Source organism: Ensifer sp. ENS07, assembly GCF_014852185.1.
Lineage (GTDB): Bacteria > Pseudomonadota > Alphaproteobacteria > Rhizobiales > Rhizobiaceae > Ensifer > Ensifer adhaerens.
Window position 1 is genome coordinate 111,407 of record NZ_JACVBE010000002.1, and the last position, 113,317, is coordinate 224,723.

103 protein-coding genes, 1 pseudogene and 1 riboswitch (1 of these 105 only partly in view) are annotated in these 113,317 nt (G+C 63.0%); of the genes and pseudogenes, 44 read left to right on the top strand and 60 right to left on the bottom strand.

The genetic code is table 11. The annotated features are described in order from the left end of the window. Positions 1-16 precede the first annotated feature (16 nt). The gene (locus IB277_RS07635; protein ID WP_034794442.1) at positions 17-598 is read left to right on the top strand and encodes an acyloxyacyl hydrolase; all 582 of its coding nucleotides are present in this window, start codon (positions 17-19) and stop codon (positions 596-598) included. A gap of 43 nt (positions 599-641) precedes the next feature. On the opposite strand, the gene IB277_RS07640 is transcribed toward IB277_RS07635, so the two are convergent. Beyond that, a complete protein-coding gene (locus IB277_RS07640) occupies positions 642-809 on the bottom strand; it encodes a hypothetical protein (protein WP_156400741.1) in 168 nt (55 codons plus the stop codon). On the opposite strand from IB277_RS07640, the gene purL reads away from it, so the two are divergent. From purL to IB277_RS07670, 6 genes are all read left to right on the top strand, one after another. Next, entirely contained in the window at positions 796-3,027 is a 2,232-nt protein-coding gene (gene purL, locus IB277_RS07645) for a phosphoribosylformylglycinamidine synthase subunit PurL (RefSeq protein WP_090293854.1), read from the top strand. The genes IB277_RS07640 and purL overlap by 14 nt on opposite strands. A 225-nt stretch (positions 3,028-3,252) precedes the next feature. Beyond that, positions 3,253-3,486, top strand: a complete 234-nt coding sequence (locus IB277_RS07650; RefSeq protein WP_034794447.1) for a BolA family protein — start codon at positions 3,253-3,255, stop codon at positions 3,484-3,486. 6 nt (positions 3,487-3,492) lie between these two features. Beyond that, entirely contained in the window at positions 3,493-3,738 is a 246-nt protein-coding gene (locus IB277_RS07655; RefSeq protein WP_060520740.1) for a hypothetical protein, read from the top strand. A gap of 131 nt (positions 3,739-3,869) precedes the next feature. Next, positions 3,870-4,208 carry a Grx4 family monothiol glutaredoxin gene (gene grxD, locus IB277_RS07660; RefSeq protein ID WP_034794485.1) on the top strand — a complete coding sequence of 113 codons (339 nt, stop codon included), beginning with the start codon at positions 3,870-3,872 and terminating at the stop codon, positions 4,206-4,208. A gap of 475 nt (positions 4,209-4,683) precedes the next feature. Beyond that, the gene (locus IB277_RS07665; RefSeq protein WP_090293856.1) at positions 4,684-5,922 is read left to right on the top strand and encodes a multidrug effflux MFS transporter; all 1,239 of its coding nucleotides are present in this window, start codon (positions 4,684-4,686) and stop codon (positions 5,920-5,922) included. Between the two features lie 81 nt (positions 5,923-6,003). Then, positions 6,004-7,296: a multidrug effflux MFS transporter gene (locus IB277_RS07670; protein WP_034794494.1), complete on the top strand. Its 1,293-nt coding sequence runs from the start codon at positions 6,004-6,006 to the stop codon at positions 7,294-7,296. A gap of 78 nt (positions 7,297-7,374) precedes the next feature. On the opposite strand, the gene IB277_RS07675 is transcribed toward IB277_RS07670, so the two are convergent. The 5 genes from IB277_RS07675 to IB277_RS07695 all read right to left on the bottom strand — a co-directional run bounded on the left by IB277_RS07675 (position 7,375) and on the right by IB277_RS07695 (position 11,680). After that, complete coding sequence (locus tag IB277_RS07675; protein ID WP_034794509.1) at positions 7,375-8,199, bottom strand: inositol monophosphatase family protein; 825 nt, start codon at positions 8,197-8,199, stop codon at positions 7,375-7,377. Continuing rightward, complete coding sequence (ttcA, locus tag IB277_RS07680) at positions 8,196-9,077, bottom strand: tRNA 2-thiocytidine(32) synthetase TtcA (protein ID WP_034794511.1); 882 nt, start codon at positions 9,075-9,077, stop codon at positions 8,196-8,198. Before ttcA ends, IB277_RS07675 begins: the two co-directional genes overlap by 4 nt. Before the next feature lie 129 nt (positions 9,078-9,206). Further along, complete coding sequence (locus IB277_RS07685; RefSeq protein WP_034794526.1) at positions 9,207-10,154, bottom strand: glutaminase; 948 nt, start codon at positions 10,152-10,154, stop codon at positions 9,207-9,209. A gap of 153 nt (positions 10,155-10,307) precedes the next feature. Then, complete coding sequence (gene rpsD, locus IB277_RS07690) at positions 10,308-10,925, bottom strand: 30S ribosomal protein S4 (protein ID WP_034794529.1); 618 nt, start codon at positions 10,923-10,925, stop codon at positions 10,308-10,310. A gap of 227 nt (positions 10,926-11,152) precedes the next feature. Beyond that, positions 11,153-11,680, bottom strand: coding sequence for a MarR family winged helix-turn-helix transcriptional regulator (locus IB277_RS07695; RefSeq protein ID WP_034794535.1), 528 nt, complete (start codon positions 11,678-11,680; stop codon positions 11,153-11,155). Positions 11,681-11,797: 117 nt separating this feature from the next. On the opposite strand from IB277_RS07695, the gene IB277_RS07700 reads away from it, so the two are divergent. Beyond that, complete coding sequence (locus tag IB277_RS07700; RefSeq protein ID WP_034794649.1) at positions 11,798-12,133, top strand: cupin domain-containing protein; 336 nt, start codon at positions 11,798-11,800, stop codon at positions 12,131-12,133. 77 nt (positions 12,134-12,210) lie between these two features. On the opposite strand, the gene IB277_RS07705 is transcribed toward IB277_RS07700, so the two are convergent. Beyond that, on the bottom strand, positions 12,211-13,728 hold the full coding sequence (locus tag IB277_RS07705) for an ATP-binding protein (RefSeq protein ID WP_090293858.1): 1,518 nt from the start codon (positions 13,726-13,728) through the stop codon (positions 12,211-12,213). A gap of 276 nt (positions 13,729-14,004) precedes the next feature. Between IB277_RS07705 and IB277_RS07710 the strand changes: the two genes are divergently transcribed. After that, a complete protein-coding gene (locus IB277_RS07710; RefSeq protein WP_090293861.1) occupies positions 14,005-14,217 on the top strand; it encodes a hypothetical protein in 213 nt (70 codons plus the stop codon). Between the two features lie 36 nt (positions 14,218-14,253). Here IB277_RS07710 and murI read toward each other — a convergent pair whose 3' ends face one another. From murI to IB277_RS07725, 3 genes are all read right to left on the bottom strand, one after another. Continuing rightward, complete coding sequence (murI, locus tag IB277_RS07715; RefSeq protein ID WP_034794546.1) at positions 14,254-15,099, bottom strand: glutamate racemase; 846 nt, start codon at positions 15,097-15,099, stop codon at positions 14,254-14,256. Continuing rightward, positions 15,086-15,916 carry an RNA methyltransferase gene (locus IB277_RS07720; RefSeq protein WP_034794549.1) on the bottom strand — a complete coding sequence of 277 codons (831 nt, stop codon included), beginning with the start codon at positions 15,914-15,916 and terminating at the stop codon, positions 15,086-15,088. The genes murI and IB277_RS07720 overlap by 14 nt, the downstream gene beginning before the upstream one ends. 64 nt (positions 15,917-15,980) lie before the next feature. Beyond that, on the bottom strand, positions 15,981-17,957 hold the full coding sequence (locus IB277_RS07725) for an FUSC family protein (protein WP_060520789.1): 1,977 nt from the start codon (positions 17,955-17,957) through the stop codon (positions 15,981-15,983). Between the two features lie 278 nt (positions 17,958-18,235). Here IB277_RS07725 and IB277_RS07730 point away from each other — a divergent pair, with 278 nt between their 5' ends. Further along, the gene (locus IB277_RS07730; RefSeq protein ID WP_090293862.1) at positions 18,236-19,450 is read left to right on the top strand and encodes an NADP-dependent isocitrate dehydrogenase; all 1,215 of its coding nucleotides are present in this window, start codon (positions 18,236-18,238) and stop codon (positions 19,448-19,450) included. 151 nt (positions 19,451-19,601) lie between these two features. On the opposite strand, the gene IB277_RS07735 is transcribed toward IB277_RS07730, so the two are convergent. From IB277_RS07735 to recA, 4 genes are all read right to left on the bottom strand, one after another. Continuing rightward, positions 19,602-20,597, bottom strand: a complete 996-nt coding sequence (locus IB277_RS07735; protein WP_090293864.1) for a carbon-nitrogen hydrolase family protein — start codon at positions 20,595-20,597, stop codon at positions 19,602-19,604. A 209-nt stretch (positions 20,598-20,806) separates the two neighbouring features. Further along, positions 20,807-21,658 carry a GyrI-like domain-containing protein gene (locus tag IB277_RS07740; protein ID WP_060585072.1) on the bottom strand — a complete coding sequence of 284 codons (852 nt, stop codon included), beginning with the start codon at positions 21,656-21,658 and terminating at the stop codon, positions 20,807-20,809. Between the two features lie 302 nt (positions 21,659-21,960). Beyond that, positions 21,961-24,624 carry an alanine--tRNA ligase gene (gene alaS / locus IB277_RS07745; protein WP_034794561.1) on the bottom strand — a complete coding sequence of 888 codons (2,664 nt, stop codon included), beginning with the start codon at positions 24,622-24,624 and terminating at the stop codon, positions 21,961-21,963. Between the two features lie 231 nt (positions 24,625-24,855). Next, entirely contained in the window at positions 24,856-25,944 is a 1,089-nt protein-coding gene (gene recA / locus IB277_RS07750; RefSeq protein WP_043614579.1) for a recombinase RecA, read from the bottom strand. A 319-nt stretch (positions 25,945-26,263) separates the two neighbouring features. Here recA and IB277_RS07755 point away from each other — a divergent pair, with 319 nt between their 5' ends. The 3 genes from IB277_RS07755 to IB277_RS07765 all read left to right on the top strand — a co-directional run bounded on the left by IB277_RS07755 (position 26,264) and on the right by IB277_RS07765 (position 28,526). Next, the gene (locus IB277_RS07755; protein WP_090293867.1) at positions 26,264-27,211 is read left to right on the top strand and encodes a carbohydrate kinase family protein; all 948 of its coding nucleotides are present in this window, start codon (positions 26,264-26,266) and stop codon (positions 27,209-27,211) included. Positions 27,212-27,242: 31 nt separating this feature from the next. Then, entirely contained in the window at positions 27,243-28,172 is a 930-nt protein-coding gene (locus IB277_RS07760; RefSeq protein ID WP_034794581.1) for a pseudouridine-5'-phosphate glycosidase, read from the top strand. A 75-nt stretch (positions 28,173-28,247) separates the two neighbouring features. Next, on the top strand, positions 28,248-28,526 hold the full coding sequence (locus IB277_RS07765) for a hypothetical protein (RefSeq protein WP_090293868.1): 279 nt from the start codon (positions 28,248-28,250) through the stop codon (positions 28,524-28,526). A gap of 61 nt (positions 28,527-28,587) precedes the next feature. Here IB277_RS07765 and cckA read toward each other — a convergent pair whose 3' ends face one another. After that, on the bottom strand, positions 28,588-31,206 hold the full coding sequence (gene cckA / locus IB277_RS07770; RefSeq protein ID WP_090293870.1) for a cell cycle histidine kinase CckA: 2,619 nt from the start codon (positions 31,204-31,206) through the stop codon (positions 28,588-28,590). A 267-nt stretch (positions 31,207-31,473) separates the two neighbouring features. Here cckA and IB277_RS07775 point away from each other — a divergent pair, with 267 nt between their 5' ends. Then, positions 31,474-32,463 (top strand): flagellar biosynthetic protein FliO, encoded by a 990-nt coding sequence (locus IB277_RS07775; protein WP_090293872.1) that lies wholly within the window; start codon positions 31,474-31,476, stop codon positions 32,461-32,463. Between the two features lie 174 nt (positions 32,464-32,637). Here the strand turns inward: IB277_RS07775 and dksA are convergent, their stop codons facing one another. Next, entirely contained in the window at positions 32,638-33,057 is a 420-nt protein-coding gene (dksA, locus tag IB277_RS07780) for an RNA polymerase-binding protein DksA (protein ID WP_034794589.1), read from the bottom strand. Positions 33,058-33,460: 403 nt separating this feature from the next. Here dksA and IB277_RS07785 point away from each other — a divergent pair, with 403 nt between their 5' ends. The 3 genes from IB277_RS07785 to IB277_RS07795 all read left to right on the top strand — a co-directional run bounded on the left by IB277_RS07785 (position 33,461) and on the right by IB277_RS07795 (position 36,690). Further along, positions 33,461-33,964, top strand: coding sequence for a histidine phosphatase family protein (locus IB277_RS07785; protein ID WP_060520725.1), 504 nt, complete (start codon positions 33,461-33,463; stop codon positions 33,962-33,964). A gap of 147 nt (positions 33,965-34,111) precedes the next feature. After that, positions 34,112-35,608 carry a YcjX family protein gene (locus IB277_RS07790; protein WP_090293873.1) on the top strand — a complete coding sequence of 499 codons (1,497 nt, stop codon included), beginning with the start codon at positions 34,112-34,114 and terminating at the stop codon, positions 35,606-35,608. Next, positions 35,605-36,690, top strand: coding sequence for a YcjF family protein (locus tag IB277_RS07795; protein WP_090293875.1), 1,086 nt, complete (start codon positions 35,605-35,607; stop codon positions 36,688-36,690). Before IB277_RS07790 ends, IB277_RS07795 begins: the two co-directional genes overlap by 4 nt. Before the next feature lie 15 nt (positions 36,691-36,705). On the opposite strand, the gene IB277_RS07800 is transcribed toward IB277_RS07795, so the two are convergent. Next, complete coding sequence (locus IB277_RS07800; protein ID WP_090293877.1) at positions 36,706-37,497, bottom strand: molybdopterin-binding protein; 792 nt, start codon at positions 37,495-37,497, stop codon at positions 36,706-36,708. After that, positions 37,494-38,358, bottom strand: a pseudogene (locus tag IB277_RS07805) (cytochrome b/b6 domain-containing protein). The gene IB277_RS07800 and the pseudogene IB277_RS07805 overlap by 4 nt, the downstream one beginning before the upstream one ends. 237 nt (positions 38,359-38,595) lie before the next feature. Here IB277_RS07805 and IB277_RS07810 point away from each other — a divergent pair. Then, positions 38,596-39,147 (top strand): hypothetical protein, encoded by a 552-nt coding sequence (locus IB277_RS07810; RefSeq protein WP_034794604.1) that lies wholly within the window; start codon positions 38,596-38,598, stop codon positions 39,145-39,147. Between the two features lie 78 nt (positions 39,148-39,225). Here IB277_RS07810 and folK read toward each other — a convergent pair whose 3' ends face one another. The 3 genes from folK to folP form a co-directional block, all read right to left on the bottom strand. Next, positions 39,226-39,750 (bottom strand): 2-amino-4-hydroxy-6-hydroxymethyldihydropteridine diphosphokinase, encoded by a 525-nt coding sequence (gene folK / locus IB277_RS07815; protein WP_090293878.1) that lies wholly within the window; start codon positions 39,748-39,750, stop codon positions 39,226-39,228. Continuing rightward, positions 39,740-40,108, bottom strand: coding sequence for a dihydroneopterin aldolase (folB, locus tag IB277_RS07820; protein ID WP_034794609.1), 369 nt, complete (start codon positions 40,106-40,108; stop codon positions 39,740-39,742). Before folB ends, folK begins: the two co-directional genes overlap by 11 nt. Before the next feature lie 114 nt (positions 40,109-40,222). Then, a complete protein-coding gene (gene folP, locus IB277_RS07825; RefSeq protein WP_090293879.1) occupies positions 40,223-41,074 on the bottom strand; it encodes a dihydropteroate synthase in 852 nt (283 codons plus the stop codon). Positions 41,075-41,181: 107 nt separating this feature from the next. Between folP and IB277_RS07830 the strand changes: the two genes are divergently transcribed. Beyond that, on the top strand, positions 41,182-41,811 hold the full coding sequence (locus IB277_RS07830; protein WP_034794616.1) for a DUF922 domain-containing Zn-dependent protease: 630 nt from the start codon (positions 41,182-41,184) through the stop codon (positions 41,809-41,811). Between the two features lie 435 nt (positions 41,812-42,246). Here the strand turns inward: IB277_RS07830 and IB277_RS07835 are convergent, their stop codons facing one another. Further along, the gene (locus tag IB277_RS07835) at positions 42,247-42,567 is read right to left on the bottom strand and encodes a 2Fe-2S iron-sulfur cluster-binding protein (protein WP_034794619.1); all 321 of its coding nucleotides are present in this window, start codon (positions 42,565-42,567) and stop codon (positions 42,247-42,249) included. A gap of 247 nt (positions 42,568-42,814) precedes the next feature. Continuing rightward, on the bottom strand, positions 42,815-43,183 hold the full coding sequence (locus IB277_RS07840; protein ID WP_034794621.1) for an Hpt domain-containing protein: 369 nt from the start codon (positions 43,181-43,183) through the stop codon (positions 42,815-42,817). A gap of 537 nt (positions 43,184-43,720) precedes the next feature. On the opposite strand from IB277_RS07840, the gene IB277_RS07845 reads away from it, so the two are divergent. Further along, positions 43,721-50,392, top strand: coding sequence for a kinesin (locus IB277_RS07845; protein ID WP_090293880.1), 6,672 nt, complete (start codon positions 43,721-43,723; stop codon positions 50,390-50,392). A 310-nt stretch (positions 50,393-50,702) separates the two neighbouring features. Here IB277_RS07845 and IB277_RS07850 read toward each other — a convergent pair whose 3' ends face one another. Continuing rightward, on the bottom strand, positions 50,703-51,086 hold the full coding sequence (locus tag IB277_RS07850; protein ID WP_090293882.1) for a hypothetical protein: 384 nt from the start codon (positions 51,084-51,086) through the stop codon (positions 50,703-50,705). Between the two features lie 182 nt (positions 51,087-51,268). On the opposite strand from IB277_RS07850, the gene IB277_RS07855 reads away from it, so the two are divergent. Then, the gene (locus IB277_RS07855; RefSeq protein WP_110819183.1) at positions 51,269-51,835 is read left to right on the top strand and encodes a GrpB family protein; all 567 of its coding nucleotides are present in this window, start codon (positions 51,269-51,271) and stop codon (positions 51,833-51,835) included. Between the two features lie 296 nt (positions 51,836-52,131). On the opposite strand, the gene IB277_RS07860 is transcribed toward IB277_RS07855, so the two are convergent. The 6 genes from IB277_RS07860 to IB277_RS07885 all read right to left on the bottom strand — a co-directional run bounded on the left by IB277_RS07860 (position 52,132) and on the right by IB277_RS07885 (position 59,539). Then, complete coding sequence (locus tag IB277_RS07860; RefSeq protein ID WP_090293885.1) at positions 52,132-53,001, bottom strand: cytochrome c1; 870 nt, start codon at positions 52,999-53,001, stop codon at positions 52,132-52,134. A 32-nt stretch (positions 53,002-53,033) separates the two neighbouring features. After that, entirely contained in the window at positions 53,034-54,314 is a 1,281-nt protein-coding gene (locus tag IB277_RS07865; RefSeq protein ID WP_034794990.1) for a cytochrome b N-terminal domain-containing protein, read from the bottom strand. A gap of 14 nt (positions 54,315-54,328) precedes the next feature. After that, positions 54,329-54,907 (bottom strand): ubiquinol-cytochrome c reductase iron-sulfur subunit, encoded by a 579-nt coding sequence (petA, locus tag IB277_RS07870; protein ID WP_034794992.1) that lies wholly within the window; start codon positions 54,905-54,907, stop codon positions 54,329-54,331. A gap of 367 nt (positions 54,908-55,274) precedes the next feature. Then, complete coding sequence (locus tag IB277_RS07875) at positions 55,275-57,140, bottom strand: ABC transporter ATP-binding protein (RefSeq protein WP_090293887.1); 1,866 nt, start codon at positions 57,138-57,140, stop codon at positions 55,275-55,277. A gap of 120 nt (positions 57,141-57,260) precedes the next feature. Further along, positions 57,261-59,114 carry an ABC transporter ATP-binding protein gene (locus IB277_RS07880; RefSeq protein ID WP_089044122.1) on the bottom strand — a complete coding sequence of 618 codons (1,854 nt, stop codon included), beginning with the start codon at positions 59,112-59,114 and terminating at the stop codon, positions 57,261-57,263. A gap of 53 nt (positions 59,115-59,167) precedes the next feature. Beyond that, on the bottom strand, positions 59,168-59,539 hold the full coding sequence (locus IB277_RS07885; RefSeq protein WP_162731862.1) for a hypothetical protein: 372 nt from the start codon (positions 59,537-59,539) through the stop codon (positions 59,168-59,170). On the opposite strand from IB277_RS07885, the gene IB277_RS07890 reads away from it, so the two are divergent. Both IB277_RS07890 and IB277_RS07895 read left to right on the top strand, forming a co-directional pair. Next, positions 59,527-60,099 carry a GNAT family N-acetyltransferase gene (locus IB277_RS07890; RefSeq protein WP_090293889.1) on the top strand — a complete coding sequence of 191 codons (573 nt, stop codon included), beginning with the start codon at positions 59,527-59,529 and terminating at the stop codon, positions 60,097-60,099. The two genes, IB277_RS07885 and IB277_RS07890, sit on opposite strands and share 13 nt — an antisense overlap. A 6-nt stretch (positions 60,100-60,105) precedes the next feature. Next, positions 60,106-60,567: a tRNA (cytidine(34)-2'-O)-methyltransferase gene (locus tag IB277_RS07895; RefSeq protein ID WP_060600804.1), complete on the top strand. Its 462-nt coding sequence runs from the start codon at positions 60,106-60,108 to the stop codon at positions 60,565-60,567. A gap of 75 nt (positions 60,568-60,642) precedes the next feature. Here IB277_RS07895 and IB277_RS07900 read toward each other — a convergent pair whose 3' ends face one another. Beyond that, positions 60,643-61,218: an NADPH-dependent FMN reductase gene (locus IB277_RS07900; RefSeq protein ID WP_034795007.1), complete on the bottom strand. Its 576-nt coding sequence runs from the start codon at positions 61,216-61,218 to the stop codon at positions 60,643-60,645. Between the two features lie 77 nt (positions 61,219-61,295). Between IB277_RS07900 and soxR the strand changes: the two genes are divergently transcribed. Beyond that, on the top strand, positions 61,296-61,766 hold the full coding sequence (gene soxR, locus IB277_RS07905; protein WP_034795010.1) for a redox-sensitive transcriptional activator SoxR: 471 nt from the start codon (positions 61,296-61,298) through the stop codon (positions 61,764-61,766). 52 nt (positions 61,767-61,818) lie between these two features. Further along, positions 61,819-62,058 carry a hypothetical protein gene (locus IB277_RS07910; RefSeq protein ID WP_089044124.1) on the top strand — a complete coding sequence of 80 codons (240 nt, stop codon included), beginning with the start codon at positions 61,819-61,821 and terminating at the stop codon, positions 62,056-62,058. 85 nt (positions 62,059-62,143) lie between these two features. Here the strand turns inward: IB277_RS07910 and IB277_RS07915 are convergent, their stop codons facing one another. After that, the gene (locus tag IB277_RS07915) at positions 62,144-62,404 is read right to left on the bottom strand and encodes a hypothetical protein (protein ID WP_089044125.1); all 261 of its coding nucleotides are present in this window, start codon (positions 62,402-62,404) and stop codon (positions 62,144-62,146) included. A gap of 211 nt (positions 62,405-62,615) precedes the next feature. On the opposite strand from IB277_RS07915, the gene hemF reads away from it, so the two are divergent. Next, positions 62,616-63,527 carry an oxygen-dependent coproporphyrinogen oxidase gene (gene hemF / locus IB277_RS07920; RefSeq protein WP_060585032.1) on the top strand — a complete coding sequence of 304 codons (912 nt, stop codon included), beginning with the start codon at positions 62,616-62,618 and terminating at the stop codon, positions 63,525-63,527. Between the two features lie 143 nt (positions 63,528-63,670). Here hemF and IB277_RS07925 read toward each other — a convergent pair whose 3' ends face one another. Further along, entirely contained in the window at positions 63,671-63,847 is a 177-nt protein-coding gene (locus tag IB277_RS07925; protein ID WP_156400740.1) for a hypothetical protein, read from the bottom strand. 153 nt (positions 63,848-64,000) lie between these two features. Here IB277_RS07925 and IB277_RS07930 point away from each other — a divergent pair, with 153 nt between their 5' ends. Next, positions 64,001-64,273: a BON domain-containing protein gene (locus tag IB277_RS07930; protein ID WP_060585030.1), complete on the top strand. Its 273-nt coding sequence runs from the start codon at positions 64,001-64,003 to the stop codon at positions 64,271-64,273. A 16-nt stretch (positions 64,274-64,289) separates the two neighbouring features. Here IB277_RS07930 and IB277_RS07935 read toward each other — a convergent pair whose 3' ends face one another. The 4 genes from IB277_RS07935 to IB277_RS07950 form a co-directional block, all read right to left on the bottom strand. Continuing rightward, on the bottom strand, positions 64,290-64,904 hold the full coding sequence (locus IB277_RS07935; protein WP_034795038.1) for an ABC-type transport auxiliary lipoprotein family protein: 615 nt from the start codon (positions 64,902-64,904) through the stop codon (positions 64,290-64,292). Between the two features lie 86 nt (positions 64,905-64,990). Further along, a complete protein-coding gene (locus tag IB277_RS07940; protein ID WP_034795040.1) occupies positions 64,991-66,361 on the bottom strand; it encodes an MlaD family protein in 1,371 nt (456 codons plus the stop codon). Between the two features lie 82 nt (positions 66,362-66,443). Next, on the bottom strand, positions 66,444-67,253 hold the full coding sequence (locus IB277_RS07945) for an ABC transporter ATP-binding protein (protein ID WP_060520788.1): 810 nt from the start codon (positions 67,251-67,253) through the stop codon (positions 66,444-66,446). A gap of 22 nt (positions 67,254-67,275) precedes the next feature. Continuing rightward, a complete protein-coding gene (locus tag IB277_RS07950; protein WP_051659332.1) occupies positions 67,276-68,403 on the bottom strand; it encodes an ABC transporter permease in 1,128 nt (375 codons plus the stop codon). Positions 68,404-68,663: 260 nt separating this feature from the next. Here IB277_RS07950 and dgcA point away from each other — a divergent pair, with 260 nt between their 5' ends. Next, a complete protein-coding gene (gene dgcA, locus IB277_RS07955; RefSeq protein ID WP_034795044.1) occupies positions 68,664-69,647 on the top strand; it encodes an N-acetyl-D-Glu racemase DgcA in 984 nt (327 codons plus the stop codon). Here dgcA and IB277_RS07960 read toward each other — a convergent pair. Further along, a complete protein-coding gene (locus tag IB277_RS07960; RefSeq protein WP_090293891.1) occupies positions 69,599-70,819 on the bottom strand; it encodes an MFS transporter in 1,221 nt (406 codons plus the stop codon). The two genes, dgcA and IB277_RS07960, sit on opposite strands and share 49 nt — an antisense overlap. Positions 70,820-70,916: 97 nt before the next feature. Then, on the bottom strand, positions 70,917-71,747 hold the full coding sequence (locus IB277_RS07965; protein WP_192370937.1) for a UDP-2,3-diacylglucosamine diphosphatase: 831 nt from the start codon (positions 71,745-71,747) through the stop codon (positions 70,917-70,919). Between the two features lie 173 nt (positions 71,748-71,920). Here IB277_RS07965 and IB277_RS07970 point away from each other — a divergent pair, with 173 nt between their 5' ends. The 4 genes from IB277_RS07970 (at position 71,921) to IB277_RS07985 (ending at position 77,261) form a co-directional block, all read left to right on the top strand. Continuing rightward, entirely contained in the window at positions 71,921-74,233 is a 2,313-nt protein-coding gene (locus IB277_RS07970; protein ID WP_034795048.1) for an NADP-dependent malic enzyme, read from the top strand. A gap of 270 nt (positions 74,234-74,503) precedes the next feature. Then, the gene (locus IB277_RS07975) at positions 74,504-75,241 is read left to right on the top strand and encodes a LuxR family transcriptional regulator (RefSeq protein WP_034795050.1); all 738 of its coding nucleotides are present in this window, start codon (positions 74,504-74,506) and stop codon (positions 75,239-75,241) included. 140 nt (positions 75,242-75,381) lie between these two features. Next, on the top strand, positions 75,382-76,026 hold the full coding sequence (locus tag IB277_RS07980; RefSeq protein ID WP_034795052.1) for an acyl-homoserine-lactone synthase: 645 nt from the start codon (positions 75,382-75,384) through the stop codon (positions 76,024-76,026). A gap of 164 nt (positions 76,027-76,190) precedes the next feature. After that, positions 76,191-77,261, top strand: coding sequence for a DUF2865 domain-containing protein (locus IB277_RS07985; RefSeq protein ID WP_060520703.1), 1,071 nt, complete (start codon positions 76,191-76,193; stop codon positions 77,259-77,261). Positions 77,262-77,273: 12 nt separating this feature from the next. Here IB277_RS07985 and bluB read toward each other — a convergent pair whose 3' ends face one another. The 3 genes from bluB to IB277_RS08000 all read right to left on the bottom strand — a co-directional run bounded on the left by bluB (position 77,274) and on the right by IB277_RS08000 (position 80,418). After that, entirely contained in the window at positions 77,274-77,969 is a 696-nt protein-coding gene (bluB, locus tag IB277_RS07990) for a 5,6-dimethylbenzimidazole synthase (RefSeq protein ID WP_060600813.1), read from the bottom strand. Between the two features lie 45 nt (positions 77,970-78,014). Beyond that, positions 78,015-78,227, bottom strand: a riboswitch (cobalamin riboswitch). 96 nt (positions 78,228-78,323) lie between these two features. Beyond that, positions 78,324-79,136: an SDR family oxidoreductase gene (locus IB277_RS07995; RefSeq protein WP_090293893.1), complete on the bottom strand. Its 813-nt coding sequence runs from the start codon at positions 79,134-79,136 to the stop codon at positions 78,324-78,326. Positions 79,137-79,224: 88 nt separating this feature from the next. Then, positions 79,225-80,418: a phytanoyl-CoA dioxygenase family protein gene (locus IB277_RS08000; protein WP_090293894.1), complete on the bottom strand. Its 1,194-nt coding sequence runs from the start codon at positions 80,416-80,418 to the stop codon at positions 79,225-79,227. A 103-nt stretch (positions 80,419-80,521) separates the two neighbouring features. Here IB277_RS08000 and IB277_RS08005 point away from each other — a divergent pair, with 103 nt between their 5' ends. Beyond that, complete coding sequence (locus tag IB277_RS08005) at positions 80,522-81,541, top strand: LacI family DNA-binding transcriptional regulator (RefSeq protein WP_034795061.1); 1,020 nt, start codon at positions 80,522-80,524, stop codon at positions 81,539-81,541. 26 nt (positions 81,542-81,567) lie between these two features. On the opposite strand, the gene IB277_RS08010 is transcribed toward IB277_RS08005, so the two are convergent. The 5 genes from IB277_RS08010 to IB277_RS08030 form a co-directional block, all read right to left on the bottom strand. Continuing rightward, positions 81,568-83,055 carry a diguanylate cyclase domain-containing protein gene (locus IB277_RS08010; protein WP_090293897.1) on the bottom strand — a complete coding sequence of 496 codons (1,488 nt, stop codon included), beginning with the start codon at positions 83,053-83,055 and terminating at the stop codon, positions 81,568-81,570. Positions 83,056-83,306: 251 nt separating this feature from the next. Further along, positions 83,307-85,043 carry an ankyrin repeat domain-containing protein gene (locus IB277_RS08015; protein WP_090293898.1) on the bottom strand — a complete coding sequence of 579 codons (1,737 nt, stop codon included), beginning with the start codon at positions 85,041-85,043 and terminating at the stop codon, positions 83,307-83,309. 165 nt (positions 85,044-85,208) lie between these two features. Beyond that, a complete protein-coding gene (locus IB277_RS08020; RefSeq protein WP_034795067.1) occupies positions 85,209-86,036 on the bottom strand; it encodes a TolB family protein in 828 nt (275 codons plus the stop codon). A 24-nt stretch (positions 86,037-86,060) separates the two neighbouring features. Further along, on the bottom strand, positions 86,061-86,396 hold the full coding sequence (locus tag IB277_RS08025; protein WP_090293900.1) for a hypothetical protein: 336 nt from the start codon (positions 86,394-86,396) through the stop codon (positions 86,061-86,063). A 3-nt stretch (positions 86,397-86,399) separates the two neighbouring features. Then, entirely contained in the window at positions 86,400-88,082 is a 1,683-nt protein-coding gene (locus IB277_RS08030) for an NAD+ synthase (protein WP_110819187.1), read from the bottom strand. Between the two features lie 268 nt (positions 88,083-88,350). On the opposite strand from IB277_RS08030, the gene IB277_RS08035 reads away from it, so the two are divergent. The 5 genes from IB277_RS08035 (at position 88,351) to IB277_RS08055 (ending at position 94,483) form a co-directional block, all read left to right on the top strand. Further along, positions 88,351-90,279: an LTA synthase family protein gene (locus IB277_RS08035; RefSeq protein WP_176960251.1), complete on the top strand. Its 1,929-nt coding sequence runs from the start codon at positions 88,351-88,353 to the stop codon at positions 90,277-90,279. A gap of 115 nt (positions 90,280-90,394) precedes the next feature. Next, entirely contained in the window at positions 90,395-90,943 is a 549-nt protein-coding gene (locus IB277_RS08040; protein WP_034795080.1) for a DUF1003 domain-containing protein, read from the top strand. A gap of 281 nt (positions 90,944-91,224) precedes the next feature. Then, the gene (locus tag IB277_RS08045) at positions 91,225-91,647 is read left to right on the top strand and encodes a TadE/TadG family type IV pilus assembly protein (protein ID WP_192370938.1); all 423 of its coding nucleotides are present in this window, start codon (positions 91,225-91,227) and stop codon (positions 91,645-91,647) included. Between the two features lies 1 nt (position 91,648). Next, positions 91,649-93,382: a TadG family pilus assembly protein gene (locus tag IB277_RS08050; RefSeq protein ID WP_246812717.1), complete on the top strand. Its 1,734-nt coding sequence runs from the start codon at positions 91,649-91,651 to the stop codon at positions 93,380-93,382. A 183-nt stretch (positions 93,383-93,565) separates the two neighbouring features. Continuing rightward, positions 93,566-94,483, top strand: coding sequence for a hypothetical protein (locus IB277_RS08055; protein ID WP_060585014.1), 918 nt, complete (start codon positions 93,566-93,568; stop codon positions 94,481-94,483). Between the two features lie 3 nt (positions 94,484-94,486). Here IB277_RS08055 and IB277_RS08060 read toward each other — a convergent pair whose 3' ends face one another. From IB277_RS08060 to IB277_RS08070, 3 genes are all read right to left on the bottom strand, one after another. Further along, positions 94,487-94,885 carry a GFA family protein gene (locus IB277_RS08060; RefSeq protein ID WP_060520690.1) on the bottom strand — a complete coding sequence of 133 codons (399 nt, stop codon included), beginning with the start codon at positions 94,883-94,885 and terminating at the stop codon, positions 94,487-94,489. Positions 94,886-95,070: 185 nt separating this feature from the next. Then, positions 95,071-96,444, bottom strand: coding sequence for a class II 3-deoxy-7-phosphoheptulonate synthase (locus IB277_RS08065; RefSeq protein WP_034795289.1), 1,374 nt, complete (start codon positions 96,442-96,444; stop codon positions 95,071-95,073). A 366-nt stretch (positions 96,445-96,810) separates the two neighbouring features. Further along, complete coding sequence (locus tag IB277_RS08070; RefSeq protein WP_060585013.1) at positions 96,811-97,074, bottom strand: hypothetical protein; 264 nt, start codon at positions 97,072-97,074, stop codon at positions 96,811-96,813. 153 nt (positions 97,075-97,227) lie between these two features. Between IB277_RS08070 and IB277_RS08075 the strand changes: the two genes are divergently transcribed. Continuing rightward, the gene (locus IB277_RS08075; RefSeq protein WP_060600832.1) at positions 97,228-98,091 is read left to right on the top strand and encodes a LysR family transcriptional regulator; all 864 of its coding nucleotides are present in this window, start codon (positions 97,228-97,230) and stop codon (positions 98,089-98,091) included. Between the two features lie 6 nt (positions 98,092-98,097). Here IB277_RS08075 and gor read toward each other — a convergent pair whose 3' ends face one another. The 4 genes from gor to IB277_RS08095 form a co-directional block, all read right to left on the bottom strand. Beyond that, positions 98,098-99,486 carry a glutathione-disulfide reductase gene (gene gor / locus IB277_RS08080; protein ID WP_090293905.1) on the bottom strand — a complete coding sequence of 463 codons (1,389 nt, stop codon included), beginning with the start codon at positions 99,484-99,486 and terminating at the stop codon, positions 98,098-98,100. A gap of 191 nt (positions 99,487-99,677) precedes the next feature. Then, positions 99,678-100,226, bottom strand: coding sequence for a DUF2059 domain-containing protein (locus tag IB277_RS08085; protein ID WP_034795099.1), 549 nt, complete (start codon positions 100,224-100,226; stop codon positions 99,678-99,680). Positions 100,227-100,345: 119 nt separating this feature from the next. Continuing rightward, a complete protein-coding gene (gene rpiA, locus IB277_RS08090) occupies positions 100,346-101,041 on the bottom strand; it encodes a ribose-5-phosphate isomerase RpiA (RefSeq protein WP_034795102.1) in 696 nt (231 codons plus the stop codon). 44 nt (positions 101,042-101,085) lie between these two features. After that, the gene (locus IB277_RS08095; protein WP_162733015.1) at positions 101,086-101,253 is read right to left on the bottom strand and encodes a hypothetical protein; all 168 of its coding nucleotides are present in this window, start codon (positions 101,251-101,253) and stop codon (positions 101,086-101,088) included. 12 nt (positions 101,254-101,265) lie between these two features. Here IB277_RS08095 and IB277_RS08100 point away from each other — a divergent pair, with 12 nt between their 5' ends. Continuing rightward, positions 101,266-101,940: an HAD family hydrolase gene (locus IB277_RS08100; RefSeq protein ID WP_034795292.1), complete on the top strand. Its 675-nt coding sequence runs from the start codon at positions 101,266-101,268 to the stop codon at positions 101,938-101,940. A 40-nt stretch (positions 101,941-101,980) separates the two neighbouring features. On the opposite strand, the gene IB277_RS08105 is transcribed toward IB277_RS08100, so the two are convergent. Beyond that, a complete protein-coding gene (locus IB277_RS08105; RefSeq protein ID WP_110819188.1) occupies positions 101,981-103,870 on the bottom strand; it encodes a murein L,D-transpeptidase in 1,890 nt (629 codons plus the stop codon). 510 nt (positions 103,871-104,380) lie between these two features. On the opposite strand from IB277_RS08105, the gene fumC reads away from it, so the two are divergent. Both fumC and IB277_RS08115 read left to right on the top strand, forming a co-directional pair. Next, positions 104,381-105,772 carry a class II fumarate hydratase gene (fumC, locus tag IB277_RS08110; protein WP_034795294.1) on the top strand — a complete coding sequence of 464 codons (1,392 nt, stop codon included), beginning with the start codon at positions 104,381-104,383 and terminating at the stop codon, positions 105,770-105,772. Between the two features lie 192 nt (positions 105,773-105,964). After that, positions 105,965-107,035: a GGDEF domain-containing protein gene (locus tag IB277_RS08115; RefSeq protein ID WP_034795108.1), complete on the top strand. Its 1,071-nt coding sequence runs from the start codon at positions 105,965-105,967 to the stop codon at positions 107,033-107,035. Between the two features lie 97 nt (positions 107,036-107,132). Here IB277_RS08115 and IB277_RS08120 read toward each other — a convergent pair whose 3' ends face one another. The 3 genes from IB277_RS08120 to IB277_RS08130 all read right to left on the bottom strand — a co-directional run bounded on the left by IB277_RS08120 (position 107,133) and on the right by IB277_RS08130 (position 109,617). After that, positions 107,133-107,918: a M15 family metallopeptidase gene (locus IB277_RS08120; protein WP_110819189.1), complete on the bottom strand. Its 786-nt coding sequence runs from the start codon at positions 107,916-107,918 to the stop codon at positions 107,133-107,135. A gap of 54 nt (positions 107,919-107,972) precedes the next feature. Continuing rightward, complete coding sequence (locus IB277_RS08125) at positions 107,973-108,581, bottom strand: pyridoxamine 5'-phosphate oxidase family protein (RefSeq protein WP_034795114.1); 609 nt, start codon at positions 108,579-108,581, stop codon at positions 107,973-107,975. A gap of 127 nt (positions 108,582-108,708) precedes the next feature. Beyond that, on the bottom strand, positions 108,709-109,617 hold the full coding sequence (locus IB277_RS08130; protein WP_060520681.1) for an alpha/beta fold hydrolase: 909 nt from the start codon (positions 109,615-109,617) through the stop codon (positions 108,709-108,711). 47 nt (positions 109,618-109,664) lie between these two features. On the opposite strand from IB277_RS08130, the gene IB277_RS08135 reads away from it, so the two are divergent. Then, complete coding sequence (locus IB277_RS08135; protein ID WP_034795119.1) at positions 109,665-110,147, top strand: MarR family winged helix-turn-helix transcriptional regulator; 483 nt, start codon at positions 109,665-109,667, stop codon at positions 110,145-110,147. A 57-nt stretch (positions 110,148-110,204) separates the two neighbouring features. On the opposite strand, the gene IB277_RS08140 is transcribed toward IB277_RS08135, so the two are convergent. Further along, positions 110,205-110,579, bottom strand: a complete 375-nt coding sequence (locus tag IB277_RS08140; RefSeq protein WP_090293915.1) for a gamma-butyrobetaine hydroxylase-like domain-containing protein — start codon at positions 110,577-110,579, stop codon at positions 110,205-110,207. Between the two features lie 215 nt (positions 110,580-110,794). Here IB277_RS08140 and moaA point away from each other — a divergent pair, with 215 nt between their 5' ends. After that, entirely contained in the window at positions 110,795-111,844 is a 1,050-nt protein-coding gene (gene moaA / locus IB277_RS08145; RefSeq protein WP_110819190.1) for a GTP 3',8-cyclase MoaA, read from the top strand. 239 nt (positions 111,845-112,083) lie between these two features. On the opposite strand, the gene IB277_RS08150 is transcribed toward moaA, so the two are convergent. After that, positions 112,084-113,317 carry the 3' end of a methyl-accepting chemotaxis protein gene (locus IB277_RS08150; RefSeq protein WP_192370939.1) on the bottom strand. 1,310 nt of this gene lie beyond the right edge of the window, so only the last 1,234 of its 2,544 coding nucleotides appear in the window; its start codon lies off the right edge, out of view; the stop codon is at positions 112,084-112,086.

Here is a 113,317-nt window from a genome sequence, read left to right on the forward strand (position 1 = left end):
CCCTCAAGGATTTCGCATGCCGCTATCGCTTCGCCCGGTTCCGTCCCGCCTGATTGCATCCCTTCTTTTCGTCACGACCACCTCCGTCATCGCCGCGCCGGCGGCGGCTCAAGATGGTGTCTTTGACGAAATGCGCTTCGGCGTGACGACATCGATCGCCAGCGGCGGCAAGCAGGAAGACGGCGTGTTTCCGTCGTTCACGCTCTACTTCGATCCGTTCAATGCGGACGGCGCCGCGGATCTCGGCGAAAAGCTGCTGCGTCCACGCGTCTATACCGGTGCTGCCGTGGCCACGTCGTCGAACGGCGTCAACCAGGCCTATGCCGGCCTGAGCTGGACCTTCGACATGACGCAACGCCTCTTCGTGGAGTTCGGCGCGGGCGGCACGGTTCACGACGGCGATCTCGACGATCCCAACGGTTCCGGTCCGCAACTCGGCTGCCGCGTCCTCTTCCGCGAATACGCCGCCGCGGGCGTGCGCCTCGACGAACACTGGAACGTCTCGGCGACCGTTGAACATGCGTCGCATGCCAATCTCTGCGACGGTCCCAACAACGGCCTGACACGCGCAGGCCTCGCCCTCGGCTACAAGTTCTGACGCAGGCCTGCGCAGTCGCGCTCAACAAAGCTTCATACGGGCATCAACCGCTGTTGATCGCCCGTATTTTTCTGTCGCGCCGCGCCGCAGCATAGGTTAAAGAAGCCGCAAAGCGCCCCCTGTTTCTGTTGCGGTTCGCACGCGCCATATTCCTCATTAGTGGATTGCGCGCCGCCCGAAGGATTTGACGGTCGACGATGACGATTTCCAACACCCGCCCCATCACCCCGGACCTCATCGCATCGCACGGGCTGAAGCCTGACGAATACGAGCGCATCCTCGGCCTGATCGGGCGCGAGCCGACCTTCACCGAGCTCGGCATCTTCTCGGCCATGTGGAACGAGCACTGCTCCTACAAGTCTTCCAAGAAGTGGCTGCGCACGCTGCCGACCAAGGGGCCGCGCGTCATTCAGGGCCCGGGCGAAAACGCCGGCGTGGTCGATATCGATGACGGCGACTGCGTCGTCTTCAAGATGGAAAGCCACAACCACCCGTCCTATATCGAGCCCTACCAGGGCGCGGCAACGGGCGTCGGCGGCATCCTGCGCGACGTCTTCACCATGGGCGCCCGTCCCGTCGCAGCGATGAACGCGCTGCGCTTCGGTTCGCCCGACCACCCGAAGACCCGCCACCTCGTTTCCGGCGTCGTTGCCGGTGTCGGCGGCTACGGCAATTCCTTCGGCGTTCCGACCGTCGGCGGAGAAGTCGAGTTTGATTCCCGCTACAACGGCAACATCCTCGTCAACGCCTTTGCCGCCGGCCTCGCCAAGAGCGATGCCATCTTCTACTCCAAGGCCGAAGGCGTCGGCCTTCCCGTCGTTTATCTCGGTGCCAAGACCGGCCGCGACGGCGTCGGTGGCGCGACCATGGCGTCTGCCGAGTTCGACGAGTCGATCGAAGAAAAGCGCCCGACCGTTCAGGTCGGCGACCCCTTCACCGAAAAATGCCTGCTCGAAGCCTGCCTCGAGCTGATGACGACCGGCGCCGTCATCGCCATCCAGGACATGGGTGCAGCCGGCCTCACCTGCTCGGCCGTCGAAATGGGCGCCAAGGGCGACCTCGGTATCGAGCTCGACCTCGACACCGTTCCGGTGCGCGAAGAGCGCATGACCGCCTATGAAATGATGCTGTCGGAAAGCCAGGAGCGCATGCTCATGGTGCTCGAGCCCGCCAAGGAAGAGGTCGCCAAAGCGATCTTCGTCAAGTGGGGCCTCGATTTCGCAATCGTCGGCAAGACGACCGACGACCTGCGCTTCCGTATCCTGCACCAGGGCGAAGAGGTCGCGAACCTGCCGATCAAGGAACTGGGCGACGAAGCTCCGGAATATGATCGTCCCTGGACCCCGGCCAAGACCGCGGCACCGCTCGCAACCAACGACATTCCGGCAGCCGACGTCGCCGACTCGCTCGTCAAGCTCGTCGGTTCGGCCAACAATTCGTCGCGCCGCTGGGTCTACGAGCAGTACGACACGCTGATCCAGGGCAACTCGCTGCAGCTGCCGGGCGGCGACGCCGGTGTCGTGCGCGTCGAAGGTCATGCCTCCAAGGCGCTTGCCTTCTCCTCCGACGTGACGCCGCGCTACGTCGAAGCCGATCCTTACGAAGGCGGCAAGCAGGCGGTCGCCGAATGCTGGCGCAACCTGACGGCAACCGGATCGCTGCCGCTGGCAGCCACCGACAACCTCAACTTCGGCAACCCGGAACGCCCTGAGATCATGAGCCAGCTGGTTCATGCCATCAAGGGCATCGGAGAAGCCTGCACCGCACTCGACTTCCCGATCGTGTCGGGCAACGTCTCGCTCTACAACGAGACCAACGGCCAGGCGATCCTGCCGACCCCGACCATCGGCGGTGTCGGCCTGATCAAGGACTGGTCAAAGATGGCGCGCATCCGCTTTGCCGCTGAAGGCGAAACGATCCTCGTCGCCGGCGCGCCGGCCGGTCTCGGCTCGCACATCGCCCAGTCGGTCTATATGCGCGACGTTCACGGCCGCACCGATGGCCCGGCGCCCCATGTCGATCTGGCGCATGAGCGCAAGGTTGGCGACTTCGTCCGCGGCCTGATCGTCGATGGTCTTGTAACCGCCGTGCACGATTGCTCGTCGGGCGGCCTGGCACTTGCCGTTGCCGAAATGGCGATGGCTTCGGGCATCGGCGCCTCGGTCGACGCTGTTGCCGGCCATGATCCGATCGCTACCTTCTACGGCGAAGACCAGGGTCGCTACGTCGTGACGGTTGCCGCCGGCGCGCTCGACGCGGTTGCCGCTCGTGCCAAGGCTGCCGGCGTCTCGCTCCCCGTCATCGGCAAGACCGGCGGCGACGCCGTCAAGCTTGGCGACGCCAAGGCCGTCTCGGTTGCGGATCTCCGCGCCGCCCATGAAGGCTGGTTCCCGGATTTCATGCAGGGCGACCTCGCGCCTGAAAACTGAGAGATCGATGACGGGAGCCGCACTTTCTGCGGCTCCCGTCACCCCTATTGCGTGCCTGCTTGCAGGCGCTGCCGACGGCGATCATTTGATCGTGTCGGCGCTGGCAACTACCCTCCCTCACCCAATTCAGCAATTGCGTTCCGCCCCTGAATCGTGGTTCCCTTGTTTCATGGACAACGTCGGCAGGCTGCTGACGTTGCAGAATAAAAAGGGAGTTGGCGTATCATGCCCATGACACCAGGCGACATCGAAGACATGATCAAGGCGGGGATTCCCGGAGCCAAGGTCACGATCCGCGATCTGGCCGGTGACGGCGACCACTATGCCGCCGAAGTCGTGGCCGAGGCGTTTCGTGGCAAGAGCCGCGTGCAGCAGCACCAGATGGTCTACAACGCACTGAAGGGCAATATGGGCGGCGTGCTACATGCCCTGGCACTTCAGACGAGCGCGCCGGAGTAAGCTGGCGTGGCTGACCTGATCAAGGAACTCGTCAGCGGCGTCGTTGACAGCGCGCTCAAGGAAATTCTGAGGAAGACCGGCGTCAAGCGCACGACCACCAAGCGGACGAAGCGCCGGACGCGGCCGGCGGCCTCTGGCGGCGGCATCCTCGCGGATATCCTTGAAGCCGCCATCCGCAAGCCGGCGAAGAAACAGGTCAGCCGGCGGAAAACCTCGGCGGCGCGCAGCAAGACGCGGCGCCGCACGGCTTGAGTGGTATTAAAACCACATCTTGAGGCCCATCAATATTTGTTGCGATTGGGTGGTGAAAATCACCAATATGCATGCTATCTAAGACCCAATCGATATCCGGCCCTTGAAGCCGGCGCAGGAAGGAAGACAGGATGAGCGGAATTCACGAATTCATCGACAACGAAGTCAAGACGAACGATGTGGTGCTCTTCATGAAGGGTACGCCGCAGTTCCCGCAGTGTGGCTTCTCCGGTCAGGTGGTCCAGATTCTCGACTACATCGGCGTCGACTACAAGGGCATCAACGTGCTCGCCGACGCGGACCTGCGCCAGGGCATCAAGGACTATTCCAACTGGCCGACGATCCCGCAGCTCTACGTCAAGGGCGAATTCGTCGGCGGTTGCGACATCGTGCGTGAGATGTTCCAGGCCGGCGAACTTCAGTCCCACCTTTCGGAGCAGGGTATCGCCGTGAAGGGCGCTGTCGCCTAACTCAAGGACGCCTTGTCCCGATCCATCGGAGAAGGCGGGCAACCGCCTTTTTTGATTCGGACGTCTCGTCCGGATCTCGATTTTCGTTGTCTTCCCAAAGGCTTTGCGCGCTTGGTTCGCGCAATGACCGTTTGAATGTTTGTGAAAGCAGGCTTCCTTCCTGAAACGTTTCCGGCGTTCTGCAGCGAGGCCTGGGGCCGCATTTTCGGCCTGTCATGAAGCAGTCGCGATCGTTCGGCATAAGCAGCAGCGGTTCCCGCTCCGGCCTCCCGGCACGGAAATGACCCCGTCGCTGCCGATCGATGCTCCCGCCGCTTCCTGCAGGCCCGGTCCATGTGGTGCGGCTTCCCGGTCGCTCCCGCCTGACATCCCTGTGCCGACCGGCATTTAGCCAGCCGACATCCTTCTTTTTCCGGAGCGGTCCGGACCCAGACCTGTTTCGCTTGGCGCCCACCGCGCCGCTAGGACTTTTGAAATGACAAGCACGACCAACGACGATGCCCTGCCCGGCCTCACGAAATTCCAGTTCATCGCGCTGATGGCCACACTGATGGCGACGAACGCGATTTCGATCGACATCATGCTGCCGGGCCTCCAGGAAATCGGGGCCAGCCTGGGCGTGGCGTCGGAAAACGAGCGGCAATACATCATCACCGCCTACCTGCTCGGCATGGGCGTGGCGCAACTGTTCTTCGGCCCACTGTCGGACCGGTTCGGGCGCAAGCCGCCGCTTCTGGCGGGCCTTGCCCTTTATGCCGTCTGTGCGGTGGCAATTGCCATGGTGCCGACCTTCGGCCTCATGCTCGCCCTTCGCTTCATGCAGGGCGCGGGTGCGGCTGCCACGCGCGTCATCACCATCTCGATCGTCCGCGACGTCTATGGCGGCCGGCAGATGGCCGAGGTGATGTCGCTGGTCATGATGGTGTTCATGATCGTGCCTGTGATCGCCCCGTCGATCGGCCAGCTCATCATCAGCTTTGCCGAATGGCATATGATCTTTATCATCGTCGCGCTTTATGCGGTTATGAACATCGCGATCGTGCTGTCGAAGCTCGGCGAAACGCTTGATCCGGCCCACCGCCGCGCCTTCACGCCGTCGGTAATCCTCAGCGGTTTCCGCATCGTGCTGACCAACCGGTTGTCGCTGCTTTATACGCTCGCGACCTCGGTTATCCTTGGCGCGCTCTTCGGCTTCATCAACTCGGCGCAGCAGGTGCTGGTCGGCGTCTACGATCTGGGCGTGTGGTTTCCGCTTGTCTTTGCGGCTTTCGCGAGTATGATGGCGGTCGCTTCCTTTACCAACTCCCGCCTCGTCCGCCGCTTCGGCATGCGGCCGTTGTCCCATGCGGCCCTCTGCGGCTTTACGCTCGCAAGCTTCATCTGGATGTCGGCCTCGCTCTATGCGCCGCTGCCCTTCCCGGCCTTCGTGGTCCTCTATTGCGCCACGATGTTCCAGTTCGGGCTGATCGCGCCAAACTTCAACGCCATGGCCATGGAGCCGCTCGGCCATGTCGCCGGCACGGCGTCCTCGGTTCTCGGCTTCATGCAGACGATCGGCGGGAGCGTGATCGGAGCCTTCATCGGCCAGTCCTTCGACGGAACGGCCACCCCGCTTGCCACCGGCTACTTCACCGTCGCGGCCATCGGCCTCGTCTTCGTGCTCATCGCCGAACGCGGCAAGCTGTTCAAACCGCACCATCAGCCGGCCGGCTGATCTCTAAAGCGCCAACTGTCGCTGTCGCGTTCTAAACCGCCGGCCAGCCTTTTCCAAAGATTGAATTTACGGGTTTTCCCAATGTCCACCATCACCAATCAATCCGAACATGTCGACGGGGTCTCGGGGGCCGAGCGCCTCAACATGGGCATCGTCGAATTCATCATCACCATCGCCGTCATGACGGCGAGCGTCGCCATCGCCATCGACAGCATGCTGCCGGCTCTGCCGGCAATCGGCCAGTCGCTGAACGTCGCCAACACCAACGACAGCCAGCTGGTGATCGGCGTCTTCTTCCTCGGCTTCGGCATCTCGCAGATCTTCTTCGGCAGCCTGTCTGATGCCTTCGGCCGCCGCAAGGTGCTGCTCGGCGGCCTCGCCTTCTTCACCGTGTCGATGTTTGCCGCCGCCCTCACCCAGAGCTTCGAGACGCTGCTGATCCTGCGCTTCATCCAGGGCATCGGTGCTGCGGCCATCCGCATCACCACCATGGCGATCGTGCGCGACTGCTTCGGCGGCCGCGAAATGGCGCGCGTCATGTCCTATGTGATGATCGTCTTCATGATCGTGCCGATCGTCGCCCCCTCGATCGGCCAGCTCGTCATCCTCTATGCCAACTGGCACTGGATCTTCATCCTGATCGGCGTCATCGGCGCGATCCTCTTCGTCTGGGCCTTCTCCCGCATGAAGGAGTCCCTGCCGCGCGAAGAGCGCATGCCGCTCTCCGTCGGTGCCGTCGCGTCGGGTTTCAAGACCGTTCTCACCAACCGCATCACTTGCGGCTACATGATCGGCATGACGATGTTTACCGCCGTCATCTGCGCCTACATCGTCACGGTCCAGCAGATCTTCGGCGAGGTCTACGGCCTCGGTGACTGGCTGCCGATCGCCTTTGCAGGTACGGCCGGCGGGATTGCTGTCGCCAACTTCGCCAACGGCTTCTTCGTCCGCAGTTTCGGCATGCGCCGTATCTCGCACGTCTCGATGATCCTGTTTACGCTGATCTCGGTCGCGGGCTTCGTGATGTCGCTCTCCGGCACGCCGGCCTTCGTCGTCAGCTATCTGATGTTCTCGGTGCTCCTGATGTTCTTCGCCGTCATCGCGACGAACTTCACCGCGATCAGCCTGGAGCCGATGGGCCACCTTGCCGGCACCGCTACGGCGATCACCGGCTTCGTCTCGACGACCGGTGGCGCGCTCATCGGCGGCGCAGTCGGCCAGCTCTTCAACGGCACGCTGCAGCCGCTGTTCGGTGGCTTCGCCCTCTTCGGGGCCCTGACGATCCTGGCAACGCTCTGGGCCGAGAAGGGCAAGCTCTTCACCCATCCCGGCGACAAGGACGTCAGCATGGATCACGGTGGCGGCCATATGTAACCGGCCGCCGTAAGGCAAACAAAAAGCCCGCCCGGAGCAATCCGGGCGGGCTTTGTATTTTGGGCTGCTTCGAACGGCTCAGACCGTGAAGACCTCGCGGCGCAGCGTCTCCCAGCTCTCCTTGTCGGTGGCAAGCAGCAGGCCGCCATTGAGATGCGACGGCAGATAGGGCGAGCCGTCGAAGCGGGCGGCATAGGCGCCGGCTTCCTGCGAAATCAGCGTGCCGGCCAGGTGATCCCACGGCATCAGCTTCTGGTACATCAGGAAGTGGATGTGACCGCCGGCAAGCATGCGATATTCATGCGCGGCGCAGCGGTAGCTGGTGGCGATGCGAACCTTGGCCATGTTGGCCATGACTTCGCGGCGTGCTTCCTGCTTGTAAAAACCGGTCGAGGCACCGCCGACCATGGCCTCGAGCGGCACGCCTGCGGTGACCGACAGGCGCTCCTGCGATCCATTGGCGCGGCACATCCAGGCGCCGGAGCCCTTCTCGGCGATCACCCAGTCGTTGCCGAGCGGATCGTAGATGATGCCGGCAACCGTCTCGCCCTTGGCGACGACGCTTGCCATAACGCCGAAGAGCGGCACGCCGGCGGCGAAATTGAAGGTGCCGTCGATCGGGTCGACGACGACGGCGAGATCGGCATCGGCGAGCTTGTCGAGCAGCGCCGGGTCGGCCGCAACCGATTCTTCGCCGACGAAAAGTGCGCCCGGCGCGACGTCTTCGATGCGTGCCTTGATCAGCCGTTCGGCCGCCTCGTCGCCCTCGGTCACGAGGTCGATCGCTTCCGATTTCACCCTGACGTCGCCGGCTTCAAGATTGCGGAACCGCGGCAGGATCTCTTTGACCGCCGCTTCCTGCAGCAGATTGGCAAGGCCGGCAATGTCGACGGAATGGCTCATTCTTTGGGCTCCGGTGTGAGGGACTGGAAATCGAACAGCTTGGGATCGAGCAGGTGCGACGGGTTCACGTGGCCAAGCGCCCGCAGCATCGTGTCCTTGCGGCCCGGCATGCGTCGCTCAATATCGGCCAGCATCGCCTTCATCGCATTGCGCTCGAGGCCGTCCTGCGAGCCGCAGAGGTCGCACGGGATGATCGGAAACTCCATTGCCGCCGCGAACTTGGCGAGATCGTCCTCGGCCGCATAGGCGAGTGGCCGAAGCAGCATCAGGTCGCCCTCGTCGTTCAAGAGCTTTGCCGGCATCGAAGCCAGCCGGCCGCCGTGGAAGAAGTTCATGAAGAAGGTTTCGAGAATGTCCTCGCGGTGGTGGCCGAGCACCAGCGCGTCGCAGCCCTCTTCACGGGCGATGCGATAGAGGTTGCCGCGGCGCAGCCGCGAACAGAGCGAACAGTAGGTCGCCCCCGTCGGCACCTTCTCTTTCACGATCGAGTAGGTGTCGCGATACTCGATGCGATGCTTGACGCCGATCGATGCCAGGTATTCCGGCAGGATGTGCTTGGGGAAGTTCGGTTGGCCCTGGTCGAGGTTGCAGGCAATGAGCTCCACCGGCAGCAGCCCGCGCCATTGCAGGTCCATGAGCAGCGCCAGCAGGCTGTAGCTGTCCTTGCCGCCGGAAAGGCCGATCAGCCAGCGCTTGGCGCCCTTCAGCATGCCGAAGTCGTCGAGCGCCTGGCGGGTCTGGCGAAGAAGGCGCTTGCGCAGCTTGTTAAACGAGACGGAGGACGGCATGCGGCTGAACAGCGGATGCGCGCCGGCGTCGATTTCGGTCTCAAAAATGGTTTCGGCCTGGTCTTGCGACGCGTTGAGCGAAAGGTCCATGGCGGGGATCCTGTGCGGCAGGCAGGCGCAACCGGCGCCCGGCTAATCTTGGGCCAGCACTTGCCCGCTCCAGCCGTCAAGATCAAGGGAAATCGGCCGCACAGTGCAGATCGCCCTTGTCGGAGGAGTTCAGGGACCGAAGACCGACCAGCCAGTGCGCGCCGCGAGCATTTCGAGCGCCAGCGATCCGAGCAGCGAATTGCCGTTTTCGTTGAGGCCAGGCGACCAGACGGCAACCGACGCCTTGCCAGGCGCCACCGCCAGAATGCCGCCGCCGACGCCGCTCTTTCCCGGCAGGCCGACGCGATAGGCAAAATCGCCTGAGCCGTCATAGTGGCCGCAGGTCAGCATCAGTGCGTTGATGCGCCGCGCCCGCTGGCGCGAGACGACGTTATGGCCGGTCAGCGGATTGCTGCCGCCGGCGGCCAGAAACAGCCCGGCTTTCGCAAGCTGGCTGCAGGTCATGGAAAGCGCGCAGTGATGGAAATAGACGCCGAGCACGTGGTCGACGGGGTGGTCGAGCTTGCCGAAGGAGCGCATGAAATTGGCAAGCGCGAAGTTCCGGTAACCGGTGGCCGTCTCCGAACGCGCGACCTCATGGTCGATGACGATCTGGTCGTCGTCGGCGAGATAGCGGACGAACTGCACGATCTCGCCGATCAGTTCCCGCGGCGTATGGCCGGCAAGGATCAGGTCGCTGATGGTGATGGCGCCGGCATTGATGAAGGGGTTGCGCGGCTTTCCGCCCTCTTGCTCGAGCTGGACGATCGAGTTGAAGGCGGAGCCTGAGGGCTCGCGGCCGACACGGTGCCAGATGTTCTCGCCGTGTTTGCCGAGCGCCAGCGTCAGCGTGAAGACCTTGGAGACGCTCTGGATCGAGAACGGCACCTCGGCATCGCCGACGCGATAGATCTGGCCGCCTGTGGTCACGATCGCCATGCCGAAATGCTTGGCGTCCACGCGCGCGAGCTGTGGAATGTAGTCGGCGACCTTGCCCTGGCCGAACCGCGGGCTCAGCTCCCGATGAATGTCGTCGATGATCGCCTGCAGATCCTGCGGCTTCTGCTCTTCGGGCATCGGGCTTCCCTCTTGGTCATCGCCTTCGGATCGAGGCGACGATAAGGCGCTTATTCGCTGGGATCCGCGGTAGCGCGGATGCTGCTCGGCACTGACAAAAAAGCCGCCCGTTTCCGGGCGGCTTTCGAAACGTCACAAGGCGAGAGCCTCGGATTAACGCGAATAGAATTCGACGACCAGGTGCGGTTCCATGACGACGGCGTAAGGCACGTCGGAGAGAACCGGTACGCGGACGAAGGTCGCGACCATCTTGTTGTGATCGGCTTCGATGTAGTCCGGAACGTCGCGTTCAGCGAGCGAAACCGATTCGAGAACGGTTACGAGCTGCTTGGACTTTTCCTTGACTTCGATGACGTCGCCCGGCTTGCAACGGTAGGAACCGATGTTGACGCGGACGCCGTTGACCTTGACGTGGCCGTGGTTGACGAACTGACGGGCAGCAAAGACCGTCGGAACGAACTTGGCGCGGTAGACGATCGCGTCGAGGCGCGATTCGAGCAGGCCGATCAGGTTTTCCGGGGTGTCACCCTTGCGGCGGTCAGCTTCGGCGAAGATCGCGCGGAACTGCTTCTCGCGGATGTCGCCGTAGTAGCCCTTGAGTTTCTGCTTGGCGCGCAGCTGTACACCGAAGTCCGAGAGCTTGGACTTGCGGCGCTGGCCGTGCTGGCCCGGGCCGTATTCGCGGCGGTTTACCGGGGACTTCGGACGGCCCCAGATGTTTTCGCCCATACGGCGGTCAATTTTGTACTTGGACGATTCGCGCTTGCTCATCGCATTTCCTTTCAAACAGTTACACCGGCCTGTTTCCAAACCGGATCAAGGAAACACGCCCTCCTCTGAACCCATTTTCGGGGCTCTGACAGGTTTCTCACGATCACGCAGACGGAGAAGCCACGGGACATGTCAAATGAAACACCGGACATTTCTGCCCGGCGTTGGGGCGGCTTTAGTGGGTCCGGCTGCTGTTGTCAAACGAAATCGTGACAAACAGCCGTTGATCAGGCCGGATCACTCGGTGGCGCTTGCTCCAACGAAATCAGCAGTTTCCTGAGGAGCGCCGCCAGCGCCGTGCGGTCTTGCTTGCTCAGCACCTCGAGGTAGCGCGACTCGCTCGCCATGTCGGCGCGAAAGGCGGTTTCCGCAAGGGCTATTCCCTTTTCCGTCAGCCCGACGACGCTGCTGCGGCCGTCGGACGCCGAGCGTTCCCGCTGGATCAATCCTGCCTTCTGCAGCCGATCGAGGCGGTGCGTCAGTCCACCGGACGAAATCATCAGCAGCGTATAGAGATCCGTCGGCGTCAGCCGGTAAGGCGGGCCGGATCGCCGCAGCGTCGAGATCACGTCGAACTCGCCGCGGTCGATGCCGAAAGAGGCGAAGGTCTCCTCGATTGAGGGGCGCACCAGATTGGAAAGCCGGTAGGCGCGCCCGAGGATGGCCATAGGCTCGGTATTCAGGTCGGGCAGTTCGGCCGCCCACTGCGCTTGCAGACGGTCCACATGGTCCCTTCCCTCATTCTCATTCTGCATCGTTCACCTCGGCATCGGTCAATATATCTTGACGAGAAGATAGTTTCGAGTAATATCTTCTCGTGAAGATAAAACATTCCCATTGGGAAGCCAACCCGGACGACGATGGAGGCCAGCATGTTTCATGTCATTCCCCTTACAGAACAGAAGCAGAGCCCAAACCGCACGATCCTGTTTGAAGGTGGGCAATTCGGCACGCCGATCTCGCTGTTCCTGATGGATGCCGAGCCTGGCCAGGGGCCTGCCCTTCACGTTCATCCCTATCCGGAAACATGGATCGTGCACTCGGGCGAAGCGGAGTTCACCGTCGGAGAGCAGAAGATCATGGGTAAGGCCGGCGATATCATCGTCGTCGATCCGGAGACGCCGCACCGCTTCGTCAATACCGGCACCGGCCGCCTGCAGATGACCTGCATCCACGCGTCCGATCACGTCATCCAGGAATGGGTCTGACGCCACGATACCGTAACGCGCCAGCGCCGTCTGAGCGTGGTCGGAATAGCTGATGCCTTTACGCGAAAGGTCGAGGTTCACTCCGCCGCAGCGGCAGCCGCAGCCGTCACATCCGGCCCGTTGGCGTCGCCTGGAGCGGTCTCGCTGCCAAGGTCCGGGAACGCGACGATGCGCTTTCCGGCAAAATCCGCATGGATGACGATCAACCCATGCTCCTCGAAGTAGCCGAGCAGACGGCGGGCCCGCCTTGCGGAGTGCGTGCCATAGGCGCGCGCGATCATCGCGTCGGAAGGGCACGGCAGGCCGCGGACGGCCGCCTGCGCCATCATCAGGAACACGGCTTGCAAGTCCTCGGTAACGCGATCGGCAAGCTGCAAGGCCTGCGCCCAGGTTTCCGTTGCCGCCGTCTCCGCGTCGATGCCGGAGCGCGCGACGGCCATCTTGCGGCGGAAGGCGCTCAGCGACAGGGCTGCACCGGATGGCAGCCGGCGAATACGGCATCGCACCAGAAAATCCTGGAACAGTTCTGCATCGGGGCGGAAGGCTGCTTCCGGATTGCTGAGGATTTCGACAAAGACGCTGTCGAGCAGGCTCTCTTTTTCCTCGGCGGAAAGTTCCGGCTGTGCCTGCCTTGCCTCGACCGGCGCGGCAGGCTCGGGCCGCGGGCGGGAGAGCTCGGCCAGGATGTCGGTCGTCGGGCGCGGCGGCGCAACCGCGCGGCGCACGATCGGCCGCGTCAGCTCCTCCGGATCCGGCGTGAAGATCAGATCCTCGACGTCCTGCGGCGCCTCCGGCAGCGGCATCAGCTTCGGGCTCGTCGAGCGCGCCGATGTCTCGACCGCGCCGATCGTCACCTTGAGCGGCCGGCGCGACAGCGCCGGGCCAAGCGCGACGAAGGAACCGCGCTTGAGGTCGCGGAACATTTCCGCCGTGCGCCGGTCCATACCGAGCAGATCGGCTGCGCGCAGCATGTCGATGTCGAGGAAGGTGCGGCCCATCAGGAAGTTCGAGGCTTCCGCCGCCACGTTCTTGGCGAGCTTCGCCAGGCGCTGCGTGGCGATCACTCCGGCAAGGCCGCGTTTACGGCCGCGGCACATCAGGTTGGTCATGGCGCCGAGCGAAATCTTGCGCACCTCTTCGGTGACGTCGCCGGCAACCGACGGCGCAAACATCTGCGCCTCGTCGACGACGACCAGCACCGGATACCAGAACTCGCGATCCGCATCGAACATGGCGTTCAGGAACACGCCGGCATTGCGCATCTGCTGCTCGATATCGAGACCTTCAAGCGAGAGCACGCAGGAAACACGATGCTGGCGGATGCGGTTGGCAATGCCGATCAGCTCGGCGTCGGTGCGCTCACCCTCGACAACCACATGGCCGAACTTGTCGGCGAGCGTGACGAAATCGCCCTCGGGATCGATGATGCATTGCTGCACCCAGGGTGCGGATTGTTCCAGCAGCCGGCGCAACAGATGCGACTTGCCCGAACCGGAATTGCCCTGCACCAAGAGACGGGTGGCCAGAAGCTCCTCGATATCGAGCGAGGCCGATGTCCCTTCGGACGTCGCTCCCATGTCGATGCCGACCTTCATTTCCACCTCGTCATGTTAAATCTTACGCAGGTCCGGATGCGATACCGTTGCGCACTGTGCCTGAATACTCTTGATTGATTCGCGATCACGCGGAGACCGCCTATCGGGCGACACCTAGCACGGATTTCCCGGAAATCCTGCCGTCGGCGCACATAACCCACAGGGAATACGCTTAGGAAAGTCTCCTCGGAAAAGAACCGGATGTAGAATCTGGCGGTCACAATAAAAAGTTGAATATCGTACTTTTGCGAGAAGGCACGGACGCCCATATGCGATTTGGTCGAAGCGATTTGCCGGGGCAGAATGCAGCACCACGAAACAGCGCAGCAGATGGAACTGAACAATCTCGATCGCCGTATGCGCGATGCTTACAAGGACACGCAACGGGTCGCCTCGAAAGACGACGCCGAACGCGCCAGCCGCATGCGCTTTCGCGCCGCCTGCGTGCTAGCTGTTCTGATCGGCCTGTTGCTGGCGATCTTCTTTTAAAGTGCCGTGCCGGCCATAGGAACGCATGAACGGGCACTACCCGATCGCTTCGGCATGCCCTGCTCGCTTTTCCCCGATGGCATCAAGTGCCACCGTCAGGCCAAAGCCCTGCATCAGCCGCCGCGTGGCGAAATCCGGTTTGCCGGAGGTGAAGATCGCCGGGTCCTGGCCGTTGAGCGGTTCGAAGCCGTTCGGTTGCGGCACGAGCGAACGCGCCCGTCTGGCAATCGCTTCGGCCGGATCCAGCCAGTCGACCGGCCAGGGTGCCAGCCTGCGGAAGACGTTCGCCATGAAGGGATAGTGGGTGCAGGCAAGCACGACGATATCGGTCTTCCTGCCGTCCATCTCGACGAAACACGGTGCGATCTCGGCTAGTACCGTTTCGTCGTCCAGTTTCTCGCCGCGGATATAGGCCTCCGCCATCTTGGCGAGGTTTTCGGAGCCGACGAGCCGCACATGGCATTGGCTGGCGAAGGACTGGATGAGATCGCGCGTATAGGCCCGCTTGACGGTACCCGGGGTCGCCAGCACCGAAACGAGGCCGGAGCGTGTGCGCTCTGCCGCCGGCTTGATCGCGGGCACCGTGCCCACAAAGGTCATTTGAGGAAAGGCCGCGCGCAGATCGGCGCCCACCAGCGTGAAGGCGGTGTTGCAGGCGATCACGCAAATTTCCGGATCATGCTCGGAAAGCAGCCGGCCGAAGAGCGCGATCACGCGCTCTTTCAGCGCCGCCTCTTCCCAGCCGCCATAGGGAAAGCCGGCATCGTCGGCGACATAGATGAAATGCCGCTCGGGCATCAGCACCCTCGCCTCTCGCAGCACGGTCAAGCCACCAATGCCGCTGTCGAAGACGAGGATGGGTTTCAGTTCACTCGCTGTCACCTTTGTCTCGCGCTTTCCTGCTGTGTTCGCCCGGAGCGCCGGAGCCGCGCGGGTTTTCCCGCGTGAACCGGTCGAGCGAAGAAATGACGCCGCGCAGCACCTGGATTTCGGATTCGGTAAAGGACGGCCTGGTCAGAACCGCGCGCAGGTTCTCGACCAATTTCGGCTTTTTGTCGGCGGAACGGAAGTAGTTGCGCGCCTCAAGCGCTTCCTCGACATGCTCGAACAGACCCTGCAGGTGTTCCTTGGTCGCCGGCCGCTGCGAGATCGCCTGGAACGAGGTCTGGTCCTCAGACTCCATGCCGGTCTTCAGCCATTCATAGGACATCAGAAGCACGGCCTGGGCGAGATTGAGCGAGGCGAAAGCGGGATTGACCGGAAAGGTCACGATCTCGTCGGCCAGAGCCACCTCTTCGTTGGTGAGGCCCGTGCGCTCGCGTCCGAACAGGATGCCGGTTTTCTCTCCGGTCTGGAAGCGCTGGCGGAGTGTGCGCGCCGCGACGATCGGCGAACGCACCGGCTTGTAGCCATCGCGGTCGCGGGCGGTCGTCGCATAGACGAAGTTGAGATCGGCGATCGCCTCTTCGACCGAACCATAGAGCTTGGCAGCGTCGATCACGTGGTCGGCACGGCTTGCGGCTGATCGTGCCTTTTCGCTCGGCCAGCCGTCGCGCGGATTGACGAGCCGAAGCTCCGCCAGGCCGAAATTCGCCATCGCGCGGGCGACCATACCGATGTTTTCGCCGAGCTGCGGATAGGCGAGAATGATCGCCGGTCCTTCCGCCAGAAGTTCGCGCTCGCTGTTCGTTCCTGCCATTTCCTTAGCCTTCGCCTTTCGTTCGGCGTTTCCCTTGCACAAATGCGGGCGAAATTAAAGTCCACTACAAATGAAGCCGGTTGAGAGACACCCCGATCATTTCCAGACCAAGCTCCGCATCGTCCTTCGAAATCGGCAGGTGGCGATCGACCGGCGCACCGATCCGGCCGACCTGGTAGAAATAGGCCGAGGCCTTGTCGCGCACCGTCTGGACGAGCGCGAGATTGGCGTCGATGTCCGCCTTGAAATCGGTTCCTTCCAGCGCCGCATCCGTGCCGACACGCCGCGCGAAAACCCGTGCCCAGTAGGTGCAGGCCATGAAGATCGCCAGCGCCTGGCGCACATGACCGGGACGCGTCACCAACTGCCAGGGAAGCCCGAGCGGCTTTGCGGCGGCGGCCAGGTCACGATAGGCGCGGTCGAGCGCCTGCGAGCGGGTAATGAGCACCAGACCCGATGCCCCGTCCCGCGCCGCCTGCAGCAGGCCCTTGAGTTCGTCGCACCAGGTTGCGACGGCGGCATCGAGCGTCGTGCGGGTGCGCGTCGGAAACACGACGAAGGCGACCGCCGCACCGGCGATCGAGCCGATCATGGTTTCCTCCAGGCGCAGTTGCAGCAGATGCGGGCTCAGCACGCCCATCAGGCTATAGACCAGCGACAGAACGACGGAGATGAAGAAGGTCATCGTCGCATAGGAGACGGCGAGGAAATAGAAGGCGAGAAAGACGCAAAGTGCGCTGAGCGGCAGCACCAGGTAGATATTGCCGGCTACCAGCGTGCCGACGATGATGCCGACCACAATGCCAAACAGTGTGCCGGCCGAGCGCTGCAGCGCCTTGACCGCCGTATCGCCACGCGAGCGCGTGTTGGTGAAGACGAGAAACGCAGCAAGCACCGCCCAGAACCAACGCTCCCGCGACAGCATCAACCCGAACACCATGGCGATGCCCGAAGCGAGCGTGATCTGGATCGCCGCCTTCAAGGCGGGATCGTTCAGCGACGGCCTCCAGCGGGCGGCAACGCCGCTCAAGTGCAGTGGCGGCTCTTCCAGATCGGCCGGCGTCAGCTTTGCAAGGCTTCGGGCGAGCCTTTGCCGGACGTTGCGCAGCCACAGCAGCGCCTTCACCGTTTCTTCGCGGCGCGGAGCGGCATCGCCGAGCCGCGCGATCTCCGCGTCGATCCGTCCGCCGTCGCGCGCCACCATCGCCTCCACCAGTGCCGGCGGCGGCATCGATTGGAAGCTGACGACCATCACGCTTTCGGCCGCAAGATGCAGGTCGAAGAGGTTGATGACGAGGTCGGAGGTCGTAAGGCCGGGCTGCGGTTCCGGCCGCCGGTTTTCCGTCGGAATGAAGCTTTCCGCCATCAGCACCGCTTCCTTCAGACGCTCTTCGGCCGCATGCAGCTGACGACGATCGGCCGGTGACAGAACGGGCTTGCGGGCGATCTCCGCCAGTTGCAGCAGCATCTGGTCTACGCGACGCTGCACGCTTGCGGTGGCGCGCAGGAGGTCGCGATAGCGATCATCCGGCAACAGCCGCGTGCGGACGAGATGCGCGACGGTGGCCGAGACGGCCGCTCCGAAGAACAGGGCTGGCAACTGGTCGAGCGTGGGCCTCAGATAGGCGCCGGTGAAATAGGACATGAAGGCGAACATGCCGACGGCAAAACCGCGGGGGCCGAAGGAGCGGCCATAGACCGCGAGAAAGATGATCAGCAGGAAGACGACGTCGGAAACGTAGCGGTGATTCTCGAGAACCGACGCAAGCCCCACCATCGAAACGCCGACGAGGACGGCGATGATGCGGGTGAGCCGCTGGCCGGCAATGGTGCGATCGCGCACCGCCAGTCCCCCTTCGATCGACAGCGACGCCGCAAGCCCGAAGGCGGCCGGCGGCAGCGGTGCGACGAGGTAATGAAACGCCATCAGCAGCAGGATGGAAACGACGATGGTCGCGGTGATGCGCGAGGCCTGCCGCAGGCGGGAGAAGGCCGGATCGTTGGCAAGAAGCCAATCGCGCATACGGGAACGAAGTGCCATCGGAAGCCTTTGCTTGTCCCGCGGCCGCCTGTGGACGCGCGCCGCCTTCGCCGGTTCTTCCTGCATAGCGGCAGATGCGATCTTTGCAAGGCCGGCGCGACGAAAGCAGGCGTCGAAAAGCGGTGGCGAAGAGCCGTCCGAGGTCCGTCTCCACCTCCATCCAAAGTTTCAGCCAAGCATGCTTTGCCTTGTCGGTTCTGAGTGCTATAGGGCACAGGATTTTTCAGAGAGGAAGGGACATCGCTCCCGCTGTCCCGCATAAGCTACGAGGCATATTCATGGCAAAGATCAAGGTCGCCAATCCGGTCGTCGAACTCGACGGCGATGAGATGACCCGCATCATCTGGCAGTTCATCAAGGACAAGCTGATCCATCCCTACCTCGACGTCGATCTGGAATATTACGACCTCAGCGTCGAAAACCGCGATGCTACTGAAGACCAGGTAACGATCGACGCTGCCAACGCGATCAAGAAGCACGGCGTCGGCGTCAAGTGCGCCACGATCACGCCGGATGAAGCCCGCGTCGAGGAGTTCAAGCTGAAGAAGATGTGGAAGTCGCCGAACGGCACGATCCGCAACATCCTCGGCGGCGTCATCTTCCGCGAGCCGATCATCTGCAAGAACGTTCCGCGCCTGGTTCCGGGCTGGACCAAGCCGATCATCGTCGGCCGTCACGCCTTCGGCGACCAGTACCGCGCCACCGACTTCAAGTTCCCGGGCAAGGGCAAGCTGACGATGAAGTTCGTCGGCGAAGACGGCAAGGAAATCGAATACGACGTCTTCGACGCACCGTCGGCCGGCGTTGCCATGGGTATGTACAACCTGGACGATTCGATCACCGAATTCGCGCGCGCTTCGTTCAACTACGGTATCCAGCGCAAGGTTCCGGTGTACCTGTCGACCAAGAACACCATCCTCAAGGTCTATGACGGTCGCTTCAAGGACATCTTCCAGCAGGTCTTCGACGCCGAATTCGCCGAGAAGTTCAAGGAACTGAAGATCTGGTACGAACACCGCCTGATCGACGACATGGTCGCCTCGGCCCTGAAGTGGTCCGGCGGCTACGTCTGGGCATGCAAGAACTACGACGGCGACGTGCAGTCGGACATCGTCGCCCAGGGCTTCGGCTCGCTCGGCCTGATGACCTCGGTCCTGATGACGCCGGATGGCAAGACGGTTGAAGCCGAAGCCGCGCACGGCACGGTTACCCGCCACTACCGCCAGCACCAGAAGGGCGAAGAAACCTCGACCAACTCGATCGCCTCGATCTTTGCCTGGACCCGTGGTCTCGCTCATCGCGCGAAGCTCGACGGCAATTCCGAACTCGCAAAGTTCTCCGAAACGCTTGAGAAGGTCTGCGTCGACACCGTCGAAGCCGGCTTCATGACCAAGGACCTGGCGCTCCTCATCGGTCCCGATCAGCCGTGGCTCTCGACCACCGGCTTCCTCGACAAGATCGACGAGAACCTGCAGAAGGCCATGGCTGCCTGATAGGCTCCAGTCCCAGAGACAACGAAACCCGGCCTCGCGCCGGGTTTCTTTTTTGGACCAATGAAAATTCCGGAACGCGGATCGGCGCCGGACTGCAGCCGGTACTCGCACGACTTAAAGGCGAGCGCGGCCATGCTACCGGCAGCGACTGCTAGAACATGTCGCGGCTGCTGCTGCGCGGATCGTCGCTGACGATATGCGGGTCGTAGATCCCGCCTCTCGCGCTCCGGCGCCATGGCCGGGCCGGATCGACGGGGTCCCTGCCGATATCCGCCACGACGATCGATGGTCCATCCCCGCTGCATCGGACCGCCCATTGCCCGTCGGGCGAAACAATCCCTGAAGGAGCCGTCAGGCCGGGCTGCGCGAGAACCGCAAAACTCGCCCAATAGCGATTGATTGAAGCATGCCCCTGCACCTCGGCGGCAAAGGCAATGTCGTTCGCCAGAGCGCCGCCGGAGGTCGAAAACAGCACGCAATCGACGTTCAGCTGTTCGTATTCGATGAAAAGCTCGGGAAAGTGGCACTCGATGCCGAGCGCGCAGCCGAAGCGGACGCCGTCGATCTCGAACGCCAAAGGGATCGTTCCGGGCGTGTACATGAACGAGACCTTGGTGTTCGACAGCATGCGCTCGTCGTAGCGTGTCGCGACCGCCCCCTTGTCCGAGATCACATAGAGGCTGTTGTGCGGGCGATGCGGTTCGGTGAGCTTGTGAACGGATCCAAGGACCGTCCATAGGCCGAGGTCCCGCGCCAACGTCCGTATGGTATCAAGCTCTTTGCGCAGAACCGTCCACTCGAAACGGCGCCAATCGGACTGGCCTATTTCGCGCGGACCGATCGTCGACATGATGCGCTTGTTCGGAAAGCACGTCGCGCCCTCGGGGAAATGCAGCACCCGCGCCCCGGCCCGATGCGCCTCCCGCATCAGGTGTCGGATCCCTTCGCCGGCATGGTGAAGGGCCGCCGCATCGCGGGGATCGTCGAAATAGCCGGATTGCGCCACGGCCAGGCGCAGCAATCTTGGTTGCGCCACCAAGTCTTCCGCCGACGCCTGGCGAAGATGCATGAGTGCAGTTGTATAGGATTCGCCGGTCTTGGCGGCACGGGCGCGAACGCGCCGTTTGAAATTTCGGTTTTCAGTCATCACAGGGCCTTTCGCGTCTCGGGCAAGTTCCCCAACAACCGGACCCGAAACGGTGGGACCGAGATTGCGACCCGAGACTGAAGTCCCTTTGCCTCCGTGAAAGGATCGTGCTGGGGACGATCTTTGGAGGTTCGGCGCAGGCCACGCCGAACCAAAAGGTGCCGCTCGGACACTGATTCGTCAATTGCGGGTGTGTGCTCGGGTGTCTGTCACTTCAAAGGCAGATAGATCTCGCTCAAGAGTTCGGTCGGCGCAACTTCGCGGGGATTGTTGAGATATTTCTCGAACATCAGGCTGTCGCGGATATCGCGGCCGGACTGCGGCAGCCATGTGCCGTAGAGCCATTGGTAGGCCTTCGGCATATCCGCGTAAGGGCCTTTGTGGCGAAGCACCGCATAGCGGCCGCCGTCGAGATGCTGCGGGGTCAACGGCGCCTCCGCCGGCATCGGTCCGCGCGCGCTGACGCAGGCAAAGGAGCGCAGTTTTTCCGCGGGCACCAGTTCCGGATCGTCGAGGTAGATGCCGATCATCTCCATGTCCGGCCGGAACAATTGCCGTGAAAAGAGGGTGCCATAAAGCGTCTCGAACGCCTTGCCGATCTCCATATAGGAGCCGGTGTGGGCGACGCCGACGAGGTCGAAGGCTTCGACGTCCTTCAGGGTGACTTCATACATGTCTGGAATTCCTTCCGTTGAAGCGGTTTCAAAGGCGACATGGCTCCCCTCCTTGCGGTATCGCGCCGGCGGCAGCCCATAGGCGGCCTTGAAGGTGCGGTTGAAGGATTGCAGATTGGGATAGCCAGAGCGCTGCGCGATCGTTTCGACAGGAAGATCGGTCTGGGCGAGATCGGCCGCTGCCCGCTGCAGCCGCAGCCGCTTCACCGTTCCTGCCAGCGTCTCGCGGTGAACGGCCCGGTAGATCCGGTGCCAATGGTGCGGCGACAGACAGGCAATCTCGGAAAGGCGATCAAGGTCGAGATCGCCGTCGAGATGACCGTAGATGTAGTCGCTGACCCGGTGCAGACGCCGTTCATAGGTCGCCCACGCTACCCGCTCTTCCATGTCCAACCTTTCGCGCTTTGCTCACGGATGGGTAGACCATAGATCAATTTGACAAATCCTGCGGAGTTGCGGGCGTGCTTCGACTGAGATTTGTACGAGCCTTCCGCGATATAGGACCCCGGTTTGACCGTCCGAGGCGCCGAGGCTCTGTTCGTGTGGGCTGGTGATCCGGCGGGGTATGACACGCACGACCGGAGGGGGCTCGCGGGACCGCGAGCGTGAAGCTACACAAGCCCTGCCCGATGCAAACAAAAAGGGCGCCGCAACGGACGCCCCTTTTCCTATTCTGCTGCGGGTACCAATCAGCCGGCGAGTGCGACGGCCACCGCTTCGATCGCTTCGGCCGCCTTGTCGCCATCCGGACCGCCGGCCTGGGCCATGTCGGGACGGCCGCCGCCGCCCTTTCCGCCGAGAGCGGCGGATGCGACGCGAACGAGGTCAACGGCGCTGAGCTTCGAGGTCAAGTCGTCGGTCACGGCAACGACCGCGCTTGCCTTGCCATCGCCGGAAACGCCGACGAAGGCAACGACGCCGGAGCCGAGGCTCTTCTTGCCGTCATCGGCCAGGCTCTTCAGATCCTTGGGCTCGACGCCCGAAACGACCTTGCCGAGGAAGCGAACGCCGGCGATTTCGCGGGCGGCATCGGCCGAACCCGCTTCGCCGCCACCACCGAGTGCCAGCTTCTTCTTGGCCTCAGTCAGCTCGCGTTCCAGCTTGCGGCGCTCGTCGAGCAGCGCCTCGACGCGGCCGAGCACGTCGCCCGGCTGAACCTTCAGCGTGTTGGCGAGCGTCTTCACGCGCTCGTCCTGCTCGTTCAGATAAGCGCGTGCCGCTTCACCGGTCAGCGCCTCGAGGCGACGAACGCCGGCGCCGACGGCGCTTTCCGAGACGACGCGCACCAGGCCGATGTCACCGGTGGCAGACACGTGCGTGCCGCCGCAGAGTTCGACGGAATAAGCGCGGTTGGCCTTGGAGCCGTGGATGCCGCGACCCATCGAGACGACGCGAACCTCATCGCCGTACTTCTCGCCGAAGAGCGCCATCGCACCTTCGGCAATCGCATCATCGACGCTCATCAGACGCGTGGTCACCGGCGTGTTCTGGACGATGATCTCGTTGGCCATCTCTTCAACGACCTTCAACTCCTCCGCCGTCATCGGCTTCGGATGAGAAACGTCGAAGCGCAGGCGTTCCGGCGCTACCAGCGAGCCCTTCTGGGCCACGTGGGTGCCAAGCACTTCGCGAAGCGCCTCATGCAGGAGGTGCGTGGCCGAATGGTTGGCGCGCAGGCGCGAGCGGCGGGCGTGATCGACGTCGAGCTGGGCGGCGTCGCCGGTCTTGACCGTGCCTTCGGCCACGGTCGCGAAGTGGACGAAGAGCCCCTCGCCGCGCTTCTGCGTGTCGGTGACGGTGAGCTTGCCGCTTTCCGTCGTGATCGTGCCGGTATCGCCCATCTGGCCGCCCGATTCGCCGTAGAACGGCGTCTGGTTGAGCACCACCTGGACCGTGTCGCCCTTGGCGGCGGTTGCTACGACAGCGCCATCGCGCACGATCGCCTGGATCACGCCCTCGGCGGTCTCGGTGTCATAGCCGAGGAAATCGGTCGCGCCGTGCTTTTCCTTGAGCTCGAACCAGATGGTCTCGGTCGCAGCTTCACCGGAACCGGCCCAGTTGGCGCGGGCTTCGGCCTTCTGGCGCTCCATGGCAACCGAGAAGGCGTCGGTGTCGACGGTGATGCCCTTGGCGCGCAGCGCGTCCTGGGTCAGGTCGAGCGGGAAGCCGTAGGTGTCGTAGAGCTTGAAGGCGGTTTCACCGTTGAACTGGTCGCCTTCAGACAGATCGGCAGATGCGTCGGACAGCAGATTGAGACCGCGCTCCAGCGTCTTGCGGAAACGGGTTTCCTCAAGCTTCAGCGTCTCGGAGATCAGCGCTTCGGCGCGCACCAGTTCCGGATAGGCGCGGCCCATCTGGCCGACGAGTGCCGGCAAGAGCTTCCACATCAACGGATCCTGGGCGCCCAGCAGCTGCGCGTGACGCATCGCACGACGCATGATGCGGCGAAGCACGTAGCCGCGGCCTTCGTTCGACGGCAGCACGCCGTCGGCGATCAGGAAGGCGGACGAACGCAGGTGGTCGGCAATGACGCGATGGCTGGCGCGACGGTCGCCCTCAGCCTTGACGCCGGTCGCTTCTTCCGAAGCCGCGATCAGCGCGCGGAAGAGGTCGATGTCGTAGTTGTCGTGTTCGCCCTGGAGAACGGCTGCGAGACGCTCGAGGCCCATGCCGGTATCGATCGACGGACGCGGCAGGTTGACCCGCTCTTCCTTGGTGATCTGCTCGTACTGCATGAAGACGAGGTTCCAGATCTCGATGAAGCGGTCACCGTCTTCGTCGGCCGAGCCCGGAGGTCCGCCCCAGATATGGTCGCCGTGGTCGTAGAAGATTTCCGAGCACGGGCCGCAGGGGCCGGTATCGCCCATGGCCCAGAAGTTGTCACTGGTCGGGATGCGGATGATGCGGTCGTCGGAGAAACCGGCGATCTTCTTCCAGAGATCGAAGGCCTCGTCGTCGGTGTGGTAGACCGTGACCAGCAGGCGCTTGGCGTCGAGGCCATACTCCTTGGTGATCAGGTTCCAGGCGAGCTCGATCGCGTTCTCCTTGAAGTAATCGCCGAAGGAGAAGTTGCCGAGCATTTCGAAGAAGGTGTGGTGACGCGCGGTGTAGCCGACATTGTCGAGGTCGTTGTGCTTGCCGCCGGCGCGAACGCACTTCTGTGCCGTAACGGCCGTCGAATAGGGACGCTGCTCCAGGCCGGTGAAGACGTTCTTGAACTGCACCATGCCGGCATTGGTGAACATCAATGTCGGGTCATTGCGCGGCACCAACGGGCTCGACGACACGACCTCGTGACCGTTCCTGCGGAAATAGTCGAGAAAGGTCGACCGGATTTCATTCACGCCGCTCATCTTGCGTCCTATTCTTAAGCACCGATTCCGGCCCGGGTCCGGCCCACGCCGCGCCACTAAGCCATTGTCCCTAAACCCTGCGGCCACCCGTGGTGACCGCACCCTCCAACGCGCTGGGTCGCCGGAACCAAAGGCTTTTATCGCTCACATATCCGACTGTCCAGACGCCAGCAAAAAACCGGCCGCCCACGGGACGACCGGTTTTCTGGTAACCTCAGTGGACCGAGCGGCTTATGCTTCCGGCGGCTCGTCACCGTCGTCCGCTTCCGGACCGCCATTCTCGAGGAACCGATCAGCGATCAGGCCGGCGTTCTGGCGCAGCGCCGTCTCGATTTCGCGCGCGAGATCCGGATTGTCGCGCAGGAACGTCTTGGCGTTCTCGCGGCCCTGGCCGAGACGCTGGCTGTTGTAGGAGAACCAGGCGCCAGACTTTTCGACGATGCCGGCCTTGACGCCGAGGTCGACCAGTTCGCCGGTCTTCGATACGCCCTCGCCATACATGATGTCGAATTCGACCTGCTTGAAGGGAGGGGCCATCTTGTTCTTGACGACCTTGACGCGGGTCTGGTTGCCGACGACCTCTTCGCGCTCCTTGACCGAGCCGATGCGGCGGATGTCGAGGCGAACCGAGGCGTAGAACTTCAGCGCGTTGCCGCCGGTGGTGGTTTCCGGCGAACCGAACATGACGCCGATCTTCATGCGGATCTGGTTGATGAAGATGACCATGCAGTTCGACTTGGAGATCGACGCCGTCAGCTTGCGCAGCGCCTGGCTCATCAGGCGGGCCTGCATGCCCGGCAGGCTGTCGCCCATTTCGCCCTCGATTTCGGCGCGCGGCACGAGCGCTGCAACCGAGTCAACGACGAGAACGTCGATCGCGCCGGAGCGCACCAGCGTGTCGGTGATCTCAAGCGCCTGTTCGCCGGTGTCGGGCTGCGAGATCAAGAGGTTTTCGAGATCGACGCCGAGCTTGCGGGCATAAACCGGGTCAAGCGCGTGTTCAGCATCGACGAAGGCGCAGATGCCGCCCTTCTTCTGTGCTTCGGCGACGGTCTGCAGCGCCAGCGTCGTCTTACCCGAGCTTTCCGGGCCGTAAATTTCAACGATGCGGCCCTTCGGCAGGCCGCCAATGCCGAGCGCGATGTCGAGGCTGAGAGAGCCGGTCGAAACCGTCTCGATCTCAATGATGCTGTCCTTCCCACCGAGCTTCATGATCGATCCCTTACCGAACGAACGTTCGATCTGGGAAAGTGCCGCTTCAAGCGCCTTGCTTTTATCCACCGATTTGTCCTCTACGAGCCGCAAAGAGTTTTGTGCCATTTGGTCCACCTTTAGGTTATTGAAGCTACCGAGGCAATGAAGCCGCCGCAGGAGTTTTTGTACATGTTTTGTTCCGTATTTGCAAGAGCGCGACAACACATTGAAAAACAATAGCTTTCAACGATACGTTCGATTCTTGTTCACGGAACGAAACCAGAGTTTTCGAATGTTGGCGCAAGCCCTTCGAACCTGCCCGGCAAGGCTCGGCCGATTCGCCTGCGCATGAGACTTTGAGCAGGTCGGGCGCGTGGCGCTTCGCGACGCGGCATTGCAGGATGCCAACAGATATTCGGCCGATCGGCCAAGCAGAGGAACATTCATGACGCAAGCTGACATCGCCGTTTTCGGTGGCGCGCATATCGACAGGCGCGGCCGTATATCGGGAACGACAGCGCCCGGGTCGAGCAATCCGGGAAGCTGGTTCGAAGAAGCGGGCGGCGGTGGTTTCAATGCCGCGCGCAACCTGGCGCGGCTTGGCCACAGCGTGCGCATGATCAGCACCCGCGGCGGTGATGCGGCCGGCGAGATGGTGACCGCAGCCGCGGCCGCCGCTGGCGTCATCGACAGTCCCCTCACCTTTCTTGACCGCCAGACGCCGAGCTATACGGCGATCCTCGAAAACGACGGCAATCTGGTGATTGCGCTCGCCGACATGGAACTCTACCGGCTGTTCTCGCCACGGCAGTTGCAGCGGCGGGCGCTCCGCGAGGTCATCGCCGCGAGCAAGCTGGTGCTGACCGACGCCAACCTGCCGGAAGAAACGATCGCCGCACTTGCCCAGTCGGCTGCCGGCAACGGCCGCCTCGTCGCCGGCATCGCTGTTTCGCCGGCCAAGGTCATCCGCTACCGGCCGTGCCTCTCGCATCTCTCGTTCCTGTTCATGAACGAATCCGAGGCGCGGGCGCTGACCGGCAAGGAGGCGGCCGAGGCGGAAGAATGGCCGGCCCTGTTGCGCGGTCTCGGCATCAACGGAGGCGTCGTGACCCGGGGCGGCCGTGCGGTCGTTGCCTTCGAGGGCGATAGCGCCTGTGTCGTCGTGCCGCCGGCCCTGCCCGCCCTTGCCGACGTCACCGGCGCCGGCGACGCGCTCGCCTCCGGCTTCCTTTCCGCCCGCCTTGCCGGCCGCGATATCGCCGATTGCCTGCGGCACGGCATCGCAGCCGCCGGTTTGACGTTGCGTTCTCCCTTGGCCGCATCCGAAGAGATGTCCGCGGCCAATCTCGAACAGGCGCTGGCCCTTGTGCCCACGCCCCAAATGCTGTCATGACATTTGCCAGCAGAACTCCCAAGGAAAGACCATGACCAAACCCGCTTCCCCCTTCCTGCCGATGGAATATTCCGACGAGGTCGCAGCCGCCAAGGCGCGTGGCGCGCCGATCGTGGCGCTGGAATCGACCATCATCACCCATGGCATGCCCTACCCGGGCAACCTGAACATGGCCCGCAGCGTTGAAGCGATCATCCGCGAACAGGGTGCCGTGCCGGCGACCATCGCCGTCATTCATGGCGTACTGCATATCGGCCTTGACGATGCCAAACTCGAAGAACTGGCCAAGACCCAGGGCGCGATGAAGGTCTCGCGCGCCGATCTCGCCTTCGCGATCGCCGAGCGCCGCACCGGCGCGACCACCGTCGCCGCGACGATGATCGCTGCTGCCCGCGCCGGCATCCGCGTCTTTGCGACCGGCGGCATCGGCGGCGTGCACCGTGGCGCCGAGCTCTCCTTTGACATCTCCGCCGACCTCGATGAACTCGCCCGCACCGGTGTCATCGTCGTCTGCGCCGGCGCGAAGGCGATCCTCGACATTCCGAAGACGCTCGAAGTGCTCGAGACCCGCGGCGTTCCGGTCGTCACCTATGACAGCGAAATCTTCCCGGCCTTCTGGTCACGCGACAGCGGCCTCAAGAGCCCGCTGATGCTGAACAGCCCGGCCGCGATCGCCAACTTCCAGACCATGCGCGAGCTGCTCGGCGTCGAAGGCGGCATGCTGGTTGCCAATCCGGTTCCGGAAGCTGCCGAGATCCCGCGCGAAGAGATGGAAATCTATATCGCCCGCGCGCTCGACAATGCCGAGAACGACGAGATCACCGGCAAGGCGGTCACGCCCTATCTGCTCAGCAACCTCTTTGAAATGACCGAGGGCCGCAGCCTCGAGACCAACATCGCGCTGGTCGAGAACAATGCCCGGCTTGCCGGCGAGATCGCCGTCGCGTTGAACGTGAAGTAATCCGGTAAGAAACGGCGAGAAATAGAGAAGCCCGGCCCGCAAGCGCCGGGCTTTTTACATTGGCGAAGGCTGACGATGCGTTGGAAGTTTGATCAAGCACCTGATGTTGCCTGCGTTACCTGCCGCTCGGTGCTCGCGGGGCACCCGGTTCTCGTCGCAACACATCATGAAGACGATCATTCATGGGCGTTTACAGATGGCGCACCGATCGACATGCCGAAAGTGCTCGTGGTCGCGATGGCGGAGGTCGTCGAGCGCCACACCGACCTTGACGAGATCGCCGATCTTCCTCCCGGCTGGTCGGCAACGCGCGGCTCGGCCAATGGGCCTTGGTCAAGGCAGCAGAACGACTAGGGGCGGAAGCCTAACGTACCCAGCGCCGACCCCGGTCGATATCCCCTGGCGTTCAACGGCTCTAGGAATCGAGCATTTCGCGCACGGATACCGCCAGCTGCTTCAGCGAGAACGGTTTCGGCAGGAAGCCGAACTTGGCATCCGCCGGCAGGTTGCGGGCAAAGGCGTCTTCGGCATAGCCCGAGACGAAGATGAACTTCAGGTCCGGGTACTTCTTGCGCAGTTCGGTCAGGAGCGTCGGTCCGTCCATTTCCGGCATCACCACGTCGGATACGACGATATCGACGGCGCCGTTGAGCTCGTCCATGATGTCGAGCGCCTCGACGCCGGAGCCCGCTTCGTAGACGGTGTAGCCGCGCGTTTCCAGCATGCGCTTGCCGCCGCGGCGAACAGCCTCCTCGTCCTCGACGAGCAGCACGACTGCCGAATCTCCGGTGAGATCGGTCGGCTCCTCGGTCTTGACCACGGGAGCCGCTATCGTCTGCACCACCGGCGCAGCAACGGTTCCGGTGCCTGCCTGCGCGGGCTCCTCGGGCGCAACCGGCACCTCGATATGGCGCGGCAAGAGGATGCGGAAGGTCGTGCCCTTGCCCACTTCCGATTCCGGATAGATGTAGCCGCCCGACTGCTTGACGATGCCATAGACCATCGACAGGCCGAGACCGGTGCCCTTGCCCACTTCCTTGGTCGTGAAAAACGGCTCGAAGATTTTGTCGAGGATTTCGGGCGCAATACCTGTTCCCTGGTCGGAAACTTCCACCATCACGAAGTCTTCGTCCGGCAGCTCACGGCGTCCGAAGGCCGAAACCTCCGCCGCCGGCAGATTGCGGGTGCGAAGTGTAATGATGCCGCCTTGGGGCATGGCGTCGCGGGCGTTGACCGCGAGGTTCAAAAGCACCTGTTCGAACTGGCCGAGATCGGTCCGGACCGGCCAGAGATCGCGACCATAGTCGACCTCGACCTTGACGTTCGTTCCGGTCATGCGGTCGACCAGCATGCGCAGGTCGCCGATCACGTCGGTCATGTTGAGCACCGTCGGCCGCATCGTCTGCTTGCGCGAGAAAGCAAGCAGCTGCCGCACGAGAACAGCGGCACGGTTGGCGTTGCGCTTGATCTCCATCAGGTCGGCGAAGCTCGGGTCGGCCGGCCGGGCAGACAGAAGCAGGTGGTCGGACGACAGCAGGATCGCCGTCAGCACGTTGTTGAAGTCGTGCGCGATGCCGCCGGCAAGCGTGCCCACGGCGTTCATCTTCTGCGTCTGCGCCATCTGGTTTTCGAGCGCTTTCTGCTCGGTAATCTCCAGCGCATAGATGATCGCCGCTTCCTCCGGCGCCTGATCGGTCTGGTCGATCACGGCATTGACGTAGAAGCGGAAATGGCGCTCGCCATCGGTCGGGTGCAGCGCGTCGATCGGCGCGATGTCGCCCTGCCGGTCCTTGGCGGCCGCCAGCGCGTCGTGCAGGCGAAGCTTCTCGGTTTCGTGCACCACTGCATCGATCAGCGCGCCGCGCTCGACGTCGTCCTGCGAGACGAGACCGGAAAACAGCTTCAGGAACGGCGCGTTGGTGCGCAGGATCCGGCCATTGCCATCGACCGAGGCGATCGCCATCGGCGTATTGTTGAAGAAGCGGGTAAAACGCATCGCTGCGCTCGACGCCGACTGGTCGCTGTCCTCGCCGCCCTCGCGCGACATGACGATGGTGCGGCTTTCGCCGGGCGCGCCGTCGCGGGTCGAGGAGACACGGTGGATCATGCGCACCGGCAGGCTCTGGCCGTTCAACTTGCGCAGGTCGAGGTCGAGCATCTTGGTCTTCTTCAGACCCGGTTCGGCCTGCACCGCCTGGACGAGCGTCAGCCCCTCGCCTGCCACCAGATCGCCAATACTTATCGAGCCCGGCTGGAACTTGGTGAGATCGATGCCGAGCCAGTCGGCAAGCGTGGCGTTGATATAGAAGATCTCGCCCTTGCGGCCGGCGGAGAAGAAGCCGGCGGGTGCGTGATCAAGATAATCAATCGCGTTCTGCAATTCCTTGAAGAAGCGCTCCTGGTCGTCGCGTTCGGCGGTGATGTCGGCGATCTGCCAGAGATAGAGCGGATTGCGCTCGCTGTCTTCGAGCGGCAGCACGCGTGCCTTCAGCCGGAACCAATGGGCGCCGGAGCCGGTGGCCGCACCGGTCGCAAGCGGCTTCAGCAGGCGGAATTCCTCATGCCCCTGCTTGCCCTCGTGCAGGCCGTTGGTCAGCCGGTAGATTGCTTCCGTCGCCTCGCGATTGCGCGACAGGATCGTTTCGAGCGATTGGATGCCGGCAGCGTTCCTCGCGCCCGTGAGCGCGCCATAGGCGGCGTTGGCGTAGATGATCCGGCCCTTCCGGTCCGTGACGATCGTGCCGTCCTCATGCGCATCGAGAAAGGCGCGCGCCAGCTCGTCCGGGCGCGATTGCGGCATCACCTCGATGAAGCCGATGACCGAGGACACGAGAAAGAAGATGCCGACCATGGCGAGAACGCCGAGGATGCCGAGCACGATCTCGTTTTCCATCTGGTTCCGGAAGATCACGAAGGCGATGGCCGAGACGGTGAGGACGATCGCGAGCAGCACGATCCGCAGCACGGTTCCGGGCCTGACGCCACGGTCAACAACCGGCATCTGGTAGTCGCCTGACTGCCGCAATTTCGTCATCGGGTCCTCTTACGCGGCCGGCGCCGCGCGCGGCGCGGCCCAGCCCTTCCGGCCGGCATCCGCTCAAACCGCCGGGCAAAATCGGCCATAGCCGACACGCCCTCGATCATTCGGACAAGAATCATCTTTAACAATCAGAGATAACAGCAAAAAGCACCTGTGCGGAAGCATTCGAGCCAATTCACAGGGAATGTCGGCGAAGTGCTTGTCCGAGCCCGAAAAAAGCCGTCAAATACTGCCACTCGAAAGGCAGAAGGAGTTCACCCTATGATGGAAACGATCATCGCCGACAACGGCAGCCGGTTCGTCGTCGCCGCTGCAGCGGTCGCGATTGGACTTTTGTGCCTCGTGGCTGTGCTCTGGATCATGCGCAACCGTCCTTCCTCGCCATTCATCCGTGGCGGCAAGAACCGCCAGCCGCGCCTGGCCGTGCTCGATGCTGCCGCTGTGGACACCCGGCGCCGTCTCGTGCTCGTGCGCCGCGACGATGTCGAGCACCTGATCATGATTGGCGGGCCGACGGATATCGTCATCGAAAGCCGGATCGTCGCCGGCGGCGACGAGCGCCCGGCCGTCAGCGAACGCTCAGCTGTCATCGAACGCAAGGTGGCTGAAAGCCGTCCGGCAGCCAGGGAACCCGTTCAGCAGCCCGCGCCGACGATGCAGGCCGAACCCGTCGTCGCGACGCCGGTTCGCCCCATCACCCGGACAGAGGAACAGCCGGTCGCTCGCGTCGAGCCGGTGGCGCCCATGCGCGTTACGGCCGAACAGCGCCCGGTGGCAGCACCTGCCCTTGCTGCAGAGCAGCGCCCTCTCGCTCGCCCTGTCGCCCAGCCCGCACCCGAGAGCCCGTCTATCACCTCCGTCGCAGCACCCGCGGTCAACGTCGATGCAGCCATGAACCGCCCTGTGGAAATGGCGCAGGCTGTACAGCCGCAACCCATTCAGATGCAGCCGGCCCAGCAGCTTCAGCGCCCCGCAGCGATCATCCAGTCGCAGCCTCAGCTACAGCCGCAGCCGGCTCCTGCGACCGCCCTTTCTGATTTCGAGCGCCTTCTCGACGCGGAGATCACCGGCGACCTGCAGCGCCTGGGTCCGGCAACATCGGTCACTCCGGAAAACCGTGCGCCGGCCCATTCCGGCCGTCAGGAGCCGACGCTTGGCGCGCCTGTCGCCGACGGCGGTCATAAAGAGCCGACAATCGAAGAAGAGATGAACCGCATGCTGGCCGACATCTCCGCCGGGCGGAAGCCCTGATTGCCGCATTGGCCTGACGGCGACGTCAGGCATCGCGACGGCAGCGAGATACTTGTCTGAGCCCAGGCATCGAAGCGAAGAGCCGCTTCGTTGCTTCGGAAGAAATTCGGGACAACGGAAAAAGGCGCGGTTTGACCCGCGCCTTTTTTCAGATTGTTACGAAAGCCCGAAAGCTTATTCGTCCCGGTAGACCTTTTCCCGCCGCTCGTGGCGCTCCTGCGCCTCGATCGAGAGGGTCGCGATCGGACGGGCGTCCAGTCGCTTCAGGCCGATCGGCTCGCCTGTTTCTTCGCAGTAGCCGTAGGTACCTTCGTCGAGACGCTGCAACGCCGCATCGATCTTGGAGATCAGCTTGCGCTGGCGGTCCCTGGCTCTGAGCTCGATTGCCCGATCAGTTTCGGAAGAAGCCCTGTCTGCGAGATCCGGATGATTGGCGCTCTCCTCTGCCAAGTGATCCAGTGTCTCGCGTGCCTCGCGAAGGATGTCGTTTTTCCAAGCGTTCAACTTGGCCCGGAAGTACGCCCGGTGGTTGGCATTCATGAATTCATCGTCCTCGGAAAGGACGAAGGTACTAAGATCGATCTTCTCACTCAACGCGATTCTCCTGAAGAACATCTCATTGCGGCGGTGTATAGACCTATGGAAGCTGTGATTCAAGCCTCGCAACAGACACTCAACCGTATTTTAATGTTGCTAGCGTTTCAGGCTAACTGACGAATATTTCATCAAAATTACACATCGGATCTTGATTTCCAACTTGCGCCCACCGAAGCCGCCGCCTCTGCTCGCTGAAAAGTGACAATGACGTGTTTGCGCCATTTTACCGTCCATTCACGACCGCGGCAAAGCGCAGCACCGGCAGTCCCCGAAAAAATCACGGCGGCCAGCTTGATCTTTATGGTGCGTGCGGGGAAAGGTGACGGTCTGCCGGCCGACATGAAAGCCGGCAAAATTCTACCCTGTCGCTGCAACCGGCAGGCAACGCCGGAACCGATCGATGCAAGACAGCGCCCCCAAGGCTCTCCGCCTCTACCTCCTGCGGCACGCCCGTTCCGGCTGGGCCCTGCCGGGCCAGCGCGATTTCGATCGGTCGCTGGACGAGGTCGGCTACATCGATGCGGAGCGGCTTGCCCAGACGGCCGCAGACCAGGGCATCCGCCCCGACCGCATCCTCTGTTCGACGGCGGTGCGCTGCCGCGAAACGGCCGAGCCGTTCTTCCGCACGGTCAGCGAAGAGCTGGATATCCGCTACATCGATGCGCTCTACTCCGGTCCGACGAGCATCTATCTCGACCTCATCGATGCGCACCGGCATGTAAACGCGCTGATGCTCGTCGGCCACAATCCGATGATCGAACAATTGCTCTGCAGCCTGGTGGGCGACGAGGCCGCCCGCGAAGCGCTTCCCGATGGATATCCGCCGGCTGGCCTGGCCATTCTGGATCTGCCGTCTGACGCTGCCTCCGCCCGCCTGATATCGCTGCTGTTGCCGACGCCATGAAGGCGCACCGTAAGAAGAATTGACACGTGCGCGTTGCGGCGCCGCAATTAGTGCCTATATCGCGGAGGCAGCCCGCAGCCGATCGTCGTTCGGCGGGCTTGACGATGCGAACGACCCCGGGAAACACGCCGCAAGAAAGACCAAGACTTGGCGCCTAACCTGACCAGCTTCAAAGACGACGCGCTGATCGCGCTCGACAACCTCACCGACCGCGCCTCCGGCCTCGTCAATCCCTCGATCCGGCTCGGCGTTACCGGCCTGTCCCGTTCGGGAAAGACCGTCTTCATCTCGTCTCTGGTGCACAATCTGCTGAACGGCGGGCGCCTGCCGGTGTTCGAGGCGGTGCGTTCGGGCCGGGTCTCGAAGGTCAGGCTCGAGCCGCAGCCCGACGATGCCGTGCCGCGTTTCCAGTATGAGGATCATATCGCAGCCCTGGTGCGCGATCGCATCTGGCCAGACTCCACGCGCGCCATCTCGCAGCTGCGCATAACCCTTGAATATGAGAGCGCCAGCGGCTGGAACCGGCTGTTCTCGCCGGGCCGGCTGTCGCTCGACATCGTCGACTATCCCGGCGAATGGCTGCTCGACCTGCCCCTGCTCGCGCAGGACTTCCGCGAGTTCAGCAACAATTCGGTGGCGCGCGCCCGTGCACCTGGCCGTGCGAAGTTGTCGGCCGAATGGCTGACGCTTGCGTCGTCGGCTGGCTCGACGGCGACAGCCGACGAAAGCAGCGCCCGCCGGCTCGCCGAGAGCTTCACCGGCTATCTCAGGGCCTGCAAGGCGGACGAACGCTCGCCCTCAACTCTGCCGCCTGGACGTTTCCTGATGCCGGGCGACCTCGAAGGTTCGCCGGCGCTCACCTTCTCGCCGCTTCCGGACCTACCCGAGGGCCGTGCACCAAAGGGTTCGCTCTGGGCGATGATGGAGCGGCGCTACGAAGCCTATAAGAAACATGTAGTCAGCCCGTTCTTTCGCGAGCATTTTGCGCGCCTGGACCGGCAGATCGTGCTCGTCGATGCCCTGCAGGCGATCAACAACGGCCCTGAGGCGCTGCTCGATCTCGAGCAGGCGCTGGCCGACGTGCTTGCCTGCTTCCGTCCGGGGACCAACAGCTGGCTTTCGTCCTTGCTGACGCGACGGATCGACAAGGTGCTGATCGCAGCAACCAAGGCGGATCACCTGCATCACGAAAGCCACGACCGGCTGGAGCGCATCGCCGCGCGCCTCGTCGATCGCGCCGCCGAAAGCATCGGATTGAGCGGCGCCGGCCTCGAGGTCACGGCGCTTGCATCGGTCCGGGCCACCCGCGAAGCGACCGTCAACCACGACGGCCATGCGCTGCCGGTCATCGTCGGCACCCCGATTGCCGGCGAGAAGATCAACGGCGAAATCTTCGACGGAGAAAGGAAAACAGCGATATTTCCCGGTGACTTGCCGGAAGATCCTGAAGTTCTTTTCAAGACGTTGGAGACCCGGTCCGGCGCGACGACCTATATCGAAAGCGCTCATCCGCTGCCGGAACTCAGCTTTGTTCGCTTCCGCCCGCCACATCTTGAGGAAACCGGCGGCGGCTTGAAACTGTCGGTGCCGCATATCCGCCTCGACCGGGCCATGCAATTCCTGTTCGGAGACCGGCTCGCATGAGTGACGACAGCAACGGTCGCAGCCGCCGTCCCGGCGCCTTTTCAGTTGGCGAAGACAAGCCCGCCGAGGCCCGTCCGCAGCTGCGCGCGCGGCGCGCGCCCGCAAGTTTCGACGACAATGTGGTGCTGACACCCGATGCGGAAGACCCTTTCCGTGAGACCACGCTTGCGGTGGAGGCCCTCGCCTTGCCCGAAGCAAGTCCTCGCAAGCGCCGCCTGTCAGTTGGCAAGATCGCGACCGGCGCACTCGGCATCATCCTGTCACTGGCTGCCGGCCTCTGGGTCGACCGCCTGCTTCGCGATCTCTTCGCGCGTGCCGATTGGCTCGGCTACGCCGCGCTTGTTGTCGTCGCGATCGGTCTGCTGGCGCTGCTGATCGTCGTCGGCCGCGAATTTTCGGGGCTAATGCAGCTCACGGCGATCCAGAAGCTGAAAGCGGAAACGGAAGCGGCGGCCGCTTCGGCCAGTGCGAAACCCGCGCGCGCGGCGCAGGCAAAGCTCGTCCACCTGCTGGCCAGCAATCCGCGGACGGCGCGCGGGCGCACACGGCTGAAGGAAAGCGAAGGCGAGATCATCGACGGTCCGCACGTGATCGAACTCACCGAGCGCGAGCTGCTCAGCCCACTCGACCGCGAGGCGCGGCGCCTCATTCTCGCGGCTTCCAAGCGCGTGTCGATCGTCACGGCGGTCAGCCCGCGGGCGCTCGTCGACCTCGGCTACGTCCTCTACGAATCTGCCCGCCTGATCCGCGCCATGGCCGAACTTTACGGCGGTCGCCCCGGCACGCTCGGCCTCTTGCGGCTGATGCGCGACGTGATCGCTCATCTGGCCGTCACCGGCTCGATCGCCGCCGGCGACAGCCTGATCCAGCAGGTGCTCGGCCACGGGCTGGCTTCGAAGCTCTCGGCGCGCCTGGGCGAAGGCGTCATCAATGGCCTGATGACCGCACGCATCGGCATCGCCGCGATGGACCTTTGCCGCCCGATGCCGTTTCGCGCGCTGAAGCGTCCCGGGATCGGTGATTTTCTCGCCGACCTCAGCCCCGGCGCCGGACGCGTGATTGGCGAAAGCGGCGAGAAATAGCGCGGTCACGCGAAACTAGATCCCCGCATACCAGTCGTAGCCGAGATCTTCCCAATAGCCGCCGCGCCCTCGACCGAAGGGCGCGAGATCGGCAACGACTTCGATCGCCTTGATGTACTTCGCCATCTTGTAACCCAGCTGGCGCTCGACCCGGACGCGCAGTGGAGCACCGTTGGCGACCGGCAAAGCCGCGCCGTTCAGGCCATAAGCGAGGATCGTTTGCGGGTGATGCGCATCGAGCATATCGATCGATTCGTAATAGGCGACCGAGCCGCCAAGGCCGAGCGGCATGCTGTCGAAGCAATGAAAGACCACGTAACGCGCCTCGGGCTTCACCCGGGCTTCATCGAGGACGCGAGTAAGGGCAACGCCGCTCCACTTGGCGATGCAGCTCCAGCCCTCGACACAGTCGTGTCGAGTGATCTGGGTGCGCGACGGCATGTTTCGCAGCTCTGCAAGCGTCAGGTGAAGCGGTCGCTCGACCAGGCCGGAAACGCGAAACTGGTATCCGGAAAAGCCGTCCTGCTTCAGCGCGAGATAGGTCGCATCACCCGGGTCGGTGGAGCCGTTCGGTCGTTGCCCCTGCCGGATCTCGCTCTCGGCAAATTCCGGCGCCAGCCGATCAGCCGGCACCAGCAGCCGCTGTGCTCGGTAAGTAAGGCTGTTGGCGGATGCGAGAAAGTCGCGCACGCGACTGCCACTGCCAACGAGGCCGTCGAGTGCGTCGCACCCGGCAAGCGGCAACGACGAGGCCGTCGCCCCTGCCGCCGCCAGGAAGCGCCGGCGACTGAGGAGGAACGCGCTCATGTCCTTCCTCCCCGGTCCACCGAACGCCTGATGCGATAACGCCCAGTAATCATCGACCGCATCTCGTTGATCGGACCGGCGGCAAAAACCATGGCGATGTGCACAGTGAAGAAGCCGACGAGCAGCAGCATCACGACGAAATGGATCGTGCGGGCCGTCTGCCTGCCGCCAAAGAGTTGAACCAGCCAGGGCCAGCCGGCGTCCATGCCCGGCGACATCGTCAGCCCTGTCGCGATCATGAGAGGAAAAAAGACCAGGAGAACAATGCCGTAGGAGAGTTTCTGCAAGCTGTTGTAACGCCCGTCATGTTCGAAGCGCAACCGCAGATGCGCGATGAAGGTCGCGGGCAAGGCGCGGATGTCGGCCAAAGCGGGAAGAATGTCCCGCCGCAGGTGACCGTTGATCGCGCTTGCGACCAGCCAGATGGAATAGACGACGGCAAACATCCAGGCGAAGAAGAAGTGCACGACGCGGCCGGTGGCGAGGTCCTGGTAGGACGGCACGGTCAACCAGGCCGGAAAAGCCCGGTAGGCCCTCTCCTGTTCCGGCCCGCTGACGCCCAGGACACCGGTGGTGTCAACGCTCAGCCCCAAGACTGTCGTCAGGCCGCGAACCTCGCCGCTTCGTTCATGCACAGGCCCAATCGACAGGATGCTGTTGTCGAAGGCAAAACCCGACTGCTGCCCGACATAGAGTGCCGGGTGCGCGTTGAAGATCTGCAGGCCGCTGAGAAACAGAAAAGAACAGCGCGCCGGCCCATCCCCAATGGGTAAGCCGGGTTGTCAGCCGGTGCAGCGATATCACCAGGCTCTGCTGTGCGTCTGACGCGGTCGATTCGGAATCATGTCCTGCTATAGCCATGGGAAATCTCCCGTTTCCCATGGTTATACGTAGCGCGATTGGGGCAAGTTTCATGTCCCCGCACAATGCTCGCCGAAATCCGCCAACCCACTGTATTTCCTAAGCCAAAAATGCTGTGGTCAATCCGCTTTTCGGCCACAAAGAAGCCGCGCCGCGCACCGCGCAGAAACCGTCCGTTAACCATTTGCGCGCAAATGTGGCTTTCAGTTTCGGACGTTGACCCATCAAGGATCGTTTATGTTCTCGCGCCCTTCTTTGATCGCTCGCGGCGCTGCCGCCTTCGCGCTTGCAGCCACCGTCGGCCTTGCGACACCGGCTTTTTCCGGCGCCAAGGACAAGGTCTTTTTCGAGAAGGTCGCGGGCCAGTGGAAGGGCCCGGGCGAGATCGTCGCGGGCAAGTACAAGGGCACCAAGTTCACCTGCGATCTCTCGGGCGAACCGGTTGCGGGCGATGACACCGGCATCAAGCTCGACGGCTTCTGCCGCGTCGGCGTGTTCAAGCAGCCGATGTCGGCGCTGATCACACAGAAGGGCAACACCTATACCGGCAAGTTTCTCGACGGCGCCGAGGGCAAGGGCCTGGATATCATTTCCGGCAACGTCGCCAAGGACAAGGTCGTCGTCGGCATCAATCGCAAGAAGCTGAATGGCGCCATGATCGCCCGTCTGCAGGACGACCAGACGATGAACATCACCATTTCGGTCAAGGTCGAAGAAACGATGGTGCCGGTCATCGGCGTCAGCCTCAACCGCCAGATCGACGCGATCGCTGTCGGTTCGATCAAGTAACGTTCAACACCCGAATAAACGACGAAGCCCCGGCATCGACCGGGGCTTTGTCGTTTGTGGATTATGTTGCGGTCCTGTTCAGGCGCCTGCGCGCCACCAGCTCATGTCACCATCCGCAACCTCGATGCCTGCGACGTCAGCCTGCTGCAGCCAGTCGCCGACCGGACGGCCGCCAACAGCCATGTCGGCGGCGAAATCGGCAAGCGGCATCAGTACGAAACCGCGCTCGGTCATCCTCGGATGCGGCAACTCCAGTCGCCCGCCCGCTTGCGCCATGCCCTCGAAGGTCAGCACATCGATGTCGAGCGTGCGCGGCCCCCAGCGCTCGTCGCGAACCCTCTTCATCGACCGTTCGATATCAAGGCAGGCGTCGAGCAGGGCTTCGGGCTCGAGCGTCGTGTCGACCTTGGCGCAGGCATTGTAGAACCAGGCCTGGTCCGTCTTGCCCCAGGGCGGCGTGCGATAAAGGCGCGAGACGGCCTTGACCACGCAGTCGTCGCGGGCATCGAGCAGGCGAAGCGCTTCGGCCATCGCCTTGCGGGGATCGCCGAGATTGCCGCCAAGCCCGAGTGTCGCTGCCCGCCAGTTCACCTCAGACGACATGCTCGACCGTCACTTCGACATAATCGAGCACACCCGGAACCGGCGCATTCGGCTTACGGATCGACACCTTGGCGCGCTTGATCTGCGGGAAGCGCACGCAGAGCGTCTTGGCCACTTCCAGCGCCAGCGCCTCGATCAGATAGCGACGGCGGCCGGTGACGATGCGCTCGATCTCCTGGAAGGCGATGCCGTAATGCACGGTGTCTTCGATCGAGTCGTCGACCAGCGCCGTTCCCTGTTCGACTTCGAGCTCGGCATCGACGAAGAAGCGCTGACCAAGAAGCTCCTCCTCGTCGAAGACGCCGTGGCGCGCGAAGAAGGCGCAGTTCTTGAGGGTGATGATATAGGTCGCGCTCATGCTTCTCAGTCCCATCGGCTTTCTTGGATCGCCATGATTGCGCGGTCGAGCCGCTCAGCAGTCATGCGCGTGATTGGTAGTCACAGGTTCAGGCGGAATGCGGACGAGAAAATCTCACCTCGCTCTGGCGTGCAGCATAGCATCCGCCATCACCAGTGCATCCTTGCTGTTTGCGACATCGTGTACGCGGAAAATTGAGGCGCCGGCAACGCGCAAAAGCGCCGTTGTCGCGGCCGTCGCCATGTCGCGATCGGCCGCCTCTCGGCCGCTGACCGCGCCGACGAAGCGCTTGCGCGACGTTCCGACCAGGAATGGCAGCTCGAAACGGTGCAACTCTGCGAAGCGCGCCATCAATTCCAGGTTCTCATCCGTGTCCTTGGCGAAGCCGAAGCCCGGATCGAGAATGATGCGATCCCGCTCCACGCCGGCAGCTGCCGCGATCTCGAGCGACCGGTCGAGAAAATGAAACTGATCGGCGATCACGTCTGCGAGTTTTTCACGGCCCCGGCCCGTATGCATGACGCAGATGCCAGCGCCGCTCTTGGCGGCGACAGTGGCAATGTCGGGTTCGCGCTGAAGGCCGTGCACATCGTTGACGATATGCGCGCCGGCGTCGACCGCAAGCTGGGCGGTCGAGGCTCTGTAAGTGTCGACGGAAATCAGCGCATCGGTATCACGGGCAAGCGCTGCGATGACAGGCAGGATCCGCGCCTGTTCTTCCTCGGCGCTGACGGGCGCCGCATCGGGGCGTGTGGATTCACCGCCGATATCGAGGATCAAGGCGCCCTCCTCCAGGCAGCGCATCCCTTGCGCCACCGCGGCAACGGCATCGATAAAACGGCCGCCATCGGAAAAAGAATCCGGGGTAACATTGACGATCGCCATCAAAACGCCACGCGGCCCCAGTTCGAGGCTGCGTCCATGCGCCAGCTTCCAGCTAAATTTCTGAAATGGATTGTAAGTCATTTTCCCTCACCATCCGCATACGGCCGGGAGCCATCGTTTTGCTGTTGCGCCGGCGCTGGCTATGCCCCAAGCTTGATTGAAGTTCAACCGAAGAGAACCACGCATTGATGTCCCGAGTACGCGTCCCGTTCAAAGTCGCCCTTCTTGCTCTCCTGGTTGCCGCCCCGCTTGGCACGGCCTCGGGCGAAACCGTGGTGAACAAGAGCTTCTCCTATTTTTCGATCGGCGGCCGGACTGCGGAAGAACTGGACAAGGCACTCTCGGCCAGCGGCCCGATGATGAAATCGACCGGCGCACGGCATCCGGGCGCGACCCGCATCAAGTTCGGCGGCTCGATCACCTATGTCAGCCGCAACGGACGCTGCGCCGTCGGCTCGGCCCGCGTCACGCTCAACACGCGCATCATTCTGCCCAAATGGAAGTATCGCCGCCAGGCCGGACGTGACCTCGCCCTCGTGTGGGACACGCTGTCAAGCGACATCAAACGCCACGAGGAGCGCCACGCGGAAATCGCCCGCAATCACGCGCGGCGGATGGAGAAGATGTTCCTGGCGTTGAAGCCGCAGGACACGTGCGAAGAGATGCAGGAAAGCGTTGCCCGCGTCAGCGCAACCGCGATAGAGGCGCATGACAAGGATCAGGCTCGCTTCGACCGCACCGAAGCCGCCAACTTCGACAAGCGCATGATCCGTCTTCTGCAATACAGGCTGGAGACGCTGAAGAAAGCGCAACAGTAGATAGCAAAGCCGGAACCCCGAAGAAGAGCCTGACTATAGTCACGGATAGGGCCATTTCAGCGGCAATACCCACAGTATTTTATTGGTGAAATATAACGATGGCTGCCGGCCGGCGACTCATCTATATTCAAACCAATGAGAGAGGGGCCGGGACAAAGACTAGCCCCACAAATAGAGTAGGTTATGCGCGACGCGATTGCGGCGCGAAAAGCTTAGATGTTGCCTTTACTTTGAATTGCGCAACGTTGTTCACTTGAAAAGAAAAAGAAGAATCGAACAGCGGAGCCGGAACGGGTTCTCCTGGCGTGTCTTGGTGCAGCAGATGTTCCCTCCCTCATCTGTATGCGATGCGCCCTCCTCGCCTCGCTTGTCCAACGACCGGCGAGGCGCTTTTTTTGTGCGGAGGTCTGAAAGAAGGGGCGTGGGACGCAGGCGTTAGGCCTGGCGCTCCGGCACGTGCACGACGAGACCGTCGAGCGCATCGCTCATCTTGATCTGACAGGAAAGCCGCGACGTCGGGCGGACGTCGTAGGCAAAGTCCAGCATGTCTTCTTCCATGGCTTCAGGAGCGCCGACGGTTTGAGCCCAGGCATCGTCGACATAGACATGACAGGTCGCACAGGCGCAGGCTCCGCCGCATTCCGCTTCGATGCCGGGAACCGAATTGCGAACGGCGTTTTCCATGACCGTCGAGCCGTTCTCGACATCAAGTTCGTGGCGCGCGCCATCAAAGGCAACGATCGTAAGTTTTGTCATGTCTCTTTCCGGAATGAACTGGTGGATTGGCCGGGCGCAAGGCCTGTTGAGAAAAGAACCCCGCGGGCGCAAATTCAGGGAAAGTTCTTCCAACAAATCGGCCGGCCAGTCAACAACGGCCGTCATTCTGTGCGTCGCCGCAGATCGTGCCGGTAGCAATGGCTGCCGGCACGGCGCCCTCTATGCGAGGCGCGGGCATCGTGCGACAGACAGGGGTCGGTTAGGCCCCCTGTCTGCTCGGTAGCCGCTAGCGGCAGAGCTTCAGAATGAAGAGCTCGGCTTCGAGCACGGCCGATGCGAGCTGGTCGCAGAGCGAAGCTTCGGCCGGATTGTGTTCGATCGCGCCGGCAACGCTTGCAACGTCGACGGCACCAACCGCAAGGGCTGCGCCCTTTAGCCGGTGGGCTGCCTGGGCACGGGGCGTGCCCTCGCCTTCGGCGATTTCCTTCAAGACCTGGCGCGCCTGGCGCGCAAAGAGTTGCAGCACTTCGATTTCGAGCGCCTTGTCACCCATCGTCTGGACGGCGAGGTGAGCAAAGTCGATCGGCTTTTTGCCTGACGCAGAAGAGTTTCCCGGACTATCCGGGGCTTCAAAGGCAATCCTGAGGGCCGCCATGAGCCAATTTCCCTATTGTTTGTTTGATGTTGGCCTGTTTCCGGCATCGCTTCATCGGGAGCGGTGCCGCCGCCCGCACTGTTCAGACTTCCATCTTCGGCGGGCTCCGGCACCTATTGGCTCAAATCCGGGCGCAATATAGGCAGTATTTTGGGAAAATGGTTAACGTCCGTTAAACTCTCTGATTTCCTTATCTTTTCCGGCTTTTAGACCTGCACCGCATTAAGATTTCATTAGGATTTTAATCAACCCCAAGCGCTCTTAATTGTAAGAACCCAGCTAATGTGTCACTACGATACGCTTAGGAACGGACCCGCGTACGAAAATGGCAACCGTTCCGGTGGATAAGCTCGACGCGTGGTCCCATTCGGCCACAAATGCGACTATCCGTCGAGGCAATGCAGTGGGTGATCAGTAGGGTATTGCGTAGATCCGATGCGCGTATCTTGCCGTCACCGCCCATGAGGAAGAGACCCTGCCCGCTAACGGGCCAGAGGCGCTTTCCGTTCTGGGCAAAAGGTAATGAGGCGTATCCCTATGGCGACGAAAAAGAGCAATGAGTCGATCGACGAAAAGGCGTTCCAGGCTCTGGAAGCTGCCCTGAAGATTGATTTCGACGAGCTTGCATCGAGCCCGAATGACAAGACTTCCTTGGATGATCCGGAGGAAAATGTGTCTCAGCCCACCAATCAGGCGGCGACGCCCGATCAGAATAAGAAAGCACGGCCTCAGCCGGAACAGTCCCGCGGGGCACGTGCTGCAGAAGCGGCCAAGACGCTCGCTCCGGAACCTGCGCCCAAGTCCCCGTCCCTTTCCGCCGCCAACGACGATGGTCGCCGTTCGCCGGCTGCGATGCTGCGTGCGCTCGACGTGCGCTCCAATCGCGCCGCGATCCGCGTTGCTGCGCTGGTGTCCGTCATCTGGGCGGTTGCCGGCCTCGGTGTCGCCAACCTTCTTTACGGGCCGCAGATCTGGCAGATCCGTTCGCTGAGCGACCTTGCCGCCACCCCTGGCGCCGTCGGCGTCGCGATCGGCATCGTGCTGCCGATCATGCTCTTCTTCTCCTTTGCCATCATGATCGCCCGCGCGCAGGAACTGCGCAACGCCGCGCGCTCGATGGCGGAAGTCGCCCTGCGCCTTGCCGAGCCGGAAACGGCTGCTGCCGATCGCGTCATGACGGTCGGCCAGGCCGTCCGTCGCGAAGTCTCGGCGATGAACGAAGGCATCGAACGCACGATTGCCCGCGCCACCGAACTCGAAACGCTGGTTCATTCCGAGGTCAACGCGCTCGAACGCAGCTACAGCGAAAACGAACTGCGCGTGCGCACGCTGGTGCAGGAACTCGGGCTTGAGCGCGAAGCCATCATCGGGCATTCGGAGCGTATCCGTTCGGCCATCTCCGGTGCGCATGGCAAGCTGAAGGACGACCTGGAACAAGCGAGCGAAGACATTGCTTCGCGCATTGCAATCTCGGGCGAAGCCTTTGCCTCGCTTATCGACACCCGCGCGGCTGCCCTTAGCGAGAAATCGGACGGCGCCTTGCAGTCGATCGGCAGCATGCTGACGACCCGCACCGATGCGCTGCTTTCGGGCCTGACCGCTGCCGGCCTCGGTCTCAGCACCGAATTTGACACCCGGCTTGACCAGCTCAGCGACACGCTGACGAAGCGCGGCGAAGACCTGCTCAGCCAGTTCGAAACGCGCGCCTCCTCGCTTGACGCCAGCACCGAGAAGCTGAATGCGGCGCTCAACGAACGCGCCCGCCAGCTCAACGAAACACTGATCGCCCGCACCCGCGACCTCAACGAAAGCCTGAGCGTCGGCCAGCACGCCATCACCGGTGGCCTCGACCACGTGCTCGCCTCGCTCAACGCCACGCTCGACGAAAAGGGCGCGAGCTTCCGCCAGAGCCTGCGCTCCAGCGCCGACGACGCGATCATGGACCTCGACCTTCGCGGCGGCTTCTTTGAAGAGAAGCTGCAGACGACCGTCGGCCAGCTCGCAACCGCCTTCGACGAGCGGTTCCACGAGTTTGCCTCCGCCTTCGACAAGCGTGCGAGCCTGCTCGACACCAAGCTCATGGAAAGCCTGCACCGCATCAACGAGACCGTCTCCGGCGGCTCGGAGGCGATCGGCGGCGCGCTCGACAGCAGCATCGAGAAGATCGGCTCGGCCCTTTCCGACCAGTCGCTGACGCTTGCGACCACGCTCGGCGCGACCCAGGACTTCATCGAAGAGACGATTGCGAGCCGTACCACCGAACTCGGCAACATGATCGGCGATGCGCACACCCGCATCGACAGCGTGCTCTCCGAAAAGACCAGCGGCCTCATGGGTGCCCTCACCCAGGCACAGGACCGCATCGAAAACGGCTTCGGCCAGCGTGCGGACGCACTTTCGAGCGCACTGACGACGAGCGAACAGCGCCTGACCGAAGGTCTCGACAGCCGTACCGCTGCCTTCGTCGACGGCCTGCAGGCCGCGCACGCCCGCATCGAGCAGACCCTGCACGGCTCGACCGACGAGATCACCAGCGCCATCGCTGCCAGCCAGCACCGCCTCGACAACACCCTGTCGGAACGCACGCTCGCGCTTTCGACGATCCTCTCCATGGGCGCGGACTCGATCGACACCGCCGTCAGCGGCACGGCCGACCGGCTGGAGCGCGTCCTTTCCGAACGCGGCGAAGCGATCTCCGACGCGCTCACCAACCAGACGACGGCGCTTGACGGCGTACTCGCCGAGCGCGCCGCCGCCATCACCTCGACGATGTCGTCGCGTGCCAACGAGATGGCCAATACGCTGAGCCGTCACGCCGAAGACGTGGCCGACAGCCTGACCTTCCGGGCAACCGCCGTCGCCGAAACCATGACCGATCGCGTCGGTGATATCGAGCAGAAGCTCTCCGAGAGCGTCAACACGATCGCCGAAAACCTGGGCGGCCGCGTCAGCCTGATCTCCGATACGCTCACCCAGACGAGTGCCCGCATCGCCGAAGATCTGAGCGGCCGTGTCAGCAAGATCTCCGATACGCTGACCGAGACCAGCGCGCACATCGCCGATGCGCTGACCGCGCGCACCACCGAAGCGACCGCGTCGCTTGCCGGCAAGGCAGCGGAAATCGAGGAGACGCTGAGCGGCCGCGCCGAGCACTTGCGCGATACGCTCTCGTCCACGCACGAACAGATCCGCGTCACGCTCGACGACCGCATCAACGCCATCAACCTTGCCGTCGGCCAGGGCCGCGAGCAGCTCGAAGGCATGCTTGCCGATCAGTCGACCGCGATCGCCACGACGCTCGCCACCAGCGCCGGCATGCTGGAAATGTCGCTCGAAGAGCGTCAGTCGGCACTCGCCAGCGCCATCGACCGCAGCGGCGAAGTGCTCGACAGCCGTATGCGCTCGACCACGGGCCATATTGCCGAGCGCCTGGCCGAAACCGCCAACCAGATCAGCCTGGCGGCCGACAGCCTCACCAACCGCGTTGACCTGTCGATCAACGGCCTCAACGATCGCCTTGACGATACCGGCATGCGCGTTGAAACCAGCCTCGGCGCACTCGAAGAGCGCATGCGCGAGAGCGCCGGCAACATCAGCTCGATCGTCGACGAAACCGGCATGCATCTCGAGACCCGCGTTGGCGTCCTCGAAGACCGTATTCGTGGCACCGTCGGCAATGTCGGCGCCGTGGTCGACGACACCGGCGCACGGATCGAGAGCAATCTCGGTGCCCTCGAAAACCGCATTCGCGGCAGCGTCACCAATGTCGGCTCCGTCGTTGATGATGCGGCGGCCCGTGTCGAAGGTGGCCTCAGCGCGCTCGAAGACCGTATCCGTGGCAGCGTCAGCGGCGTCAACGCGATCGTCGGCGAGACCGGTGCACTGATCGAAAACAGCCTCGGCGTCCTTCAGGACCGCATCCGCGGCAGCGTCAACGACGTCAACACCCTGGTCGACGATACCGGCCTGCGCCTGGAAGTCAGCCTCAGCTCGCTGGAAGATCGGGTCCGCGACAGCGTCGGCAGCGTCAACCAGATCGTCGACGGCGCCGGACAGCGGATCGCCGACAGCCTTGGTGACCGCGCTGGCGACATCGACCGCATGAGCGAAGTTGCGGCAACCCGGATCACCGGCGCCATCGAGTCCGGTGCGGAACGCATCGCCGAACGCCTCGGCACCATGGATCGTGCCCTCAACATCGGCCTAGATAACGTCAACCGCACGATCGAGGGCAAGGCGGCCGTTCTGGTCACCAGCCTGCGCGGCGCCGTTCACGAGGCAACGCAGGATATCGACGCTGAAGCCAATCGCCTGGAAGGCAAGACGTCCGACATCGTCGCCAATCTGCGCAGCGCAGTCGGCGGCGTGGCTGAGGACTTCGATGCCGAAGCCGTGCGCCTGGAAGACAAGGCAGCCGGTCTCGCAAACACGCTCCGCAGCGCCGTTGGCGATGTCGCGCAGGAACTCGACGCAGAAACGCTGCGCATGGAAGACAAGGCTGCCGGCCTCGTCAACACGCTTCGTAGCGCCGTTGGCGACGTCGCCCAGGAACTCGACGCAGAGGCACTGCGCATGGAAGACAAGGCCGCCGGCCTTGTGAACAGCCTGCGCGGCGCCATTAGCGGTGCAGCTCAGGAAATCGACGCGGAAGCTGTCCGCTCGGCCGGGCTGCTGTCGAAGGCAGGCGACGATTTCGCCTCCGCACTTGCTGCTCGCCAGGCAGACTTCGCCAACACGATCGACCAGACGGCAGCCGCCACCGCCGCGCGCCACGCCGAGCTTGCCAACTCGATCGAGCAGAAGGCGGCAGCGACCGCTGCACGTCATGCCGAGCTTGCCCGCTCGATCGCCGACGCGGCCGACACCGCAAGCGCACGGCTGGCCGCAACGCACAGCCAGATCGCCAACCACGCCGACAACATCCACCAGGGCCTCAGCAATACGGAGAAGGCGCTGGAAGCCCGTGGCGAAGCAATCCGCACCACGCTCGACGAGCGCACCCGCGAACTCAACTCGATGCTCGCCGGCCGCTCGATGGAGCTGTCGCGCCTGATCGACGAGCAGGCACGCCCTGTCATCGACCAGTATGCCGCCACCGGCCGCGAGGCAGCCGAGCGCATCGCTGCCGTGACACAGGAAAGCGCCGACCGCCTGCGTGCGGAAAACGCCGCCCTCGTCAACGCCATCGCCGAGCGCACGGGCGAGACGCTGAACGCGATCTCCTACCGCGCCGAAGAGACGGCAAAGGCGATGAAGATGGTCGAAAACCGTCTGCAGTCGACCGCCCTTGGCCTGATCGACCAGCTCGCCAACAACAATGCGGCCATTGCCACGGTCATCGACCAGGCGAGCAGCAACCTCGGCGAAATGGACCAGCGTCTGGAATCGACGATCGCCCGCGTGTCGGAATCGACCCGTCAGGCCTCCGACATGCTGTCGACCTCCACCCGCCTCATCGAAGGCAAGGTCGACAAGCTCTCCGATATCTCCGCCTCGACCCTGTCGCAGATCGGCGGCATTGTCGGCCGGTTCGAAGACCACTCGCGCGTTCTCGGCCAGGCCTCCGACCTGCTCGGCGCGGCCCAGTCGAACCTCGTCAGCACGCTCGAGGAACGCCAGGATGCGCTTCGCACCCTGTCGGTCGGCCTCGTCCAGCGCTCGGAAGAGATCGAACGCACGATGCGTGCGCTCGAAGGCTTCGTCGACGGCGCCTTCCAGCGGGCCGAAGAACGCTCGGGCCACGTTGCCGGAAACCTGCGCAGCGGCATCCAGCAGTCCTTCGCCGATGTCGGTCGCCTGCTGACGAGCGCCGAACAGCGCGCGGCGGAAGCTGCTGAATCGATGCGCAACACGCTCGCCCAGGCCGGTGACGAAGCCGGCGCCTCGGTCGAGCAGGTCTTCAGCCGTGCCGAAGAGCGTTCGCGCCAGATTGCCAACACGCTTCGCTCGGGCGTCGAGACCTCGTTTGCCGACGTCAACAAGACGCTCTCCTCCGTCGAGGGCCGTGCGCTCGGCGCATCGGAAGCCCTTCGCCAGGCGATCGCCAAGGTCGGTGAAGATGCCGGTGCCTCGATCGAGGGTGCCTTTGCCAATGCCGAGGAGCGCTCCAAGGAAGTCGCCTCGCGTCTGCGCGGCAGCGTTGCGGCCTCGGTGTCCGACATCGAGCGCATGCTTGCCGAAAGCGGCAAGAAGTCCGATGGCGTCGCAGACCAGCTGCGTGACGCCGTTCGCGTCGCAATCGACGAGGCGATCGGCCGCTTCAGCGGCGCGACTGACGAGATCCGTCGCTCGGCTGGCGAGATCCGCAAGGAACTCGACATGACCCGCGAAGAGCTGAAGCGCGGCGCCTTCGACCTGCCGGAAGAAGCCAAGGAAAATGCGGCCGTCATGCGCCGTGCCGTCGGCGAGCAGATCAAGGCGCTGCAGGAACTGTCCGACATCATCGGCAAGTCCTCGACGCAGCTCGAAGTGGCCCAGCCGCTGCGCCAGCAGCCGGCCTCCGCTCCGGTCGCCCGTCCCGTGCAGCAGCAGGCAGCCCCGCAGCCGCAACCGGTCGCACAGCCGCAGCCCCAGCCAGTGGCACAGCAGCCAGTGGCACAGCAGCCGGTAGCGCAGCAGCCCGTCATCGAGCAGCCGCGCCGTCAGGAACCGGCGCCGGCGCTGCGCGGCAGCCTCGGTATCGAGCAGCCCGCCGTTCGCCAGCCGGCGCCGACGCAGGCTGTGAGCAACGAGGTCGCCGAAGGTGGTGGCTGGATGCGTGACCTGCTCCGTGCGGCGTCGCGCGAAGAGGCACCCTCGTCCGCGCCGCAGCGTCCGGCCGAGGCTCAGCCAACGGCACGGGCCGGCGACAGCCGCAACCCGCGCCACGTGGTTGAATCGCTGAACTCGCTTTCGGTCGATATCGCCCGCGCCATCGATCATGATGCGTCGGTCGATCTGTGGCGCCGCTACCAGCGCGGCGAGCGCGACGTCTTTACGCGTCGCCTCTACACGCTGAAGGGCCAGCAGACCTTCGACGAGATCAAGCGCAAGTACGACCGCGAGCCGGAATTCCGCACCGCTGTCGACCGCTACATCGCAGATTTCGAAAAGCTGCTCGCCGATGTCGCCCGCAACGACCCGGACAAGCGCATCACCCAGACCTACCTGACGTCGGATACCGGCAAGGTCTATACGATGCTCGCCCACGCCGCCGGTCGCTTCAGCTAAGCGAGCCCGGATAGAAACAATCAAAACGGCCCCGTCTTGCGAAGGGGCCGTTTTCGTTTGCAGGGATATCAGAGAAGAAAAGCGACGGATCACTTCCGCTAAGATACTAGCGATCCCTTATGATGCAGTGCGCTCCTTAAGGCGCTCCCGGCACGCGTACGACCGGACTCTGCCCCTTCTCGCAAGTTCGGGCCACTACCCGCTAATCACGGCTGCGCGAACGGGATTTGGGTTCGTAGGCGGGTGTCGTGAACAACGGGCTGTCGACATGCTTTAGCCGCGCCTGGCGACGCGTGCTGACTGGACCGGCTCAACGCAGTGGCGAACAGCCGCCGACATTGGCGGGCTTGACCCGGCCCGCCTGCAGATCCTTCAGGTAAGGCTTGTTCGGGTCCGGTCCGCCGAGCGCGTCGTCGTAGGTCGCACGGTCGATCTTGAGCATGCGGCCGGTTGCGGTGAAGCTCACCATCTCCTTCTTGTTGACATAGGCAGAAGCGACGTTCAGCCGGCAAAAGAACGTCTTCTCGCCGTTGCCGACCACCCAGCCCCAGGCGCCGGACTTGCCCCTGGAGAGCTTGCCGGTGGCGTAGCCTTGCTTGGTGAGCGTCGCGTAACTCTCGGCCTGTGCAATGCCGGGAACAAAGGCAAGAGCTACCACGGCGACCGCCGCCAGGCGCTTGAAAGAAATAGACATCGAGATTCACCCCTCTGAAGAAACAATAACGCAGCCTTCTAGGCGGGCGCCAACGGTCGATGCAGCCATAACATGCAGTCGTCCTTAACGGCATCCGGACGGCCAGACACTCAGCCAGCCAGACAGGTGGAACGCAGGAATGAATGTTGACATCATCGCGCTCTGCATCTGAAGTTCGTCCGATGGATAGGGAGCTGCCTTGCACGACACAGCCGATTGAAATCTGCGATTGGTCCTCCGATTGGGCGGAGCGGTTTGCCACCAAGGCGAAGACGATCCGCCAGGTTTTGGGCGATCATGCCTTGCGTATCGACCATATCGGCTCCACCGCAATCCGTGGTCTGGCTGCCAAGCCGATCATCGATGTTCAGATTTCCGTTGCCGATCTGGAGCCCCTCGACGTCCTGGCGGAAAAAATGGCGGCGATCGGCTACCTGTGGCGGCCGCAGAATACCGATCTGACGAAACGCTACTTTCGTGAGCGCCCTGGCGACGAACGCACGCACATCCATGTGCGCCGAGCGGGAAGCTGGCAGGAACAATGGTCGCTGCTGTTTCGCGACTACATGCGTGCCCATGCCGCGGAACACGGCCCATACGTCGAGCTGAAGCGGGCATTGGCAAGCCGACATCGCCACGACCGGGCAGCCTATACCGAGGGCAAGTCGGAACACTTGTGGCAGGTCATTCGACGCGCGGATCGGTGGGCTGCGGCAAGCGGCTGGAGACCAGGTCCTTCCGATGCGTAGGCCGGTCTTCCGCTGCCCCGGCACAGCCTTAATCCGAGATCGGTGCGGTGGCCAATGATCGGCCGAATACGGTAGCTGCTGTCTGCATCGCAAGCCTGTCCTGCGAGCGACTGGTGTTTAGCCGCCTGCCCTTCGCCAAAGGAATGCGTGAAGCATCACGAACTTGCTGCATGTCGGCCAAATTCCTCGCCCAAGGTCAACGGTGTCGGGACGCACGGTGGTAAACGAAAAAGGCCCCGGACGAACCGGGGCCTTTTTCGTTGGGTCTTGGTCGTACCGGCCTGAGCCGGAGCCGATCAATGTTCCTTGTTGGCGTAGACCGACTTCTTGGTGAGGTACACCAGGCCGGTGAAGATCAGCAGGAACACCATGACCATGAAGCCGGTGCGCTTGCGCTCTTCGAGGTGCGGCTCGGCGGCCCACATCAGGAACGCCGAAACGTCCTTTGCGTACTGGTCGACCGTCTGCGGCGTGCCATCGTCATAGGTGACCTGGTCGGCGGAGATCGGCTGAGCCATCGCCAGCGCGGCAGCGTTGGCGAAGTACGGGTTGTAGTGCGTGCCTTCAGCCACTTCGACGCCCTGCGGCGGATCCTGGTAGCCGGTCAGCAGCGCGTGGATGTAGTCCGGGCCGCCTTCCTGGTAGGGCCAGAACATGTCGAAGATGAACTGCGGGAAGCCGCGCTCGATGCCGCGAGCCTTGGCGATCAGCGAGAAGTCCGGCGGAGCTGCACCGTTGTTCGATGCGGCAGCCGCTTCCTTGTTCGCGTAAGGCGACGGGAAGTGGTCGGAGGCGACAGCCTTGCGGGTGAACATCTCGCCGTCGGCGTTCGGGCCGTCCTGAACTTCGTAGTTCGCCGCAAAGGCCTTTACCTGGCCTTCCGAATAGCCCAGGCCTTCCAGCGTGCGGAAGGACACCAGGTTCATCGAGTGGCAGGCAGAACAGACTTCGGCGTAGACCTTCAGGCCGCGCTGAAGCTGACCCTTGTCGTAGTGACCGAAGGGACCGGCAAAGCTCCAGTCCTGCTGTTCCGGCTTGTGGATCGGATAGTGGGGCGTACCGCCGCCATGCTCCTCGCCGCCCTTCGCCTCTTCGGCAACAGCCGCACCGAGACCGAGACCAGCGACGACAGCGAGTGACAGAATGCCTGTAACAAGCTTTTTCATTGTTGTGGGTTCCTTATCAATCGCTGTTCTGATCAGGCGCGCGCGGCAGCCGGCTGCGCCTTGGCATTCTGCTTTTCCAGCACCGCTTCGGTGATGGAGTTCGGAATGCGCTTCGGCGTCTCGATCAGACCGAGGACCGGCAAGATGACGAGGAAGAAGCCGAAGTAGTACAGCGTGCCGATCTGCGACATCACGACGTACAGGCCTTCCGCCGGACGCGAGCCGAGCCAGCCGAGCAGGATGGCGTTGGCCACGAAGACCCAGAAGAACAGCTTGTACCACGGACGGTAGACGGCCGAGCGGACCTTGGACGTGTCGAGCCAGGGCAGGAAGAACAGGATGATGATCGAGCCGAACATCACCAGAACGCCACCGAGCTTGGAGTCGATCGGGCCGACATTGAAGGTGATCGCGCGCAGCATCGCGTAGAACGGCAGGTAGTACCATTCCGGAACGATGTGAGCGGGCGTCTTCAGCGCGTCAGCCGGAATGTAGTTGTCCGGGTGGCCGAGGAAGTTCGGCTGGTAGAAGACGAACCAGGCATAGATGATCAGGAAGACGGAAACGCCGAGTGCATCCTTCAGCGTCGCATAGGGCGTGAAGGGCACGGTGTCGGTCTTGGACTTGACTTCAACGCCGGTCGGGTTGGTCTGACCCGTTACGTGCAGGGCCCAGATGTGCAGGACGACGACGCCGGCGATCATGAAGGGCAGCAGGTAGTGCAGCGAGAAGAAGCGGTTCAGCGTCGGCTGATCAACGGCGAAGCCGCCGAGCAGGAACTGCTGGATCCACTCACCCACCAGCGGGAAGGCGGTGAAGAAGCCGGTGATAACGGTCGCGCCCCAGAAGGACATCTGACCCCAGGGCAGAACGTAGCCCATGAAGCCGGTCGCCATCATCAGCAGGTAGATGACCACGCCGAGGATCCAGAGGATTTCGCGCGGAGCCTTGTACGAGCCGTAGTAGAGACCACGGGCGATGTGCAGGTAGACGGCGATGAAGAAGAAGGATGCGCCGTTGGCGTGCATGTAGCGCAGCAGCCAGCCGTGATTGACGTCGCGCATGATCTTCTCGACCGAGTTGAAGGCGACGGTCGTTTCAGCGGCGTAGTGCATGGCCAGCACGATACCGGTCAGGATCTGGACGATCAGCATGACCGAGAGCATGGCACCGAAGGTGTAGGCGTAGTTCAGGTTCCGGGGAACCGGGTAGCTGATGAAGCTATCGTGAACGAGACGCGGCAACGGCAGACGGGAATCAACCCATTTCTCAATGCCAGTCGTCGGCGTGTAGGTTGAATGTTCAGCACTCATTATCAGTAGTCCCCTCAACCGATCTTGATAACTGTGTCGGATACGAACGAGAAGGTCGGCACGTGAAGGTTCTCCGGCGCCGGACCCTTACGGATGCGGCCGGCCGTATCGTAGTGCGAACCGTGGCAGGGACAGAACCAGCCACCGAAATCACCGGCCTGGCCAAGCGGCACGCAACCGAGATGGGTGCAGGAACCGATCATGACGATCCAGTTTTCCTTGCCTTCGCCGGCGGAACGATCGAGGTCGCTCGCGGAAGCGTCGGCCGGAAGGTTGGCGTTGCGCGCAACCTGGTCCTTAAGCTCGTCCAGCTTGACGGCCTTTGCCTCCTCGACTTCCTTCTCCGTACGGTTGCGGATGAAGATCGGCTTGCCGCGCCATTTCGCCGTCAGCGACATACCGGGCTGAAGGCTCGATACGTCGACCTCGATCGAGGCGAGCGCGAGCGTCGATGCGTCCGGACGCATCTGGTCGATGAACGGCCAGGCGACGGCACCAGCGCCGACGACGCCTGCCATACCGGTAGCCAGATAAAGGAAGTCGCGGCGAGTGGGCTCGCCCAAGGCCTCGCTTGAAGTGTCGTGTTCGCTCACGGCTAAACCATCCTCTCACGCAATATTGCGGAAACCGCATCCGCCCCCGGCGAAATTCCTGCCCCTTGCGGTTTGATCCAGGTCAAGGAACCACGCCCTATTCATAGTGCTGTCGCCCCATCGCCTTGCGGTTGCAAATGCGACATCGGCACAGAATCCGAAAAGAATCGGCGCGCGCACAGCACGCAGAATCCCCGTCAATCCGGCGCGTTCTATGCTTGATCGCAAATTATGTCCAGCCTTGACAAGGGCATGTGGGCAGATTGTCGCGGGGAAAAGCGCGGCCAATTGGCACAAGGACTTGACGGCCATCAGTTGGGCGGAATTTGCGCCCGCCGGATGTGCTTGAAGGCGTCCGTAAAGCGCCCTACTCCGCCGCCTCTTCCCGGGCGAGAAATCCGCCGGACTGTCGTGACCAGAGCCCGGCGTACAGTCCGCCGCGGGCAACAAGTTCGGCGTGCGTTCCCTGTTCGACGATCCGCCCCTTGTCCATCACCACCAGCCGGTCGAGCGCGGCGATCGTCGACAGCCGGTGCGCGATCGCGAGCACCGTCTTGCCCTGCATCAGGCGGTCGAGATTGGACTGGATCGCCGCTTCGACTTCGGAATCGAGCGCCGAGGTCGCCTCGTCGAGCACGAGGATCGGCGCATCCTTCAGCATCACCCGGGCGATCGCGATGCGCTGCCGCTGTCCGCCCGAAAGCTTGACGCCGCGCTCGCCCACATGGGCGTCGAGCCCCTTGTGGCCGCGCTGGTCCTGAAGGTCGGCGATGAAGTCGTAGGCTTCGGCTTTCCGAGCCGCAGCGATCAGTTGCTCCTCGTTCGCGTCGGGACGGCCGAAGAGGATGTTGTCGCGGATCGAGCGATGCAGAAGCGAAGTATCCTGGCTGACCATGCCGACCTGGGCGCGCAGCGACTCTTGCCTGACGGACGCGATATCCTGGCCGTCGATCAGGATGCGCCCGCTCTCAAGATCGTAGAAGCGCAACAGGAGATTGACGAGCGTCGACTTGCCGGCGCCCGAGCGACCGACGATGCCCACCTTCTCGCCCGGGCGCACCACGAGCGAGAAATCGTCGATGACGCGGTCGCCCTTGCCGTAGTGGAAGCGGACGTGCTCGAAGCGGATTTCCGGCTTGCTCACGGCCAGTTCCGTCGCGTCGGGCCGATCGACGAGACCGATCGGCAGAGAGACCAGTTCGGCCGAGTTCTGGATCGTGCCGATGTTGCGCATGATCGAGTTGAACTGCGTCATCATGCGGCCAAGCAGCATGTTTAGCCGGAGCACCAGTGCCAGCGTGAAGGCGACCGCGCCGGAACTGATCGAGCCTGCGAGCCAGAGATGGATGGCGTAGACCGCGATCGCCGTGATCATTAAGCCGGAAAGCAGTGCCAGTGAGGCGCGCACGGCCGTCAAGAGCCGCGTGAACGGGATGACCGCGCGCTGGAACCGGTCGAAGCCGCCGCGGATATAGCGGTCGTTCTCCTCGTCGCGCCCGAAGAGCTTCAATGTCTGGATGTTGGAATAGGCATCGACCATGCGACCGTTCAGCATCGACGCCATTTCGGCGGTATCGCGGGCGTGCTTGCGGATGCGTGGAACGAAAAAGCGCGCCAGCACCAGGAAGACGACGATCCAGAAGCCGACCATCGCGGCCAGACGCCAGTCGAGCTGCGCCACCAGCGCCATGGTGGACGCCGTGTAGATGACGATGAACCAGACGACCTGCAGCAGCGAGACGAGCAGGTCGCTCGTTGCCTGCGCGCCGGCCCAGACCTTGGTGACGATGCGGCCGGAAAAGTCATTCTGAAAGAAGGTCAGCGACTGCCTGGCGACGTGCACGTAGGATTGCCAACGCACCAGGTTCAAAAAGCCTGTCGTGATCGCCTGTTCTTCGACGAGCGCCGCCAACGACACCGCGATGAAACGGAAGACCATGACCGTCAGGAGCATGAACAGAAGCTCCGGGCCATTGGCGGCGATCAACCCGCTCCAGCCAGCTTCCGGCTTCACGGTGTCGAGCAGATCGACGAGCCGCCCGACGAAGTAGAAAAGACCCGCCTCCAGCATGGCGACGAGGCCACCCAAGACGGCCATAGCGATGAACGGTCCCTTGGCCTGTCTGGCGTAGAACCAGGCAAACCCCCAGAGCGATTTCGGCGGCTGCAGGCGCTCGCGCGGTGCGAAGGGCTTGATCCAGTTCTCGAAGAGGCTGACGATGGCGCTGAGCATGGTTCCGATATAGGCGGTTCGGCAGGAACAGCAATCGGTTTCGACACAATTGCAGATTACAAATGCGTAACGTCTAACAAAGAGGCCCGCCGCTCTTTCGAACGGCGGGCCTCAGGTTGCTTACTCTGCGGCCTCTTCCTTCTCGACGTCGTCGGCGATGAAGCCACCCGATTGGCGAGACCAGAGGTCGGCGTAGAGACCGCCATGGGCAACGAGCTCGGCATGCGAGCCGGTCTCGACGATGCGGCCGGCCTCGAGGATCACCAGCCGGTCCATCTCCGTCAGCGTCGACAGGCGGTGGGCGATCGCGATCACCGTCTTGCCGGCCATCAGCGCGAACAGGTTCTCCTGGATCGCCTGTTCGACTTCGGAATCGAGCGCCGAGGTCGCCTCGTCGAGGATCAGGATCGGCGCGTCCTTCAAGAACACGCGCGCGATCGCGATACGCTGGCGCTGGCCGCCGGAGAGCTTGACGCCGCGTTCGCCGACCTGGGCGTCCAGGCCCTTGCGGCCCTGGTTGTCCTCGAGCCCCTGGACGAAGTCCCAGGCGTTCGCCTTCTTGGCCGCCGCAATGATCGCCTCGTCGTCCGCTTCCGGATGGCCATAGGCGATGTTGTCGCGAATGGAGCGGTGCAAGAGCGAGGTGTCTTGCGTCACGACGCCGATCTGCGAGCGCAGGCTGTCCTGTGTGACGGTGGAAATATCCTTGCCGTCGATCCGGATCGCACCGTCCTCCAGGTCGTAGAAGCGCAACAGCAGGTTCATCAGCGTCGTCTTGCCCGCACCCGAGCGACCGACGAGGCCGATCTTCTCACCCGGCTTGATGTCGAGCGACAGGTGATCGATGACGCCCTTGGCCTTGCCGTAGTGGAAGCGGATGTTGTCGAAGGCAATCGCCCCCTTGTCCGCTGTCAGCGCCTTGGCGTCCGGCTCGTCGACGATGTCGTGCGCCTTGGTCATCATGCCGATGCCGTCATAGACCGTGCCGATATTCTCGAACAGCGCCGAGACTTCCCACATGATCCACTGCGACATGCCGTTGATGCGCATCGCAAGGCCGACGGCGATCGCGATCGCGCCGACGGAGATCGCACTCGTCAGCCACAGATGGATGCCAAGCGCTGCGATCGCAAAGAGCGCGATACTGTTGTTGGCATAGACCAGCACGTGGAACAGCGTCACCTTGCGCATCTGGCGATGCACGGTGTCGAGGAAGCCGTCCATGCCGTCGCGCGCATAGCCTTCCTCGCGGCCGGCATGCGAGAACAGCTTGACCGTACCGATATTGGTGTAGCTGTCGACGATCCGGCCGGTCATCATCGAGCGCGCGTCCGCCTGCTCCTTGGAGATCTTCTGCAGCCGCGGCACAAAATAGCTGACGATGCAGATGTAGATCGCCAGCCAGATGCCGAGCGGGATCACCAGCCGCCAGTCGGCGGTGGCGACGACGGCGAGCATCGTGACGAAGTAGCTGACGACATAGACGAAGACGTCGAGGATCTTCATCACGGTTTCGCGCACGGCTAGCGACGTCTGCATGACTTTCGTTGCCACGCGTCCGGCGAACTCGTTGGCAAAGAAGGTCATGCTCTGGCGCAGCAGGTAGCGGTGCATCTGCCAGCGGGCGATCATCGGATAGTTGCCGAGCAGCACCTGATGCATGATCAGCGAATCGATCGCCACGAGGCCCGGCAGGCCGATGAGGACGAGCGCACCCATCCAGAACAGCCGTCCGCCTTCGGCGGCGAGGAAGCTCTCGCGGTCGGCGCTCGACAGCCAGTCCACCATGTTGCCGAGGAACTGGAACAGCGCCACTTCGCCAATGGCGATCAGCGCCGTACAGACGGACATGATGATGAGCCACGGCGCAGCCGGCTTGGAGTAGTGCCAGCAGAAGCCGAACAGAGTCTTCGGCGGAACCGTCGGCTCCTCCGGCGGATAGGGATTGAGGCGGGATTCAAACCAGCCAAACATAACATTGCTCCTTCAGAGTATTTTGAAGGAAAGCGGGATTTCGCCCCGCATTCTTATGATGAAAAAGTCAGTCCGGAAATGCAGCCCGCAAAGGGCTTCGTCTTCCGGAGTCCCGGAAGCGCGTCGATCTCGGTTAAAAGATAGGTCGCGGAACCGGTCAGGCCAAACGGTGGCCCACTACTCCAGGAAGGCGTGTCAACATCAATACATTCATGTTTGCCTCCGTCGGTTCGCGTTGAAGAGGTCCGATCTCTACCCTTATTCGCGCTCGCATGCCAGATTGTCGCAGGCACTTTCTTGCCCAATTTTTCATCGCTCCGACCGCTGTTGCCGTTTCGGCACAGATTAGCGCAGGCAATATGAGCGACCTCAAAAGCAAGCAGCGCCGGACGTTTCGCGGCGGAGAACAAGGATGATCGCTTCATCGGACACGCCTCCTGACCTTCAAAGTGTCGGCTTTCTCCTGCGGCGCCCCCGCGAGGGTGACGCAGACGCGCGCCCGAGGCTCGGCCGCCATCCGGATATCTACCGGATGTTCGGTGCGGGCAGGTCGTTTCCCGGCCTCTTCGGCCACGGTGAAGCGGCCGCCTGGGTAACGCGCATCGCCGAACATCCGGCCGCCTGGATCATCGATCAGGACGGCCTCGTCGGCGAAGTGCGGCTCGACAACATCAACCGCGCCGATCGCCGCGCGAACTTCGCCATCGGCATTTTCGATCCGTGTCGCCTTGGCAAGGGTCTTGGCACGGCGGTCATCAAGCGGGTATTGGCCTATGCCTTCGACGAACTTGCCCTTCATCGGGTCTCGCTGAGGGTCCTCGCCTTCAACGAGCGGGCGATTACGGCCTATCTCAAGTCCGGTTTCTCGATCGAGGGCCGCGAACGCGAATCGGCGTTGATCGACGGTGAGTGGCACGACGACATCATGATGGGCATCCTGGCTGCGGATTTCGATACGCGGCGCAACGCCCCCGGAAACGAGTAACCTGACGTGAGCAATCTGCGCATCGCCCTCTACCAGCCCGATATTCCCGGCAATACCGGCACGATCCTGCGCATGGCCGCCTGTCTCGGGCTTTCGGTCGATGTGATCGAGCCGGCCGGCTTCGACCTCTCCGACCGAAACCTGAAGCGCGCCGGCATGGACTACATCGCGTCGGTGGCGCTCACTCGTCACGTCAACTGGGAGCGCTTCGAAGAGTGGCGCTCGGCGAGCGGACGTCGGCTGGTGCTCGCCTCCACCAAGGCTGCCCTGCCCTATACGCGCTATGATTTCCGCCCAGACGACATCCTGCTTTTCGGGCGGGAAAGCGCCGGCGTGCCCGATCACGTGCACGAGCGCGCCAATGGCCGCATCCTCATTCCGATGGCCGACGGCCAGCGCTCGCTGAACATCGCGATCTCCGCCGCGATGATTGCGGGCGAAGCGATCCGGCAGGTTTCGCCGATTTGATACCGTCTCCATAGCCGTCTCCTTGGCGGCAGGCCGAGCCTTTGAGGGCCCGGCCGAGAGCCCTCGTCTCCAACGTTACGCCGCGACTTCGTTGTAAGGTTTGCTCTTGCGCGCCTGCTTCAGCACCCGCGCCCACCAGGTCAGGCGATCCATCATCAAAAACAGCGGCGCGCGGAGCTCCTCCGGTTTATAGAGGTTGCCGGCAGCATCGAACTTCGACCACGCCTTCGGGAAGGCCACGCCGTCGCGCAGTGTCACCGTGTGCAACTCTCCAAACACCTGGCGCAATTGCTCGACCGCGCGAATGCCGCCCGAGGCGCCGCCGTAAGAGACGAAGGCGACCGGCTTTGCGTGCCAGGGCTCGTAGACAGAGTCGATCAGTTCCTTCAGCGCCGCCGGGTAGCCGTGGTTGTATTCGGGCGTAACGACGATGAAGGCATCCGCCTCGGCGATCTTGCGCTCCAGCCATTCGCCGGGATTGACCGCCGCGCCAAGGCCGCGCGACGTTCTGAGCCGCGCCGGGTCGATGATCGTCAGCGAGAAGGTGTCGGAAGCCGATAGTTCCCGGATCAGCCAATTGGCGACCGTGTCGCAGAAGCGACCCTGCCGCGCGCTGCCATAGATCACGGCGAGGGTCATTTTCTCAGTCATGGGGATCAAGCTCCTGTTGTCTCAGTCATGGAGCCAATGCTATAAAACCTCAAGATTAGTTGAGGTCAATAGCCGTTATGACGATTGTGAAACAAAGCGAATTGCGCCGCGAACTGACCGTGGGCGAAGTGGCGGAGCGCAGCGGCGTCGCCGTCTCCACCCTGCATTTCTACGAGGCCAAGGGCCTGATCCGCAGCAATCGCACCCGCGGCAACCAGCGCCGCTATCCGCGCGGCGTGCTCAGGCGCGTCGCCGTCATCAAGGTGGCGCAGCGCACCGGCATTCCATTGTCGGAGATCCAGGACGCTTTGTCGGTTTTGCCGGACGATCGTCCGCTGACGGTCGAGGATTGGGGCAGATTGTCCGAAAACTGGCGCGAACAGCTGAACGAACGCATCGCCAGCCTGATGGCGTTGCGCGACCATCTGACGAGCTGCATCGGCTGCGGCTGCCTGTCGCTGCGCGAATGTCCTCTGCGCAATCCGCACGACGTGCTGTCGATGGAAGGCGCCGGCCCAAGGCTCATGGATGAAGACAGCCACCCTTGAGCGGCCGCCACGACCAAAGGTGCCTACACATGGTCATTGTGCGGAAAAGAAGATGAAGTCAGAACTAAGAGGTCGAGTTGCGATAGTCCTTCCTCTTCTCGCTCTCATCCTGTTCTCATGGTTCTATTATCTTGACGATCGCGCATGCGCCGCAGGGGATCAGCAATGCGTCGTCAATACATTCCTGGCGCTTGCCCTGGGGACCGTGATACTCGGGCTTGTAGCCATCATTAATCTATTGATTCTTCTCGGAAAAACTCTGATTTATATTCAGGATCGAAATCGAGGTTGAGCGCTGTGCTACCTTGGCTCGCAGGGAATCTGGCGCGTTTGTTGACGTGACCGGTGATCTCTGAAAAAGCGGCAGGGGCGATGGATCAATCCGCGGTCGGCAGGCGGCGCATCGTAAACTCGATCTCGTCGCCCTCGAGCTGGCGCCAGCTTTCCACCTCGGTCCAGTAGGCGGCCTTCGGCCAGGTGTCGAACCATTCCCGCGCTTTTGCACGGGCAGCACTGCGATTGAGCCGAAAGGTTTCCCGCACGAAAAGGCCGTCGCCTCGTGTCGGATTTTCCCGGCGATGCCGGGCGATCTGCCGCCGCAATCCATCGAGCGGCGGGCCTGCAGGTATTCTTGCCATGGGCTATACCTCTGGATTGTAAGATAGTGAGGCAAGCCTGCCTTTGCCAGAGCTTTGTGTAGGCGGGTTTCGCCGGGGCCAAGGACACGCCGCGACCGAGTGGCCGAAGCGCTGGACCGCCGTTGCCATCAGCGCCAAAGTGTGAACTGTGGCGACTTCAATCGAATCGGCGGCATCTCATCGGGAAATCCCGCCAACAGGACGTAATTTCATGGAACGACCGCAGCTACCCCAGGGGCTCCCCGCAGACATCGAAGATAAGAAGGCGGAGGCGCGTGCATGGTTCGAAGGGCTGCGCGACACCATCTGCGCCGCCTTCGAGGCGGTGGAGGATGAGCTGACCGGGCCGCTATCTGACCGCGCCCCCGGCCGCTTCGTTGCCAAGGACTGGAGCCGTGAGGATGGCAAGGGCGGCGGTGGCCGCATGTCGATGATGGAAGGCCGCGTCTTCGAAAAGGTCGGCGTGCACACCTCGACCGTCTACGGCGAGTTCTCGCCCGAATTCCGCAGCCAGATCCCGGGTGCAGCCGAAGATCCCCGTTTCTGGGCTTCGGGCATTTCGCTGATCGCCCATCCGGTCAATCCCAACGTGCCGGCCGTTCACATGAACACCCGCATGGTGGTGACGACCAGCAACTGGTTCGGCGGCGGCGCCGACCTCACTCCGGTGCTCGATCGCCGTCGCGTCATGACGGATCCCGACACGCAGCTCTTCCACCGCGCGATGGAGATCACTTGCGGGCGCCATGCGGTCGCCGACCATGCCAAGTTCAAGAAGTGGTGTGACGACTACTTCTTCCTGCCCCATCGCAATGAGGCGCGCGGAACCGGTGGCATCTTCTACGACTGGCTGCATTCCTCGGAAGAGCAAGGCGGCTGGGACGCCGATTTCGCCTTCACCCGTGATGTCGGCAAGGCGTTCGCCATCGTCTATCCGAAGATCGTGCGCACCAATTTCAATGCGCCCTGGACCGAAAACGACCGCGACGAACAGCTGGTGCGCCGCGGCCGCTATGTCGAGTTCAACCTGCTCTACGATCGCGGCACCATCTTCGGCCTGAAGACCGGCGGCAATGTCGAGTCGATCCTGTCGTCCCTGCCCCCGGTGGTCCGCTGGCCGTAATCTCGCCGGCAGTCCACAAAATGAGAGAAGCGCTCCACCGCGCAGACGCGCTTCTCTCCGGACCATTCACAGCGTGTCCGAACCTATGAGTGGCTCACTGACCACGGTCGTTCCGAACGAAGATCTTTGGACCTTCCCTGACGTCACTTGCAGATCCGCACCTTCTTCCAGAAGACCTTACCGTCGGCGCCATAAGCCCGTTCGGTTTTGACGACGCAGCTCGGTTTGCAGCCGTAGCTATAGTTCGCGGCCTTCGCCGGCATGGCCAAGGCAAGTGCCATCGTCGTCGCCAGAGCCATGGCGAAGCAAGAACTGCGCATTTTGTATATCCCCGTGTAATCCGACCGCGACGGAGCCGCCCGTCGCCTGAAACGAGCCATCGCACGGATCAGTCCCACCCCGCTGTTTCGAATGAAACAGGCGAACAAAGCCCGCTATCAGGCGTTTCACCTTCGTCGAGCGAGGTGAAAACAATGATCTTCAAGAAACGGACATTTTACGGAGATGAACCGGAGCGGCAGGTGGCCGATCACCCGGCCGAACTGGAGCGCCGCGTCGCCCATCTCCTGGCGGTCACGCCCGGCCTCGATGCAGCCGATGTCACTGTTACCGCCAAAGGCAACACCATTGTGCTTGCCGGTTTCGTGGCGACCGAAGGCGAAGTTTTCCGCGCCGAAGAGGCGGCAAAACAGGTGCAAGGCGTCGCGGAAGTGATCAACCGGATCGAGACGGTCACCGCAAGATAGAAGCGTCCTCGGCTCCTCAGATGGAGCCGAGCGTCCAGCTGACGATTTCTGCCGAAACATTGGCGAAGGCCTGATCCATGGCCTTGATGAAGGCCGTGTTGCCCGTGCCCCTGACCGCGGCCGTGGCGCGAAACGCCTTTTGCGCCAGCACCGTGCCGTTGCGATCGTTGAGGATCTTGGCGAAGATTTCGACATTGGCCGTGTCGGCGCCCTCGGTCGAAATCTCGAAGGCGCGGATTTCGGTGATGACCTGGTAGTCGATCGCCAGGCCCTGGCCGGGTTTGCCGACGCCGCCGATCTTGCCCGTGTCCTCGAAGGCCTGCACGAGCTTCGCCTGTACCAGCTTCGGCAGGCGGTCGCTCCACTGAGCCTTGGCGAGATATTGCAGTTCCGCGCCGGAGAGGCGGATGACGACCTGATCGCTGTCGAGTGCCTTCAGAGCCGTCGGCTCCGGCACGAGGATCTGCTTGCCGGTCGATGCGCGACCTTCGACGGCCGGCCTTGCCGAAAGACTGTAGGTGTCGTTGACCGCTTTGGTACCGCAGCCAGCAAGTCCTGCTGCCAGCATGATCATCAGGGCGGAGCGCCACGCTCCCGCTACTCGCACGCCCACCAGCCCTGGAAAACTCATACTGCCGTTACCTTTGTCCCACACAACTTCGGTGCATTCCCGATCGAAACACACCACCCGGCCCCACGCCGGCTGTGCCCACCGACTCAGCGTCGGGTGCGGCCATCATATTGCTTTACCGTCTCGCCGCCAAAGAGAAGGCGTTGCGGATCCTTGTCGAACGTCGAGATCGTGTTCTCGAGGCTCTGCACCGTGCGGCGCGTATCTGTGACGAGCGCCTCGACGTCGCGCAGCCCCGAATTCGAGAAGCGCTTGAGGTTCTCCGCAATCGGGCCGATCTGGGCGTTCAGATTGTCCGCCATCTTGCGGAACGAGGCGAGCGTCGCGCGGGCGTCAGCCGAAAGCGACGGCGCGTCCGCATCGCCGAGGAAACCGTCGACCTTCACGAGAATGCTGTCGACCCGGTTGGCCGAAGCGTTCAACTTGCTTGCCAGCTGCGTGACGTCGGTGATCGTGCGGTCGATGTCCTGCTGGCGCGCCGTGATCTTGTCGGCGAACTGCGAGATGTTGGCCACCGTCTTGCGGGCGTCCGCCGTCGCCGCTGTGATGTCGTTGACGACGAGCTCCACCTTCTGCTTGTCGACCGAGGCGACCAGCGTATCGACCCGCTCCAGCGTCTTCTGGGCGTTCTTGCCGAATTGCTCGTAGGTTTCGACCGTGCGCCGGAAGGCAGCGATGGTTTCGGAAACGCCGCCCGAGGCAGCCTTCAGGTCGGTGCTGATCTGCTCGACGTTCGAGACGATCTGATCGATCTTCTTCGGATCCACCGATTTCACCAGAGTTTCGGCAGATTCCAGAGTCGAATCGAGCTTCTTGGACGCAGCACTCACCGAACCGGAGAGTTCCGTCACGCTCTTCAGGAAGTCATCGATCGCGCCGGAATTGTTCGCGAGCGCATTCGAAAACGTCTCGGCATTGCCGATCGTCTTGGTCAGCGGACCGCGCACGTCAGTGACGAAGCCCTGGATGTCGGTGATGGCGCTGTTGGCGCGGTCCATAATCTGGTCGGCCGTCGCGAGCAGGCTGGTGACGCTCGACTGGTCCGCAAGGATACGCGCCTGCGTACCCTTCTCGATCGCAGTCTTCAGGATGTTTTCGTCGCCCTTGTGGCCACCGCTGAGTTCGATATAGGCCGCACCGGTCAGGCCTTGCACTTCCAGCGTCGCCTTGGTCGACTTGAGCACCGGCGCGTCGACCGAAACCTCGGTCAGCGCGATCGAATAACGCGGATCGTTGGCATCGATCGCGAGGTTGCGAACCGTGCCGACGGGAATGCCGTTGAAGCGCACCGGAGAGCCGACCGAAAGGCCGTTGGCCGACCCCGGAATGTTGACCACCAGCTCGATCATCTCGCCGCTACGGCCATACTGCGACATCCAGTAGACGAAGCCGAATGCGGCTGCGACCACGAACACCGTGAAGAAACCGACAATGGCGTAGTTCGCTTTCGTTTCCATTCGTACCGACTACCTTCGTGGCCGCTTCACCGGCTCTACCTCCGATCTCGACGCCTGGGCATCAAAATCGGCTTCTCAAGATTCATTGATCGTTCCGCACGATCGATCGTGCCCGCTTGCCACGGAAATAGGACTGCACCCACGGATCGTCGCAGGCCAGCATGTCTTCCACCGTGCCTTCGACCAGGACCTTCTTCTTGCCGAGAACCGCGATGCGGTCGCAGACCGAAAAGAGGCTGTCGAGGTCGTGAGTCACCATATACACGGTCAATCCCAGCGTGTCGCGCAGCTTGGCGATCAACTCGTCGAACTCCGCCGCCCCGATCGGATCGAGCCCCGAGGTCGGCTCGTCGAGGAAGACCAGGTCCGGATCGAGCGCCAGCGCGCGCGCAAGTGCGGCGCGCTTGATCATGCCGCCCGAAAGCTCCGACGGGTACTTTTCCGCCGCCTCCGGCGCAAGGCCGACCAGCTCGATCTTCACCCGCGCCAGCTCGTCCATGAGGCTCTGCGGCAGGTCGAGATATTCGCGCATGGGCACCTGGATGTTCTCGCGCACCGTCAGCGCCGAAAACAGCGCTCCGTGCTGGAAGAGAACGCCAAGACGCATGTCGAGCGCGATGCGTTCGCCCTCGGTGATGTTATCGTAGTCCGCGCCGAGGATTTCGATCTTGCCGGACCGCTTCGCAAGCAACCTCAGAACCGTGCGCATCAGCACCGACTTGCCGGTGCCCGACGCTCCGACGAAGCCGAGGATTTCGCCGCGGTAGATCTCGAGGTTCAGCTTGTCGAGCACGATGTTGGAGCCGAAACCGACCGTCAGGTCGCGAACGGAAAGCACGGCCTCGCGCCCGTTCGCCTCGGTCGGTTGGTACCCCTCGTGACTCTTTTCGATTGGGTTCACGCTGTTCTCCGCATCAGAAATCAATGGCCGCGTAGAACATGGCGAAGAGCCCGTCGATCAGGATCACGACGAAGATCGACTTGACCACCGAAGACGTCACGTGGCGGCCGAGCGACTCCGCGCTACCGCCAACCTTCAAGCCCTCGACGGCTGCCACGACCCCGATGATGAGCGCCATGAACGGCGCCTTGATCATGCCGGCGGCGATCGACGAAAAATCGATGGCTTCCTGCAATCGGGCAAGGAAGGTTGGGATCGTGATGCCGGAATAGCCCCAGGCAACGAGCGCCGCACCGACGAGCGCCGCGAAGTTTGCGATGATCGTCAAGAGCGGCAGCGCGACGGTCAGCGCCACGAGGCGCGGAAATACGAGTACGCCGACCGGGCTCAGCCCCATCACCTTCAGCGCATCCACCTCTTCACGCATCTTCATCGAGCCGATTTCGGCGGTGATCGCGCTGCCGGAGCGGCCAGCGATCATGATCGCGGTCAGCAGCACCCCGATTTCACGGAGCTGCAGGATGCCGACGAGATCGACGACGAAGACCTCGGCGCCGAAATAGCGCAGCTGGAACGCGCCCTGCTGAGCGATGATGGCGCCGATCAGGAACGACATCAGCGTGATGATCGGCACAGCCTTCACGCCCATGCGGTCGATCTGGTGAACGATCGCCGCCGGCGAGACGCCGCTGTGCCGTCCAAGCTTAAGCTGGGCGCCGCGCACCGCGGACCCCAGGATGTACATCGCAGCGACGATATCTTCCCACGTCGCCGCCATGACCTCGCCGACCGGGGCGAAGATTCGCTGAAACAGCGGCAGCCGTTCGCCGTTCTTTTCCGGCGAACGCAGTTCAGCCGGCAGGGCGTCGATCAGCTCGACATAGCGCTGTCCGCCTTCGGCGAAATGAACGTTGTCGCGCGACGGGCCGACGACACGGGTCATGAAGCGGCGGATGATCCAGGCGCCTGCGGTATCCATCGCCGTCACGCCGGACAGATCGAACTGCGCGGCTCCGTCGCCCTTGCGCGCAAGGCCGTCGAGCTTTGCTGCCATCGCTTCGGCCGTCTCGTGCCGCCAGGTGCCGGTGAAGACATAGCTTCGCCCGCCGCCACTCTCGGACAGCGCGACATCGGCGGTCATCTTGCGGGCGGCTTGCGACACGTGTCTTCTGTTATCCCGATTTGCCTCTGCAAAACTCGTCCAATCTCGATAGATTTGAGGACAAGATTGTGCAGCAGACCTAAAGTGTTACCACGACTGTTGCGCGTCCGACCGGAGGCAACGACTGTGTAAAGATTCGTAAATCCTTCCACCGTCATAACGGCTCGCACCTTTGCTGTCACCCGAACGTTGCGGCGCTATGACGCCGGGCCAACAGATTACCTGCCGGAGACGCTTTCATGTCACTTTCCCTCGATGCCACCGTGGAACATTTCCCGATTGCGGGCACGTTTACGATCTCGCGCGGCTCCAAGACGACGGCAAGCGTCGTCACTTGCCGCATCGGAGACGGTGTCCATACGGGCTCCGGCGAATGCGTTCCCTACGGCCGCTACGGCGAGACGATCGACACGGTGCTCGCCGAAATCGCCGCCATCCGCCACCACATCGAGGCCGGGCTCAGCCGCGCCGATCTGCAGCGCGCGATGAAGCCGGGTGCTGCCCGCAACGCCGTCGATTGCGCGCTGTGGGATCTGGAAGCAAAGCAGAAAAACAAGTCGGCCCATGTTCTTGCCGGCATTTCTTCACCGGAAGCATTGACCACGGCCTATACGCTTTCGCTTGCCGAGCCCGACGCGATGCGCGAGCAGGCCGCCAAATATGCCCACCGCGCGCTCCTCAAGGTCAAGGTGGGCACGTCGGATGATGCTGCCCGCATCCGTGCGGTGCGCGCCGGCGCACCGGAAAGCCGCATCATCCTCGACGCCAACGAGGGCTGGACGCCCGAAACGCTTGCCTATCACTTTGCGATCTGCGCCGAGGAACGGATCGACCTGATCGAGCAGCCGCTTCCCGCCGGCCGCGACGAGGCGTTGGCAACGATCGCCCGTCCCGTTCCGATCTGCGCTGATGAAAGCGTGCACGCGACCGGCGACCTCGCTGCTCTCGTCGGGCGTTACGACGCCGTCAACATCAAGCTCGACAAGACCGGCGGCCTGACCGAGGCACTGCGCATGCGCGATGAGGCGGTCTCGCTCGGGCTCAAGGTCATGGTCGGCTGCATGGTCGGCAGTTCGCTCGCGATGGCGCCGGCGATCCTGGTGGCTCAAGGCGCGGATTTCGTCGATCTCGACGGGCCGCTGCTGCTGGCGCAGGATCGCGAGCCCGGCCTGCGCTACGAGGCCTCGCTTGTCTTCCCGCCGGAGCCGCGCCTCTGGGGTTGAAGATACCAGGCAGCGACGGCAAAGCAGCAGCCGGCAAAGGCGACGACCGACATCGAATAGAAGCCGTTCACCCCGTACCAGGCATAGAAATAGCCGGACAGGAACGTGAAGATCGCGGTGAAGATACCGGTATAGAAGAAGTAGAGCCCCTGCGCCGACGCTTCCTGTGATTCCACCACCCGCTCGACCAGCTTGTGCTGCATGCCGGTGTGCATGATCGCATAGGTGAAGGCGTGGAAGCACTGCAGGATGAAATAGCCGCTGAAGCCGAGATCCATCGGGAAGATGATCCAGCGCACCACGGCGAGAAAGCAGCCGGACAGGATCATCACCCAGACGCTGAAACGGCGGCTGATCGCCTTGGCGAAGATGAACATCGTCACTTCCGCCGCGACGCCCGCGCTCCAGAGCAGGCCGATCTCGGTACCGCTGTAGCCGATGTGCTGCCAATAGATCGCCGAGAAGGCAAAGAGCATCGCGTGGCTGGCGTTGACCAGCGTCACCCCGATCAGCAGCAGCTGCAGGTCGAGCTGCCGCAGCGACTTCGGCGGCGGCTCCGTCAATGCCGTGATCGGTGACGGCCGCCGCGGCTTGCCGACCCGTGGCGCGGCATAGGCCATGATGATCGTCAGGCCGAAGCCGATCGCCATCGCCGGCAGTACCATGTCGCTGCCGAAGATGCCCACCATCCAGCCGCCGAGCATCGTCGCGCCGATGAAGGCGACCGAGCCCCAGAGCCGCATATGGGCGTAGTCGAAGCCCCAGCGCCGCACGCCTGAAAGCGCGATCGCCTCGACGATCGGCACATAGGGAGAATAGACGGCCGACTGCAGCGTATAGATCAGCAGCACCGGCCAGAATTCGCGGAAATAGAACAGAACCACGGCCGTTGCGAGCGACAGGAAACCGGACCAGATCAGGACGATCGCCCGCTCGCCGAGCCTATCGGCAATGACGCCGGCGATCGGCGCCGTGATGACGCGCACGAACATCGGCAACGCCAGAACGACGCCGATCTCGAAGTCGCTCATCGACAGCGTGCTCAGCCACATCGGGAAATATGGCATCGCGAAGCCGTTGACGATCAGCGGCGCACAGAAGAGCAAAGCAATGCGAAGCGCAAAATGGCGCGGCGGAGGGCCCACATAGGCGGGCGCTTGGAAGGGAATCATCGTCTGACCTGATGGCTGTGCCCGATCTCTAGCACGAGCCGGGCGCCCCTCGCCATAACCTAGTTTTCGCGACAGGAATATCGCTGCGCCGCGAAGGTCAGGCCGCGCGCTGGGTCAGCAGTTGGGCGAGCAGTTTGTCCGCTTCGCCAGAGGCTTCGCCTTCGCTGGCGCCACCGCGCATCTGGTGCCAGGTGATCAGTTCCATCGTGCCGTCGTGGTGCTCGGCAATCGCCGTGCAGCTTTCCACCCAGTCGCCGGTGTTGATGTAGCGGATGTCGCCGATCTCCTCGATGACAGCATGGTGGATATGACCACAGATCACGCCCTGCGCATCGTGACGGCGCGCCTCCTCGGCGACCACCTTCTGGAACTCGCCGATGAAGTTGACGGCGTGCTTGACCTGGAGCTTCGCCCAGGACGAGAACGACCAATAGGGCATGCCGAGACGTCGGCGGACCGCAGCAAGCCCGATATTGATGGCGATCGCCGTGTCGTAGGCCCAATCGCCGAGATAGGCGAGCACGCGGGCGTTGCGCACGACGACGTCGAATTCGTCGCCGTGCAGCACGAGATATTTACGGCCGTCGGCCCCCTCGTGCATGTAGCGTTGCGCCACCTCGATGCCGCCGAAATGCACGCCCGGAAAGTCGCGCAGGAATTCATCGTGATTGCCGGGGATGTAAACGATGCGGGCGCCCTTGCGCGCCTTGCGCAGGAGCTTTTGCACCACGTCGTTGCAGTTCTGCGGCCAGTACCAGCTGCGCTTCAGCCGCCAGCCGTCGACGATGTCGCCGACCAGAACGATCGTCTCCGCTTCATGATGCCGCAGGAAGTCGAGCAGGTAGTCGGTCTTGGCGGCCTTCGAGCCGAGATGGATGTCCGAGATGAACAAATTTCGTACGGAGTTGTCTTGCTGCGCCGCCATCATGCGAGCCTCGTCTTCAGGTTATGCTTTCTGCCTTCGTGAAACCAGACTCGTGTTTCAGGAAGATGACATCAACATTGCGTCACCGGTCCCCCCGCTGAAATCAGCACTGCAAAACTGTACCTCGCTTCGAATTCATGCCAAAAGGCACGACCACGAATGAGGAATGTGAGAGCATGAATACGGGCGACAAGACGAAATCCCATACCGGTCCGGCCAGCGGCGACATCGACCAGCAGGCCCTTTTCTTCCACCGTTACCCACGCCCGGGAAAGCTCGAAATCCAGCCCACCAAGCCGCTCGGCAACCAGCGCGACCTGGCGCTTGCCTATTCGCCAGGGGTTGCAGCCCCCTGCATCGCCATTCGTGACAATCCGGAAACAGCCGCCGATTACACAGCGCGCGCCAACCTGGTCGCGGTCATCTCCAACGGCACGGCCGTCCTCGGTCTCGGCAATATCGGTCCGCTGGCTTCCAAGCCCGTCATGGAGGGCAAGGCCGTCCTCTTCAAGAAATTTGCCGGCATCGACGTCTTCGACATCGAAATCGACGCGTCGAGCATCGAGCGCATGGTCGACGTAATCTCGGCGCTCGAGCCGACCTTCGGCGGCATCAACCTTGAAGACATCAAGGCGCCCGAATGTTTCGAGGTGGAGCGGCGCCTGCGTGAAAAGATGCAGATCCCGGTCTTCCACGACGACCAGCACGGAACTGCGATCATCGTCGCCGCCGCCATCCTCAACGGCCTCGAACTCGCCGGCAAGGACATCGCGACCGCCAAGATCGTCACCTCGGGCGCAGGTGCCGCCGCACTCGCCTGTCTCAACCTTCTCGTGACGCTCGGCGCCAAGCGCGAAAACATCTGGGTCCATGACCTCGAAGGCCTCGTCTACAAGGGCCGCGAGGTACTGATGGACGAATGGAAGTCCGTCTACGAGCAGGATAGCAGCAACCGCGTGCTTGCCGACAGCATCGGCGGCGCTGACGTCTTCCTCGGCCTTTCCGCCGCCGGCGTCCTGAAGCCGGAACTGCTGGCGCAGATGGCCGAAAAGCCGCTGATCATGGCGCTCGCCAATCCGACGCCGGAAATCATGCCGGAAGCCGCCCGCCAAGCCCGTCCGGACGCGATGATCTGCACCGGCCGCTCGGACTTCCCGAACCAGGTCAACAACGTTCTCTGCTTCCCGCATATCTTCCGCGGCGCGCTCGACTGCGGCGCAAGCACGATCAACGAAGAAATGAAGATGGCGGCCGTACGCGCCATCGCCGGTCTTGCCCGCGAAGAGCCTTCCGATGTTGCCGCCCGCGCCTATTCCGGCGAGACCCCGGTCTTCGGCCCGGACTACCTGATCCCCTCGCCGTTCGATCAGCGCCTTATCCTGCGTATCGCGCCGGCGGTTGCGAAGGCAGCCGAGGAAAGCGGCGTCGCCACCCGTCCGATCCAGGACTATGACGCCTATCTCGACAAGCTGAACCGCTTCGTCTTCCGCTCGGGCTTCATCATGAAGCCCGTCTTTGCCGCCGCCAAGAACGCCCAGAAGAACCGGGTTATCTTTGCCGAAGGCGAAGACGAACGCGTGCTGCGCGCCGCCCAGGTGTTGCTCGAAGAAGGCACGGCCCGACCGATCCTGATCGGCCGTCCGCAGATCATCGAGACGCGCCTGCGTCGCTATGGCCTGCGCATCCGTCCGGATGTCGATTTCGAGGTCGTCAACCCCGAAGGCGATCCGCGCTACCGCGACTATGTCGAGGACTATTTTGCCCTCGTCGGCCGTCTCGGCGTCATCCCGGAAGCCGCCCGCACGATCGTGCGCACCAACACGACCGTCATCGGCGCGCTCTCGGTCAAGCGCGGCGAAGCCGATGCGTTGATCTGCGGCGTCGAAGGGCGCTACAGCAAGCACCTGCGCGACGTATCGCAGATCATCGGCAAGCGCGACGGCGTGCTCGATTTCTCGGCCTTGAGCCTGCTGATCTCGCAGCGCGGCGCAACTTTCTTCACCGACACCTATGTGAGCTACTGCCCGAGCGCCGAAGAGATCGCCCAGACGACGGTCATGGCGGCACAGGAAATCCGCCGCTTCGGCATCACTCCACGCGCCGCCCTCGTCTCGCATTCGAACTTCGGTTCGCGCGATTCGGAGAGCGCCACCAAGATGCGCACGGCGCTGCAGCTCGTGCGGGAACTCGCGCCCGATCTCGAGGTCGACGGCGAAATGCACGGCGATGCGGCGATCTCGGAAGCGTTGCGCCAGCGCGTCATGCCGGACAGCAGCCTGTCGAGCGAAGCCAATCTGCTGGTTTTCCCCAATCTCGATGCCGCCAACATCACGCTCGGTGTCGTCAAGACCATGACCGACAGCCTGCATGTCGGCCCGATCCTGCTCGGCTCGGCGCTTCCGGCCCATATCCTGTCGCCGTCCGTCACCTCACGCGGCGTCGTCAACATGGCGGCTCTGGCGGTGGTCGAAGCCAGCCATCCGGGTTGAGATGGCAACGCGGAGATCGCCACCGGTCTTCGCTGCATTCGGGCGCCATGCCGGCGCCGGCAAAACCGTATCCGGATGTCGCGCCTGCTTCAGGCGCGGCATCGCTGGTTTTGCAGATCACCCGCGAATCAGCCCCTGTCACGCGGCCGATCGACGACCACAATCAAGGCGTGCGCAATTGGTCTTATACACCAATCGGGAAAGTTTGCGCTGGACAAAAGGTGAACCTCTAACCATGCTGGGGCCTCGGACGAGATTCGGTGTTGTGGCATGACTGAGCAGCAGGCTGTCCTCGACATGCTGGAAATCCTGGAATGTGGCGGCTGCGTCGAGCCCGCTCATTTCTTCACATTGATGCGTCGAACCTTCCGCATTGCCCATCTTCTCTATCTCGAAGCGGAGCCCTATGCGGACGAGCTCAAGGTTTGCCGGCTGCATCACACCTTCGGCGCCTACGCTGCCGAGATCTACCATGCCCGCAGCCTTCACCGGATCGATCCGATCCTGAAGCTGGCGCTTGGCGGCGTGCGGCCGGTGGAATGGACGATGGCGCGGCATCGCTTCCCGGAATGCGAACCGTTGTTCCAGGCAGCCCAGGAAATCGGCATATCCACTGAGGGCGTCGCCTTGCCATTGCCCTCGCCCGCCGGGCGCATGGCGTTGCTCGCAATCAACGTCAACATGACAGCCGGCGAATGGACGACCTATCGCCGCCATCACCTGCGCGATTTCCAGCTGGCCGCCAATCTCTTCCATGCCGCCATGCTGGAGCACGGCGCCATGGCCGGCAGCATTTCGACCCGAGAGATGCGGTTGACCGGCCGCGAGACCGAGGTCCTGACCTGGGCCGCCGCCGGCAAGAGCTATTGGGAAATCGCCACGATCCTCGGCATTTCCGAGCGCACCGTGCGCTTCTTCATGACCAATGCGCGACGCAAGCTGAATGTCGTTTCCAACACTCAGGCTGTGGCACAGGCCGTACGACACGCTCTGATACCCTCCGTTTGACACCCGACAATACGCCTCCACCGAAACCCCTCGAAATCTAGTGGCAAATATCGCGCATTTGAACTGTCGCTAGCGACAGTTACGCAACCGCCGCGAGCCTGACAGCATCGCCCCATCCCCAAACTCGGATGGAGAAAACGATGATCAGGATCCTGAACGGAAAGACCCGCGCACAACACCCGGCGGCCGTCGACGACATGTTCCGGTTGCGCAAGCGCGTCTTCCACGACTTCCTGAAATGGGACGTGCAGACCGAAGGCGACTGGGAAATCGACAACTACGACCAGGCAAACCCGCTCTACGTCCTGTCCTATGCGCCCGATACCGGCCGGCTGCGCGGCGCGCTTCGCCTCCTGCCGACACTCGGCCCAAACATGCTGGACGATACCTTCCCGATCCTGCTCGGCGATAATCCGGAAATCCGCAGCGCTTCGGTCTGGGAATCCAGCCGCTTCTGCATCGAGCCCGAGATCTCGCAGGACCGCGCCTCGAACCAGGTGACGGTCGCGGCCGCCGAACTGATGTGCGGCGTCGGCGAGCTGGGCCTTGCTTCCGGCATCAGCCACATCGTCACGGTGACGGATGTGTTCCTGGAGCGCATGTTCCGGCGCATGGGATGCCCGGGCGAGCGTATCGCCGAACCGCATCGCATCGGCTCCGTTTTCGCGGTTGCCGTCGCCTGGGAAGTAACGCCGGATCTGCTCACGCGGATGAAGGCGGTCGCTGCCATCGAAGGTACCGTGCTCGAACGTCCGATGTCGCTGGAAACCGCCCGCGCCGCCTAAGCGCATCAGTCGATCTGCGCTGTTAACGCAAACCGTCGCTTGTCGTTGCACGATCACCGACAAGCTCTATGATGGAGGCGAAACAGGAATGCCGCTGGCAGCCACCCGCAGAAGGTCGGCGCCGACCTGGCAACAGGAAGAGACTTTCGCCCGTGTTCACGCGCATGAAACACGTCGCTGCGGCCCTTGTGCCTCTGGTTCTGATCGGTGCCGGTCCGTCACTGGCATCGACGGCCTGCGACCGACTGAACGCGCGGCTCGCGCAACTGCCTGACTACGTCGCCAGCAATGCCGATGCGCGCGACTACGCAAGCGCGATCTCGCGGCAGAATATCGAGCTGCGGCGAGCAAAGAACGACCGCCGCCGCGCGGGTTGCAGTGGCGGCAACGCCATTGGCTTCGACGGCGGCGACCCCGACACTTGCTACGGCCTCAACAGCCTGATCGCCGAGATGGAAGACAATCTGCGCATGCTGAAGTCCGAGCGCGAGCAGATCGTCGCCGGCGGCAGCGACGACAGCCGGCGACGCATCCTCGCCGCGCTGGAGATCAACGGTTGCTATGGCGACCGCGAGGAGTTCGCAAGCGTGGAACCGGACGTGCCGGAAAGCCACCGCAACATCGTTGCCGACCTGCCGCCGGAAGACGCCTACGGCCCGATGCTCGGCCGAGGCGAAGACGGCTACGCGCCGCAGGAGCGCTACTATAGCGGCACGCTCAGAACCATGTGCGTGCGCACCTGCGACGGCGCCTTTTTCCCGGTTTCTTCGGATGCGACGCCGGCCGATTTCCCGCGCGACGAGCAGGCCTGTCGGGCGCGCTGCCCGGGGGCTGAGACCGAGCTCTATTTTCACGACCTCAACACGGAAGAGAGCGACAAGATGGTCTCGGCCGTGACCGGCCGTCCCTATACCGAAATGCCCAACGCCTTTGCCTATCGCACCCGCGCCGTCGGAAAACCCGGCCAGTGCGGCTGCCAGATACCCCAGACCGCCTCGACCACACCGAAGGCAAACGGAACGAAGATCGGTGACGACCAGTCGTCGATCATCGTCATCGAGACCAAGAAGCCGGAAGCGGCGAGCAATACCGCCAAGGCGCCGGCCGAAGAGCGGCCTTACGATCCGTCGAAGAACAAGGTTCGCGTCGTCGGCCCGACCTACCTGCCGCAGGAAGAAACCGCCATCGACCTCAAGCATCCGAAGGGACCGGCCTATCAGCCGGTCCAGAATTGATCGGACGAGGCCTTACGCCTTCTCCTTGCTGCGTCCCCATCCGTCTTCGAAAACCAGCTCGTCGAGCGGCAGGCGCTGGCGCCAGCCCTTCACGGCGAGTTCCGGCTGCTGATAGAGGCGATCGACATAGCCGAGGCAGAGCCAGGCAACGATCTCGATATGATCTGGGATGCCGAGAATCGCCTTGATCTCGGCCTCGTGGAAAATGCTCACCCAGCCGACGCCCACCCCTTCGGCCCGCGCCGCAAGCCAGAGGTTTTGCACGGCGCAGACGGTGGAATAGACGTCCATCTGCGGATTGTGGGTGCGCCCGAGTACGACGGCACCGCCGCGCGTGCGGTCGCAGGTGACACAGATGCTGAGCGGCGCCTTGCGGATGCCTTCCAGCTTCAGCGCACGGTACTTGGCCTGTTGTTCCGCCTCGAACATCAGCGCGGCCTCGTCATTGGCGCGGCGAAACGCCTGCCAGACGCGCTCACGCGTTTCTTCCGCCCGCACCAGCACGAAGTTCCACGGCTGCATGAAGCCCACGGACGGGGCGCTGTGCGCAGCGGCCAGCAGGCGCCCGATCAGATCATCCGGCAATGGCGCGGGCAGGAATTCATCGCGCACGTCGCGACGTGTCTCGATGGCACGGTAGACGGCCTCCCGCTCTGGCAGCGAAAAGGCGCCGGCAGCCGCAAGGCCGCCCTTCGGTTCAGTCAGCATCGTTCGATCCCCAACAATGCGAAAACCTCCCGCCGTCCACGCGGGGTTCGGTCTATCTCGCCAGGCCGGTCTTCTGACTTCGGTTCAACCGATCACCTCGCCTTCCCAGATCGATTGAAGATCCAGTGGCAAAACCTTGAATCAACTCAAGGCTCTCTTAGAGGCGATCGTCCCCGTCACAGCGTTGGGCACGTTCCGGAATGACACCGGATTCCCGATTCTCCCGCTTTCGCGGACACCTGACGACGGCACTAAGTGCACAGCCGTTTGAGAAAGACAAGCGCGCCAACCCGGTCGAGACATGGCGCGCCACTTTCCGCCGGCTACTGTCGAGCTTAGTCGTTTGCCTCCGCCTCAAAGCGGAGCGACCGGATGCGGCGAGTCGTCATAGGCGCCCCAGACCGACTGATCGAAGCAAATCACCGATCCGGTTATCAGCCCGGACTCGGCCGACGACAGATAGGCGCAGGCCCGCGCCACTTCAGCCGGATCGACGAGCCGACCGAAAGGCTGGTCGGCCGCCACCTTTTCGAGCCAATCGGCAGCCGCGCCATGAAACTCGCGCTGGATGCGGTCTTCGCCTTCGGACGCCATCCAGCCGATATTCAGCCCGTTGACGCGAATGCGGTTGCGAAGAAGCGCATAGGCCGTGTTTTTGGTCAGCGTTTCGAGCGCGCCTTTCGACGAACAATAGGCGGCAATGAACGGCTGGCCGGCCATCGCCGACATCGAGCCGATGTTGACGATCGTGCCCTCGGTCTTCTCCCGCCGCATGATCTTCACCGCCTCCTGCATCAGGAAGAACGGCGCGCGCACATTGGTCGCGAACATGCGGTCGAAGAGTTCGGGCGTGGTGTCGAGGATCGTGCCACGGTCGGTGATAGCTGCGGCGTTGACCAGCGCATCGACCCGTCCGAATTCCGCGTCGCAAGCGGCGACCACCTTGCGGGCGTCCTCTACTTTTTCCAGATCGGCCTCGACATAGACGACTTTCGCGCCGCTTGCCTTGCCGATCTGCTCGGCCTTCGCCCGCCCCTTGGCGGCGTTGCGGCCGCAGATGACGATGCCTTCAGCGCCGCGCTCGGCGAAAAGGCCAGCAATCGTCGCGCCCAGTCCCTGCGTACCACCGGTGACGATGGCGATCTTGCCTTGCAATTGTCCACTCATCGAATTCCTCCCTCGGAAATGATCGTTTGAAACGGCTGCGGCTCCCGGCTGAAACACACCGGGAGCCTGTCAAATTGTAACTCGCTCGTCAGCTCAGCTTGCGCTTCGCCTGCGCCTCCAGCACCGAGAGAAACTCTTGTTCGCCCGTCCCCGCAGTGAGAGCCTCGCGCATCAACTGCGCCTGCGTCTTCGGCGCCAACCCGCCGAGTGGCGGATCCCGGTCGAGATTGGTGGGGAACGAATAGCCCTCGGCACAGGAGGAGATCGCGTTGGCCGCTTCCGCCTGCGTCAGCGTCCCGCCCGCCAGCAAGGCCCGCAAGGCCGGATAGAGCGTCGCGCTCATGGTCAGTCGGTCAACGGTTTCCATTGCGCGACCGAAGGCCGAAGACACCTGCAGCAGGTTGGCCACGCGGCGGATATCCCGGGAGTGGTTGGTGCCGGCGGCATGGAAGAGCGCCGGGTTGAAGAAGACAACGTCGCCCTTTTCAAGGGGAAGCTGCACGTGGTGTGCGTCGAAATAGGCGCGGAATTCCGGCCGGTTGAGCGCCAGATAGCCCGGCACATAGGTTTGGCTATAGGGCAAGAACAGCGTCGGTCCGCTTTCGAGCGGCATGTCGCAATGGGCAACCGCCCCCTGCAGCGTCAGCACCGGTGAAAGCTTGTGCACATGCGCCGGATACTGCTCGATCACGGCCGCGGTCTGGAAGCCGAGGTGATAATCCCGGTGCGCCGATTGCGCCGCACCGCCAGGATTGACGCGATTGACCTGCGCCGTCATCTGGTAGTTCGGCCCGAGCCAAGCCTCGCTGACGAGCGCTATGACGGCATTGCCGTAATAGGAGGCGAAATTCTCCGGCGCGTTCAGGCAGTGCTTTTCCAGCGAGTTCCAGATGCGGTCATTGGCGCCGGGTTTGGCGAAGTGATCGCCGCCGCCGCTGTTGCTGCGATGTTGCTCTTCGATGATAGCGTCAAAGACCCCGCTTGCGACGTCGATTGCTGTCGTATCGGCAAAGGCGCGCTTGAAAACCGCCACGCCAGGCCCGGTCGCCAGTACCTCGCAGATCTCCGCCAGAACAGAACGCCGCGCCTCGGCATCGCCGCACGCCGCAATCAGCGCGGCGCTGTCATAGATCAGGATATTCTTTTCGCAGCCGGAAGCATGGGGGTAGTCGGACAGGCTGGTTTGGCGTTCGACTTCCGCCCGGAACGATTCGAGATCGCAAGCCTCTTCGGTGAGCCAGACGCGGTCGATCCGCTGGCGCGCTTTGTTGTCGGTCTTCATCGCGTTTCCTCCTCTGGAACATCCTGATGAACACGACTATAGGCGGCGGCAAAACATGATATAGAGCAAGAATCCATCAAAAATCCATCAGGAGAGCAAGGCGATGGCCCATCCGTTTCTGGTCAAGGACATCGCCTTTCAGGCCGGGCTCAGCACCGCGACCGTCGATCGCGTGCTCAACGAGCGGCCGGGCGTGCGCCGCCAGACGGAGGCCCGGGTTCGCGCAGCCATCGAGGAATTGGAGAAGCAGCAGGCCGGCCTCGACATCCAGGGGCGCAAGTTTGCGATCGATATCGTCATGGAGTCGCCACAACGCTTCACCGATGCGGTGCGTCGCGCCTTCGAGAGCGAGGCGATGACCTTCGCGCCCACCGTCTTTCGCTGCCGGTTCCACTTCGCCGAGACGATGCGCCCACAGGAGATCGTGCAACTGCTCGACCGAATCCGGCTGCGCGGGACCGACGGCCTGGTGTTGAAGGCGCCGGACGTGCCCGAGATCGTCGCCGCAGTCGCCCGTTTCGAGATGGGCGGCACGCCCGTCGTGACGCTGGTAACCGACCTGCCCCATTCCCAGCGGACGGCCTATGCCGGCGCCGACAACCGGGCGGCGGGCGAAACGGCCGCCTACCTCCTCGGGGAGCGCTTTTCCGGCGCGCCGGCAACTGTGCTGGTGACCCTTTCGAGCGGCCGCTTTCGTGGTGAGGAGGAACGCGAGATCGGCTTTCGCCGGGTGTTGCGCGAGCGCTATCCGGCAATCCGGATCGTCGAGATCAGCGAAGGCCACGGCCGCGACAGCGAAACCGGCCGCCTGGCTCACGCGGCGCTCTCGGCCAATCCCGATATCAACGCGGCCTATTCGATCGGTGGCGGCAACCGCTCCGTCCTTGCAGCCTTCGAGCGCCTCGAACGTCACTGCGCGCTCTACATCGCCCATGATCTCGACGAGGACAATCTGGCGCTGTTGCGGGAACGGCGCATTCACTTCGTGCTGCATCACGACCTCAGGACCGATGCGCGCACCGCCTTTCGCACGATGATGCTGCGGCCCGGCGCCCAGGCGCCGGCAATCGGCCCGCAGCTCTCCGCCGTGGTGGTGATCACGCCCTACAATGTCCCGGAGTAACGCTGCTGCCGATCCGCGGGTAACGTTCAGGCCGCCGACTGGCCGTCGTTCTTTTCGGCCGGTAACACCATGTCGTCCGCCGTTTCGAAGCGGTTGCGGCCGCGCCGCTTGGCCAGATAGAGCGCTTCGTCCGCAGCCAGCAGCAACTGGCGTGCCGTCAGGCCATGCCGCGGCGCAAAGGCGATGCCGGCGCTGCCGCCGACAACGAGCATTTGGCCCTCGAAAGCGACCGGCGTCTGCGCGTCGGCGATCAGGCCGGCCGTCAGGCTGCGGGCGTCGGCCTCGCTGCAATCGCCGAGAATGACCGCGAATTCGTCACCGCCAAGCCGCGCGACCGTGCCCTTCGGGCCAGCCCGGTTGCGAAAGCGTTCGGCCATGGCCACCAGCACGGCATCGCCGGCGGCGTGGCCGTGGCGGTCGTTGACCTCCTTGAATTCATCGAGGTCGGCATAGACGAGCGTGAACGGATGCGTCGATGCCCGCAACAGGGCTGCCGCCAGCATATCGTCGAAGCCGCTGCGGTTCATCAGCCCCGTCAGGCGATCGTGCTTGGCAAGGTGCCGGTTCAGCGCCTCGCTCTGCTGCAGGGCGGCAAAGAGCGTCGAGAACCGCAGCGCCACGAAGGCCATCAGCAGTGCTGCGACGATCGCCATGATAATGACGCTCGGCAACAGCTCCGCGCGGACGAACCCACCGGGCGATTTCGGCACCCAGGCGGCCACGAGACAGGACGAATCGGAGCAGCGCCCGACAGACGCATAGGCACTGCCTGCAGGCCGCTCGTTGAGCGGAACAAAGGCCAGCCCGCGAATACCCAGCCGTGCCGCGATCTCGCGCGTCATTTTCGGCGTGACCGGCCGAACGGCGACCATGAGCACCGGATCGCGCCGTTCCGCCGGAACCACCAATGTCTCGGGGATGACCGCCTGCACCACGGCAACACTCATGCGCCCACCGATCTCGCGCAGGTCCACCGCGTGGATGCCGGGCACGGCCGGCATCACGGACTGCGCATCTGGCGTCGTGACATCGAGATTGTAGGTGCCGTCGTTGTTCCTGAGCGCATTGTCGTAGCGGCGCTTGGCTTCGTCTACGAGATCATCGACCTCGTCGAGCGGCACGCGGGCCACCTCTGCCGGAACCGATGCGCCGTCCTTGAGCGCCGTCGAAACGGTGCGGGCCGGATCCGTGAAGATGATCCAGGAGAAGCCGTAGTCTTCCCAAAGCCAGCCCGAAAGCTCGTCGGCGACGAAACTCTCGCTGACATGCCCCGTCGCCAGCTCCTCGTAGGTCTTGTCCCAGAAGGACACCTGCGCCTGGAACTGAACGACCGCATCCATCTGGTGGCGCAGCTCGTTTGCGACAAGCCGACGCTCGGCCGAAAGGCCGAAGCGATCGGCCTCGGTGACGGACCGGTCGAGGACATAGATGAGGCTTGCAATGATCAGGACCGCGACCAAGGTACAGGCGGCATGGATCGCCCAGACCGTCTTGTCCCGCTTTGCCTGCCGCAACGCCTTTTCCACCACGCCAGTCCCCCTCGTCCGTACCGGCCCTGCCGGGCATACTAGCACTTGTGGAGGTGCGATGCGCAACGATGGCAGCCGATACTGCCGGCACCCTAGCGACCAAAATCGAAGTTTGGCTTAAATAAGCTGGTGATAAAATACTTAACGATTTCAACCGGCTGAATCGCCCGACAATCAGCGGTCGCAGCGGGGATCAGGAGAACGCGGGCGACTGCCCGCGCCTCCCTCTGCGCATCCTATTGCGGCGCGGCCGCCGAAGCGCGCAGCAAGGCGACGATCTCCGCATTGCCTTGCTCCAGGGCAAGATCGCGTATCGACGGGCCGGCGGCGCCATCGCGCACGCGTGCATTCGCGCCCCTTTCGAGAAGCAGCCGCACCGTTCCTGCCTGCCCGTTGATCACGGCAAAGGCAAGCGGCGTCATCCAGTCGTACTGTGGCTCCGGCCTGCCGCGCCCGCGGAACGTGCCGAACGGCGTTTCGATCAGATCCGGCTGCCGGTCGAGGATGTCGGCGAGGCGCGCGGCCACGCCAAAGGACGCAGCTGCGAAGATGTCGAGCGGCTGATCCTTCAGGAAAGTGACCATCGCGTCCTTGCCGTTGTATTTGGCCCAGCCGATCGGCGGTGCATGATGGTAGGGGTCGCGGGCTAAGGCATCGGCGCCGTGATCGAGCAGGCGCCTCGCCATCGCGACATGTCCATGCAACGCCGCCTCGTGCAACGGCGTGCGCGAGGTCATGCGGTTGACGTCGAAGCCGAGTGAGAGCATCAGCGCCACGGCGTCATGCCGGTCCTCACCCGCCGCCTCGTGCAGAATGGCGGGGTGTGCAGCCTGGGTTCGAGCGACAAGTGTCGGATCCCTATCGACAAGTTCCCTCGCCTCGTCGGCCTTCACTTCCCCAACGGCACGGGCCAGCCGGTCGACATCCTCCAGCGGCGCTTCGGTCGCGCCGCGCGACACGAGGTATTGTGCCAGTGCCGGATCGCCGCCGAGCTCCGCCCATTGATAGGGCGTGCGCCCCTTGATCGGGCGATTGACGTCGGCGCCGTGCGCAACAAGCAGCCGGACGCGATCGGAGATGCGTTTTTCCAGTGCCCAGGCAAGCTGATAGTCGAAGACGCGTTCGCCATTTTCGACCAGGCCGCCATCGTTGCGCACCAGCCAGTTGTTGCGGTCGTCGGCATTAAGGCCATGGTCGAGAAGCAGCTGGAGGCAGGAATTGTCCGGTTCGAACATCCGGTTGTAGAGCGCCTGGCTGTCATTGGCTCGGGCACCGGCATTAAGCAGGAGCCGCGCAAAGGCAAGGCAATCCGGGTGCGGTGGCTGCCGCTCCGGTCCCGCCTCGCCCTCGCCGAAGACGCCGGTCAAAGCCGTGAAACGATACTGGCCGTCGTCGAGCCAGTAGACGTTCGGATCGGCCCCGCGCGCAATCAGGCGGGCGCCCGCCGGCAGCGACGAGCTGCCGGGAACGCGGGCATATGCGGCGTAGAGCAACGGCTCCCAGTCGAACGGACCGCCGCGCTTCTCTGCGAGTTTCGGGTCGCGATCGAGAAAGCGGTCGATCGCCGCGGCGTCGCCGAGCGCAGCGGCCACGTGAATGTTGTCCCCGGCAATCTCAGGATGGTCCTTGAGAAGGTCGAGTGCCTGAGCGAACCGCTCGGGATCGGCAGCGACGTCGCCGAAATAGGAGACTGTCGCCAGAGCGAGAAAGCGGTTTGCGACCTGTTCGGTCGACGGCGTGCCGGTCTCGGCTTTCTCCAGATGCCGCTTCAGCCGTGTCCAGCTGGCAAAGCCGAATTCGCGGGCAAGCACCAGCTGGGCATCCTGAAGGCCCATTGCGGTCGGTTCGGAGAAATAGGGAAGCGCCCGCTGTCTTGCGCTGGCATCGCCAGCCTTGACGGCCTTCAAAAAGGCCTTGGCCTGCTTGCGGATCGTATCGAGGGTAATGTTCGCGGAAAGATCGCGCGTGATCATGAAAGACCTCCTTTCATTCACGTCCGGTATCCGCGCCCACAGACTGAAAAGAGGTGTGGCAACCAAGTTCAGTGAAACAGGTGGGCCTTGCCCTTCCCGCGGATCGGATGCGCCCTGCGAACGACCTCATCGCTAGCATGGCCTCGATATACTTGTCCAGCGCGGTCAGCTTTCCCGTTCGTAGCGGACGAAGGCGAAACGATCGCCCGTAGGCGCCCAGTTGGGAACGTTGATCGTTCCCTGCCCGCCGAAGAGCTCGAACAGGATGCGGGCATTGCCGCCGTCCAGGTCCATCAGCCTCAACCGGACATCGAGATCCCTCGGATGATCGAAGACGTCGCCGTCATAGGAAAGCACGAGCAGATGCTTACCGTCAGGCGACGGATGCGGAAACCAGTCGCCATAGGGGCTGTCGGTGATGCGCGTGACGTCGCTACCGTCCGGGCGGATCCGCCAGATCTGCATCTGGCCGGTACGGCTCGAGTTGAAATAGATCCATTCGCCGTCTGCCGACCAATCGGGCCCGTCGTTGCGGCCCTCCCCATGGGTGAGCCGCCGCTCCTCGCCGCCGTCGACGGAGATCGTATAGATGTCGAAGACCTGGTCGCGGATGCCGCAATAGGTCACCGTGTTCCCGTCGGGCGACCAGCCGTGCCAATAGGAAGGCAGGTTGCGGGTGACGAGCCGCGGCGTGCCGCCTTCGGCCGGCAGCAGGTAGATCGCCGATTTCCCGAACTCGGTCTTGTCGCTGATCGCGATCGTCGTGCCATCCGGGGAGAGGCCGTGGTCGTTGTTGCAGAGCGTCGCAAAACCGGTATCGATCTCCACCGGTTCGGAACCATCAAGGCCAAGCCGATAGAGCCTGCCGTCACCGTTGATGATCAGATGTGAGCCGTCCCGCGACCAGTTCGGTGCCTCGACCAGCCGGTCCGTCTGCCAGACAACCCGCGTTTCACCTGTTGCGATGTCATGGATTTCGACGGAACTGCGCATGCTCTTCTCTCCCGGACGAGGCCGCTATTTCTTGTCTTCACCCGCCGGCAGAGTCGCCAGAACCTTGGAACAGACCGATTGCATCAGAACGGAATCGCGTCGGTCCCGCCAGGTGGTGACCAGACCCCAGGCCAGCAGGAGCAGGATGCAGATGAAGGCAACGCCGACGACGGTGAGGCTTCCGGTCGCAAGGCCATAGACCCCAAAGACCGCAGGCGTCGCGAAATAGCCGATCTGCGCCGAAAGCTGCCGGCCGGCGGAAACGTCGCTTGCCGACCACAGTCGCAGGAGCCGGATTTCCTCGTCCGTAAAATCTGCACGGCCCTGTCGGCCGTCCGTCTCTTCGGAGAGGATATCCATCGCCTAGCCCCGGTCGCGGAAGCGGTTGGTGATCGGGTAGCGGCGGTCGCGTCCGAAGTTCTTCTTGGTGATCTTGACGCCCGGCGCCGATTGCCGGCGCTTGTATTCGGCGATGTAGAGCAGATGCTCGACCCGGTGAACGGTCACCTCGTCATGGCCGCGGGCGACGATCTCGTCCGTCCCCATTTCCTTTTCCACCAGGCATTCGAGAATGTCGTCGAGCACCGGATAGGGCGGCAGCGAATCCTGGTCCGTCTGGTTGGGACGAAGCTCGGCCGAAGGCGCCTTGTCGATAATGTTCTGCGGAATGACGATGCCGGAAGGACCAAGCGCGCCCGGAGGAACCGTGGTATTGCGCCAGCTCGAGATGGCATAGACCTGCATCTTGTAGAGGTCCTTGATCGGGTTGAAGCCGCCGTTCATGTCGCCATAGAGCGTGGCATAGCCGACCGACATCTCCGACTTGTTGCCCGTCGTCACCACCATCGAGCCGAACTTGTTGGAGATCGCCATCAGGATCGTGCCGCGGGTGCGGCTCTGCAGGTTCTCCTCGGTGATGCCGGATTCCGTGCCTTCGAACGTATCGGAGAGTGCGCTGAGGAACCCTTCGACCGGCTCGGAGATCGGCACGATGTCGTAACGGCAGCCGAGGGCCTCGGCGCATTCCTTGGCGTCCTTCAGCGATTCGTGCGAGGTGTAGCGGTAGGGCAGCATGACCGTGCGCACCCGCTCCTCGCCGAGCGCATCGACGGCGAGCGCTGCGCAAATGGCGGAATCGATACCGCCGGAGAGGCCAAGCACGACATTCTTGAAGCCGTTCTTGTTCACATAGTCGCGGAAGCCGAGCATGCATGCGCGGTAATCCGCCTCCTCCCGCTCCGGCAGGCGCGACTTCAGGCCGTGCTCGCAATGCCAGCCGCTCTCGCCCTTCTTCCACTCCACGATCGAGATCGCCTCTTCGAACTGGCTCATCTGGAAGGCGAGCGACTTGTCGGTGTTGAAGGCGAAGCTGGCGCCGTCGAAGACCAGTTCGTCCTGGCCGCCGAGCTGGTTGGCATAGATCATCGGTAGGCCCGTCTCGATCACCTGCTTCAGCACGACCTGATGGCGCACGTCGACCTTGCCGCGATAATAGGGCGAACCATTCGGCGACAGCAGGATTTCAGCACCGCTTTCGGCCAGCGTCTCGCAGACGCCGAGATCGCCCCAGATGTCCTCGCAGATCGGAATGCCGATGCGCACACCGCGGAAATTGACCGGTCCCGGCATCTCGCCCGGATCGAAGACGCGCTTCTCGTCGAACTCGCCGTAGTTCGGCAGATCGACCTTGTCGCGGATCGCGATCACCTTGCCATCGTCGAGTACTGCCACGGCGTTATGTCGGCCGGTCTTCGACAGGCGCGGGAAGCCGATGATGACGCCCGGGCCGCCATCGGCCGTCTCGGCGGCCAGCTTTTCGACGGCCTGGAGGCAGGCCTTGAGAAAGGCCGGCTTCAGAACAAGGTCTTCCGGCGGATAGCCCGAAATGAACAGCTCCGTCAAAAGCAGGAGATCGGCGCCCTGTCGCGCCGCATCGGCGCGCGCCTCACGCGCCTTGGCCAGGTTTCCGGCGATGTCGCCCACGGTCGGATTGAGCTGGGCAACGGCGATACGAAGGAGCGAGGGGGCGTTTTTATGGGCGGTCATGAGCGGGCCTGTCGGTCTGTCCTGAACGATTGCATCTGACTTTCGCAATGTTCTTTAGCGCAATCTGCGGAAAAATACCCACAGCCAATCGCAGCCACGCGAAAAAAACCGAAAACTTCTGTTTTTCCCGGTCCTTATACTGGGCCGTTCGTGCGGCTTCACGCCACGAAAAGCCACCCTCCATTCCCGTTAAGAAACCATTCATCCCCTGTTCAAAATGACGGGCGTATGACAGTTACACGACGCATTTATGAAATTGGAGAATATGTTGGCCAGTATCGATTCCGCTGTCGCGCGAGGCTCACGTGTCTATGCCGACCGACCCGGCTTCGCCGCACGGCACGCCAAGACGCTCGCTTCCACGCGCAGCGCCCTGTTCTCCCTGTTCGTTGCAACTGCCCTTGTCTTCGCCGTTGAACTGATCGTCCGTCAGTCGCTGACCGACACCCTTTCCTACGTCCTCGACCCGACGCGCCCGGCGCTGACGACCATCGGCATATTCTTTCTCATTCTGCTCGCTGTCGACGGTATTTTCGGCCGCGAGCACAAGTCCGCCGTGGTGATCGCGCCGCTGGCACTTCTGCCGGCCGTCATCTGCCAGCAGAAGCAGGTGTTCCTGTCCGATCCGCTCTATCCGACCGACTTCCTGTTCGGCCGCCAGATCATGGAGCTGATGCCCGTGCTGGTAAAGGACCGTCCGTGGACGGCGCTCGGCATCGCCGTCGGCCTGGTTGCCACCGTCGTCGCCATCGCCCTCCTGTTGCGCTTTGCCTGGCGGACCTTCCCGAAGCTGACGACCCGCGAGCGTGTCGCCCGCCTCGCCTTCGCGCTGCCGCTGCTCGTCGCCTTCTGGAACATCATGGATTACAACCAGTTTTCCTGGATCCGTGATCGCCTGAAGGTCATCCCGATCATGTGGGACCAGACCGAGAACTATAAGCACAACGGCTTTGCGCTCGCCTTTGCGATCAACCTGCCGATGGCCAATGTCAGCGCGCCCGCCGGCTACATGGCCGACGCGATCGACCGCATTCCGGTGAAGCCGCTTCCCGCCGGCACCTCGCACCGCGGCAAGCCCGACGTCATCGTGCTGATGAGCGAATCCTTCTGGGATCCGACCCGCCTGCCGAACGTCAAGCTGTCGCCCGACCCGATGCCGACGATCCGTGAAATGCAGTCGGGCAACGTCTTCTCGCCGGAGTTCGGCGGCATGACCGCCAACGTCGAGTTCGAGGCGCTGACCGGCTTCTCCAACGCGTTCCTGCCCTATGGCAGCATCCCGTACCAGCAGTACATCCGCAATCCGATCCCGTCGCTTGCCACTTTCTTCCGTGGCGAAGGCTACGTCTCGCGCGCCATCCATCCGTTCCAGAGCTGGTTCTGGAACCGCACCGCCGTCTACAAGGCCTTCGGTTTCGACATGTTCAAGTCGGAAGAGAACATGCCACCGATGCAGAAGCGCGGCATCTTCGCCTCGGACGACTCGCTGACCAACGAGATCATCCGCCAAGCCGACGCGATGGACGACCCGTTCTTCTTCTTCGCCGTCACACTCCAGGGCCATGGCCCCTATGAGGCCAACCGCTACGCCAACAACACCATCAAGGTCGAAGGCGATCTGCCCGAGGCCGACCGCCAGGTTCTTGCCACCTACGCGCAGGGCATCAAGGAGGCTGACGACAGCCTGAAGAAGCTGATGGACTGGGCCAAGAACCGCGATCGCGAAACGGTTATCGTGCTCTTTGGCGACCATCTGCCGCCGCTTAACACCGTCTATACCAGCACCGGTTTCATGAAGGGTGTGACGGCGGAGCGCAAAGGTTCGAAGGAGCAGATGAAGGCGCAGCATGAAACGCCGCTCGTCGTCTGGTCGAACAAGACTGGCCCGAAGAAGAACGTCGGCACCATCAGCCCGGCCTTCCTCTCCTACCAGATCCTCAAGCAGTCCGGTTACGAGCATCCCTACTACACCGGCTTCCTCGGCAAGGTGTATGACCAGTACCGCGTCGTCGACCGCTACATGCTGATCCGCAAGAATGGCAAGGAAGTCGCCGAGTGGTCGCGCCAGCCGAAGGTGCCGGCACTCCTGCGTGACTACCGCTTCCTGCAACACGACATGATGTTCGGCGACCGCTTCTCGACCGACCGGTTCTTCAAGTCACACGCTGATCTCTTCGCCAGCGTCGAAACCCACTGATCGAAGACCGGAGCGGCCAGCAACCGCTCCGGTCCTTGCGGCATTTTCGCGTACCGCGTGATTTCCTTGCGGCGCTGACGCGCTAGATTGTCTCCGGCCAACTCCGGAGATCGCCATGCCGCACTTCAATGACATATCGAAACAGCTTTTCGGCAAGCCGCTCAGCGAGCTCGGAGAGATCGAGCGCCGCATTCTTACCCATGCCCGGGACCGACGCACGCTCGCCACCGATTCACATGCCGCCTTCACGGCACGGCTCTCCTTCGGCGACAGGCTCGCAGACAACATCGCCCGCGTCGGCGGCTCCTGGAGCTTCATCATTGGCTTCTGCGGCTTTCTCGTCTTCTGGGTTTTGCTGAACACCATTCTGCTCGCCACCGGCGCCTTCGATCCCTACCCTTATATCTTCCTCAACCTGATGCTTTCGATGCTCGCCGCGCTGCAGGCTCCGGTCATCATGATGTCGCAGAACCGCCAGGCGGAGCGCGACCGCTTCGCTGCCTCGAAGGATTACGAAGTCAATCTCAAGTCGGAAGTCGAACTGATCGCACTGCATCACAAGGTCGACGACGTGTTGCTGCGCGAGATCTCCGAATTGCGCGCGGACCTGGCGACGCTCAACCGGCAGCTCGAACGCTATCGCACGCCCCCCGGACAGGAGTGACCGGCCCCCGGCCGAACCGGGACGATGCGCTGGCGATACGCAAGCCTGCCCTCGCGCGGATTCGGCGCCCGGACGCGGGCGCGCAGCCGCCGCGACAGGGCGAAAACTAGCTAATTTTCATAAATACTAATTCAACTGTGAATACACATTTTGCAACATTTGCGAAATGCATTGGGATTCAACAACTTATCGGAGTATGAAAAAATTAATATTTGAGGATCACGTTATGGGTGCAGGGACATTCGAGAAATACAGCAACGTGGGTACGCGGAGATGCTGCAATGTCCAACTTCAAGCGCCTGTTAGGCGGCCGGGACGGGGCCGCTGCGATCGAATTTGCAATAATAGCACCACTCTTCTTCATGTGCGTGCTGACCCTGATCGCCTATGGCGTCTATCTCAGTGCCGCCCATTCCATTCAGCAGATTGCTGCCGATGCCGCCCGCACAGCCATCGCCGGCCTCTCCCAAACCGAGCGTGAACGGCTCGCGACCGACTATATCCGTCGCACGACGATGGATCAGGCCTTGATCAAGTCGTCGCGCATGACCGTCACCGTCAGGGACGACGCCAACAACGCAAACCAGTTCACCGTCCGGATCAAATACGACGCCGGCGACCTGCCGATCTTCAACCTGTTCACATTCGCCATGCCGAGCGAACAGATCGAGCGCTTCGCAACCATCCGCATCGGAGGGGTCTGATATGCTGTGGAAACCCATGCGCTCCCTCGCCCGAGCCCGTAGCGGCAATATCGGTATCTCGGCCGCCCTGGCCATGCCGTTGGTGATCACGTCCATGGCCCTTGCGATCGACTACGGCTACCTGACCGTCCAGAAGCGTGAAATGCAGTCTTCGGTCGATCTCGCTGCGATCGCGGCAGCGGCCAACGTCTCCGCCGCCGAGAAGGCCGTGCTCAACCACTTCGCCAACAATGGCCTGAACTACGGCGTATCGACGCCGAACGGTTTGTTGACCATCGACGGCAAGACCCTGCCGCCCGGTGACATCAGCACCGCCAAGCTTGATGGCGTCGCGACCGTAGCGCGCGGGCGCTACGTCCCCGATCCGTCGGTCGATGCCGGCCAGCGCTTTATCAAGGACGCCACGCCCACGGACGCCGTGCAGGTGATGCTCGAAAGGAAGGGCGACATCTTCCTCGCCTCGATCTTCAGCGCCCCGCCGGACCTCAGCGTCTACGGCACGGCGGCGAGCTCGAAGATCGCGGCCTTCTCCGTAGGCTCCCGTCTTGCAAGCCTCAATGATGGGCTGCTCAACTCCATCCTCGGGCAGATGCTCGGAACGACGATCTCGCTCAAGGTCATGGATTACCAGGCGCTCATCGACGCCGATATCGATATCCAGCCCTTCCTGAAGGTCATTGCGACCAGGCTCAACCTGACGGCTGCGTCCTATGAAGACGTGCTCAAGGCAAACCTGACGATGCCGCAGTTGCTTGCCTCCATGCGGCTCGTCCAGGGCCTGTCCGGAACGGTCACGGCCGCACTCAAGAGCATCGAACTTTCGACCTCGAACGACAAGCGCACTTTCACCTTGGCGCAGATCCTCAACCTCGATCCGAAGAAGAGCCTGCAGGTCGACGCCGGCTCCGATTGGGCGATGCGCGTAAGCGCGCTGCAGATCGTGTCGGCGGCTGCAGCCATCGCCAATGGCGAAAACCAGATCGCCCTCAATGCCGTGGCCGGCCTTCCGGGCATCGCATCTGCCAAGGTCAAGCTTGCGATCGGCGAGCCGCCCGTCGAAACGCCAAGCCACCGCCTCGGCACGCCCGGCGCAGCAATACGCACCGCCCAGACCCGCCTTGCCGTCGAAGTCAACGTCGATGGCCTGGCCGCCCTTGCCGGCATTCGCATCCGCCTGCCGATCTATGTCGAACTCGCCTATGCGGAAGCCAAGCTCGCCGACATCAGGTGCTATGGCGGCACGCCCGAAAATGCTTCGGTCAGCGTCGATGCGGTGCCCGGCATTGCCGAAATCGCCATCGGCGACGTCGATCCGGCGGTCCTGTCCAACTTCTCGTCAGACGCGCGGGTACAAAGAGCCAAGCTCGTGGACGCCCTGGTGGTCAAGATCGATGCGCTAGCCCATGTCGAGGCGCAAAACCTCAAGCCGACGCGCCTGAGCTTCAGCCCGTCCGAGGTCGCGGCCCGGTCGATCAAGACGGTCTCGACCAAGGACATCCTGACCTCGACGACGCAAACGCTCCTCAACAATCTCGACCTGAACATACAGGTCCTGTTCCTGACGCTCGGCAGCCCGACCATCGTGCAGCAGGCATTGGCCCAAACGCTCGGAGCCGTTACCAAGCCGGTCGACGATCTGCTCTACAACCTTCTGCTGCTCGTCGGCGTACGGGTCGGCGAGGCCGATGTCCGCGTCACCGGCGTCAAGTGCCAGTCGCCGGTCCTCGTGCAGTAGACCCGTTCGAACGGGGCGTTCGACGGCCACCGTCAACGCCCCGTTGAACAAATTCGGTTGCTGACACGTTATGCACAAGGTAGCCCTAGTAAAAGGAATGCAGCTGAGCGCGGCTGGCCGGCGGGGCACCGAGTGTGCCCTTCACTTGGCGGGCCGCGCAAGCATTGGGGGTGTGCGCAGCAGATGCATGTGATGGCAGAGCAGGAAGGCGCAGCGCGGGATGGCTCGCTCGCCTTCACCGCGGAAGGTTTTCTTTGTCATCCGGAGTTACGCAACGTGCTCCAGGCGAGCGCGCGCGATCTGATGGCGGCCTACGACATGTTCCCCCGCATCGCTCGCCTTGTCGCCTCCCACCAGAAATGGACGCTCAGCCAGGCCGTCTACGCCCTGCACCTCGAGCGTGAGCCCGGCAATCCCGAAACGGGGGTTACGACCGCCCGCCTTCTCAAGTTCATCCATGAGACCGGCGGCGCCAGCCGCAATACCGCCGCTGCCTTCATCGCCGAACTGCTGACCTACAAGCTTTTGCGCGACGCGGAGGGCGGCCGGGGTCGCAAGAAGATCCGTCCGCTAGAGCCGACCGAAATCAGCGAAGGCGCCATGCTGCGCTGGTTCATGAGCCAGATGGGAACGCTCGATCGCTTCGACGGCCAAGGCCGTGTCGCACGCGTCGAAGCCGACCGCACCGTTTTCGAACGGGCTCAGCCAATCGCCGCCCGCCTGCTGCTTTCGGATCGCCGGTGGACCCAGCCGCCGGAAGGTGTCGCGGCTTTCGTCTGGACCGAGTGCGGTGGCCTCCTGCTCGACGATCTCATGGCGCGGCCGAAGAGCCTTGAGCCTGTGGACGGCAAAGTCTGGCTGGAGGCGAACCTCTCGGATCTCGCCACGCATTACATGATCTCGAACACCCATATCCGGCGCATCTTCACGCGGGCCCAGGACCTGGGCTTGCTTGGAAGAGCCGATGAGGGGCAGCGCGGCCTGTTCTGGTTGAGTGAGCGGCTGATCGAGGAATATTGCCAATGGCAGGCAGTTAAGCTTGCCGGCCTTGCCAATGGCTTCGAGCAGGCCGAGCGACAGGCGGCAAACCCGCCGGCCTGAACCTCAGACGCGGCCGGCTGCGAATTTCGGCAGGTCGTCCTTGATCTCGTAGAAATCGCCCTGATCTTCGCAGAAGATATGGTAGCCCGGCTTCAGCACCGTCGGCTTGTCAAAGGCGCCCGCGAGGATCGAGGTGTAATCCGAACCGTCCGCCTTCCAGAACAGCGCTGACCCGCATTGACGGCAAAAGCCCCGGCTGGCGCTGTCACTGGCCCTGTACCAGGTTACGTTTTCCGCGCCCTTCAGCTCGAAGTCCTGGTCCTGCACGTTGGTGGCGGCGTAATAGAGCCCGGTCTGCTTCCGGCATTGGCTGCAGTGGCAGAAGATCAGCTCGCGCAACTCGCCGCGCGCTTTGAAGCGAATGGTGCCACAAAGGCAGCCCCCGTGATGAATGTCCTGCATTGCCCCTCCCCAAGTTCATGACCCCTCGATCCTGCCATGGAGCGTGCCGACGCAAGCCACAGCCCGCGCCGCGCCCTGCTCCAGACACGAAAATGCCGGGCCAGCTTCCAGAGCCGGCCCGGCATTGTCAAATTCAAAGCATCCAAGCGACGTTCAGAAAACCTGAACAATGCCAGAGATTTAGATCAGCCGTTGACGACCATCTTCTTCTCGTCGCGGCCGCCCTTCATGCGTTCGGCGAGCAGGAAGGCGAGTTCCAGCGCCTGGTCCGCGTTGAGGCGCGGATCGCAATGGGTGTGGTAACGGTCGGCGAGATCGTCGCCCGAAAGCGCACGCGCACCGCCGGTGCATTCCGTCACGTCGTTGCCGGTCATCTCGATATGGATGCCGCCCGGGTGCGAACCCTCGGCGCGGTGGATCTGGAAGAAGCTCTCCACTTCCGACAGGATCCGCTCGAACGGACGGGTCTTGTAGTTGTTGAGCGTAATCGTGTTGCCGTGCATCGGGTCGCAGGACCAGACCACCTTCTTGCCTTCGCGCTCGACCGCACGGATGAGGCGCGGCAGATGCTCGGCCACCTTGTCATGGCCGAAACGGCAGATGAGCGTCAGGCGGCCGGCTTCGTTGGCCGGGTTCAGAAGGTCGATCAGCTCCAGCAGGCCATCGGCCGTCAGCGACGGGCCGCACTTGAGGCCGAGCGGGTTCTTGATGCCGCGGCAGTATTCGATATGCGCATGGTCGGGCTGGCGGGTACGGTCGCCGATCCAGATCATGTGGCCGGACGTGGCGTACCAGTCGCCCGAGGTCGAGTCGACGCGCGTCAACGCCTGCTCGTAGCCGAGCAGCAGCGCCTCATGGCTGGTGAAGAAATCGGTCTCGCGCAGGCTCGGGTGGTTTTCCGAGGTGATGCCGATCGCCTTCATGAAGTCCATGGTCTCGGAGATGCGGTCCGCAAGCTTGCGGTAGCGTTCCGCCTGCGGGCTGTCCTTGACGAAGCCGAGCATCCACTGGTGCACGTTGTCGAGGTTGGCATAGCCGCCCATCGCAAACGCGCGCAGAAGGTTCAGCGTCGCAGCCGACTGGCGGTAAGCCATGATCTGGCGTTCCGGGTTCGGAATGCGCGCTTCCTCGGTGAACTCGATGCCGTTGATGATGTCACCGCGGTAGGACGGAAGCGTCACGTCACCCTGCTTCTCGATACCCGAGGAACGGGGCTTGGCGAACTGGCCGGCGATACGGCCGACCTTGACCACCGGCTGCTGCGCGCCGAACGTCAGAACGACGGCCATCTGCAGGAAGGCGCGGAAAAAGTCGCGGATCGTGTCAGCGCCGTGCTCGGCAAAGCTCTCGGCGCAGTCGCCGCCCTGCAGCAGGAAGCCGCGGCCTTCGGCGACATTGGCGAGGGCACTCTTCAGACGACGGGCTTCGCCCGCAAACACCAGCGGCGGATACTTCGCGAGGCGCGCTTCGGTCGCCTCAAGCGCTGCCAGGTCCGGATATTCCGGCACCTGCTGGATGGGTTTCTGCCGCCAGCTGTTTGGAGTCCAAGTCTGTGCCATTTCGATCACCTGTTGTCTGCCGCGGATCCAACCGCGCGGGTCACGCCCTGACGGCCAATGGCGGCCGCCCGGTATTCTGAAATTTCACTCAACATCCGCTCGCCCTGCCCCGGTCACTTAGCCAAGCCTCGTGCCCGCCCAGCCGGAAACGCCGCGGAATGCGGGCTTATAGACGTTAAGGAAACGCTTGGAAAGCCATCCTACCAGAATTCATTGCTTTGCAGGGCGCCCGGGGCGCAACGATATTTCCGCGGAGCGCACGATCCCGAAAGTCTTACTCCCTATATCGAAAGAACGATACGCAGTTTCAATGGGATAGTGGCATCCCTGATGCTACAGCCGCCGCCAAGATAGGCGACAGATTGTTCAGCGATCGTGCCCGGCGGCTTGCGGCCGGCAATGGCTGGCCCTCACGTCCCAGCGCGCGCCTGTGCGTTCGGTGAGTGGCGCATCGGAACGCGTCAAGCGCGCGTCCGATCTGCGCCGGTTAAGCAGAAAAGAGAAGGCCGGCAGCACCCAGTGCAGGCCACGCCACTCCGGTCCGTCGAGCGGATCATCCAAGCCGTTGCGTGACCCGCGGCGACGTTCACGCTGCAGAACCGTCCACATGACCGCCCAATGTTCAAACATGGTCTCGCCTCCTTTGCCTTGAGACAATGGGAGACCTAATGTCTTCGCCGGCAGCGTTGTAGGCGCACCGTTGAAAGACGTCTTTCATCCGCGAACGGAAGTCAGGGCGGACGACCCGCGCTACTACGAGACAATGACCGCCATGGAGTGCTTATGGCCGAGGCAGCCTGGGACGATTTGAAACTGTTTTATCACGTTGCGACCGAGGGTGGCTTGAGCGGGGCTGCCACGCGAACGGGGTTGAGCGCGCCGACCATCGGCCGCCGCATGCTCGCGCTCGAGCGAGCGACCGGCAGGGCACTCTTCATCCGCAGTCAGCAAGGCTATCGCCTCGCCCACGATGGCCAGATCCTCCTCGAACATGTCCGTGCCATGCGGAATGCCGCCGCAAATATCTCCGACTGGCACCGCGACGCCTTCGCCCTGCCGATCGTGTCAGTCGCAAGCGACGCCTGGGTCGCAGGTTTCGTCGCCGATCATTCAACCGATATCCGCGCCGCTGGCGACAGTTTTCGCTTCTGCTGCAAGCATGCGCATCGCGGCCTCGACTTGACCTTCAGAGAGGCCGATGTGGCCGTCCTGTACGAACAGCCCCGCTCCGGCAACGTGGCCGTGCGCCGCTCGGTGAACATCGCCTATGCCGTCTATCGCGCCGGCAACATGCCGGAGCGCGAGGACTTTCCCTGGATATCGATTGGCACCGAAGTTGCCAGCTCGCCGGCTGAAAAATGGGTCTTTGAAAACCGCGAGCAGCAGATCCATACGTGGACCGACAGTGCCGCCCTTCTCGTGCGGCTGATCCGCAATGGCGCCGGCCGCGGCGTCCTGCCCGCCTTCGTCGGCGAAGGTGATCCATTCCTGAAGCGCGAAGGCGAATTGATTGAGGGCCTGACGCATCCGTTGTGGATCGCGGCAAACGACGACGACCGGCGCCGTCCGGAAGTCCGGACGGTCATCGATCGCCTCGCCGATCTTTTCAAACGCGAGGAGGCGCGGTTTGCAGGAGCTTCCGCCTGAGGCGGCTCAGACCCGCTCGCCCTTGCGGATGCGATAGGACGGCGAATACATCGTTACCAGCTCTTCCGCCGCCGTCGGGTGCACCGCCATCGTCCGGTCGAAATCGTCCTTGGTGCAGCCGGCCTTCAGCGAAATACCGAGCAGCTGCGCCATTTCGCCAGCGTCATGGCCAAGGATGTGAGCGCCGAGCACCTTGCGGTCGGCGGCATTGACGATCAGCTTCATGATCATCTTTTCCTTGCGGCCCGAAAGGGTCGCCTTCATCGGCCTGAACTCGGCGCGGTAGACTTCGAGTTCGTCGAACCGGCGCGCCGCTTCCTCTTCGGTCAGACCGACAGTACCGATTTCCGGCTGCGAGAAGACGGCAGTCGCGATCAGATCGTGGTCCGGCGACACCGGATTGTTCTTGTACTCGGTCTCGATGAAGCACATCGCCTCATGGATCGCGACCGGCGTCAGCTGAACGCGGTCCGTCACATCGCCAAGCGCATAGATGCCGGGCGCGCTGGTGCGCGAGAAGGCGTCGACGATGATGGCGCCGCGCTCGTCCGTCTTGACGCCGGCGGCCTCCAGGCCGAGACCTCTGGTGTTCGGCACACGCCCGAGCGCCAGCATGACCTGGTCGGCGACGATGTCGCCGTGCTTCATCGTGTGCGCGACGCGCTTGCCGTCGGCGTCGAGCGTGACGGACTGGATAATGTCCTCGCAAAGGATGCGGATGCCCTTCTCCTCCATAGCGACGTGCAGCCCGCGGCGCAGGTCATGGTCGAACCGCGAGAGAATTTCCTTGCCGCGATAGATCAGCGTCGTCTCGACGCCGAGGCCGTGGAAGACATTGGCGAACTCGACGGCGATGTAGCCGCCGCCGGCGATCAGGATCGACTTCGGCAGTTCCGCAAGGTCGAAGGCTTCGTTGGAGGAAATGCAGTGCTCGTGGCCGGGCAGCGCGTCATGCGGGGTCGGATGACCTCCGACGGCAATGACGATGCGTTCGGCCGTTACCGTCTTGCCGCTGTCGAGCAGGCGAACCGTGTTCGGGCCGACGAGCTCGGCGCGCGTATGCAGGATTTCGGCGCCCGCATTGTTGAGGCCCTTCTGGTAGAGCCCTTCGAGCCGGGTAATTTCCTGCTCCTTGGCGGCGACCAGCTTCTTCCAGTCGAACGTGCTTTCGCCGACCGTCCAGCCGAAGCCCGCTGCATCTTCGAAGTGCTCGGAAAACTGCGACGCGTAGACATAAAGCTTCTTCGGAACGCAGCCGCGGATAACGCAGGTGCCGCCATAGCGAAACTCTTCCGCGATCGCGACCTTCTTGCCGAGGCTTGCTGCAAGACGCCCGCTGCGCACGCCGCCCGAACCGCCGCCGATTACGAAAAGGTCATAGTCGAAAGCGGGCATGGGCAGTCTCCTGAAAGCAAGCGGGCCGAAATGGCGATCTGAAAAGCGCGCCGAACGATCCTGGGCCGACACGCAACCGGGCGCAGCCGATGGCCGCGTCGCAGGCACATATAGTGGAGCCTCCGGGCAAAAGAAAAGCCCGGATCGCTCCGGGCTCCTCGAAACGTGATGAAGGCGCTCGGCGCCGCGGCTTATTGTGCCGGCGCCTGAACTGCACCTTCGGCTGCTGCCGGCTGGGTGGAGCCGACCTTCTCGTCGAGCGACTTGGTGGCTTCCTGGGTCAGGTCGCGCGATACGCCCGATGCCCAGATGTCTGCGGCCTTCAGGAGTTCGCGGGATGCGATCGGGCCGTCGTTCAGGAGCTTCTTGCCGGCGGCCGAGTTGTAGAACTCGGTGATCGCGTTCAGCTCTTCGAGCGAAAAGGTCTTGGCGTAGATCGTCGCGGCTTCGTTCTCGAGATCGGCGCGGCGGGCGGCAAGGCTCAGCGCCTTGTCGTCGACGGTCGCAGTGATCAGTTCCTGATGGTTCGGCGATGCCTGGATCAGCGTGTTCTTCAGACGCTCGGCAAGGTTCGGCAGAATGTTGTCGAAGCTGTTGGTTACGCCGAGAGCAGCGATCGTCGCGCGCGCCGCCTTGATCTGGTCTTCGGAGACGTCCTGGGCCTTAACCGCCGGAACGGACGCGGACAGCAGAACCGCGGTGGCAGCGAAAGTGCGGACAAGACCTGCGAGTTTGTTCATTTTTACCCTTGCTCCTGTGTTTGTCGCATGCTGCCCGGGCGATTGCCGCCGCCAGGCCCGCATGTATGGAAACCTGTTGTCTTCACCGCTCCTGCCCCTGACGGGGCAGCGAAGCCGGCTCAGGACGCAGTCAGCGTGCGTGCCCCTTGCGGCCCGGCAATGATTGCCAGCGAAGCGATGCCGATGAAAAGCCCGTGCTCGACGACGCCGGGAATGGCATTCAGCTCCCCGGCGAGCGCATCTGCATCAGGAATACGGCCAAAAGATGCATCGAGAATGAGGTGCCCGCCGTCCGTCAGAAAGGCGCCGTCATGGGACTGGCGGACCGTGATGTCGCCGGAAAGTCCGAGGCGCGAGGCAACCTTTTCGATCGCGATCCGGGTTGCCACCTGACCGAAAGGATTGACCTCGATCGGAAGCTTGAAGGCGCCGAGAACGTCGACCACTTTCGTCTCGTCGGCAATCACGATCATGCGCTTGGACGCAGCCGCAACGATCTTCTCGCGCAGTAGCGCGCCGCCGCCGCCCTTAATCAGACGCAGCTGACCATCGACCTCGTCGGCGCCGTCGATCGTCAGGTCCAGTTCGGGCAGCTCGTCGAGCGACTTCAGCGAAACGCCGAGTTCGAGGCAGAGCCGCGCCGTGCGCTCCGAGGTGGGAACGCCTTCGATGCGAAAGCCCGCTGCAACCTTCTCGGCCAGGAGCCGCACAAACTCCTCGGCCGTGGAACCCGTGCCGATGCCGAGACGCATGCCGTCTTCGACATATTCCAGCGCCGCGGCCGCGGCTTTGATCTTCATTTCGCGGGCGTCCATGCGCCGGTCGCTCCCTTGTGATTCGCACGGGCAGCAGGCCGCAATCAGCGAACGGCCGCCCGTTTTTCCGCTGTGACACTTACACGCCCGACGACGCAAACAAAAGTCAAAATGAAATCGGCACTCAGGATTCCGTGTGCTTGCCGGCGCCGCTTGCCATTGCAATCGCCGATGAGTTCGCCTACCCGATCAACAACGGTTTTCAGCGCCAAGAGGTTTTCTCCTTGTCTTCTCCCATTGTCGTCTTCGATCTCGACGGAACGCTCGTCGACACGGCGCCAGACCTGGTCGCCAGCCTCAACCATGCGGTTACCCAGGCCGGCGTCGAGCCGGTCACCTACGGCGACCTCACCCATCTCGTCGGCCACGGTGCCCGCGCCATGATCGAGCGCACCTTTGCGATGCGGCAAAAGCCGCTGGCCGAAGACATGCTGGAATGGCAGCTGAAGGAATTCGTCGATTTCTACCACGGCTCGATGCCGGGCGATTCGCTGCCCTATCCGGGCCTGGTCGACGCGCTCGACCGCCTATCCGGCGCCGGCTTCAAGCTCGCGGTCTGCACCAACAAGCCGGAAAAGCTCGCCACGCGTCTGCTCGAACGGCTCGGCCTGATCGAGCGCTTCGCCGCGATATCGGGCGGCGATACCTTCGAAGTGCGCAAACCGGATGCTGCCCACCTGCTGCGCACGGTGTCCAATGCCGGGGGCCTGGCGACCCGCGCCGTGATGGTCGGCGACAGCCTCAACGACTTCCTCGTCGCCCGCAATGCTCAGGTACCCTCGATCGCCGTTCCCTTCGGCTATTCCGATGTTCCGGTCGAAAGCCTCGACCCCACCGTTGTCATCAGCCACTTCGACGAACTGACCCCGGATCTGGTCTCGGGCCTGTTTTCCAAATAGCAGACAGGAAAAAGGCCGCTCGAAGCGGCCTTTTTCTTGCTTATCCTTCTGCCCGGCGTGCGCCGCGCGTCGCCTCGAAGGCCCGGTTCATATACATGTCGCGCTCATAGACGTCGTTGAAGTACTCGACCACGCCGTCCTTGTTCGGCCAAGCCGTGAAGTAGGCGACGTAGACGGGAACCTTCACCGGAACCTGCAGCGCCTTGTTGCGGCCGCCGGCGATCTCCTTGCCGACATCGTCGACGCTGGTGCCGAGCACGGCCGCCGCCATCAGGCGCGGATCGGCAAGCCGCACGCAGCCATGGCTGAGCGCGCGATTGTCACGCTTGAAGAAGCTCTTCGACGGCGTGTCGTGCATGTAGATCGCGTGACTGTTGGGGAACAGGATCTTCAACTCGCCAAGCGCATTGTCGCTGCTCGGCGGCTGACGCACGGCAACCGATGCGGTCGAGCCGTTCCAGTTGACCGATGCGGACGGGACCGGGCGACCACCGACCTCGACCTGGTAGCCCATCCGGTCGAGATAGTTCGGGTCGCTCCTGAGCTTCGGCAGCATCTCGTTAACGATGATCGACTGCGGCACGCCCCAGTAGGGGTTGACCTCGACCGTCTGGATCTCGTCCTGGAAGAAGTAGGTCTGGTTCGCCTTGGACCCGACGACGACGCGCATGGAGAACTGCTCGGCGCCCTTGTCGGCGTAGGTGGCGGTAAAGGCCGGCTGGTTGATGAAGACGTAGCGGTCGCCGAGACCATCCGGCAGCCAGCGCGCCTGCTCCATGGCGATTTCGAGCTTGTTGATCTTGGAGGCGACCGTGTCGCCGCCCGTCAGGATGCGAAGCGACGCCTGGCCGACGACACCGTCGGCCTTGAGCCCGTGCTCCTGCTGGAAGGCCTCCACCACAGCAACCAGCTCCGGCGTGTATTCCGGCGTGCCCTGGTAGGCGGCAAGAACCGTGGCATGATCGGCCTTCAGCTTCTCCGAGCCCTTGAGGCGGATACCTGCGATGATGTTGGCCAGCTCGGGATTGCTCTGACCCGGCTTCAGCAGCGTGCCGGGCGCGATTTCGACGCGCTGCTCGACGCTCTGCTCGGAGCGCAGCTTCACCAGTTCGGCAGAGAGAGCGGCAAATTGCGCGCTCTTCGGGTTCTGCTCATTGAGAAGCGCGGTCATGTCGCTGCTTGCCGACATCTTGTCGAGAAGCGGTAGCAGATCCACCGTCTTGCGCTTGAAGTCGTGATAGCCGGAGATCTTGTTCGGGTCGATGCGACCGCGCACCGTGTCCTGCACGTAGCTGAGCGTCGCTGCCGAAAGCGCGATCTCGAACTGCACAAGCTCTTTCTCGCGGGCGATCATGTCGCCGCGATCGAACGTATCGGAGGGCACGCTGACGGCATAATCCTGCGGATCGAGGCCGACCTTGGCGGCGTCGGCAAGAACGGCAACCGCCGCCTTCGCCTTGGCGTTGACGCCTTCGGCGCCAATCCAGATGTAATCCATGCGGGCGCCGTAATGGGCTTCGACCGCCTTTGCCACGTCAGCCGAGGCGCGCACATTGATGCCGGGAAGGAATTGCCGCGCGTCAGCCAGCGGCATGCGCAGCACCGGCGGCAGCGCGTCGTTGCGCACGGAGCCGGTGACCAAGGGATCGAGCAGCTTGTCGGTTGCGATCCGACGCAGCGGCTCCGCCTTGTAGGTATAGTATTTCGGGCCGGTGATCTTCGGCAGCGGCTTGGCCGCCTGCTGCGGGTCAGCCATCGTGCCGACGCCGGGGAGCGGCTGGGTCGGTTGCACCTGCTGCGCCTCGGGCTTCTTTCTGCCTGCCCGAATGAAATCGCCGAACGTGAAGGCCGAAGCCGGCCGCGCGTCCATGGTCGCGATCGCACAGCCGCTCATGAGCGCCACGATCGCTGCCGTCTTAAGAACTCTCATATGAAACTACGTCCCCGTATCGCGTTGTCGCCGAATTCGGCTGAAGCCAGATTCTCGCCACGCCCTCGTGCGCTAAAAGTTATAGAAAAGGATGGTGAATGAAAAGGAAACGCGCCGATAACGATCGTCGTCGAACCTCCGTTTAGAATCTCCCCAACGCCTCATTTGCAGGACGTTCAGCGAGCGATAAAAATTTGATCCCACTGGATTTTATTTCGGTGCGCGCGTTGGCACGGGCGGCGGCCGGCGATCGGCGCTGGAAAAGAAGATGGCGTCTGTGACCGAAACATCACAACGCCGCCAAACGCCCGGCAAGGACCGAATCACGGTGACGCGGCATGCGCCCGCCACGCCCAAGGGGTTTCAAACGATTGTAGCATGGCCAGCCATGGACCGCCCCTTTACAAGCTCCAGCCGTCGGGGCAGAGAGAGGCCCGGCACCCTGGAGAGATCGGCCACACGGCCCCTCGCCCAGGCTTGATGAACCGCATGATCAAGGCAGGTATCACGATGACATCGACGCGCACGGAAACAGATACGTTCGGCCCCATCGAAGTGGCAAACGACCGCTATTGGGGCGCCCAGGCCCAGCGTTCGCTCGGCAACTTCAAGATCGGCTGGGAAAAACAGCCGGCCTCGATCGTCCGGGCGCTCGGCATCGTCAAGCAGGCGGCCGCCCGCACCAACCAGGCGCTCGGCCGGCTGGATTCGACCGTCGCCGATGCCATCGTCAAGGCTTCCCAGGAAGTGATCGACGGTAAGCTCAACGACCACTTCCCGCTCGTCGTCTGGCAGACCGGCTCCGGCACGCAGTCGAACATGAACGCCAACGAGGTTATATCGAACCGCGCCATCGAACTGCTCGGCGGCGTCATGGGCTCGAAGAAGCCGGTGCATCCGAACGACCACGTCAACATGAGCCAGTCGTCGAACGACACCTATCCGACGGCCATGCACATCGCCTGCGCCGAGCGCGTCATCCATGATCTGCTGCCGGCGCTGAAGCACCTGCACAAGGCGCTCGAAGCCAAGGTCAAGGCGTTCGACCACATCATCAAGATCGGCCGCACCCACACCCAGGACGCAACGCCGCTGACGCTCGGCCAGGAGTTCTCCGGCTACGCGGCGCAGGTCGCCTCCTCGATCAAGCGCATCGAAATGACGCTGCCGGGCCTTTGCGAACTCGCCCAGGGCGGCACGGCCGTCGGTACCGGCCTCAACGCGCCTGTCGGCTTTGCCGAAAAGGTCGCCGAAGAGATCGCCAAGATCACCGGGATCGCGTTCACCTCGGCGCCGAACAAGTTCGAAGCGCTCGCCGCGCACGATTCCATGGTCTTCAGCCATGGCGCGATCAATGCGACAGCCGCCGCCCTCTTCAAGATCGCCAATGACATCCGCTTCCTCGGCTCCGGCCCGCGCTCGGGTCTTGGCGAACTGTCGCTGCCCGAAAACGAACCTGGCTCGTCGATCATGCCCGGCAAGGTCAACCCGACCCAGTGCGAAGCCCTGACCCAGGTCTGCGTCCAGGTGTTCGGCAACCACGCCGCACTCACCTTCGCCGGCAGCCAGGGCCATTTCGAGCTCAACGTCTTCAACCCGCTGATGGCCTACAACTTCCTGCAGTCGGTGCAGCTGCTGGCCGATGCGGCCGTATCCTTCACCGACAATTGCGTCGTCGGCATCGAGGCACGCGAAGACAACATCAAGGCGGCACTCGACCGCTCGCTGATGCTGGTGACGGCGCTTGCTCCGAAGATCGGCTACGACAACGCCGCCAAGATCGCCAAGACCGCCCACAAGAACGGCACGACGCTGCGCGAAGAAGCAGTCGGCGGCGGCTATGTGACGAACGAAGAGTTCGACGCGGTCGTTCGTCCGGAAACAATGATCAGCCCGGCCTGATCCATTTTGATACACCACGGCGCCTCCAAGGCGCCGTGGCTTTGATGTCGCGAACGCACTGTCGATCGGCAAAATCTGCCGTGATCGGTCATGATGCGGCGGCGCGACGGCGGCAAATATTAAGACTTCGCAAATCATTTGCCCCTAAAAATAATGACCGGTAAGCAGCGTTTCATATTAGGGGGTTTGCAGATGCAAACGGCAAGCTCGGGCAAGGCTCAGACGCCCGATATCGCAGCGCAGGTAACCCATGCGATGCGCATGATGGGCGTGGCGCCCATCCCCCGCAACTACGAGCTCTATTACGAAGCCTATCTCGGCTCCAACCCGCAATTGTCGAAGGAGCTGGCAGCGCTCGGCAGCCGCGCGACCCAGGAAGAACTGGATGCAATCGGCGCGCAGTACTTCAGCCACATCCATCGCTCCACCGGCATCGAACGCGCCCACACCACGCTTGCGGCCAAGCTTGCCGAACTCGTCACCCTGTTGCGCGACGAGCAGTACGCGCTCGAGAACTACAACAAGGTTCTCGACGAAGCCTATGTCAACATCGTCAGCAAGAGCGCGTCGAGCGCCGATATCCTGCGCCACGCAATCGGCATCCTGACCGACGCCACGGCCGAGACGATGAGCCAGGGCAAGGAACGCGTCGAGACTGTCGTGCAGAAGTCCTTCGAGATGGAGGTCATTCGGCAGGAACTCGACGAGTACAAGCGTATCGCCAACACCGACTCGCTGACGCGGCTCGCCAACCGCCGTGCCTTCGACGACAATCTGGCGGCCGTCTACAACAACGAGCACCTGCGAAACTTCACCGGCCTGCTCGTTGCCGACATCGACCATTTCAAGAAGGTCAACGACACCTTCGGCCATCCGGTCGGCGACAAGATCCTTGCGACCGTCGGCGGCGTACTGCGTGCCAACCTGCGCCGCGAAGCCTTCGTCGCGCGCACCGGCGGCGAGGAGTTCGCCATCATCCTCGGCGACAGCAGCCAGGAAGAATGCCTCCAGATCGCCGACCGCATCCGCACCGTGCTGGCCGCAACGCCCTTCCGCAACTCCAAGACCGGCGTCAATTACGGCCCGATCACGCTGTCCGTCGGCGTCTGCATGGCGACGGCCGCCGAAGACCCGGTCGACCTCTACAACAAGGCCGACATCGCGCTCTACTCGGCCAAGAACGCCGGCCGCAACAAGACGGTTCTCTTCGAAGACGGCATGCGCAAGGAATCCGGCCGCAACTGGCTGATCTACCGCCGCTGAGACCGCAGTGCCTACCTGAAATGAAACCGACAACGGGCGCCTTCACGGGCGCCTTTTGCGTTTCATGGGCAACGAGCCCGCTTTCCGCTCAAATGCGTTACCGGCGGCAGGAATCGGCGCCTGCGGCGCGAGCGATTGCGATGATCTCCGGCCGGTACTCGAAGTGCATCGTGTCGAAGTGATACCAGCGGCCGCCCCAGATGAAGCCGTGTTTCTCGAAGGCTTGGACGATGTCCAGCGGATAGCGGTTGCGATAGCCGCCCCTGGCTTTTCCCGCCCAACGCCAATAGTCGGCAAAGCGCGTGTTGATATCGATGGCCGCACCGAAGCTGTGGACCGACAGCGTCGCAGCGCCGGCAATTGGCCGCCAGTTGAAGGTACCGGCACTCGGGCTGAGATAGCGCTTGAGTTCGGCTTGCCGCGAAAGGTCAGCAGCAACAGCCTTCAGCGCCGCCGCCATCCCGTGCTTCCTCGTCACTTGCAGCCGTTCGCCGAACCAGTCCACGCTCACGAGATCCCGCCGGACGGCTGCAGCGCTGCCGCCATAGAGCCGTTTCAGCAGCGCTTCGCTGCGGATGCGCCCCGGGTCGAAATCGACCGCCGGTGGCGTCGCACAGGCGCCGAGCGGATAGATCTGCGACAGGCTGTCCTCGACGTCTCCTGCCGCGAGTTTCTCGGCATGCCTTTTCGCTCGGCCGTCGTCGATGATGATCGGCGGTCCGCCATCCCTGAGGACCAGGGCATTATTCTCGATGCGCTCGATGGCATCAGGGTAGCGGGCTGCCAGCAGCCTGAGCTTCTCCGACAGCAACGGCTCGGTGGCAGACGCCTTGCCGATTAGGAGAGCGAGCAGGAGTGCACCTGTGATTGCTTGCCGCAGCACCCTCGCCTCCAGCCTCTGTGCTTGGCCAATCGTGCCGATCAGCCGGGACGCAGCCTACCACATGGTCTTGGCGGCGCGCTCCGGCCATTCGCGGTCATAGGTGTCACGGTCGAAATCCGCCTTGGCGGCCTTCAGAAGCGTGCCAGGCGTCGGCAGCGATGCCGGATCGAGGAAGCGGTCTGGGTTCCAGAGCTGGGCGCGCATGACGGCGCGGGCGCATTGGAAATAGACCTCACCGATCGTCACGACGATAACGCTGCGCGGATGTTTGCCGTCGACCTCGAAGCTTTCCGTCAAGCCAGGATCGACACTGAGGACCGCCGTGCCGTTGATTCGCATCGTCGTGTTCGAGCCGGGGATCAGGAACATCAGCGCCACGCGCGGATCGCGCACGATATTGGCGAGCGAATCGACGCGGTTGTTGCCGCGCCAGTCCGGAATCAGCACCGTCCTGTCATCGGCGATCCGCACGACGCAATCATCGTCCCCGCGCGGCGAGCAATCCAGGCCCTCCGGACCGACGGTCGCGAGCGCGCAGAAAGGCGATGCCTCGATCATCAGCCGGTATTCAGCCGTCAGCGTCTTGGTGACCTTGGCCACCGATGCTTCGCTGACGCCGCCGTAGAGCGCGTTGAGTTCCTCGACCGAGGCGATGATCGACATACCGTCCTCCAATGCTGCCAAATTTTCCCGGGGAACCATCAGGGCGCTGATCTGCGCGCCGAATCCCGGGCCAGTGACCCTTCGGCCGATAGCATGACAGACTGATGACGAGGTCAACGAAAAATAGTCAGGCGGCGGCTTTTTGATCTTCCGCGTGTATGAAGGCGTTGATCCGCGCAATCACGGGTGCGGCCGAAACAATGCGCCTGTGGCCAAAACCGTTTGCCCAGTGCATCTCGACATTCGGCCCGGCCGCCGCATAACGGCGCGCATGGTCGGCGGAGACTTCCTTGTCGTCTTCCGCATGGATGATGAGCGTCGGCACGGCACGCGCCTGGATCACCCGCGCGGCATCGAAATCATCAAGGCGCCGTCCGGACAGACGCTCGACCACGCCTTCGAAAGCCGCCTGCGCCTTTGGCGACAGGCGAAGGATTTTTCCGAACCCTTTGAAAAGCCAGGTCATCTCGCTCGGCGCGCCGATCAGCACCAGCTTTCTCGGCATATGGCTGTGCACGTCGCAGACGATGCCGCCGGCCGCACAGGCCAGGCTGCCGCCGCCGAAGGAATGGCCGACACAGACGTCGAAATTGCCGAAATGCCGCCAGGCCGCGTCGATCGCTCGAACCGCCGCCGGCATCGTCAGCGTGCGCCCCGGCGAAGCGCCGTGCCCTGGCCAATCGAGCGTCACCACCTCGGCGCCGCCCTTGACCAGGCCGTCGATCATCGCCGCCAGATAGTCGCTGCGCGATCCCCAGCCGTGCACGAGGAGAATGCGCTTGGTGTTGGCAGCCTCGCGCGGTGCGGCGAACTTGCGCGCCAGCACCCAGCCGCCGGCATAGGAGAGCGTCACCGGCTGCCCCCTGGCGATCACCGGGGCTGCAGCCGCAAGCGCCGCCCTTTCCTTGGCATTCTTCGGCCTTCTGCCGGGCGTGAGGGTGAACAGCCTGAAAGCGAGCCGCCCGGCCGCCTCGGGTGAAAACGCGTCGACGCCTTTCAGCGCGTTGCGGATGACCTTGATCGCAAAGGATGCCATAGTGAGAATCTCTAAAAATGTTCAATGCTGAACATAATTGTACAACGATGAACAAAAATCAAGTGACCACAGAACATCATTTTCCCTGGGACCACCCTCGCTTCCGCAGCTGGATCGCGGTTGCCCGTGCCTGCCAATTGATGCAGCAGACGGTAACCCGCGAGATCGCCCATCTCGATATCAAGCCCCCGCATCTCGACATCCTGATCAATCTCTACCGGTTCGACGGCATCTCGCAGCAGGAACTGGCGCGCAAGCTCCTGGTCGGCCGCTCCAACATGAGCATGCTGCTGCCGCATCTGGAAAAACGCGGCCTGATCCTGCGTCGCGGTGACGAGAAGGACAAACGGGTGCTCAGGCTATCGCTGACGCCCGAGGGCCGCACGCTGACGGAGGCCGCGATGGAGATCCACACGGCGCTGATCGAAAGATTGCTCGACGATGAGTCGATCGATGACTGCCTGGTGGTCACCCGCTCCATGGAGCGGCTGATCGGCCTGCTCTTGCGGGAGGAAGGCGAATTGGCCTGAGGTGGGCGCCACGCGGCCGTAGCGCCCCTGAAACCACACGCGGGCGCACGGTCGTCGTCAGCGAGGCTTCTCGGCCTTGTCCCGTGACATGCCCTTCTCCACGAGCTCCTGCTCGTAGCCGGCAAACAGTTCCGCACCCTTTTCGCCGAGTTCGCGCAGGTAGTTCCAGGTGAAGATGCCGGTGTCGTGGAAGTCGTCAAAACCGATGCGCACCGCATAGTTGCCGGTCGGCTGCACCGAAATGATCTGCACGTTGCGCTTGCCGGGCACGGTCACCCGCTGACCGGGACCATGGCCCTGCACTTCGGCCGACGGCGAAAGCACCCGCAGCATCTCGGCCGAGAGATCGAAGGAGGCTCCGTCGTTGAACGTCACCACAAGCCGGTGGCGATCCTTCGACACCCGCAATTCCGTCGGCCAGAATTCGCTCATTTTGCTGCTTCCTTTCGCGTACGACAAACCGGATGCCGGCCATTCGCCGTAATCTGCGTCCCCCGATGCGGCATTGCTCTGAAGGACAACAATGCACTAGCGCAGAAATCGGCGCGCGAGAATTACCCGTCTCTTCCGATCAACACTTTGCGACAGTATGCGCCTTGACGCGACGATCTTCGACGACGACATTGAAGGGGCTGGGAGAAAGACGCTTGAACACAGCAACGATAGACAGATCTGGCGCTCTGCCGCTGGAGCAGAAGACAGCCCCGATGATCGACCCATTCGGCCGGGCGATCACCTATCTGCGCGTGTCCGTTACCGACCGCTGCGATTTCCGCTGCACCTATTGCATGGCCGAGCACATGACCTTCCTGCCGAAGAAGGATCTGCTGACGCTTGAAGAATTGCAGCGTCTCTGTTCCGCCTTCATCGAGAAGGGTGTCCGCAAGCTCAGGCTCACCGGCGGCGAGCCGCTGGTGCGCAAGAACATCATGTTTTTGGTGCGCGAACTCGGTCGCGAGATCGAGGCCGGCCGGCTCGACGAACTGACGCTGACGACCAACGGCTCGCAGCTTGCGAAATATGCCGCCGAGCTTGCAGACTGCGGCGTCAAGCGCATCAACGTCTCGCTCGACACGCTCGACCCGGCAAAGTTTCATCAGATCACCCGCTGGGGCGATCTCTCCAAGGTCCTGGAAGGCATCGACGCAGCCCAGGCGGCCGGCCTGAAGATCAAGATCAATGCCGTTGCGTTGAAAGGCTTCAACGACGCAGAGATTCCCGATCTCATGCGCTGGGCCCATGGCCGCGGCATGGACCTGACCTTGATCGAGACCATGCCGATGGGCGAGATCGAAGAAGATCGGACCGACCACTACATGCCGCTGTCGGAAATGCGCCGGCAACTGGAAGAGCAGTTCACCTTCTCGGAGATTCCCTATCGCACCGGCGGCCCTGCCCGTTACCTCGAGGTGGCGGAAACCGGCGGAAGGCTCGGCCTGATCACGCCGATGACGCATAATTTCTGCGAGAGCTGCAACCGCGTCCGTCTCACCTGCACCGGCACGCTCTATATGTGCCTCGGCCAGAACGACGCGTCCGACCTGCGTACAGCGCTGCGCGCTTCCGAAGACGATGCCTATCTCAGCCAGGTGATCGACGAGGCGATCGGCCGCAAGCCGAAGGGCCACGACTTCATCATCGACCGCGAGCACAACCGCCCGGCGGTTGCCCGCCACATGAGCGTCACCGGCGGCTGATCTTTCATCAGGATACCAATTTGGAAGAACAACCGGCAGGCGGCCCCTCAACCGCCTGCCGGCACCTTCTCCGCGCAGGTGGGGAGAAGGGAATGTGGGGCACACCTTCGTGTCCCCACGTATTCCGCGTGTAAGTGGATAGCGCCTGTATGGGCGCACTTGCCCCTCCGGCACGTTCCCTCGCCCCGCCTGCGGGGAGAGGGTTGGTCAGCGGGTGCCCAAGCCGCCCGCCCGGACACTTAAGCCGCGTAGCTTCGATGCCCCTGTCCGCGGGCGCCGATACCGTCCGTCCCGGTACGGAAGCGTTCGATCTTGTCGTTGAGCGCTTCCACCTGCCGGCGCAGGCCATGGATCTCGGCGGTGTTTTCCTCGACCATCGCGGCGTTCTGCTGGGTGATCATCTCGACCTGATGCACCGCCGAGTTCACCTCGTTGAGACCGGTGTACTGGTCGGCGGCCGAAGCCTCGATGTTGCTGACGAGGTCGTGGATCGTGCCTATGTGGCTGTTGATCACTGTCAGCGCGTCGCCGGTTTCCTGGACGAGAGCGACGCCGCTTCTCACCTGTGCCGAGCTTTCGGAAATCAGCCCCTTGATCTCGCGGGCAGCCCCGGCACAGCGCTGGGCGAGTTCACGCACCTCCTGCGCGACGACGGCAAAACCCCGGCCCGCCTCGCCTGCCCGCGCCGCCTCGACGCCGGCGTTGAGCGCAAGCAGGTTCGTTTGGAAGGCGATCTCGTCGATGACGCCGATGATGGTGCTGATCTTCTCCGAGGAGCGGTTGATCTCGGCCATGGCATCGATCGCCTTGGCGACCACCTGGCCGGAATGCTTGGCGTAGGAGTTGGTCTCGCCGACCGAAACCGTCGTCTTGCGGGCGCTTTCGGCCGTCGCGCGGACGATATCGGTCAATTGACGCAGCGCCCGCGAGCTTTCCTCGAGGGCTGCCGCCTGCTGCTCGGTCCGGCGCGCCAGATCGTCAGCCGACGCGGCGAGATTGCCGGTGCCGCCGGTGATCTCGCCGGTGACAACGCGCACGTCGGCAAGCGTCGCCCGCAGCGCCTCGACCGCATTGTTGTAGGTGCGGGCCATGATCACGTAATCGGCGGGCAGATCCTCGGACATGCCCTCTTCGAGATCGCCATCGGCAAGTGCTGCGAGCACGTCGGAGAGCGCGTTCAGCGCCTGCATCTGCTCGGCCTCGATGCGGGCGCGCTCAGCAGCCCGGCGCGTTTCCTCTTCTGCAGAAAGCGCGCGCGCGGCCTCGGCCTCACGACCAAGCCGGACATTCTCGACCGCATTGTCGCGGAAGACGGCAACCGAGCGCACCATGTCGCCGATCTCGTCGCCGCGGTTGCGGCCTTCGATGGCAACGTCGAGGTCACCATTGGCAAGCCGCGTCATCGTTTCGGTCACGCGCTTCAGCGGACCGCGCAGCGTCTCGACCAGCATCAGGCCACCGATGATGGCGAGC

What these genes read in the sequence shown, in the direction of transcription:
- IB277_RS07635 (WP_034794442.1), top strand. Translation starts at nt 17, where the DNA reads ATGCCGCTATCGCTTCGCCCGGTTCCGTCCCGCCTGATTGCATCCCTT.
- purL (WP_090293854.1), top strand. Translation starts at nt 796, where the DNA reads ATGACGATTTCCAACACCCGCCCCATCACCCCGGACCTCATCGCATCG.
- IB277_RS07650 (WP_034794447.1), top strand. Translation starts at nt 3,253, where the DNA reads ATGCCCATGACACCAGGCGACATCGAAGACATGATCAAGGCGGGGATT.
- grxD (WP_034794485.1), top strand. Translation starts at nt 3,870, where the DNA reads ATGAGCGGAATTCACGAATTCATCGACAACGAAGTCAAGACGAACGAT.
- IB277_RS07665 (WP_090293856.1), top strand. Translation starts at nt 4,684, where the DNA reads ATGACAAGCACGACCAACGACGATGCCCTGCCCGGCCTCACGAAATTC.
- IB277_RS07670 (WP_034794494.1), top strand. Translation starts at nt 6,004, where the DNA reads ATGTCCACCATCACCAATCAATCCGAACATGTCGACGGGGTCTCGGGG.
- IB277_RS07675 (WP_034794509.1), bottom strand. Translation starts at nt 8,199, where the DNA reads ATGAGCCATTCCGTCGACATTGCCGGCCTTGCCAATCTGCTGCAGGAA.
- ttcA (WP_034794511.1), bottom strand. Translation starts at nt 9,077, where the DNA reads ATGGACCTTTCGCTCAACGCGTCGCAAGACCAGGCCGAAACCATTTTT.
- IB277_RS07685 (WP_034794526.1), bottom strand. Translation starts at nt 10,154, where the DNA reads ATGCCCGAAGAGCAGAAGCCGCAGGATCTGCAGGCGATCATCGACGAC.
- rpsD (WP_034794529.1), bottom strand. Translation starts at nt 10,925, where the DNA reads ATGAGCAAGCGCGAATCGTCCAAGTACAAAATTGACCGCCGTATGGGC.
- IB277_RS07695 (WP_034794535.1), bottom strand. Translation starts at nt 11,680, where the DNA reads ATGCAGAATGAGAATGAGGGAAGGGACCATGTGGACCGTCTGCAAGCG.
- IB277_RS07700 (WP_034794649.1), top strand. Translation starts at nt 11,798, where the DNA reads ATGTTTCATGTCATTCCCCTTACAGAACAGAAGCAGAGCCCAAACCGC.
- IB277_RS07705 (WP_090293858.1), bottom strand. Translation starts at nt 13,728, where the DNA reads ATGAAGGTCGGCATCGACATGGGAGCGACGTCCGAAGGGACATCGGCC.
- IB277_RS07720 (WP_034794549.1), bottom strand. Translation starts at nt 15,916, where the DNA reads ATGGCAGGAACGAACAGCGAGCGCGAACTTCTGGCGGAAGGACCGGCG.
- IB277_RS07725 (WP_060520789.1), bottom strand. Translation starts at nt 17,957, where the DNA reads ATGGCACTTCGTTCCCGTATGCGCGATTGGCTTCTTGCCAACGATCCG.
- IB277_RS07730 (WP_090293862.1), top strand. Translation starts at nt 18,236, where the DNA reads ATGGCAAAGATCAAGGTCGCCAATCCGGTCGTCGAACTCGACGGCGAT.
- IB277_RS07735 (WP_090293864.1), bottom strand. Translation starts at nt 20,597, where the DNA reads ATGACTGAAAACCGAAATTTCAAACGGCGCGTTCGCGCCCGTGCCGCC.
- IB277_RS07740 (WP_060585072.1), bottom strand. Translation starts at nt 21,658, where the DNA reads ATGGAAGAGCGGGTAGCGTGGGCGACCTATGAACGGCGTCTGCACCGG.
- alaS (WP_034794561.1), bottom strand. Translation starts at nt 24,624, where the DNA reads ATGAGCGGCGTGAATGAAATCCGGTCGACCTTTCTCGACTATTTCCGC.
- recA (WP_043614579.1), bottom strand. Translation starts at nt 25,944, where the DNA reads ATGGCACAAAACTCTTTGCGGCTCGTAGAGGACAAATCGGTGGATAAA.
- IB277_RS07755 (WP_090293867.1), top strand. Translation starts at nt 26,264, where the DNA reads ATGACGCAAGCTGACATCGCCGTTTTCGGTGGCGCGCATATCGACAGG.
- IB277_RS07760 (WP_034794581.1), top strand. Translation starts at nt 27,243, where the DNA reads ATGACCAAACCCGCTTCCCCCTTCCTGCCGATGGAATATTCCGACGAG.
- IB277_RS07765 (WP_090293868.1), top strand. Translation starts at nt 28,248, where the DNA reads ATGCGTTGGAAGTTTGATCAAGCACCTGATGTTGCCTGCGTTACCTGC.
- cckA (WP_090293870.1), bottom strand. Translation starts at nt 31,206, where the DNA reads ATGACGAAATTGCGGCAGTCAGGCGACTACCAGATGCCGGTTGTTGAC.
- IB277_RS07775 (WP_090293872.1), top strand. Translation starts at nt 31,474, where the DNA reads ATGATGGAAACGATCATCGCCGACAACGGCAGCCGGTTCGTCGTCGCC.
- IB277_RS07785 (WP_060520725.1), top strand. Translation starts at nt 33,461, where the DNA reads ATGCAAGACAGCGCCCCCAAGGCTCTCCGCCTCTACCTCCTGCGGCAC.
- IB277_RS07795 (WP_090293875.1), top strand. Translation starts at nt 35,605, where the DNA reads ATGAGTGACGACAGCAACGGTCGCAGCCGCCGTCCCGGCGCCTTTTCA.
- IB277_RS07800 (WP_090293877.1), bottom strand. Translation starts at nt 37,497, where the DNA reads ATGAGCGCGTTCCTCCTCAGTCGCCGGCGCTTCCTGGCGGCGGCAGGG.
- IB277_RS07810 (WP_034794604.1), top strand. Translation starts at nt 38,596, where the DNA reads ATGTTCTCGCGCCCTTCTTTGATCGCTCGCGGCGCTGCCGCCTTCGCG.
- folK (WP_090293878.1), bottom strand. Translation starts at nt 39,750, where the DNA reads ATGTCGTCTGAGGTGAACTGGCGGGCAGCGACACTCGGGCTTGGCGGC.
- folB (WP_034794609.1), bottom strand. Translation starts at nt 40,108, where the DNA reads ATGAGCGCGACCTATATCATCACCCTCAAGAACTGCGCCTTCTTCGCG.
- folP (WP_090293879.1), bottom strand. Translation starts at nt 41,074, where the DNA reads ATGACTTACAATCCATTTCAGAAATTTAGCTGGAAGCTGGCGCATGGA.
- IB277_RS07830 (WP_034794616.1), top strand. Translation starts at nt 41,182, where the DNA reads ATGTCCCGAGTACGCGTCCCGTTCAAAGTCGCCCTTCTTGCTCTCCTG.
- IB277_RS07835 (WP_034794619.1), bottom strand. Translation starts at nt 42,567, where the DNA reads ATGACAAAACTTACGATCGTTGCCTTTGATGGCGCGCGCCACGAACTT.
- IB277_RS07840 (WP_034794621.1), bottom strand. Translation starts at nt 43,183, where the DNA reads ATGGCGGCCCTCAGGATTGCCTTTGAAGCCCCGGATAGTCCGGGAAAC.
- IB277_RS07845 (WP_090293880.1), top strand. Translation starts at nt 43,721, where the DNA reads ATGGCGACGAAAAAGAGCAATGAGTCGATCGACGAAAAGGCGTTCCAG.
- IB277_RS07850 (WP_090293882.1), bottom strand. Translation starts at nt 51,086, where the DNA reads ATGTCTATTTCTTTCAAGCGCCTGGCGGCGGTCGCCGTGGTAGCTCTT.
- IB277_RS07855 (WP_110819183.1), top strand. Translation starts at nt 51,269, where the DNA reads ATGGATAGGGAGCTGCCTTGCACGACACAGCCGATTGAAATCTGCGAT.
- IB277_RS07860 (WP_090293885.1), bottom strand. Translation starts at nt 53,001, where the DNA reads ATGAAAAAGCTTGTTACAGGCATTCTGTCACTCGCTGTCGTCGCTGGT.
- IB277_RS07865 (WP_034794990.1), bottom strand. Translation starts at nt 54,314, where the DNA reads ATGAGTGCTGAACATTCAACCTACACGCCGACGACTGGCATTGAGAAA.
- IB277_RS07875 (WP_090293887.1), bottom strand. Translation starts at nt 57,140, where the DNA reads ATGCTCAGCGCCATCGTCAGCCTCTTCGAGAACTGGATCAAGCCCTTC.
- IB277_RS07880 (WP_089044122.1), bottom strand. Translation starts at nt 59,114, where the DNA reads ATGTTTGGCTGGTTTGAATCCCGCCTCAATCCCTATCCGCCGGAGGAG.
- IB277_RS07890 (WP_090293889.1), top strand. Translation starts at nt 59,527, where the DNA reads ATGATCGCTTCATCGGACACGCCTCCTGACCTTCAAAGTGTCGGCTTT.
- IB277_RS07885 (WP_162731862.1), bottom strand. Translation starts at nt 59,539, where the DNA reads ATGAAGCGATCATCCTTGTTCTCCGCCGCGAAACGTCCGGCGCTGCTT.
- IB277_RS07900 (WP_034795007.1), bottom strand. Translation starts at nt 61,218, where the DNA reads ATGACTGAGAAAATGACCCTCGCCGTGATCTATGGCAGCGCGCGGCAG.
- soxR (WP_034795010.1), top strand. Translation starts at nt 61,296, where the DNA reads ATGACGATTGTGAAACAAAGCGAATTGCGCCGCGAACTGACCGTGGGC.
- IB277_RS07910 (WP_089044124.1), top strand. Translation starts at nt 61,819, where the DNA reads ATGAAGTCAGAACTAAGAGGTCGAGTTGCGATAGTCCTTCCTCTTCTC.
- IB277_RS07915 (WP_089044125.1), bottom strand. Translation starts at nt 62,404, where the DNA reads ATGGCAAGAATACCTGCAGGCCCGCCGCTCGATGGATTGCGGCGGCAG.
- hemF (WP_060585032.1), top strand. Translation starts at nt 62,616, where the DNA reads ATGGAACGACCGCAGCTACCCCAGGGGCTCCCCGCAGACATCGAAGAT.
- IB277_RS07925 (WP_156400740.1), bottom strand. Translation starts at nt 63,847, where the DNA reads ATGCGCAGTTCTTGCTTCGCCATGGCTCTGGCGACGACGATGGCACTT.
- IB277_RS07930 (WP_060585030.1), top strand. Translation starts at nt 64,001, where the DNA reads ATGATCTTCAAGAAACGGACATTTTACGGAGATGAACCGGAGCGGCAG.
- IB277_RS07935 (WP_034795038.1), bottom strand. Translation starts at nt 64,904, where the DNA reads ATGAGTTTTCCAGGGCTGGTGGGCGTGCGAGTAGCGGGAGCGTGGCGC.
- IB277_RS07940 (WP_034795040.1), bottom strand. Translation starts at nt 66,361, where the DNA reads ATGGAAACGAAAGCGAACTACGCCATTGTCGGTTTCTTCACGGTGTTC.
- IB277_RS07950 (WP_051659332.1), bottom strand. Translation starts at nt 68,403, where the DNA reads ATGACCGCCGATGTCGCGCTGTCCGAGAGTGGCGGCGGGCGAAGCTAT.
- dgcA (WP_034795044.1), top strand. Translation starts at nt 68,664, where the DNA reads ATGTCACTTTCCCTCGATGCCACCGTGGAACATTTCCCGATTGCGGGC.
- IB277_RS07960 (WP_090293891.1), bottom strand. Translation starts at nt 70,819, where the DNA reads ATGATTCCCTTCCAAGCGCCCGCCTATGTGGGCCCTCCGCCGCGCCAT.
- IB277_RS07965 (WP_192370937.1), bottom strand. Translation starts at nt 71,747, where the DNA reads ATGATGGCGGCGCAGCAAGACAACTCCGTACGAAATTTGTTCATCTCG.
- IB277_RS07970 (WP_034795048.1), top strand. Translation starts at nt 71,921, where the DNA reads ATGAATACGGGCGACAAGACGAAATCCCATACCGGTCCGGCCAGCGGC.
- IB277_RS07975 (WP_034795050.1), top strand. Translation starts at nt 74,504, where the DNA reads ATGACTGAGCAGCAGGCTGTCCTCGACATGCTGGAAATCCTGGAATGT.
- IB277_RS07980 (WP_034795052.1), top strand. Translation starts at nt 75,382, where the DNA reads ATGATCAGGATCCTGAACGGAAAGACCCGCGCACAACACCCGGCGGCC.
- IB277_RS07985 (WP_060520703.1), top strand. Translation starts at nt 76,191, where the DNA reads ATGAAACACGTCGCTGCGGCCCTTGTGCCTCTGGTTCTGATCGGTGCC.
- bluB (WP_060600813.1), bottom strand. Translation starts at nt 77,969, where the DNA reads ATGCTGACTGAACCGAAGGGCGGCCTTGCGGCTGCCGGCGCCTTTTCG.
- IB277_RS07995 (WP_090293893.1), bottom strand. Translation starts at nt 79,136, where the DNA reads ATGAGTGGACAATTGCAAGGCAAGATCGCCATCGTCACCGGTGGTACG.
- IB277_RS08000 (WP_090293894.1), bottom strand. Translation starts at nt 80,418, where the DNA reads ATGAAGACCGACAACAAAGCGCGCCAGCGGATCGACCGCGTCTGGCTC.
- IB277_RS08005 (WP_034795061.1), top strand. Translation starts at nt 80,522, where the DNA reads ATGGCCCATCCGTTTCTGGTCAAGGACATCGCCTTTCAGGCCGGGCTC.
- IB277_RS08015 (WP_090293898.1), bottom strand. Translation starts at nt 85,043, where the DNA reads ATGATCACGCGCGATCTTTCCGCGAACATTACCCTCGATACGATCCGC.
- IB277_RS08020 (WP_034795067.1), bottom strand. Translation starts at nt 86,036, where the DNA reads ATGCGCAGTTCCGTCGAAATCCATGACATCGCAACAGGTGAAACGCGG.
- IB277_RS08025 (WP_090293900.1), bottom strand. Translation starts at nt 86,396, where the DNA reads ATGGATATCCTCTCCGAAGAGACGGACGGCCGACAGGGCCGTGCAGAT.
- IB277_RS08030 (WP_110819187.1), bottom strand. Translation starts at nt 88,082, where the DNA reads ATGACCGCCCATAAAAACGCCCCCTCGCTCCTTCGTATCGCCGTTGCC.
- IB277_RS08040 (WP_034795080.1), top strand. Translation starts at nt 90,395, where the DNA reads ATGCCGCACTTCAATGACATATCGAAACAGCTTTTCGGCAAGCCGCTC.
- IB277_RS08045 (WP_192370938.1), top strand. Translation starts at nt 91,225, where the DNA reads ATGTCCAACTTCAAGCGCCTGTTAGGCGGCCGGGACGGGGCCGCTGCG.
- IB277_RS08050 (WP_246812717.1), top strand. Translation starts at nt 91,649, where the DNA reads ATGCTGTGGAAACCCATGCGCTCCCTCGCCCGAGCCCGTAGCGGCAAT.
- IB277_RS08055 (WP_060585014.1), top strand. Translation starts at nt 93,566, where the DNA reads ATGCATGTGATGGCAGAGCAGGAAGGCGCAGCGCGGGATGGCTCGCTC.
- IB277_RS08060 (WP_060520690.1), bottom strand. Translation starts at nt 94,885, where the DNA reads ATGCAGGACATTCATCACGGGGGCTGCCTTTGTGGCACCATTCGCTTC.
- IB277_RS08065 (WP_034795289.1), bottom strand. Translation starts at nt 96,444, where the DNA reads ATGGCACAGACTTGGACTCCAAACAGCTGGCGGCAGAAACCCATCCAG.
- IB277_RS08070 (WP_060585013.1), bottom strand. Translation starts at nt 97,074, where the DNA reads ATGTTTGAACATTGGGCGGTCATGTGGACGGTTCTGCAGCGTGAACGT.
- IB277_RS08075 (WP_060600832.1), top strand. Translation starts at nt 97,228, where the DNA reads ATGGCCGAGGCAGCCTGGGACGATTTGAAACTGTTTTATCACGTTGCG.
- gor (WP_090293905.1), bottom strand. Translation starts at nt 99,486, where the DNA reads ATGCCCGCTTTCGACTATGACCTTTTCGTAATCGGCGGCGGTTCGGGC.
- IB277_RS08085 (WP_034795099.1), bottom strand. Translation starts at nt 100,226, where the DNA reads ATGAACAAACTCGCAGGTCTTGTCCGCACTTTCGCTGCCACCGCGGTT.
- rpiA (WP_034795102.1), bottom strand. Translation starts at nt 101,041, where the DNA reads ATGGACGCCCGCGAAATGAAGATCAAAGCCGCGGCCGCGGCGCTGGAA.
- IB277_RS08105 (WP_110819188.1), bottom strand. Translation starts at nt 103,870, where the DNA reads ATGAGAGTTCTTAAGACGGCAGCGATCGTGGCGCTCATGAGCGGCTGT.
- fumC (WP_034795294.1), top strand. Translation starts at nt 104,381, where the DNA reads ATGACATCGACGCGCACGGAAACAGATACGTTCGGCCCCATCGAAGTG.
- IB277_RS08115 (WP_034795108.1), top strand. Translation starts at nt 105,965, where the DNA reads ATGCAAACGGCAAGCTCGGGCAAGGCTCAGACGCCCGATATCGCAGCG.
- IB277_RS08125 (WP_034795114.1), bottom strand. Translation starts at nt 108,581, where the DNA reads ATGTCGATCATCGCCTCGGTCGAGGAACTCAACGCGCTCTACGGCGGC.
- IB277_RS08130 (WP_060520681.1), bottom strand. Translation starts at nt 109,617, where the DNA reads ATGGCATCCTTTGCGATCAAGGTCATCCGCAACGCGCTGAAAGGCGTC.
- IB277_RS08135 (WP_034795119.1), top strand. Translation starts at nt 109,665, where the DNA reads ATGAACAAAAATCAAGTGACCACAGAACATCATTTTCCCTGGGACCAC.
- IB277_RS08140 (WP_090293915.1), bottom strand. Translation starts at nt 110,579, where the DNA reads ATGAGCGAATTCTGGCCGACGGAATTGCGGGTGTCGAAGGATCGCCAC.